Consider the following 113520-nt stretch of genomic DNA (forward strand, 5'->3'; position numbering starts at 1 on the left):
TCTACGCCGCCGGTCTGGACCTGAACGGCCCCGCCGCCCGGATCGGCGTCAGCTGCCGCATCTGCGAGCGCACCGACTGCACCCAGCGCGCCTTCCCGCCCCTGGACCGCCCCCTTCACGTCCCCGAGAACGAGCGCGGCGTGGTGCCCTATGTGCTGGATGGCCCGCGCCCGGACCGCTATTGATCGGGGCATGACCTCAAACGCACCCATCGGCGTCGCCGTCGTCGGCTACGGCCTGGCGGGCCAGACCTTCCACGCCCCCCTGATCACCGCCACCCCCGGCCTGACCTTGACCGCCGTCGTCTCGTCGCGCCCTGAAGCGGTCCACGCCGACATGCCCGAGGTCGCAGTCCTGCCCGACCTGGACGCTGCGCTCGCCCGCGACGACATCGGCCTGATCGTCGTCGCCACCCCCGACGCCCTGCACGCCGAACAGTCGATCGCCGCGCTTCAGGCCGGCAAATCGGTGGTGGTGGACAAGCCCTTCGCCGCCACCCTGGCCGACGCGCAAGCCGTCGCCGCCGTGGCGGCCGCGTCGCCTGGCGTCTTCAGCGTCTTCCAGAATCGCCGCTGGGACGCCGACTTCCTGACCCTGCGCCGCCTGATCGCCGAAGGTGAACTGGGCGACATCGCCGTATTCGAAAGCCACTACGACCGCTTCCGCCCGACCGTGACCGACCGCTGGAAGGACCAGCGCGACGGCGGCGTCTGGGCTGACCTGGGCCCGCACCTGATCGACCAGGCGGTGCAGCTGTTCGGCCCGCCCCTGGGCGTCTACGCCGACCTCCAGGCCCAGCGTCACGGCGCGACCGCCATCGACTACGCCCACGTCCTGCTGCGCTACGACCGGCTGCGCGTCATCCTGAACATGAGCCACCTCGCCGCCGAGGCTTCGCTCCGCTACGTCGTCCACGGCACGGGCGGCAGCTTCATCAAACACGGCCTCGACGCCCAGGAGAGCCAGTCCAAAGCCGGCCTGCGCCCCGGCGACGCCGACTGGGGCCTGGACCCCTCGCCCGGCGTCCTGACCCAACAGATCGACGGCCAAACCCTCCGCACCACACCGCCCCCCGAACGCGGCGACTACCCCGCCTTCTACGCCGCCGTCCGCGACGCCATCCAGGGCAAGGGCCCGCCGCCCGTCCCCGCCGCCCAGGCCCTGACCGTCATGCGCATCCTCGACGCGGGACTACGCAGCGCCGCCGAGGGCCGCGAGGTGTCGCTCTAGCCTTCACCTCCCCGCGCGCGAAGGCGCGCGGGGAGGACAGGTCGCGCTTGCGACCAGGAGGGGGCGACTCCGACGGTGATGATTACCACGCCGGCTTCACACACCGTCTCGCCCCCACCTGGCGTTCGCTGACGCTCCCGCCTGTCCTCCCCGCCGGCCATCGCCGACGGGGAGGTGAGAGCGCCCCCACCCTACCGCGAGTTCATCCGCCCGCCTCATTCCCGCCCCAATCCGCTACACATGTAGCGCTACAAACGTAGCGTCAACAGCCACGGGAACAGCCTCATGATCGAATCCCTGCCCCGCCGCGAACGCGAGATCTTCGAGACCCTGTGTCGGCTCGAGACCGCCGCCGCCGCCGCCGTCCGCAACGCCCTGGCTGACCCGATCAGCGACTCCGCCGTCCGCACCCTGCTGTCGCGGCTCGAGGCCAAGGGTCTGATCGAACGCGCCCCTGGCCCCGACGGCTATGTCTACAGCCCGGTCCAGCGCACCGAGGCCGTCGCCGCCGGCGCCCTGCAACGGATGATCGACACCTTCTTCGCCGGCTCGGCCGCCAGCGCCGCCACCGCCCTGCTGGGCCTGGGCCAGAAGCTGACGCCGCAAGAGGCCGCCGCCCTCGAACGCATCATCGACGAATCCGTGGAGCGCAAGTCGTGACCTGGGCCCTTCTCCTTTCGCTGCTGGTCAAGTCCAGCCTGATCGCCGGCGCCGGCCTGGCCTGTTCGCGCCTGCTGGCCCAACGGCCGGTCGACCGGGTCGATATCCTGCGCGGCGTGACCTGTCTGCTGTTGGCTTTGCCGGTGATCATGGCGGTCCTGCCGTCGCTGGAACTGGCCCTGCTGCCCGCCGCCGACCCCCTCCTGACGCCACAACCCATGCCCATGTGGCAGGGCGAGGTCGGCCCCGTCGCCGGGGTCGAGATCTCCGGCGCCCTGCCCTGGCCCACGCCCGCGCTGATCGTCGGCCTGATCTGGCTGATCGGCGTCGCTGCGGTGGCCGGCCGGCTGCTCTTGGGCCTCCACACCCTGGAGCGCTGGACCCACGAAGGCCGCGCCGTCAAATGCCCCGCCTGGCGCACCGCGCTGGACACCCAGACCACCGGCCAACCGCCGCGCCTGATCGCCAATGACCGGCTGTCGGGTCCGCTCAGCTGGGGCGCCGCGCCCGGCGTCATCCTGGTCGATCCGGCCAGTCTCGCCGAACGCCAGGCCGCCCCCGCCATCCTCGCCCACGAACTGGCCCATCTGCGGCGCAAGGACTGGGTCTTCCTGGTTCTGTCGCGGCTCAGCCTGGCCCTGTTCTGGTTCAACCCCCTGGTCTGGGCCCTGCACCTCGACCTGGTCGCCCGCACCGAAGAGGCCGCCGACGCCGACGCCCTGACCACCGTGGACCGTCAGGTCTACGCCCGCGCCCTGGTCCGCCTGGCCGCGCATCCCGTCCCCCGCTCCATTCCCTGCGCCGCCAGCCCCATGGCCGCCGACGCCCGCACCCTGAAGACAAGGATCGCCTGCATCATGTCGAACACGCCGTCCCGCCGTCGCCCGCTGACCGTCGCCCTGACCGTCGCCGCCCTCGCCGCCGTCGCCACGCCGCTGGCCGCCCTGGAGCTGAGCCGTCAGGACTGCGCCAGCCCGCCCGAAGCGCCCGTGCCCCCGGCCCCGCCTGCGCCGCCCGCCCCGCCGTCGATGGTCGTCCCGCCGGCGCCGCCCGCGCCTCCGGCTCCGCCTGCGCCGCCGGTCTCTCGCTCAAGCTATACCTACACCTACAGCGGCGACCCCTCGCCGGAAGCGGAACGCGCCGAAGCAGAGCAGGCCCGTACCGAAGCCGATCAGGCCCGCGCCGAAGCCGACCTGGCCCGTCGTATCGCCGACCAAGGCCGCGCTCACGCTGACCAAGCCCGCCGCATCGCCGACCAAGGCCGCGCCCGGGCCGAGGTCGCCCGCGCTCACGCCGCCCAGGCCCGCGTCGAAGCTGAAAAAGCGCGGCGGCTGGGTGAACAGGCTCGGCTCCAGGCCGCCAGCGACCGCGTGGACGCCCGCCGCCAGATGGCCCTCGGCGCCGAACAGATGCGCAAGAGTGCGCAGGAACTGCGGACCGAAGCCGTCCGCCTCCGCGACCCCGCCTACCGCGCCCGCCAGATCGCCGAGAACCGCGCACGCGGCAACCGCGTCACCGACGCCGAACTCCGGGCCGTCGCCGCCAGCCTGCCCGCCAAGGCCAACGAAATGGACCGTGACGCGGACCGCCTGGCGCAAGACGCGCGGCGCGCAGACTGAACTAGGCCGCTGGTCCTCCGGCGGCGATCAGGGCCAGGCCGAACGGCGACAGGTTTCGCTCTAAGCCCGGTCCGCTTCCCTTTCGTCATTCCGGGCGAAGGGCCGCTTGGCCCGTAGACCCGGAACCCAGCGGCGCCGAAGGCGAAATCTATCCGCCGCACACTGCCTGAAGATCAAGGCCGCGACAGGTTCGCGCTCTCGCGCGCCGCTGGGTTCCGGGTCTCCGCTGCGCTCCGCCCGGAATGACGAAAGCTCATATCCGGCGTGTCAGCCGGCTTACGCCCCTTGCGTCCACCGCTCCACGTCGGGCTGAAGACCGATCAGAGCCAGGCCGGCGGCGATGGATTCGAACTCGCCGCCGGTCTCGATCCGCTCCGTTCCGAACCGGCGATGGAACATCGTCCGCACGGCGGGGGTCAACGAGGTGCCGCCCGTCAGGAAGACCCGGTCGATCCCCTCCGGCGCCAGGCCCGAGACGCGCATCGCCTCTTCCAGCGCCTCGTCCAGCGCCGTCTCAATGGCGGTCAGCTCGGGCGCGATCCAGGCCTCGAACTCGGCGCGCGTGACCGGCTTTTCGATCCGAACATCGCCGGCCACGAACGAGAAGTCCGCCGCCTCGGCCGCCGACAGATCCTGTTTCAGCGTCGAGACCGCGCGGTACAGGGCGTGGCCGTGATTGTCGTCCAGCACCTCGATCAGCCGGTCGATCTTCTCGGGCTCCAGCGAGGTCGTGGCCAGGCCCCGGATGTCGCGCATGTCGCGCGACGCCCGCAGCAGGGCCAGCTGATCCCAGCGGGCGAAGGCGGAATAATAGCGCTGCGGCACCGGCAGGGTCTTGCCCACACTGGCGTAGAAACTGCCCTTGCCCAGTTCCGGCGACACCAGATTGTCGATGATCCGATAGTCGAAGGCGTCGCCCGCCACCCCGACCCCCGACCGCGCCAGGGGCGTGGACTTCAGCCCGTCGGGCGTCCGTTCGAAGCGGATGATCGAAAAGTCGCTGGTGCCCCCGCCGAAGTCGGCGACCAGCACCGTCGCATCCTGTTTCAGGGTCCGCGCGAAATAGAAGGCGGCGCCCACCGGCTCATAGGCGTAGCGCACATCCTCGAAGCCCAGCCGCTTGAAGGCGGTCTCATACCGCTCCAGCGCCAAGGCCTCGTCCGGCCGGCCGCCGGCGAATGTCACAGGCCGGCCCACGATGACGCGCGGCGGAAGATCGGCCATGGCCGCCCCCGCATGGTGGCGCAGCTTCAGCAGGAAGGCCGCCAGCAGGTCCTCGAACGTATAGCGCCGGTCGTGGATACGGGTCTCGGTGAAGGCGGCGCTGGCGGCGAAGGTCTTGAACGACTGGATGAAACGGGTGTCGTGCGGATCGTCGACATAGGCCTCGATGGCCCAGGGCCCGGCCTCGACCACCCGCTCGGGCCGCCCCGCGCCCTCAGCGGCGTGGAACTGGAAGCTCAGGGCCGAGCGGAAGGTCGAGCTTTCGCCCCCCTCCACTGCAAACTGCACCAGGACGGCGCCCGTCGTCGGGTCCGCCACCGCGACCACCGAATTGGTCGTGCCGAAGTCGATGCCGATCGTCAGCGGCTGTGGCGTGGTCATGACCCGGCTCCTTGAAGGGCGGGCTTCCTACAGTGTCCGGCGGCAATAGGAAACTGAGCTTCGTCGCCCTACGGACATTGGACCGAGCGCGAGAGCGTCGCCGCGCTGTCGGAGCGGCACGCGCTCTGCCGCTCCAGTCCGTCGCCGATCAGCCGGAACACCGCCGCCCAGACCAGCAACGAGAAGATCGCCGCCCCGCCCCAGCCGATGAATCGCCGGTAGGTTCGGCCGGCGGGATCCAGGTCCGGGATGATGTCAAGGTCGTCCATATCGACGTCCGATCAGAAACAGACCCCTTCATTCGCCTCCAGCGCGAGTCCCGCAACCCGGCAAGATACTTAATCGGATCAGCATCTGTGGACGGTCGTCGCCGTCATCGGCTCGCGGCTTTGTGGCGCGCCAGCAAGGCCTCGGCCTGCACCAGATGCAGCCGCTCCACCATGGCGCCCCCCACCCGGATCGCGCCCCGCCCCTCGGCTTCAGGCGCGGCGAAGGCTTCGACCACGGCGCGGGCCGCTTCGACCTCCGCCTCCGACGGAGAGAAGGCGGCGTTGGCGGCGGCGATCTGCGACGGATGGATCAGGCTCTTGCCGTCGAACCCGTACAGCCGCCCCTGCGCCGCCTCGGCCGTCAGTCCGTCCCCGTCCTCGATCCGGTTGAACACCCCGTCGATCGCCACCAGCCCGTGCGCCCGCGCCGCGACGACCACGGCCGCCAGCCACGGCTTGAACGGCTCGCGATCCGGTGATGCACCGGTCCCCAGGGCCTTGGCCAGATCGTTGACCCCCAGCATCAGCCCGTCCAGCCGCCCGCCCGCGCCCGCAATATCGTTCAGCGCGATCAGCCCACGCGGCGTCTCGATCATGGCCCACAAGGCCGCCCCCGGCGCACGAGCCGAGATCGCATGGACCGTCTCCACCGTCTCCACCTTGGGCGCGACGATCAGGCCGGCGCCCGCGTCCGCCAAGGCGTCCAGATCATCCGCGCCCCATTCGGTGTCCAGGGCGTTGATCCGCACGCCCAGCCTCGGCCCGAAGCCCCCCGCCTTCACCGCCGCCACCGCCGCCGCCCGCGCCTCAACCTTGGCCTCAGGCGCCACCGCGTCCTCCAGGTCCAGGATCGCCACGTCGCAGTCCAGGGTCCGCGCCTTCTCCACCGCCCGCGCGTTCGACGCCGGCAGATACAGCACGCTGCGGACCAGTTCGCCCCGCATCAGACCCGCCCGGTCACAGGGACCAGCGCCCCGGTCATGGCCCGGCTCTCGGGCGAGGCCAGGAACAGGATCACCGCCGCCAGATCGGCCGGCGCGACCCAGGTCGCCGGATCGGCGTCCGGCATGTCCTTGCGGTTGGCCGGGGTGTCGATGATCGAGGGCAGGACGGCGTTGACCGTCACCGCCGTCGTCTTCAGCTCCTCCGCCAGGGCCTGGGTCAGGGCGTGCACGCCCAGCTTGGCCGCCCCATAGGCCCCCATGCCCGCCCCGGGCTTCAGCGCCGCGGCCGAGCCGACATTGACGATCCGCCCGTCGGCCGCCGCCTTCAGATAAGGCAGGGCCGCGCGGCTGGCGTTCAGGGCGGTGGTCAGGTTCAGCGCCTGCATCCGGTCCCAGGCCGGCGCCGCATCCTCCGTCGTCTGCCACACGAAGCCGCCGGCGATATTGGCCAGTACGTCCAGCCGCCCGAACCGGCTGATGACAGAGGCCACGGCCCCCTCGGCCTGAGCCGCGTCGGTCAGGTCGACCCCGCCGATCTCCAGCACCCCGGCCGGGACCGGATGACCCTCGGCATGGTCGATGACCGCGACCGCCAGCCCCGCCGCCCGCGCAGCCTCCAGAACGGCCCGGCCCAGCACCCCGTGCCCGCCGGTAATCACCATCACCCGTTGCGTCATCTCGTCCTCCATCCCTTCCCCCGTCCTTCAGCTCAACCGGCGGCGAAGACCTTGGCCATCAGCCGCTCCAGCCCGACCTGGTCCACGGCGTCAAAGGCGGCCGGCGTCGTCGCATCCACGTCGAACACGGCGATCAGGTCGCCCGCCGCGTCCAGCACCGGCACGACGATCTCGCTGGCCGAGCGGCTGTCGCAGGCGATATGGCCGGAGAAGGCGTGGACGTCCTCGACCAGCTGGGTCTGGCGCGTCGCCGCCGCCGTCCCGCACACCCCGCGCCCGAAGGCGATCCGCAGGCATCCCAGCGTCCCCTGATACGGCCCGACCACCAGTTCATCGGTCTTGTCCGGCGCCACGACGTAAAACCCCGTCCAGAAGAAGTCGTCGAAGGCGTCGGCCAGCATCGAGGCCACCGTCGCCATCCGCGCCGTCAGATTCGGCTCCCCGTCCAGAACGGCCAGAATCTCGGCCTCGAGCTCGACATAGAGATCCGCCTTGTCGGCGGGGCGGTCGTCGCGGGCGACATAGGACATGGGCGGCTCCTTCGATTCGCAGCCGATATAGGCGGCGGCGCCCCCGGAAGCGAGCCTCCGCGCAGAAAGCTCAATTTCTTAAATATCGGAAATCGCACAACAAGGTTCGAACACCCGAAAAATGTCGCTTGCTGTGGCGCCGCTTTGTCGCAAAACATCGTTAACCATGTTTGACGGTCTGACCTGTCGGCGCCTGCGCGCCGCCCTGCGTCACGTCGATAAGTGGGTTTGCGGGAGCGACAGGACAGTATGGGGGAGTACGACAACGCGGATCGCGGTCCGTCCCGGCTCCAGCGGCATCGCATGCCCCTGGCCGGCGGAGCCGTGGCGGTTCTGGTCCTGCTGATCGCCGTCCTGCTGCTGGCCAGCTGCGGCGACGGCGCCCCCGCCTTCTGGCGGCGCGGCGGCCAGAACGAGGCCGCCCTGTCCTGCCCTCGCCCGGCCTCGGTCACGGGGTCCGAGTTCAACGCCCAGGAGGCCGGTCTGCGCCACCTGCGCCGCGCCGCCTTCCGCGGCGACGTCTTCGCCCAGCTCGAGCTGGGGTCGCGCTACGCCGCCGTCCGCGCCACCGACAAGAATATCGAGGACCCGATCGAAAGCTCGGTCTGGTACGCCATGGCCCTGGCTAACGACGAGGGCTACGCCCCGATCAACGGCGTCGATCGCAAGGGCGGCGTGTTCGGCGGCGGCCTGCGCCCCCTGTCGAAATACGACGACTGCCGCGCCTTCGAACGCCACCGCGCCTATCAGGTGCTGGACCGCCAGCTGTCGCGCATGAGCCGCGAGGAGCAGGAGGCGGTGCGCGACCGGGTCATCTACATCCTCTCCACCCAGGACGCCGAGGGCTACCGCACCCTGGCCCGGCTGCACGACGGCCTCTACGGCCCGTTCGGAGAGCCTGCGGACAATCGCGAGGCGCGCGAGGCGCTCGGCCGCAAGCCCGACGGCAAGGGCCTCAGCCAGCCCCGCTCGCGCGGCGGCTACTGGGCGGCGGTAAACCTGTTCCAGCGCAACGACGTCGATGCTTACCTCTACAACTATCTCGCGGTTCAGACCGGCGACGTCGGCGCCTATGTGCTGATGAAGGACTTCGAACGCTCCTCGCCCGGCCGCGCCCAATACGCCGGCTTCGTCGAGGCCAAGGCCCGCCAGTGGACGCCCCCGTTCGAATTCTACCCGCTGGAGGCCCCGGCCTCGGGCGTGCCCTTCTCGGACGAAAGCCGCCCGCGCGGCGACGCCTATGAATACGCCCTGTCGCGCCTTCAGGGCGAACTGCCCTTCGTCCATGTCGGCCGCGCCCTGCGCTATCTCGGCGTGACCCAGGAGACGGCCACCGCCCCCGAACAACTGTCCCGGCAACAGATCGAGGCCTTCGAGGCCATGATCGGCCATGCGACCGAAAGCCGGCTGTCCCCGGTCGAACGGGTCCGCGCCATTCAGCTCGCGGCCGTCAATGGCTCGTCCGAGGCCCAGCTGGTCCTGGCGGTCATGTACGCCGAGGGGATCGGCCTGCCCGCCGACTACGCCCGCTCTTTCAAATGGTTCAGCGAGGCCGCCCGCCAGGGCAGCCCCGAGGCCAAGTTCGCCATGTCCACCTATTTCGCCCTCGGCGTCGCCGGGGTGGCGGATCAGGACAAGGCCGACGCCGTCGCCTTCCGCATCGAATCCGCGCTGTCGGGCTTCGGCCCCTCGGCCTCGCGTCTGCAGGCCCTGCTGTCCCAGGTGTCCCGCGCCCAACAACAGCGCCGTTAACAGGGAGGGTCTGGTCGCATGAACATCCGCTCGCTCGCGAAAGTCTCGCTCCTCGCGGCCTTCGCTTTTTCAGCCCTTTCGGCCCTGCCCGACCCGGTTCAGGCCCAGGTCGCCGCAAAGGTCGAGGCCCAGACCCGGCCGAACTTCGGCGTCCTGCTGGACCCGCCGACCCGCAGCCGCCCGCGCGCCCATCGCCGCTATGACTATGGCCGTTATCGCGGTCCCGACTGGCGTCCCCTCCCCCGTCCCCCGCACCAGGAAGAAGTCGTCCTGGTCGATTGCGGCGGCAATCCCGGCTCGGGCGCGATCGAAAGCGCGGTCCAGCGCGTGCGCCCCGGCGGCACCCTGATCATCCGCGCCAAGGCCGGCGCCTGCGTCGGCTGGCTGAACATCGACAAGCCGATGACCATCATCGGCGACAGCGGCTTCGATCCGCGCCGCTGGGACGCGGCGACCCCGACGCTCGTGGCCCCGGACGGCCTGCCCTGCCTGACCGTTGCGCCCGGCGTCCGGGTCGAGGTCCGCGACCTGGTCTTCGCCTCGCCCCGCGCCGGCGACGCCGCCTGCGTGGTCGGCTATAACGCCGAGATCGTCATGAGCCGCGTCGGCTTCCGCCACGCCGGCGACGAGGCCGCCATCTACGCCGACGGCGGCCTGCTGGACCTGCGCGACGTTCTGATCGACGCCCGCACCGTCTCGGCCGCCATCGTCGCCGACGGCGCCGCCGCCACCCTGTACGAACTGGCCATCACCGGGGCCCAGTCGGGCGTCGATCTGACGCCGGGCTCCGGCGCCCCGTCCACCCTGACCTCGGTCACCCTGATCGGCTCGGAACAGCCGAACAATTTCGGCCCCCGCGCCATCGGCGTCATCGTCCGATCCGCCCGCGACTACGGCCAGGTGGCCATCAGCAACGCCAAGATCTGCGGCTATGTCGAGGGCGTGGCGGTCGAGGGCGCCTCGGTCTCGGTCTCCAACAGCCGGATCTGCAAGGGCGACAAGGGCGCCGTCCTCTACAACGGCGAGCTCGTCTTCGATCAGAACCGCGTCCGCGTCAGCCAGATCGGCGTCGCCGCCGTCTCGGGCCGGGCCGTCGTCACCGGCAACAGTTTCGCCGGCGTCCGCGACGCCATCTACGCCGAGGACCGCGCCAATATCGAGGCCCACGACAACCGCGTCTGGTCGCGCGACCTATGCCGCCCACGCTTCGAAAACCGCTACCGCGACCGCTACGCCCCGTCCTGGGGCAGCCGCGGCCGCGATTACGAATGTCAGTACACCCCCTATCCCCGCGACTGGTGGGAAGCTGAAGACGGCCAGTACTACGACCACGGCTACGCCCTGGACGGCTACGACCGCTACCAGCAGGGCTACGGCTGGTACGACCGCGACGGCCGCTACATCCCCGACGACCGCTACCGCGGCGACGACCGCTGGCGCCGCAGCGGCTGGTTCTAGGCCGCTCTTCAGACCCTCTCCCGCTTGCGGGAGAGGTGGCCCGGCGTCCGCGCAGCGGACCAGGGTCGGAGAGGGAAGTGTCGCCGGAAGTAAGACTTCCCCCATCGTCAGCCGTCTCGCTTCGCTCGACGAGCTGACACTTCCCCCGCAAGCGGGGGAAGGTCTGTGACCGCCGCGCTCACCTCCCCGTTCGCGTAGGCGAACGGGGAGGACCGGCGGGAGCGTCAGCGAGCGCCAGGTGGGGGCGACTCGGTGTCTGAAGCGGGCAAGGGTCATCCCCACCGCCGGAGTCGCCCCCGCCTGGTCGCAAGCGCGACCTGTCCTCCCCCCGCGCCTTCGCGCGCGGAGAGGTGAGCTAGCGCGCACAATGACGCTGCCTCCCCCTCAACGATTTCAACGCCCTAACAGAATCTCACCCCCCTCTTCTAATCACCCCTCAAACCTCCCGCATAATCCTCTCATCCCCGCCGATGGGGAGGGCGTCGGATCCAACGCCCTGACGGCGGCGGGGCTGTGGTCGAGCGATGAAGCCGGCGGGATGGAGACCGCCGGGGTCCTTAGGGGCGGCGATGGATGCCGTCTCCTGCTCGCCGCACGCTTAGGAAAGCGGACCGCTGTCGATTGTCATCGGCATGTCCGCCCCGGCGAAGCCGTCGCAAGGCGGCCCGCCGATCCGGCAAGGCTCGAAGAATAGGGCCGCCAGCCGGAGCGCGTGTGGAAAACGACCGCGTGGGACGACGACTGCGCCGAAACGGTACTTAAAACTCCAAACCCCGGGTGCAGACCCGGCGTCCCACGCCCTCCCCAACTTCGCCGTGAACGCGGCGAAGGCGAAGACGCATGCCCGACGCGACACTGCGTCATCTTGTCAGACCCGCCGACGCCCCCCACCTGAACCCTACCCCCAAACCAGACCCTCGCCCGCGACAGGAGCCTCGATGCCGCATGCCGACAGCCTGATTCTCACCCTGGTCGGAGGCTTCGTCCTCGCCTTCGTGTTCGGCATGTTGGCCAATCGCCTGAAGCTCTCGCCCCTGGTCGGCTATCTGGTCGCCGGGGTCGCCGTCGGGCCCTATACGGGCGGCTTCGTCGCCGACACCGAACTGGCGCCCCAGCTGGCCGAGATCGGCGTCATCCTGCTGATGTTCGGGGTCGGGCTGCACTTCTCGCCCAAGGATCTGATGCAGGTCCGCAAGGTGGCCATCCCCGGCGCCCTGGTCCAGATCGGCGTCGCAACGGTCCTCGGCTGGGCCCTCGGCCGTTTCGTGCTTCAGCTCGGCGACGTCGAGGCCCTGCTGATGGGCTTCGCCCTCTCCGTCGCCTCCACCGTGGTCCTGCTGCGCGCCCTGGAAGAGCGCAAACAGGTCAAGGGCGAGATCGGCCGTATCGCCGTGGGCTGGCTGATCGTCGAGGATCTGGTCATCGTCATCGCCCTGGTCATGCTGCCGATGATCATCCTGCCCGCCGGCGCCCAGACCGATCTGGCGGCCCTGGGCCTGAACATCGGCTGGACCCTGCTGAAGGTCGTCCTGTTCGTCGTCGCCATGCTGGTCGTCGGCGGAAAACTGGTGCCCTGGCTGCTGGTCCGCATCGCCCACACCCGGTCGCGCGAACTCTTCACCCTGGGCGTCCTGGCCATCGCCCTCGGCATCGCCTGGCTGGCCTATTATCTGTTCCACTCGTTCGCCCTCGGCGCCTTCCTGGCCGGCCTGGTGATGAACGCCTCGCCCCTGGGCCACAACGCCGCCGAACGGTCCCTGCCCCTGCGCGACGCCTTCGCCGTCCTCTTCTTCGTCTCGGTCGGCATGTTGTTCGACCCGATGATCCTGGTGCGCCAGCCCTGGGCCGTGCTCGGCGTCCTGGGCATCATCATCATCGGCAAGTCGGCCGCCGCCCTGGTCATCACCAAGACCTTCAAACTGGACCGGCCGACCGCCCTGACCGTCGCCGCGGCCCTGGCCCAGATCGGCGAATTCTCCTTCATCCTGGCCGCGCTCGGCGTCAGCCTGGGGGCCATGAGCCGCGAGACCCACGACCTGATCCTGGCCGCCGCCCTGCTGTCGATCTCGCTGAATCCCTTCGTCTTCCTGTTCACCGACCGATTGGGCGGCCGCCCCCGTCCGCCGGCCGCCGGCTCGCCCGAGGCCAAGCAGGCGGCGATCGATCAGAAGGCCGACCGGGCCGGTCCCAATCCGGCGACGGCGTGAAACTCTCCTTGGCCTCAGCGGCCGATCATCGTTAACTGGCCCCCATGGACAAAACCCTTTCCGCACAGGCGACCCTTCATTACGGCGACGGCGAATTCGCCGTTCTGAAACCCGGACGCTTCGTCCGCTGCGCCGTCACCGAACAGCCGATCCCGCTTGAGACGCTGCGCTATTGGAGCCCGACCCGGCAGGAAGCCTATTACGGCCCGGCCGAGTTCATCGCCGGGATGAAGGCCGGGTGATCGGCCGCCGCGCCATTCTGCTGGGCGTCGGCGCGGCCCTCGCCGTCCCGCACAGACTGGGCGCCTATGTGCCGGTTCCAGGCCAACTCGACCTGATCCTGAACGGCGCCTGGCGTCAGGGCGGCTACGCCCTGGGCCGCACCGAGCCTCGCGCCCTGATCTTCGTGGACGGCGAGGCCCTATGCACCGCCTCGGCCGACGGCCTCTTCGTCGTCGGCTTCGACCGCGACGCCCCCGCTGTGGTCGAGATCGCGGCCCGCTCCGGCGACCGCACGACCCGCCGGCTCCTCGACATCGCACCCCATGACTTCCCCTCGACCCGCATCGACGGCCTGCCGCCCGCCACCGTCGAGCCCAGCGACCCCGCCCTCTTGGCCCGCATCCAGCGGGAAGTCGCCCTCAAGACCGAAGCCTTCGCCAGCCGCGCGGACGCCGACGATTTCCGCGACGGCTTCATCTGGCCGCTCGAGGCCTTCCGCATCTCCAGCCAATGGGGGGCGCAGCGGGTCCTGAACGGCACGCCCGCCCGGCCCCACTACGGCATAGACCTCGCCGCCCCCGCCGGAACCCTGATCCGCGCCCCCGCCGACGGCCGCGTCATCTTCGTCCGCCCCGACATGCATTTCGAGGGCGGCCTGACCCTGATCGACCATGGACAGGGGCTGATCAGCGCCTATCTGCACCAGTCGCAACAGGGCGTGGCTTCAGGCCAGACCGTCCGACGCGGCGATCCCCTGGGTCGTGTCGGCATGACCGGCCGCGCCACCGGCCCCCACCTGTGCTGGCGCCTGAAGTGGCGCGACCGCAACCTGGACCCCTCGCTTCTGGTGGGCGTCCACACACCCTGACGCAGATCAGCGCGACAACTGCAACGCTTGCGCGAGTAAGGATAACCCCGTAATATCAGCGCTTGTTTCGGTGGGGGCTCCGGATGTCATTGCTGCGGTCGCTGAATGTCCTCGTGGTCGATGACCACGACCATATGCTGACCATAGCCTCGACCATCCTGCGCGCCGCCGGCGTCCGCAGCGTCCACGAGGCCAGCGACGGCGCCGCCGCCCTGACCATTCTTGGCAGCAAGCCGATCGACCTCGCCTTGGTCGACTACAATATGTCCCCGCTGGACGGCGTCGAACTGACCCGCCGCGTCCGAACCGCAGCGGATGGCGCCAACATCTACATGCCCATCATCATGATGAGCGGCCACGCCGAGAAGAGTCGCATCCACGCCGCCCGCGACGCCGGCGTGACCGAATTCCTGGCCAAGCCGCTGACCGCCAATTCGATCATCGAGCGGATCAAGGCTGTGATCCTGAATCCCCGCCCCTTCATCAAGATCGACACCTATTGCGGCCCCTGCCGTCGCCGCAAGGAAGCCGCCAACTACGACGGGCCGCTGCGCCGCGCCGTTGACGCCGACCCGTCGTTCAACGCCGCATAGACCTTGTCGGGCCACCGCTTGTGGACCCAGAACCAGTCTTCTGGAACCTCACGAACCCGGTCCTCGACGAAGCGGTTCACCGCCTGGACGCCCGCCAGGATGTCGGCGTCACGGCACCCCGTCTCGGACACCCGGATCGGCTCATGGGCCGTCACCCGGAACCGCACGCCTGGCAGCCGCACCACCGACAGGGGCTGGATCACTGTGTCGAACTTCAGCGCCAGCCGCGCCGCCCCCGGCGAGGCGTTGACCGGCTGATCGAAGAACGCGACCTCCGGCCCCTGATTGTACTTTTGATCCACCAGCAGGGCGATCGAATCGCCCCGCTTCATCCCCGCCATCAGTTCGCGCGTCCCGTCTCCCTTCGGCGCGAACAGGCGGATGCCATACCGCTCCCGGCTCTGACGGATCAGGGCGTCCACATAGGGATTGTTCGCCGCCCGATAGGTCACCTGGCACGGCAGGCCCGAAGCCATGATCACCGCCGCCATCACTTCGAAGTTCGCCAAATGGCCCGAGATCAGCACCGCCGCCTTGCCGCTGTCACGCAGGGCGTGCAGCCGCTCCATCCCGACCACCTCGACCCGCCCGCCCTCGGGCGTCAACCGATCCATGACCGCCAGTTCGGCGAAGGTCCGCCCCGTCCGGTCCCACTGTTCCAGCGCAAGCACCTCGCGCTCGGCCTCCGGCATGCCCGGAAACGCGATCCGCAGATTGCGCATCACCGTCTTCTGGGTGCCCGTCTTCGGCCCCAGGGTCCGCAGCAGCCAGCCTCCCAGGCCCGAAGCCCGCTCGACGCCCAGGAAGCGCAGGAAACCGAACAGCGCCTGGAAGCCGAAAGCCTCCAGGCGCCACATCAGATCCTGCCGCCAATCATTCCGCTTACCAGGCAATCGTCAATCCACCGTCCACCACAAGGGTCTGCCCCGTCACATAGGCCGAAGCGGGGCTGCACAGATAGACCGCCGTGCCGGCGATTTCATCCGGCTGACCGATCCTTTTCAGCGGCGCGGGCTCGGTCACCGTCTTCAGCAGCTCCGGGTTCTCCCACAGGTATTTGGCGAAATCGGTCTGGACCAGGCCCGGGGCGATACAGTTGACCCGCACGTTCGACGGCCCCCACTCCACCGCCAGGTTCCGCACCAGCTGCATATCCGCCGCCTTGGAGATATTGTAGGCGCCGATCAGGGCGTTGCCGCGCAGCCCCCCGATGGACGAGATCACCAGGATCGCCCCGTCCCGGCGCTCCACCATCTGCGGCGCGACCATCTGGATAAGCCAATGGTTCGAGATGACGTTATTCTGCAGGATCTTCTCGAACTGATCATCGGCGATCCCGCCCATCGGGCCGGCGTAGGGATTGGTGGCGGCGTTGCACACCAGGATGTCGATCTGGCCGAAGGCGGCGTTCGTCTCGTCCACCAGCCGCTGCAGATCTTCCTTGGAGGCGATATTGGCGGGCACCGCGATGGCCCGGCCTTCGCCATACTTGCCGTTGATCTCGGCCGCGACCTCGTCGCACGGCCCGGCCTTGCGGGACGAGATGACCACCTTGGCCCCGTGTTCAGCCAGCCGCTCGGCGATCGCCTTGCCGATGCCGCGCGACGAGCCGGTGATGACGGCGACCTTGCCGGTCAGATCGAACAGTTCCATTGCGTTTCCCTTGGGTTCCGCCGGGTTATTTGCACCCCGGCTCTAGCCGAATGACATTGATAGCCTGATACTCAGGCGATTCCATCCGGGAGTGGCCACCGCCAGTCGATGCGTAACCTGACCACGGGCTTTCTGTATTTCGCCTATCTGTTCCTCGGCATGACCGTGGGCGCCTTCCTGTGGCGCGCCGGCCTGGGCGCCGGCGCCGGCGTGGCGGGGGCGCTCGGCGCCCTGGGCCTGCTGGGCGCCTTCCACGGCATCGTCACTGGAATGGTTGCCCGTCGCGCCCTGAAGAAGGAGATCGACCAGGTGCGCGAGGCGCACCGGTTGCTGGCCGATGCGATGGAATCGACCCAGGGCGCCCTGACCGAACTGGCCCACGCCATCGAGAGCGGCGCCTTGACCGACACCGACGCCCTGACCGGCGAGGTGCGGATGCTCGAGACCCTGGTCCAGCAGATGAGCGACAGCATCGACCATCGGCTGTCCACGGCGCCAAACATTGGCGTGGAGACCTTCGAAGGCCGCCGTCTGGCCCAGTCGAACGTCCTGCTGCGCACCATCCATGAGGCGCTGAGCGAGGGCCGGGTCGATCTGTACCTCCAGCCGGTCGTCTCCCTCCCCCAGCGCCGGACCATCTTCTACGAGAGCTTCACCCGCCTGCGGGACGCGACGGACCGGGTGATGATGCCGGCCGAGTACCTGTCGCTGGCCGAGGGAGAGGGCCTGGTGCCGGCGATCGACAATCTGCTGCTGTTCCGCTGCGCCCAGATCGTGCGCCGGCTGGCGCGGCAGGATCGCAAGGTCGGGGTCTTCTGCAATGTGGCCCTGACCTCGCTGGGCGACGACACCTTCTTCCCGCGCTTCCTCGAGTTCCTCAGCGAGAACCGTGACCTGAACCAGGCCCTGATCTTCGAACTGGGTCAGGCCAACTTCGACGCGCGTGGCGCCATTGAGGCGCGCAACATGGCCAAGCTGGCCGATCTGGGCTTCCGCTTCTCGCTGGACAAGGTTCAGACGCTGGACCTCGATTTCGCCGATCTGCAGCGGGCGGACGTCAAGTTCATCAAGGTCTCGGCCGACCTGCTGATCGAACAGCTTCTGGACCTGGACGGCGGCGCGCCCCTGCGCTCCATGCCCGACATCCAGGCCGCCGACTTCGCCGCCCTGACCCGCCGCTACGGGGTCGAGGTGATCGCCGAGAAGGTCGAGTCGGAACGCCAGATCGTCGATATTCTGGAACTGGACGTCGCCATGGGCCAGGGCCACCTGTTCGGCGAACCCCGCGCCATCAAGGAGAAGGTGCTGGCCGAAACCGACCCGCCGGCGGACTTCCTGCGCTCGACCCTGCGCAGCGCCGAACAGCGGCGCCGGTTCAGCTGACCAAGCTTCTCCCGCAGGGGGAGACGGGCTAAGAGGAGCCCATGACCCTCCCCCACGCTCTGCCCCACCTCGGCGCTGTCGCCGGCGACTACGACATTCTGCTCTGCGACGTCTGGGGGGTGATCCATAATGGGCGAGAGAGCTGGTCGGCGCCGTGCGAGGCGCTGATGCGGTTCAATCGGGAGGGCGGCCATGTGGTGCTGATCTCCAACTCGCCGCGCCCGGCCTCGGACGTGATCGCCCAGCTGGACGGACTGGGCGTGCCGCGCGAGGCGTGGAAGGCCTTCGTCACCTCCGGGGACGCCACCCGCGCCGAACTGGCCAAGCGGGCGCCGGGGCCCGCGCTGCTGCTGGGCCCTGAGCGCGACGCGCCGCTGTACGCCGGGCTGGGCCTGGATGTGGCGAGCGACGCCGCAGACGCCGCCTTCGTCTCCGTGACCGGCCTGGTGGACGATGAGACCGAGACGCCCGAGGATTATCGCGAACGCCTGACGGTGGCCGCCGCGCGGGATCTAGAGCTGATCTGCGCCAATCCCGACCGGGTGGTTCAGCGGGGCGACAAGCTGATCTACTGCGGCGGGTCGCTGGCCGACCTGTACGAGTCGCTGGGCGGCCGCGTGGTCATGGCGGGCAAGCCCTACACCCCGATCTATGATCTGGCGATCCGGGAGGCGCAGGCCCTGCTGGGGCGGCCGGTCGATCGGTCGCGCGTCCTGTGCATCGGCGACGGCGTCGTTACCGACGTCATGGGGGCCAATGCCCAAGCCCTGGACTGCCTGTTCATCGCCCAGGGCATCCATGGCGACCAGGCCAAGGGCGAGGATGGCGCGCTGGACCCGGCCCGCGCCGCCGACCTGCTGAAGGCTGAAACAACATATGCGCGATACGCCGCGCTCGAACTGTCTTGGTAAGGCTCGCCATTTTGTCGCACCGCAGCTAAAGCCTGATCCATGGTCGAATTGGTACAGCAGCATCCGTCTGGCGGTTACATCCTGGACGAACTTCACGTCGGCATGGCCGCGGAGAAAATCGTCGTCGCCACGGAGGATCGCATCCGCCTGTTCGCCGAGGCGTCCGACGACTTCAATCCCGTCCATCTGGACGAGGCCTTTGCGTCCAAGACCGCCTATCGCGGCCGGATCGCCCATGGCCTGCTGAGCGCCTCGTTCGGCTCTGCCGTGGTGGGGACCATGCTTCCGGGCGCCGGGTCGATCTATATCTCCCAGACCCTGGCTTTCCATCAGCCGGTGCGGATCGACGACGTCGTCCGTATCCTGATCACCGTGATCGAGGTCGAGGCCGAGAGCGCGCGGGTCAAGCTGAGCTGCGAAGGCTTCGTCGGCGAGACCATGATCATGGACGGCGTCGCCGTCGTTCGCGTGCCCCGCCGGCGCAAACCGTCCCAGCGCTGATGCAGATCGTCCGCGACTGGCGCGACGTGCCGGACGCCCTGAAGGGCGCGGCGGTCGCGGTCGGCGCCTTCGACGGCGTGCATCGGGGGCACCAGGCGGTCATCGCCGGAGCAAAAGCCGCCGCCGAACGACTGGGCGCGCCCCTGGGCGTCGTCAGCTTCGATCCCCATCCCCGCCGCTGGTTCCAGCCCGAGGCGGCGCCGTTTCGCCTGATGACGGCGGACCAGATGGCCCAGGCCCTGGCGCCGCTGGGCGTGGACATCCTTTACCTACTGCCGTTCGACGGCGAGATGGCCGGCATGAGCGACGCCGACTTCGCCGAACAGGTGCTGGCTGGCGGGCTGGGCGTCCGTCACGCCGCCGTCGGTTTCGACTTCACCTTCGGCAAGGGCCGGTCCGGATCGCCCGAAGCGCTGCGAGCCTATGGCGAACGGCTGGGCTTCACCGTGTCGGTGGCCGAGCGGCTGGATGACGCCGACGGCCTGAAACTGTCGTCCAGCGCCGTGCGCGAGGCGCTGAAGGCCGGGGACATGGACCGGGCCGCCGCCATACTGGGTCGCCCCTTCGCCCTTCAGGGCGAGGTGATCCACGGCGACAAGCGCGGTCGCACCATAGGCGTGCCGACCGCCAATATACCGCTGGGCGACTACATGCGGCCCGCCTATGGGGTCTATGCGACCCGCAGCCGGCTGGCCGACGGCCGGGTTGTGGATGGGGTGGCCAGCCTGGGCGTGCGGCCCATGTATGCGCTGGAGACCCCGCTGCTGGAGGTCTGGCTGTTCGACTTCGACGGGGACCTTTACGGCCAGATCGTCGAGACGGACCTGGTCGCCTGGCTGCGTGGCGAGGAAAGCTTTGACGGGCTGGAGGCCTTGAAGACCCAGATCGACGCGGATGCGGCGGCGGCGCGGGCGGTTCTGGCTACCTAATCCCGCGCATCCTGACGAAAGCCGGATGAGCGGGATTAGAGGGGGCGCAGATCAGCCGCGAACCTTTTCCAGTTCTGGACATAGTGTTCGGCCGACATCTGCAGCACGGCGATCTGGTCGGGATCGCGTTCGCGCACCACCTTGCCCGGCTGGCCCACCACCAGACTGTTGTCGGGAATGATCTTGCCCTCGGTCAGCAGGGCGTTCGCGCCGATGATGCAGTTGCGGCCGATCTTGACCCCGTTCAGCACCACCGCCCCGATGCCGATCAGACTGTAGTCGCCGACCTCGCAGCCGTGCAGCATGGCCTGGTGGCCGACGGTGACGCCCCGGCCCAGGGTCAGGGGCGAGCCCATGTCGGTGTGCAGGACGCTGCCGTCCTGGATGTTGCTGTCAGGACCCACAATGATCGGCTCATTGTCGCCGCGCAGTACGGCGCCGAACCAGACGCTGGCGTTGGGGTGCAGAATCACGTTCCCAATCACCGATGCGTTCGGCGCCACCCAGTATTCGCCTTGAGGCGGGAACTGAGGTTTGCTGTCGCCTAAGGCGTAGATTGTCATCAGAATGCCGCCTAATCTTCGAAAATTGAGGGCTTTAACAGATTTCTAACCACGATAGCATCTAACTGTTGATGCGATTCGCGGGTCGCCATTTCGGCCCCGGATCCGAAGCCGGATCAAGCCCGATCCGGCCAGTTGTCGGGGCTTTCGCTTGGCGCGTTGGGATCCTGGTTCGGTTGTTCGGCGGCGGGTCCATCCCGTTGCAGACGGCCCAGCTGTCGATCCGGGCGGTCGCCGTGACGCAGGCCGCGACCTTTTCCTCCCCAAGACCAGCCAAGGCGGAACCCGTGTGGGTCCGCCTTTTTTCATGCCCTGGAGGCGTCCATGACCAAGCGTGCGGCAATGAAGCGTCAGTCCCGTGAGAGCGGTATTCTCGACTCGCGGGAGTTCATCGAAGAGTCGAAGGTTCGCCGACTCCACGGCCCTCACAATGAACGGTCGGGGTGGTCGCCCCACCCGTCCAACGATGATCGCGAGCAGGGCTATCTGAAGACGCTGAAGCCGAAGTCAGAAGGCCAGATCGAACTGATGGCGGCCATCGACGCGCACAATCTGGTCATGGCCCTGGGTCCCGCAGGCACCGGCAAGACCTATCTGGCCGTCGCCAAGGCGGTCGAGGCGCTGGAAGCCGGCAAGGTCGGGCGGATCGTGCTGAGCCGACCCGCCGTCGAAGCCGGCGAGTCGATCGGCTTCCTGCCCGGCGACATGGAGGACAAGCTGGCCCCCTATCTGCGCCCCCTCTATGACGCCCTGTCGGATCGGCTGTCGATGAAGCGGGTCAAGGCCTTGATGGCCGAGGGCCTGATCGAGATCGCCCCCATCGGCTACATGCGCGGCCGCACCCTGAACAACGCCTTTATCGTCGTCGACGAGGCCCAGAACTGCACCTATGTGCAGCTGAAGATGCTGCTGACGCGGCTAGGTTGGCATTCGACCATGGTGGTGACCGGGGACCCGCAACAGTCCGACCTGCTGCCGGGCATATCCGGCCTGTCCGACATCTCGGCCAGGCTTGAGGCCATCGAGAATATCGCCGTGGTGCGGCTGGCGGAACGCGACATCGTGCGTCACCCGCTGGTGGCCTCGATGATCGGGGTGCTCTGAGCCAGAGTTCGCGCGTCGGTTTCACCGGCGATGAACGCGACGCTTATGGATGAAGCGCAGCGAGGGGCCGGCGATGGAGATCATCGCCGGCTTCTCAGCCGTTAGCGAACTCCGTTGCCCCGACAATTCGCGCCGCCGGGGATTTGTGTCGGAATCGGCAACAGATCGTCTGCGGCTGGGCATCGGAATGGGCTGAGACGAGGACGAAACCGCCCCGTGAGAACAGGTCACACGGCCCATCCAATTGATAAAAATGGAGAAATCCTGGCCTCAGGCCAGCGACCGCTTCCACGCGCTTGAAACGACTTGTGAACAACCAAGTCTGATACCGACGTTCGATCGTGTCCATTTCGTGTTGTGAACGCTCTCAATCCATGCTTACCTGCGTCTGCGAGGGGCCGGAGAGCCCCCGTACAGGGAGCGGAAGATCATCGGCCATAGCGGTCGGTGGAACCTGACGTCACAGACGTCATCCGCAAACATGATCGAAAAGCCTGCTGCAGCGGGCGATGCTGACGGCTGTCCGCCGCCATCATGGATTGTGTGTGCGTCTCCCAAACTCTTGTTCTGACGGCGGCGGCCGTCGCGGAGTTCGGTCTTGGGGGATGTTTTGAAGTTTCGTACGCCGTCGTTGATCAGCCGTCTCGCCCTGGCCCTGGCCATAGGCGCGGCGCCGCTTTCCGTGCTCGCCCATTCGCCGGAAGGCGCAGCCGTCGCCGCGCAGGCGCCCGAAGGCACCGTCGCCGCGCCGACGAATGTGTCTGCGCGTGCGGACGCCCTGCTGGCGCAGATGACGCGCGACGAAAAGCTCCAGCTGATCCACGGCTATTTCCCGCCGATGGCCGAGCGTACGCCCGGCGCGCCCGTCGCCGACATGATCCCCTCGGCCGGCCATATCCCCGGCATTCCGCGCCTGGGCATACCGAACCTGCGCGAGAGCGACGCCAGCCTGGGCGTCGCCAACCAGGTCGAGCAGCGCAAGGGCGACGTCGCCACAGCCCTGCCCTCCAGCCTGGCGACGGCCGCCACCTTCGATCCCGAGATCGCCTATGCGGGCGGGGCCATGATCGGGTCCGAGGCGCGGGCCAAGACCTTCAACATCCTGCTGGCCGGCGGGGTGAACCTGACGCGCGATCCCTGGGCCGGACGGAATTTCGAATATCTGGGCGAAGACCCGCTGTTGGCCGGGGTCATGGCCGGGGAACATATCCGCGGCGTCCAGTCGAACAAGATCGTCTCGACCATCAAGCATTTCGCCTTCAACTCGCAAGAGACCGGGCGGATGATCATGGACGCGCGCCTGGACGAGGCGTCCCTGCGCGAAAGCGATCTGCTGGCCTTCCAGATCGCCATCGAGCGGGGAAATCCCGGCTCGGTCATGTGCGCCTACAACAAGATCAACGGCGACTGGGCCTGCGAAAACGACTTCCTGCTGAACCAGGTGCTGAAGCGCGACTGGGGCTATGACGGCTGGGTCATGTCGGACTGGGGCGCCGTCCATTCGACCGAGAAGGCGGCCCTGGCGGGGCTGGATCAGGCCTCGGGCCAGGAGCTGGACCGGGCCCTCTATTTCGATGCACCATTCCGTGAGGCGCTGGACGCCGGGCGGATCCCCGAGGCGCGGCTGGACGACATGGTGCGCCGCCTGCTGGTCGGCCTGATCGAGACTGGAGTGCTGGATGCGCCGGTGGTCACGACCGAACAGCCCATCGACTACGCCCGGAATGCAGAGGTCGCCCAGCGCGCGGCCGAGGCGGGGATCGTGCTGCTGAAGAACCAGGGCGGGGTGCTGCCTCTGGCCAAGACGGCCAAGCGGATCGTGCTGATCGGCGGTCATGCCGATGTCGGGGTGCTGTCGGGCGGGGGTTCGTCCCAGGTGCGGTCGGTCGGGGGCGCGCCGGTGGAGATCCCGCTGACCTCGGGCGCGGCGGCCTCGTTCGCGCGGATCACCTGGCATGCGTCGTCGCCGCTGAACGCCATTCGCGCCGTCGCGCCGGACGCGACCGTCACCTACGTCGACGGCAGCGATGCGGCGGCGGCGGCCGCTGCGGCGCGGACCGCCGACATCGCCGTGGTCTTCGCCACCCAGTGGACGACCGAGGCCCAGGATGTCGAAAGCCTTTCGCTGCCTGACAATCAGGACGGACTGATCGAGGCCGTGACCGCCGCCAACGCCAAGACGGTGGTGGTGCTGGAGACCGGCGGGCCGGTGCTGATGCCCTGGCTGGAGAAGACCCCGGCCGTGATCCAGGCCTGGTATCCCGGCCAGCGCGGCGGCGAGGCCATCGCCCGCATCCTGTTCGGCGAGGTCAATCCGTCCGGCCGCCTGCCGATCACCTTCCCCGCCTCGGCCGACCAGGCCCCGCGCCCGACCGTGCCAGGCCTGGAGGCGCTGAAGGCCGTGGACGCCGCCGCGGCCTCGAACCCCGGCGCCCCGCAAGGGGCCGAGCTGCAGCCCTTCACCGTCGATTATCCGGAAGGGTCGGACGTCGGTTATCGCTGGTACGCCCGCGAGGACCGCAAGCCCCTGTTCCCGTTCGGGCACGGCCTCAGCTACACAAGCTTCGCCTATTCCAACCTTGCGGTGTCCAGCGCCGACGGCGTCAGCGTCAGCGTGGATGTGACCAACACCGGCGACCGCCTCGGCGCCGAGGTTCCGCAGCTGTATGTCACCGCTGGCGATCAGCCCCGCCGACTGGCCGCCTTTGCGCGCGTGACCCTGGCGCCGGGCGAGACGCGCCGCGTCGTGCTGACGGCCGAGCCACGCATCCTGGCCGAATACGACACGGCCCTGCCCGGCTGGCGCATCGCACCGGGCGATTACCGCATCACCGTCGCCCGCGACGCCGCCGAGGCGGGGTTGAGCGCGAAGGCCACGCTTTCAGGGTCCACCATCAAGCCTTGAACCAATGCCGCACAACAAAACGCGGCGCCAATGAGGAGGGAGAAAGAGATGAGAATCCACAAGAGGCCCATGCTGGCGGCCTTGATGGCGAGTTCGGCGCTTGTCGCGCCGGCCTATGCCCAGACCGTAGAACAGGCGCCGATTCCGGCGCCCCAAGACCCGACCGAAATCGGCGAAATCGTCGTCACCGGCATCCGGGCGTCGCAAGCGCAGGCCATCAACATCAAGCGTAACGAATCGGCTCTCGTCGATGCGATCTCGGCGGAAGACATCGGCAAACTGCCCGACGTCACCGTGGCCGACGCCCTGCAACGCATTCCGGGCATCCAGGTGCAGCGGTCCGCCGGCGAAGGCTCGACCGTCAACATTCGCGGCCTGCCTCAGGTCATCACCTTGCTGAACGGCGAGCAGTATCTGGCGCCCGGCAACCTGGGCACGGCGCAACCGAACCTGAACGACGTGCCGTCGCAGCTGATGAACTCTATCGTCGTGTTCAAGTCGCAGGACGTGTCCAACGCCCTGTCCGGCATCTCGGGCACCATCGACCTGCGCACCCGTCGCCCGATGGACTTCAGCTACGGCCCGACCGTCGCCGGCGCAGCCGAATACCAGACCGGCGAGCGCACGGCGGAGGACGACTATCTGGTCAACGGCCTGCTGAACTGGCGTGGCGATCGGATGGGCGTGATGATCTCGGGAGTCATGAGCTCATCGAACCTGGGCAACAACTATTCGGGGATCAGCCAGAGCGTCTTGGGAAACAACGACTGGAGCGGTCCCGACTCGACCGACCCCAACTGGATTTCGCCCCACGGTTACGACAGTTTCAGCCGAGTGGTTGAGCGTGAACGTTACAGCCTGAACGGAGCCTTCCAGTTCGACATTGAGGACGGTATCCGCCTGACGGCAGAGGTCTTCTACACCCACCAGCAGGAATACAACCGCGCCGCTGGCCTGAACATCTCGAACCGTTGGAGCGGGCTGGGTTGGACGACGCCGACAGACTTCGTCGAGACCGGCGTGAACGGCGGACCCAATGGTCTGCCCTGGTTGAATGTCAGCGAATACGACCTCGACGTCTGGTGGATGAACTCATTCACCGTGAACCGGGCGACCGAGAACGAGTCCAAGAATTTCAATCTGGAACTGGACTACGACAAGGGCGGCCCCTTCACCTTCAGCGCGAGGGCGATCAAGGCCGACGCCAACCTGGAAAGCATGAACGGCCAGGTCCAGGGCGATCTCTCCAACTGGGAATACGGTCCGGATCGGGCCTTCACCCTGTTCCGCCAAGGGGCGGACCGGACTCGGGGCACCTTCTATCCCGCTTCCATCGCGGCGCTTTATCCCGCCTCGCGATACACCAACGGCGTCGTCGGCAGCCAAGGCGGGCGCTATATCTCGCCCAACCCGTTCGGCTATGGCGCAGACCCGCAGCTGCACATCAACCAGACGGGCTCCAGTCTGGCGTGGAGCGGTTTCGACACGCCCCTGCCGGGCGGTCTGGGGACCGTGCCGCTGACCGACTATATGTCCAATCTCGATTCCTACACCGTCGGCGCCTATTCGTCGGAAGGCAACCAGCGCAACAATTCCGACCTGACCGTGGTCCGCTTCGACGGTGGCTATGAGTTCCAGGACACGCCGCTGTTCGGCTTCGTCAACAAGATCGACGTCGGGGTCCGGCACAGCGCCCGCGAAGTCGAAATCCGCAACTTCCACCTGTTCTCCGACTTCTACGCCGGACAAGGCGCGGGCAACCAAGCGGGCTGTGCGGCTCAGTGGAAGGCCATCGACGTCGTGATGGACAACACTCAGTGCCAGTCGGGTGAGTTCGTCACCAACCCCAGCTTCAACGCATCGCTTCCGGTCGCTGCGACGCCCAACAGTTGCACCGCTGGGACCGTCGCCAACACCCCGACCTGTTTCCAAGGCTATACAGTCAACCGTCCGACCCTGCTGCGCGAGAACAACAACACCTACTTCATGTCCGACTACGGCTCGATCACCTCGGGTCTGCCGGGCGTGTGGGTTGCCGATCCGCGCGACTTCGACGACGTGCGCGCCTTCCAGGAGCGCGTGTTCGGCAACGCCTACGAAGTCATTATCCCAGGCAATACCTATGACGTGGATCTGTACGAGGACAGCGCCTACACGAACTTCGCGCTGGGCTTCGGCAATCTGACCGGGGATCTGGGCGTGCGGATGGTGCGCACGGAACTGCGCGCTCGCCAAAACCTGACGGGCGACACACGCGCCTATGGCGACACCAACAATGACGTCGGCGACACCATCTCTAGCCGCAGCTATACGGACTGGCTGCCGACGGCGAACTTCCAGTACGATTTCAGTGACAAGCTGAAACTTCGCGCCTCCTACGCCAAGACCATGATCCCTCTGGATCTCGGCAATTACGGCGGCGGCGTGACGATCTCGACGGTGGACTCCCTGGGTCCGACCCCAGACGATCCCAGCGCCCCGCCCCTCGGCATCCGGCGCGTCACCGGCGCGACCATCGGCGGCACGGTCGAGCTCGATCCCTGGCGCTCGACGAACTATGATCTGGCGCTGGAGTACTATTTCGGCCCGGCGACCATGTTCAATGCGGGTATTTTCCGCCTGAACATCGAGAGCTTCGTCAAGCGCGAAACCGTGCCCCTGAGCGGCTCCTATCCTGACGGCGACGGCATCATTCGCCGCATGGTCGACGTCAATCGCCCAGTCCAGGGCGAGGGCGGCGAACTGCAGGGCGTCGAACTGGGCGCCAAGATCGGCCTGTCTGACTTCATCGACACGCCGATCTGGAGCGATTTCGGCTTCGACGGCAGTTATACCTATTCAGACAGTTCACAGAACGCGCAGAATCTGTCGGGCGAGGATCTGCCCTTCCCCGACAACTCCGAGCATTCGATGAACGCCGCCGTCTGGTACCAGGGCGACCGTCTGCAAGTTCGTGTGGCGTGGAACTATCGCACGCCGCGCCTGGCCAACACCTTCGGCGCAATCCCCATCTATCAGGATACGTCGCAGTACGTGGACGCCAACATCACCTATGACGTCAATGACATGGTGACCGTCTACGCCAACGGCTCGAACATCTTCGGTGAAATCGAGGAATACTATTTCGAGTTCGAACCCGGCCAGAAGCAGTTCCACAGCCGCAATCAGTTTGAGCCACGCTACATGCTCGGCGTGCGCGCTCGCTTCTGATTTCTTCCTGAGCAGACTGGCCGGCGACATTCGTGTCGCCGGCCTCTTTTTTCGCGTACTGGGATCAGGCCATGGATGAGATCGACGATCCTCGCATCCGTTCCATCGTCATCGTCGGCGGCGGCACCGCCGGCTGGATGACGGCTGCGGCCCTGGTTCAGCATTTCCGCACCACCCCGCTGAAGATCACCGTGGTCGAGTCCTCGGACATCGGCACGATCGGCGTGGGCGAGGCGACTATTCCCACCATCCGTCGGTTCTATGGGCAGCTGGGGCTGCGCGATGACGACGTGATGCGCGCCACCCAGGCGACGTGCAAACTGGGTATTCGTTTCATCGACTGGTCCGGCCCCGGCTCGGACTTCATCCATCCCTTCGGCCTGTACGGTCAGGACGTCAAAGGGATCGGGTTTCATCATTACTGGCTGAAACAGCGCCGCGCGGGCGATGCCGCGCCGCTGGCGGCCTATTCGCTGGGCGCGTCGCTGGCTGCGGGCGGCAAGTTCACCCTGCCCTCGCCCAATCCGCCGTCGCAGTTGTCGGTGTTCGACTGGGCGCTTCATCTGGACGCCGGCCTGTTCGCCCAGCATCTGCGCGCCTATGCCGAGGCCGGGGGCTGCGCCCGGATCGACGCCCGCATCCGTTCGGTCGAGTTGCGGCCCGAGGACGGTTTCGTCCGCGCCCTGACGCTGGACGACGGGCGCGAGGTCGAGGGCGATCTGTTCGTCGACTGTTCGGGCTTCAAGGGACTGGTGATCGGCGAGGCGTTGGGCGTCGGGTTCGAGGACTGGGGCCGCTGGCTGCCCTGCGACGCCGCCTATGCGGTACAGAGCGAGAACCGGCCCGGCGACGCGCCGGCGCCCTTCACCCGTGTCACCGCTCGTTCGGCCGGATGGCAGTGGGGGATTCCGCTGCGCCACCGGGCCGGCAACGGCCTGGTCTTTTCCAGCGCCCATCTGAGCGACGATCAGGCGCTGGCCGAGCTTATGCCCCATCTGCTGGGCGATCCGCTGACGGAGCCGCGGCGCATTCCGTTCCGTCCCGGTCGGCGGTCGCAGGCCTGGGCCAAGAACTGCGTCGCCATCGGCCTGTCGTCCGGCTTCCTGGAGCCGCTGGAGAGCACCAGCATCGCCCTGATCGAGACGGGCATCGAGCGACTGAAGGCCCTGTTCCCCGACCGCCGCTTCGCCCAGCCGATCCTGGACGAGTTCAATGATCAGACCGCGCGGGAAATGGAGCGGGTGCGGGACTTCATCATCCTGCACTACAAGCTGAACCGGCGCACCGACACCGACTTCTGGCGCGACTGTCGCGCGATGGCGATCCCCGAGACGCTGGAGCGCAAGATCGCCCTGTGGACCGCGCGGGGCCAGTTCGTCCGCTATCGGTGGGAGATGTTCCACCCGGCCAGCTGGCTGGCCATCTATGACGGCTTCGGCCTGTATCCCGACCATCATGATCCCGCCGTGGACGCCATGGACCCGGCTTATCTGGCGCGCAGCCTGGCCGAGATGCGCGCCAATATCGCCGATCTGGTCGCCCGCACCCCCGACCATGCTCAATTCCTGGCGGGGCTCGATCCCGCCGCCTCCGCCGCCCCCGCCTCAGCCGCATGAGACCCGACATGGACCAGCCCCGCCGCCCCCTGAAGAAGATCTGCATCGTCGGCGGGGGCACCGCCGGCTGGGTCGCCGCCGCCCTGATGGCCGAACATTTCAAAGGGCGGATGGCCGAGATCGAACTGGTCGAATCCGACGACATCGGCACGATCGGCGTCGGCGAATCCACCGTCCCGCCCTTCCTGGAGATGCTGAAGCGGCTGGGCATCGACGAGCGCGACTTCATCCAGAAGACCCAGGCCAGTTTCAAACTGGGCATCCAGTTCGAGGACTGGACGCAGAAGGGCGAGAGCTATTTCCACCCGTTCGGCGCCGTTGGGGTTCCGGTGGATATCAGCGACTTCTATCCGGTCTGGCTGAAGGCGCGGATGAACGGTTATGACCGGCCGCTGATGGATTTCGCCGCTGCGGCCCGGATGGCGTCCCAAGGGCGTTTCATGCTGCCGTTCAAGGCCCAGCGCACCCCGATCGGTGGCGCGTCCTACGCTGTCCATGTCGATGCGAAACGGGTGGCCCGTTATCTGCGCGACTTCGCCGAGGCGCGGGGCGTCAAACGCACCGAAGGGATCGTCGAGGATGTGATGACGCGGCCCGACGGCTTCGTCAGCGGCCTGAAGCTGAAGTCGGGCCAGACGGTCGAGGCAGACTTCTTCATCGACTGCACCGGCTTCCGGTCCCTGCTGATCGGCAAGACCCTGGGGGTCGGCTATACGGACTGGTCCGAATGGCTGATGTGCGATCGGGCCATCGCCGTCCAGACCGAGAATGTCGGACCGCCCACACCCTATACCCTGGCTCAGGCCCAAGACTGCGGCTGGCGCTGGCGCATCCCGTTGCAGCACCGCACCGGCAACGGCCATGTCTTCTGCAGCCGCTACATGTCGGACGACGAGGCGACGGCGCGCCTGTTGGCGCAGGTCGAGGGGCAGCCGGTGGTCAATCCGATGGTGGTGCCGTTCAAGACCGGAGTGCGCGAGAAGATCTGGGACAAGAACGTCCTGTCGCTGGGCCTGGCCAGCGGTTTCATCGAACCGCTGGAATCCACGGCCATCCACCTGATCTATCGCGGCATGGACTTCCTGTTCCGGCTGATGCCGGACCTGGACTGCGATCCAAACCTGGCGGCCGAGTACAATCGGCGGATGACGGTGGACTACGAGGAGATCCGCGACTTCATCATTCTGCACTACGCCCTGACGCGACGGGACGACACGGCATTCTGGCGGCAATGCCGGGACATGGTCCTGCCCGAGGGCCTGCAGCACAAGCTGGAGGTCTTCCGCGCCAACGGCAGCCTGGTCGAGGCGTTGGATCCGCTGTTCCGCAATGTCAGCTGGTATTCGGTGATGGACGGGATGGGGGTGCGGCCCCGGTCCTATCCGCCGCTGGTGGACCGGATCGATTTCGCCGGCCTGACCGACGAGATGGACCGCGCCGCCAATATTCTGAACGCCTTCGTCGCCGACCTGCCGACGCACCAGGCCTTCATCGACACCCATTGTCCGGCCCCATCGGTCAATCTGCCCACGCCGTTGGCCGTGCCGGCCTGACATCGGCGCGCTTGCCTTGGCGCGGCCAAGCCTGACACAATGACGGCGGGGATAAGGGATCAGAGTTTGCGCCGCGCCGTCACCATCAAACACGTCGCCGCCGAGGCGGGCGTTTCGCTGCAGACCGTGTCGCGGGTCATCAACAACGAGCCGAACGTTCGCCCGGTTGTGCAGGAGCGTGTACGCGCCGCCGTGGCCAAGCTGGGCTATGTTCCCAGTCTGGCGGCGCGGCGAATGGGGGGATCGCGCTCCTATCTGCTGATGGCGCTGAACGACCGGGACCGGACCATAGAAGGCTGGAAGTCCGGCGAAGGCACCGACTGGGTCGACCAGATGCTGATGGGCGGCATGCTGAAATGCGAGGCCCACGGCTATCGGATGATCTTCGAACTGGTCGACACCCATTCCGATCATGTCGACGCCGCCGTGCGCGGGGCGATTGCGGCCTTGCACCCAGACGGCGTCATCCTGACCCCGCCGCACAGCGAAAACCCCGCCATCACCGGCCTGTTGAGCCGGCTGGGCCTGCCCTTCGCCCGCATCGCCTCCATCGCCGAGGGAGACGGGTTCGCCGTGTCGATGGACGACGCCAAGGCGTCCGCCTTCGCCGTCGATCACCTGCTGGGTCTGGGCCATATCCGCATCGGCTTCATTACTGGCAGCGAGGAATATGCGGTTAGCGGCGCGCGGCTCGAAGGGTATCGCCGCGCCATGTCCGCCTCGGCGCACGGCCTGGACGAGACGCTGATCGCGCGGGGCGATTTCTCATACGACTCTGGCGTCGCCGCCATGGAGACCCTGTTGGCCCTGCCGTCGCCGCCGACAGCCGTCCTCGCCAGCAACGATCGCATGGCCCACGCCGCCTTGCGCACGGCCAAACGGCACGGCCTATCGGCGCCCGCCGACCTGTCGGTCATCAGCTTCGACAACACGCCCCTGGCCCGGTTCGCCGACATGACGGCCGTCATTCAGCCGATCGCCGAAATGAGCGCCGTCGCCGCCGAACTGCTGATCCGTTCCACGGCAGGCGACGCCGACCTGCCCAGGCAAAGCATGGTCGATTTCGGCTTTGCCCCGAGAGGCTCGACGGCCGCACCGAAAGCCTGACCCCCGTCCGCTTTCGTTCCGGCGGTTAATGAAACGTACACGGCTGGAATGTCTTTCATCCGCCGCCTCAACGTCATCCATCAGCATTCCCAGCGTCGCCTCAGCGACATGGCCGCCGGTTACTGATCGCCGTTCAGGCCAAGCTTGGGGAAAAACGATGGCGAATGAATTCAAGACGCGGCTTATGGCTGCGGCGGCGATGACCGGCGCGATGGCGGCGGCGCACGGGGCGCAGGCCCAGACGACGGAGCCGGCGAGCCTCGACGAGATCATCGTCACGGCCCAGCTGCGCGAACAGAAGACCATCGAGGTGCCGTTCGCCCTGACCGCCTATTCCGGCCAGTTCCTAGGAGACCTGGGCATTCAGGAGTTCGAGCAGCTTTCGGCCTTCGTGCCCGGCTTCCTGGTTCAAAATCAGTCGCCCAACAACCCCGGTTTCGTGATGCGCGGCATCACCTCCGACTCCGGCGCCGCCACCGCCGAGCCCCGCGTGTCGGTGTTCCAGGACGGCGTGTCGATTTCCAAGTCGCGCGGCTCCTATGTCGAACTGTTCGACCTGGAGCGGGTCGAGATCGCCAAGGGTCCTCAGTCGACCCTGTACGGGCGCGGCGCCCTGATCGGCGCCGTCAATCTGGTCCAGAACCGCGCCCAGCCCGGCGAGACCGAGGCCTATGCCAATATCGAGGCCGGCAACGAAGACTATCGTATGGTCGAGGGCGCGCTGAACCTGCCCGTCGGCGAGACGGCCGGCCTGCGCGTCGCCACCCGCCTGAAGACGCGCGGCGGCTCGGTCGAGAACCTGCTGGGCGGCGAAGACTATAACGCCATCGAGACCAAGGCCGTGCGACTGTCGGGCGCCTGGGAGCCGTCGGACGCCATGCGGTTCGACGTGATCGGCAACTATCAGAACGACAACGCCTCGGGCACCTCGTTCAAGTCGAACGCCTATGAGCCGGCCAATCCCACCACCGGCGCGGTGCTGGGCGGCACGGAGCCCTGGGAAGGCGCGGCCCTGACGTCGGGCGCCGATTTCGACGGCGGCAAGACCCTGGGCCTGAGCCGTGAAGTCTGGGGCGTCACGGGTCTGGCCCGGATCGATCTGAATTCGGCCTGGACCCTGAACTCGACCACCGCCTATCGCGAGTTCGACAACTACGAGACCTTCGACGCCGACGGCGTGTCCCTGCCGATCCTGACGGCGGCGGAAGAGACCCATGGCGAACAGTGGAGCCAGGAGCTGCGTCTGGGCTTCGACAACGGCGGCCAACTGACGGGCTTCGTCGGCGCCGGCTGGTTCCATGAAGAAGGCTATCAGCGCACGCCGACCCAGTGGAACGAGAGCATGGCCCTGGCGCAGTTGTCCGGCCTGCTGGACGGGTCGCCGACGGCGGTCGGCGACAACACCCTGCCCGCTTCGCTGTATCCGACCGTTGCGCGTGGGATCCTGGCCTCTCTGCTGACGCCGCTGGGCGCCGGCGCCCTGGCCACGCCGATCGCCGCCAACCTGGACTCGAACCATATCGAGACCCCGATCAACAGCTCGGAACTGACGTCCTACGACGTCTTCGCCGACGCCACCTACGCCTTCACCGACCGGTTCGAAATGTCGGCCGGCGTCCGCTACACCCGCGACGACAAAACCACCGGCTACGCCAGCTCGGTCGAGAGCCGTTCGGCCCTGGGCGCCCTGCTGGCGATCCAAGCCGGCGCGATCCCGGCGGCCCAGCTGCCGGCCTTCCTGTCGGCCATGGCCAGCCCGGCCTTCGCCAGCCTGCCGGCCAGCGCCTTCCCGCTGTTCGGCCTGACGTCGCAGCCGACCGCAAACAACGGCGACTTCTCCTACTATGACTCCGAGGACGACGGCGTGACCTGGCGGGTCACGGCCCGTTACGAGCTGACCGATGCTGCCAATGTCTACGCCAACTATGCGCGCGGCCGTCGCCCGGAAGTGATCAGCGCCTCGGGCCCCTCCGGCCCCGGCGGCGCGCCGCGCTTCAGCCCGGTCGACGCGGAAACCGTCGACAGCTACGAGATCGGCGCCAAGTCGGCCATGCTGGACGGCCGTCTGCGCGTCGACGGCGCGGTCTTCATGTACAACTATGAAAACTTCCAGACGACGATCCAGGAAGGCACGCAGACGATCACGACCAATGCGGGCGAGGCCAAGTCCTACGGCTTCGAGGGTCAGGCCAACTTCGCCGTGGCGTCGATGCTCGATCTGTTCGCCACCTATGCCTACAACCACTCGCGCTTCGAGAACGGCATCTACGAAGGCAACCAGTTCCGTCTGTCGCCGGACAACGCCGCCTCGATCGGCGCGACCTGGCGCCTGCCGGTCGCGGGCGGCGAGATCGAGGTCCAGCCGACCTATACCTGGCAGTCCAAGGTCTTCTTCGACGACGACAACGACATCCCGGCCCTGCAGACCAGCAACATCGTCGCCGACCTGGTCCAGGACGAATACCAGGACGCCTATGGCCTGCTGAACCTGCGCGTCCGCTATACGCCGGAAGGTGGGAACTGGGGCGTCGAAGCCTTCGGCGAGAACGTCCTGGACGAGGAATATATCAAGGACGCCGGCAACACCGGCGACGCCCTGGGCATGCCGACCTTCATCGCCGGTCGTCCGGCGGCGTACGGCCTGGTGTTCAAGCTGAAACTCTGAGGATCGAACGATGAATCTGGATCGCCGCAGCCTTCTGGGACTGCTTGGCGCGGGGGCGGCGACGCCCGCCGTCGCCCAGTCCGCCTATACCGGTCAGGTCGCCTTCCTTCACGGGGTGGCCAGCGGCGATCCGGGTCAGCATTCGGCGGTCTTCTGGACGCGCGTCACCCCGACCGATCCGTCGGCCGGGGATGTTGCCGTAACGCTGGAGGTGGCGAACGACGCCGCCTTCGCCGACGTAGTTCGCCGCTCTTCCGGCCTGCGCGCCCAGGCCACACGCGACTTCACCGTCAAACACGATCTGGACGGCCAGGGCCTGGAGCCGGGCCGCGAGTATTTCTATCGCTTCATCGCCAATGGCGTGACCTCGCCGGTCGGGCGGGTCCGCACCCTGCCGCATGGCGCGACGCCCGACCTGGCCCTGGCCGTGGTGTCCTGCCAGCTCTATCCCGGTGGTCTGTTCAACGCCTATGAGGCGATCGCGCAGCTGGACCGGTTGGACGCGGTCGTCCACCTGGGCGACTATATCTACGAATACGGCGCCGCAGCCGACGACTATGGCATGGCCACCGGCGCAGCCCTGAACCGGGCGCCCCAGCCCCCGCACGAGATCGTCAGCCTGGCCGACTATCGGATGCGCCACGCCCAGTACAAGACCGATCCCGACCTGCAGGCCGCCCACGCCCGCGCCGCCTTCATCTGCGTCTGGGACGACCACGAGGTGGCCAACGACACCTGGATGCTGGGCGCCGAAAACCATCAGCCGGCGACGGAAGGCGATTTCGCGACGCGCAAGGCGGCGGCTCTGCGCGCCTATTACGAGTGGATGCCGATCCGTGAAGCCAAGGCGGGCGGCATGAAGGAGGCGATCAACCGAAGCTTCCACTTCGGCGACCTGGCCAGCCTGCATATGGTCGAAACCCGGCTGCTGGCCCGCAACGAGCAGATGGACTTCGCCAACATCCCCAAGACCGCCGACGGGCGGCCGGACATCGCGGCCTTCGAGGCCCAGCGCCAGGAGCCGTCGCGCGACCTGCTGGGCGACAGCCAGCGTCGCTGGCTGGGCGAGGCCATGAGCCAGTCCAAGGCCGCCGGTCGCCCCTGGCAGATCCTGGGCAACCAGGTCGTCATGGCCCGGGTCAAGGGACCGAACATCGAAGAAATGGTGCCGCCGGCCCAGCTGGCGCAGATGATCGCCGGCCTGCCCGCCGAGTATCAGCCCCAGGTTCAGGCCGCGATCCAGTTGTTCAAGCTGGGCCTGCCGTTCAACCTGGATAGCTGGGACGGATATCCGGCCGGGCGCGAGCGCCTTTACGAGACGATGAAACAGGCCGGGGTCGAGCCCATTGTTTTGGCCGGCGACAGCCACGCCTTCTGGGTCAACGAATTGCACGATAACGGCGGGGAGCGCCGGGCGGTAGAGTTCGGGACCTCGTCCATCTCCAGCCCCTCGCCGGGGGATCTGGTGGCCGGCTTGCCGTTGGGCCTAGCGCTTCAGGCCGCCAATCCCGAGATCAAGTTCTGCGACCAGTCGGCCAAGGGCTATGTGCTGCTGACGCTGGAGCGGGATCAGGCGGTGGGTGAACTGCGCGCCGTCTCGACCATCCTGGCCAAGCCGTATGAGACCAGGACGCTGAAACGCTACCGACTGGCGCGGACCGAGACGGGTCTGGGCCCGCTGGAAGACATCACCGCACCCGCCTGATCGAGGCCACCGCCAGGGTCGCCCCGCCGAAACAGGCGGTGGCGGCCAGGAACAGGCTGCGGAAGTCCAGGCCCAGGGTCTCGAGCAGGACCAGGGCGATCAGGGGTGCGATCGCCTGCGGCAGGGTCACGGCCAGATTGATCAGGCCCAGGTCCTTGCCCCGGTCCTCGACCGACGGCAGGACATCGGTCATCAGGGCGATGTCGATGGCGCCGTAGCAGCCCTGGCCCACGCCATAGAGGGCGAAAGCCACGACCACGGTGGTCCAGTCCTGGGTGGTCGCCAGAACCGCTGCCGCGATGGCCAGCAGCACCCCGCCTGCAATAGCCAGCGGCTTGCGCCGCGTGATCCGCGAGCCGCCCATGGCGACGATGGTGCTGACCCCGACCACCCCGACCACGGCGATGGCGGTCAGCAGCGAGTGGCCGGCCTCGGCCGAGCGTCCGGGGAAGAGGCGCGGAAACCCGATGGCGTCGGCGATGTAGAAGAGCAGATAGAAGGCCACCAGCGAATAGCCGGTCACCACCAGGAACCGATAGGTCCAGGCCAGGGTGAAGTCGCGAACGGCGAAGGGGCGCAGCAGGCTGGGCAAGGAAAAGCCCGACAGGGGCGCTCGCACCCGGTCGGCGGGCACGGGATCCTCTCGCGACAGCAGGGCGAAGGGCACAGTGGCGACCAGGACCACGGCGGCCAGGGTGGCGAAGCGCGCCACCTCGCCCTGCGGCCCCCAGGCCATGACGACCGAACCGATCATGGCGGCCAGCGGATAGCCCATGCCCATCACGGCCGACATGGCGCTGCGCCGATTTTCAGGCACCCGGTCGGCGAACAGGGCGATCAGCGGGGCCAGCAGGATGTTGAAGGTCAGCTGAAAACAGACCAGGCCCAAAATCAGTCCCAGAGGGGTCGAGGACTGCTGGATGGCGGCGTAACTGCCGACCGTCAGCACCGCGCCGACCACGATCCACGGCCGCCGCCGCCCGTGCCGCGATCGGGTGCGGTCGCTCAAGGCGCCGCCGATAATATTTCCGACCCCGGCCGCCATACAGCCCCAGAACAGGGCCTGGCTGAGCAGAGGCCCCTTGTCCTGGCCGTCGATCAGCTCGGCGTGGAGCGGCGCGAGCACCTGAAGCAGGGGCGCGACGCCGATGAAGGCGCCGATATAGGCGACGGCGTAGCCGATCAGGAAGGCCGACCCGACCGGCCGGGGAGACGCGCCGGCGGTCATGCTTCTGGTCTCAGGCCCGTACGGCTCGGGTCGCTTCGACCCCCAGCGCGGTCAGGGACGCCGCCGCGATATGTTCGGCGTTCAGGCCCGCCTGGGCATACATGGCGGCGGGGGCGTCCTGGTCCTGGAAGACGTCGGGCAGGTTCAGGGTGCGGACCTTGAGTCCACGATCCAGCGCGCCCTTTTCCGCCAGCAGCTGCAGGACGAAGGCGCCGAAGCCGCCCATGGCCCCCTCCTCCACCGTGATCAGGGCCTCGTGCTCGCGCGCCAGACGCAGGATCATGTCCGCGTCCAGGGGCTTGGCGAAGCGGGCGTCGGCGACAGTGGCGGACACGCCCCGCGCGGCTAGAAGATCGGCGGCCTTCAGCGATTCTTGTAGCCGGGTGCCCAGGGACAAGATAGCGACGGACGTGCCCTCGCGCACGATCCGGCCCCGCCCGATCTCGAACGGGGCGGCCAGTTCCGGAATCTCGACCCCGACGCCGTCGCCGCGCGGATAGCGGAAGGCGCTGGGGCGGTCGTCGATAGCCAGGCTGGTCGAGATCATGCCCGCCAGTTCCGCCTCGTCGGCGGCGGCCATCAGCACCATGCCGGGCAAGGCGCCCATGAAGCCGATGTCGAACGACCCGGCGTGGGTCGCCCCGTCGGCGCCGACCAGACCGGCCCGGTCCATGGCGAACCGCACCGGCAGCGACTGGATGGCCACGTCGTGGACCACCTGGTCGTAGCCGCGCTGAAGGAAGGTGGAATAGATGGCGCAGATCGGCTTCATCCCGTCGGCGGCCAGGCCGGCGGCGAAGGTGACGGCGTGCTGTTCGGCGATGCCGACGTCATAGGTCCGCTCGGGGAAAGCCTGGCCGAACAGGTCCAGACCGGTGCCCGAGGGCATGGCGGCGGTGATGGCCACGATCGAGGGATCGACCTTGGCGTGTTTGATCAGTTCGGTCCCGAACACCTTGGTGTAGCTGGGCGCGTTCGACACGGACTTGGCCTGTTTGCCCGAGATCACGTCGAACTTGACCACCGCATGCAGTTTGTCGGCGCTGCTCTCGGCCGGGGCGTAGCCCTTGCCCTTTTGCGTCACGACATGGACCAACACCGGCCGGTCCTCGATGGCCGCCGCCTTCTTCAGGATCGGGACCAGGTTCTCCATGTCATGCCCATCGATGGGGCCGACGTAGTAGAAGCCCAGTTCCTCGAACAGGGTGCCGCCGGTGACCATGCCGCGGGCGTATTCCTCGGCCTTCTTGGCGGCGTTGCGGAAGGGGCGCGGCAGGTGCTGTGCGACCGAACGACCCAGGCGGCGGACGTTTTGATAGGCGCCGCCGGACACCAGACCGGCTAAATAGGCGCTCATACCCCCGACCGGCGGGGCGATGGACATGTCGTTGTCGTTCAGGATGACCATCAGCTGGCCATTGGTCGCCTCGGCCGCGTTGTTCATCGCCTCATAGGCCATGCCGGCGGACATGGAGCCGTCGCCGATGACGGCCACGACCTTGTTCTTTTCGCCCTTCTGATCGCGCGCGGCGGCGAAGCCGAGGGCGGCGCTGATCGAGGTCGAGGCGTGGGCGGCGCCGAAGGGGTCGTATTCGCTCTCGCTGCGCTTGGTGAAGCCCGACAGGCCGCCGGGCTGGCGCAGGGTGCGGATGCGGTCGCGACGGCCGGTCAGGATCTTGTGCGGATAGCACTGGTGGCCGACGTCCCAGATCAGAATGTCCTTGGGCGTCTCGAACACATGGTGAAGCGCCGTGGTCAGTTCGACCACGCCCAGGCCTGCGCCCAGGTGGCCGCCCGTGACCGAGACGGCGTCGATGGTCTCGGCCCGCACTTCTTCCGCCAGCTGCTTCAGCTGGGCGATGTCGAAGCCCCGCATGTCGGCGGGAAACTTGACGGTGTCGAGAAGCGGGGTGTCGGGCATTGAAGTTATTTAGTCCGAGAGAAGACCTTAGGCGAGCGTCCATGTCGCCCGAGGGGTTATCTTTCAACCCCTCACCGGCTGTGATGGTCCGCCAACTGCTCGGCGAGGCGTTTGGAATCGCCTCTAGTCGACAGCCAGATGAGACCTTCGGTCGCTCCCGAGATCAGGCTTTCGAGCCACCCGAAGCCGGCAGAGCGACGGCTCTGGGTGGCGTACTCGAGGTGCGCCATCTCCTCGACCTGAATGACCTTGATCGTATCGTGCAGTTCCGGATCGTGCATCTCCGTCCAAGCGATCTGATCGTTGAGGTGTCGATGAACCGTTCTTTCGACTGCCGCTGTGCAAGCCAGAATCGCTTCGCGGCCAAGCAGGGACGAAACCAGGCCGAGCCCAGTCCCGCCTAGAATCCATATCCACATGGCGCGACATGGCTTGCTGTCGCGGGCGGGCATTAGATTGCGGAACTTTGCCTGATGTTCTCGTTCATGCGCCAATGCTTCGAGTAGGAAGGGCCGGAGATCCGGCGCTCGCCATCGCGCCACGGCGATTTGCGCGCGATAGATGAGTATGGCGCCCGTCTCTCCGCCATGGTTCACGCGCAGAATGCGAGCCGGAATGGTCGCGTTCCAGGCCACCCGTCAGGACCGGCGCTGTAGCACAAAGTCCACGCTGGCCTTGAGGATTTCCGCCTCGAGTCCGAAGGGCTCAAGATGGGCGCGGGCCTGGTCGGATAGGTGGGCGACACGTTGGCGCGCCTCCTCCAGGCCCAGCAGGGTGACGAAATTGGTCTTGCCCAAAGCCGCATCCTTGCCGCCGGCGGCCTTGCCCATTTCCTCGGGCGAACCTTCCGCATCCAGAAGATCGTCGACGATCTGATAGGCCAGGCCGACATCGTGGGCGAAGCTGATCAGGGCGTGCTGATGCTGGGCCGAGGCCTCGGCGATGATCAGCGGAATCTCGAAGGCGTAGGCGAACAGGGCGCCGGTCTTCAGCCGCTGCATCCGGGCGACGCCCCCCAGGTCGTCGCGCACGCCCAGCAAATCGATCATCTGGCCGCCGGCCATGCCCCGCGCGCCCGAGGCCAGCGACAGTCGCGCCGCCAACTCGCAACGGACCGCCGCGTCGTCGTGGGTATCCTCGTGCAGGATGATGTCGAAGGCCGCCGTCTGAAGCGCATCGCCGGCCAGGACCGCCGTGGCCTCGTCATAGGCGCGGTGGACGGTCGGGCGACCGCGCCGCATGTCGTCATCGTCCATACAGGGCAGGTCGTCGTGGACCAGGCTGTAGGCGTGGACGCATTCAAGGGCGCAGGCGGCGCGCAGCACCGACCGCTCGTCGATGTCGAACAGCCGCGCCGCCTCCAGGGCGAAGAAGGGCCGCAGCCGCTTGCCGGGACCCAGCGCCGCATAGCGCATGGCCTCGGTCAGGCGGGCTTCCGGGCCCTCGGCGCGGGGCAGCAGTTCGTCGAGCGCCACGGTCACCAGATCGGCGACCTCGGCGACCCGGTCGATCACAGCCTGCTCAGGCGAATTGGCCGCGAGGATATGGGTCAAAACAGCCGCCCGCCCAGCGGCAGGTCGCGATCCACACCGACCAGCACCACCTCGCCGTCCGCGTCGGGGAAGCCCAGGGTCAGGACCTCGGACTTCACCGGCCCAATCTGGCGCGGCGGGAAGTTGACCACGGCCGCGACCTTGCGGCCCTCCAGCTCTTCCAGCGTGTAGTGGCGGGTGATCTGGGCCGAAGATTTCTTGACGCCGATCTCGGGGCCGAAGTCGATCTGCAGCTTGAAGGCCGGGTTGCGCGCCTCGGGGAAGGCTTCCGCCTTGACGATCCGGCCGACGCGGATGTCGACCTTCATGAAGTCGTCGAAGGTGATCGCCTGCGTCATTCGAACGACGCCGCCTCGACGCCCTTGGCCTGACCGTCCGGTCCGACCACGATCTTCTCGACGCGCAGCTGGGCCGCCTTCAGACGGGCCTCGCAATGGGCCTTCAGCTTCGCGCCCTCCTCGTACAGGGCGATGGATTCCTCCAGCGGCGCCTGGCCCGATTCCAGGCGCGAGACGATGGTCTCCAGGCGCTGCAGGGCGTCTTCAAAGCTGAGGTCGGCGGGGATAGCGGCGGCGGTATCGGTCATGGCGCGGACCCTAGAGGGGGTCGAAGCCTGCATCAACGGTGGATGCGGCTATCGCTTCTCGTAGCGGCGCTGGGACCAGTATTTGAAGCCCTGATTATGCACCAGTTTCCAGCCGTCGGCCTTCAGCCGGGCGCCGACCATGTGATTGAAATAGCCGTGGGCGAAGACCAGCACGTCCTGGCCGGTTTCGGCACGGGCGATCAGTTTGCGCGCCGCCTGTTCGGCGCGGACCTCGGCCTCAGCGCGGGTTTCCTGGCCGCCGTGGTGGTCGAACGCGTGCCACCAGAAGCGCGACACCACGCCCCACCATTTCGGCGACAGCTTGATCCAGTCGGGGATCGGCGGCGGCGGCAGGGGCGCCTCGATGAACAGGACGTCGGACATCACCTCACGCCCCGCAGCGACCGCGGCGGCGGTTTCCTGGGCGCGCTGACGGGTCGAGGCGTAGATGGCGCCGGCGCCCTGGGCTGTGGCCACCAGTTCCGGCGGCGGGGTCTGGCCGGCCAGCAGGCCGCCGATCTCGTATTTCGCCCACCAGTCGCCGTACTGACGCGCGGTGATCAGGCATTTGCGCGATAGAGCAGGCTCGCCGTGGCGCGTCAGGGTGATGGCGCCTGGGCGGACGCCGACCAAGGCGCGGGACGCAGACCCGCCGGCCGGCTGGGCGGCAGAGTCTTCGGTCGAATCGAGGGACAGGGCGGGGGATGACATGGCGATCGGACGGGCCTTAAGTTTCAAGGCGTTGTACGTCCTATTCCTCCCCGAGCGCGGCGACGTGTGCGACCGCGGAGCGGCCTAGTCCTTCAAGGTCGTAACCGCCCTCGAGCGCGGACACAACCTTGCCTGCGCAGGTCCGGCGCGCGACCTCCAGAACCGCGCGGGTCGCCCAGGCGAAATCCTCGGCCTCCAGCGACTGGTGGGCCAGAGGATCGCGGCGGTGGGCGTCGAAGCCCGCAGAGATCAGGATCAGGTCCGGCCGGAAGGCGTCCAGCGCCGGCATCAGTCCGCCGGCGAAGGTCGCGCGCCAGGCCTCGCGCGCCGCATGGGGCGCCACCGGGGCGTTGACGATATTGCCCACGCCGGTCTCGGACGCCGCGCCCGTGCCTGGGTAAAGCGGCATCTGGTGGATCGAGGCCAGGAAAAGGCTGTCGTCGTGTTCGAACGCCGCCTGGGTGCCGTTGCCGTGGTGGACGTCGAAGTCGACAACCGCCACCCGCGCCATCCCCTCGGCCTGAGCCACCCGCGCCGCCACAGCGACGGACGAAAACAAGCAGAAGCCCATGGCGCGATCCGGTTCGGCATGGTGACCGGGCGGACGGACGGCGGCGAAGGCGCGGTTCATCTCGCCCCGCGCTACGGCCCGGACCGCGTCGATAGCCGCCCCCGCCGCCAGCCGCGCCGCCGGCACGCTGCCGGGCGACAGCACGGTGTCGGCGTCGAGCGCGTTCAGCCCCTCCGTCGGCGAAGCCTCAAGCAGGCGGGCGACATAGGCCGCCGGGTGAACCCGCTCCAGATCGGCGACTTCGGCGAGGGTCGCGAGGCGCCGGTCTGCGGTCAGACCCGCATCGTCCAAAGCGTCGAGCACCGCCTTAAGACGAGCGGGGCTTTCGGGATGACCGACGCCCGGCGTATGGGCCAGCATCGACGGATGGGTGAAGAGGGGGATGGACATCCAGATCACGATACGCCGCCGGTTCGGCCTTGTCGCCGGTGACGCGCGGCTCGCCCCATTGTAGAGCCGGGTCATGACCGAGCCCCTGATCCGCCCTGCCCGCCTCGAAGACGCCGAACCCCTGGGCGCCCTGGGTCGGCAGACCTTCATCGACACCTTCGTGACCGGTTTCGGTATTCCCTATCCCGAGGGGGATCTGAAGGCCTTCCTGGACGCCAGTTTCGATCCCGAGCCGACGCTGAAAAAGCTGGCTGAGCCCGGCTGCGCCTGGTGGGTGGCCGAGCGGGACGGCGAACTGCTGGCCTTTGCCAACGCCGGTCCCAACGGCCTGCCTCACCCCGAGGCACGTCCGGACCATATGGAGCTGCGCCGCCTGTATGTGTCCAAGGCCGCGCAAGGTCTGGGCCTGGGCACTCAACTGCTGACCCTGTCGCTGGACTGGATGGAGGCCCAAACTCGGGGCCCGCTTTGGATCGGCGTCTGGAGCGGCAACGAAAAGGCCCAGCGCCTTTACGCAGCCTATGGGTTCGAGAAGGCGGGCGAGTATGAGTACCCGGTCGGCGCCTGGCGCGACCACGAGTTCATCTTGCGGCGCGGATAGACTATGGTGCGGGCATGACCCGCGCCGAACTGCTGGAAAAGCTGCGTGAGCTGAAGCCCTGGCTGGAAGAGCAGGGCATCATCAACCTGCGCCTGTTCGGCAGCTACGCCCGCGACGAAGCGGGACCGGACAGCGACGTGGATTTGCTGGTGGATACTTCCAGGCCCATGGGCATCGAGTTTCTGACAACGGAACGCCTGCTGGCGGAAAGACTGGAAACGCCGGTCGAGTTCTGTTCCTGGGAAGTCATGCGGCCCTATGTCAGGACGAAGGTCGAGGAAGACCTGATCCTTGTCTGACGAAGCCGACGCGAACCTGATCGCGGAAATCCTGGACGCCGCCAGCCGTGTAAAATCCTACATCGCGCCTGAAGGCCGGGAAGGCTTCATGTGTCAAACCTTGGTGTATGACGCCGTCTGTATGAACCTGTTGCGGACAGGCGAATGCGCCCGCTTCCTGAGCGACGCCGTAAAGACGCGCCTGCCGGACATTCCATGGCCCGACATCGTCAGTCTGCGAAATCGAGTGGCGCACAGCTACGAAACGTTGAAGCCGGAAGTCCTCTGGCTGATCGCCAGCGTCAGCCTGCCACAACTGGACGCGGCGCTTCGCAGCCTGGGTGAAGCCTGATGCTCCTCCCCTTCTTCACCGCCCTGCGCGACGCCAAGGTTCCGGTGTCGATGAAGGAATGGCTCCATCTGATGGAGGCCATGGATCGCGATCTGGCGGGGCGCGAGATCGAGGCCTTTTATCACCTGTCGCGCGCGGTGCTGGTCAAGGACGAGAAACACTATGACCGGTTCGACCAGGTGTTCGGGACCGTCTTCAAGGGCGTCGAATCTGTCGGGACGGGCGAGGATCTGACTACGGACATCCCCGAGGACTGGCTGCGCCTGCTGAACGAGAAATATCTGTCCGACGAGGAAAAGGCTCAGATCGAGGCGCTGGGCGGGTTCGACAAGCTGATGGAGACGCTGAAGCAGCGGCTGGAGGAGCAGAAGGAGCGCCACTCCGGCGGATCCAAGTGGATCGGCACGGGCGGGACCAGCCCCTTTGGCCACGGCGGCTATAATCCCGAGGGCGTGCGGATCGGCGGACCCGGTAAGCACGGGCGGGCGGTCAAGGTCTGGGAGAAGCGCGAGTTCAGGAACCTAGACGACACGATCGAGCTGGGCACGCGCAACATCAAGGTGGCGCTGCGTCGCCTGCGCCGGTTCGCGCGGGAGGGGGCGGCGGAAGAGCTGGACATCGACGGCACCATCGACGGCACGGCGCGCCAGGGCTGGCTGGACATCCAGATGCGGCCCGAGCGGCGCAACACGATCAAGGTGCTGCTGTTCCTGGACATCGGTGGGTCCATGGACGGGCACATCAAGCTGGTGGAGGAGCTGTTCTCGGCCGCCCGGACCGAGTTCAAGAACCTGGAGTTCTTCTATTTCCACAACTGCCTGTACGAAGGCGTCTGGAAGGACAACCGGCGGCGTCACACCGAGCGGATCGCCACCTGGGATCTGCTGAACAAATATCCCAGCGACTGGCGGGCCATCTTCGTCGGCGATGCGACCATGTCGCCCTATGAGATCACCATGCCGGGCGGTTCGGTCGAGCACTGGAACGAGGAGGCCGGCGCCGTTTGGATGCAACGCGCCCGGCGGCAGTGGGAAAAGTCCGTGTGGCTGAACCCGGTGCAGGAGCGGTACTGGAGCTATACGGCTTCCGTCGGCCTGCTGCGCGAGGTGATGGACGACCGAATGTTCCCCCTGACGCTGGAAGGGCTCGACAAGGCGATGCGAGCGCTGACAAGGTAGTTTTCGCGTCCCGGGCGAACCGCCCCGAAAATAGTAAGAGGCCTGAGACATGCTCGCCGCCGTCGCCCTGCTTCTTCTGGCCCAACAGGCCGCCCCCGCTGTGGTCTGGGAAGCGCCTGCGCCAGTAGCCGAGACGCCCGCGCCAGCCGTGGCGCACACGGTGCCGCAGTGGGGTCTTGCCGATCCGTTCGGCTATGAGCGGGCGCGGTGCAGCCCGCAGCTACGCGGCGCCCGGTCGCTGGAGGCGTGTCAGACCGAGGTGCGGGCCCAGCTCGCCCTGGCCCTGGGACCCGACCTTCCCGACGCCCTACGCCCAGCGGGCATGGCGGGGGACTGTCAGATGACCCAGGCGGCGGAGGGCGGCGGCTCGCCCTATGGGCTGCAATGCGGCCCCCAATCACGCGCCCCGACGGATTCCCCCCTGCCCAAGGAGGTGGACTGCCGCCCCCGTCCCGTCGAGGGGGGCTTCAGCTCCGAATGCCGGCCGGTCGGCGCGACGGAGGACAAGGGTCTGAAGCTGAAGCTGTGGGGCAACGACTGACCCAAAGGAAACGCCGCCCGCTTTCGCGGACGGCGTGTCTGACAATCTCAGTATCTGGTCGCGTCAGTTGCGATTGTCGCGGACGCTATCCTTAACGCCGCCGACGGCGTTCTGGACCTTGCCCTCAACCTGATCGGCCTTGCCTTCGGCCTCCAGCTTGGAGTCGCCGGTCATCTTGCCCGCGCCTTCCTTGATCTTGCCGCCCATGTTCTTGGCGGAGCCTTCGATGCGGTCTTGATCAGCCATAGAAATTCTCCTTTTCAGGCGGCACTGTCATAACGCCGCGACGTGAAAGAAGAACGGGATGGCGGGCAGCCTTGTTCCGTAAGGCTCAGCTTGCCCGACGCAACCAGACAGCAACGGCCCAGGCGTGGGCGTCATGGCGCAGGCGCGACAGGGCCACGGTCGGGTCCAACCAGACCAGGGTATGATCATCCTCGCATTTGGCGTCCGGGTTCTCGGCCGCGACCGATGCTGTCCAGAAGCCGCCGACGTTGTAGAGCGGCTGGCCATTGCTCTTCAGATGGTACTGGCCTGCCTCGGCGATGCGGTTCAGGGGCGTCACGGTAAGCCCCGTCTCTTCGACGAACTCGCGCACCAGGGCCTGAACCTCCGTCTCCTCCCCGTCCACGGCCCCGCCAGGAAGATCGAAATAGGCGCCGGCCGGACGCTCCACCCGGACGCAAGCGATCAGGCCGTCGCGTTCGACGACGCCGAAGGCCGTCGCGCGATGGCGATAGTCTAAACCGGGATTGCGAAGGCCGAACTGGAGCATGGCGAATGTCCGACCTCAGAGGTCGAAGGCCAGTCTGGCGCGAACGCCTTTGTGGGCCCCGTCGAACTCGACGGCCGAACGCAGGCCCGAGGCCATGGCCGAGATGATCTTGCCGCCCAGGCCGGTGCCCTTGGGCGTGCCGTCGCCCAGACCGGGACCGTCATCCTCGACGGTCAAGATCGCGCGATGTTCGCCGTCCGGTTTCAGGCTGATGCGGATCTCGCCGCCCTGCCCCGGCTGGTAGGCGTATTTGACCGCATTGGTGACCAGCTCGGCGACCACGACGCCCAGAGATACGGCCTGGTCGGTGGTGACCCACATGGGAGCGGCGTCCACCACCAGACGGGGCGAGCCTTCGCCGGGGCCGACCGATTTGGACAATTCGTCCATCAGGCCTTCCAGATATTCGTCCATGGCCACGCGGCTCATGTCGCCCGAGGTGTAGAGGCGGCGATGGACATGGGCCACGGCCTCGATCCGCGCCTGGCATTCGCGCAGGGCTTCACGGGCGCGTTCGTCATCGATGTGCCGCATCTGCAAGGAGATGAAGCTGGACACCAGCTGCAACGAGTTGCCGACGCGGTGATTGACCTCGCGCAACATGGCCTCGGCGCGGTCTCGGGCCAGGCGGATTTCTTCCTGGGCGATCTCGTTCTCTCGCTCCAGCCGGCGGCGGAGCAGCGCGTCCTCCAGCGCGGAGCGAAGCAGGGAGGTGAAGTCCTCGGAGACGTCCTTGATCACATAGTCGGCGGCGCCGGCCCGCAGAGCCGCGACCGCGATCCGGCCGTCCTGGGCCCCGGTCACATAGACGATGGGCGGCGGTGCGGTTAGAGCCAGAATATCCGGCAGGACGTCCAGCCCGTCGCGGGTCGGCATGTAGTGATCCAGGGCGCAGACGTCGTATTCGTTGGCGGCAAGCAGGGACAGGCCCGCGTCCCCGTCGGGCGCGCAGGTCACGGCGTAGCCGTGGCGGCTCATCTCCTTCTCGACCAATCGCGACAGACCGCGATCATCGTCGATATAGAGCAGCCGAATGGCGCCCGAGGTTTCTATCACTCGATCTCCGGAGCCTGCATCACCGACAGGAACAGACCCAGTTGGCGGATCGCGCCGGCGAAGGACTCATAGTCCACGGGCTTGGTGATATAGACGTTACAGCCCAGGTCGTAGCAGCGCTGGATCTCGACCTTGTCGTCCGTCGTGGTCAGAACGACGACTGGGGCCCGCTTCAGGCGGTCGTCGGATTTGACCCGTTCCAGAATGTCCGTTCCCGACATGTCCGGCAGGTTCAGGTCCAGCAGGATCAGCAGCGGCCCATTGGCCAGGATCTCAGGGCTGAACAGATAGTCGAGGGCCGCGCCGCCTTCATCGAAATGCTTGATCTCGTTGTTGATGTTGGCGCGACGGATGTTTTTTTCGATCAGCTTGGCGTGACCGTGGTCGTCCTCGACCATGATGATTTTGACGGCTTGCGTCACAGTACGCCTCCGGGTTCCGACAGGATCAGTCGTTTGGGGAATTTCAGCAGGAAAGTCGAGCCCTTGCCAAGCTCGGACTCCACATCGATCGTGCCGCCGATACGGCGCACGCTGTTGCGCACGAAGGCCAGGCCCAGGCCCTCGCCGGCGCGGTCCTGTTTGCCGGAGCGGCGGAACAGTTCGAAAATCCGCTCATGGTCCCGCGGAGCGATACCGCGGCCGTTGTCGGCGACGCGATAGACAACCCAGCCGCCGGCGATCTCTTCGCCCGAGACGATGATCTCGCCGGGGCGGCTCGCATCCAGGTATTTGACGGCGTTGTCGATCAGATTGCCCAGGATCTGCTCCATCGACAGGCGGTCGCTATCAACCGACGGCAGGTCTTCGACGATGATGCGAGCGCCGGACGCCTCGGTCTGGTGGTGGACGCTGTCGGCAATGTTCTGGGCCATGGCAGCCATGTCCAGGGTCTCGGGCAGCAGGTTGCGACGCCCCTCGCGCGACAGCTTCAGGATGGCGTTGATCAGCCGGTCCATCTTCTCGGTCGAGGCGCGGATGAAGCCGATGGCCTCCGGCATATCTTCGCGAACGGCCATGATGACGTCCGTTGGGACGGCCTCACGGCTCTCGACCTCGGTGATCACCTTGTCGATGACCTTTCCGGCCTGCTCCAACTCGGAGGTGTAGCCCATCACATTAACCAGGGGCGCGCGCAGGTCGTGGCTGACGATATAGGCGAAGCGCTGAATCTCGTCGTTGGCGCGGGTCAGGGCGGCCGTGCGGTCCCGCACCGTGTCTTCCAGGCCCGCGTTCACGGCGTCCAGTTCTTCGCGGGCCCTCTGAATTTCGCCGACGTAGCGACGGACTACCCAGGCCGACAGGATCGCCAGCACCAGCACCAGCAGACCGGCGATGGCGTTCATCACGACGGTCAGGACGCCGAGCCGTTCCGACATCCGTGTGCGCTCGACGATGCGCGTCGATTTGAGGGTATCAAAAGCTTCGATCGTCCCCCGCAGTTCGTCCATGTAGCGCTTGCCCTGCCCCGACCGCACCAATTGGATCGACTGGCCGATCCTGCCGGCCCGCGTCAGGTTCAAAGTCTTGTCCATCTCGCCGAACTTGGCGTCGGCGAGGGTGTGGATGCGGGTCACATAGGGGCGGAGCGACGGATCCAGGGCCGCGCCCTCGTCCAGCAGGGTCAGAGCGGGAGCCAGTTCGCCGCGCGCCGCCTCGAAAGGCTCCAGGAAATCGCTTCGTCCCGTCAGCAGAAAACCGCGCTGGGCCGTCTCGGCGTCGATCATGGCGATCAGAACGGTCCGCGACGCCCGGCGCATCCGCTGCGCATTCTCTATCGCGTCGTTGATCGTCGCCGTGCGCTGGATCATCACGAAACTGGCGACATTGACCGTCAGCAACAGGACGAAGGCCAGGGTGAGGAGCGCGGTGATCGACCGCACCAGCGACGGCGTCCGCACGAAGTCGCTGAAACGCGACCAGTTCTGACTTGAGCGAGGTATCATGACGCGGAGCATTAGCGGCGCAGCCGCGCGCGTCAAACGCCCGTTGCACGAAACCTGAAGGCGTTTGGCGACTTAGGGTTAATATGGCCCGGCTTGGACTTGCGGGGGCAGGTCAAACATGGGGAGCGGGACGATGATCTGGTGGTGGTGGGTTTTGCCGGCGGCCGTGGCGCTGATCGGCTTTGTCATATTGATCCGAGGCCTGCGGGCGCTGTTCGGGGGCAAGCCGGTGCGGGGCGTGGCGGGTTCGCTGTTCGGGGGCGGAGCCCTGTGGGCGGCGTCGTTGGCGGCGCTGTTCGGCATGAATCTCCAGACCTACGAGCGGCTGACCTATGAGCGTCCGGTGGCGACCCTGGCCCTGCGCCAACTGGGGCCGCAATATTACGAGATCAACCTGACGCAGCCGACGCCGCAGGGACAGACGGCCGACGCCGGAACCCTGTATCCCGTTCACGGCGACGACTGGCGGATCGAAGCCCAGGTTCTGAAGTGGCGGCCGTGGGCCAATGTCATGGGTCTGGATTCGCAATACCGGCTGGATCGACTGTCCGGTCGGTACCGCACCATCGAACAGGAACTGCACGGCGAACGCAGCGCCTATGACTTGGCGGCGGCGGCGTCCAACGCCCGCAACGGCAGAGTTCCCTTCAAGGTCGAAGCCTGGGACGCGATCCGCAAGTACCGCCCCTATGTCGATGCGGCCGACACCCTGTACGGGTCCGCCGCCTATATGCCGATGGCCGACGGCGCCCGGTACGAGGTGTGGATCACCCAGTCGGGCCTGGTCGCCCGCCCCGTCAATGACGTAGCGCGCAACGCCTCGGCCGGTGGTTGGACCGTCGCGAACTGAGCCTCATATTGGGGCCTCAGACTTGGCCCAGGGTCCGCAGCTTGGCGCGGGGGTGAATTTCGTTCTGGCTCATTACCACGGTCTGCCCCCGGAACCGCTCGATGATCGAGCGGACATAGGGGCGGGTCTGCGGGCCCGTCAGCAGGACCGGGTTCTCACCGGACATGGCGATCCGTTCGAAGGTGTCGCGCACCGAGCGGATGAAGTCCTGAAGCCGTGACGGCGCCATGGCCAGTTGCTTGTCCTCGCCGCCGCCGATCAGGCTCTCGGCGAAGGCGGCCTCCCATTCGGGCGACAGGGTGACGATCGGCAGGGCGCCGTCGCCGCCCTGATGCTGCCAGCACAGCTGCCGGGCCAGGCGCGCACGGACGTGTTCGACCAGGGTGGTGACGCTGGAGCTATGCGGAGCCGCCTCGGCCAGACCTTCCAGGATGGCGGGCAGATCACGGATCGAAACCTTCTCGCGCAGCAGGGACTGAAGCACACGCTGGAGCGTGGTGACGGTGACGACCGTGGGGATCAGTTCCTCGACCAGCTTCTTCTCTTCGACGCCCAGTTCCTTCAGCAGCTTCTGGGTCTCGCTGTAGGACAGAAGATCCGCCATATTTTCCTTGAGGATCTCGGTCAGGTGGGTCGTCAGCACCGTCGAGGGATCGACCAGCGTATAGCCCTGGAAGGTGGCTTCCTCGCGCAGGTTCTCGTTGATCCAGGTGGCGGGCAGGCCGAAGGCCGGTTCTCGCATATGCTCGCCAGGCAGTTCGACCTGACGGCCGGAGGGGTCCATCGCCATCAGGTGGCCCAGACGCACCTCGCCCTGCCCCGCCTCCATCTCCTTGATGCGGATGGCGTAGCCCTGGGTCGGCAGGCGCATATTGTCGAGGATGCGCACCTGAGGGATGACGAACCCATATTCCTGCGCCAGCGAACGTCGCAGGGCCTTGATCTGATCGGTCAGCCGTCGCCCCTCGAGATCATTGATCAGGCTGAGAAGAGAATAGCCCAGTTCGATCTTCACCTCGTCGATGGTCAGGACATTGCTGATCGGCTCCTCGACCTCTTCCCTTGGCTTGGCGGCGGCGATCTCCGCCTCGGTCGGCTGGGGCTTCAGTCGCCCACGGCCCAGCCTCCAGGCCATGAAGCCGGATCCGATGGCCAGGGCCGCGAATGGCAGCAGCGGCATGCCGGGGATCAGGCCGATCAGGCCGGCGGCGCCGGAGACGACGCCCAGCGAGACCGGGTTGGTGGCCAACTGGGTGACCAGGGCCTTGTCCGCCGTGCCCTCGACGCCCGCCTTGGACACCAGGAAGCCAGCGGCGATCGAGATGATGATGGCCGGCACCTGGGTGACCAGACCGTCACCGATGGTCAGCTGAACATAGGTGTTGGCGGCCTCCATGGCCGGCATGCCGTGCGTCAGGGTTCCGATCAGGACGCCGCCGATGGCATTGATGAAGGTGATGATCAGACCGGCCACGGCGTCGCCGCGCACGAACTTCGAGGCGCCGTCCATGGCGCCGAAGAAGGTCGATTCCTGCTCCAGCTCCTTGCGGCGCAGCTTGGCCTGATCCTCGGTGATCAGGCCCGACGACAGGTCGGCGTCGATGGCCATCTGCTTGCCGGGCATGGAGTCCAGGGTGAAGCGAGCCGACACTTCGGCGATCCGGGTCGAACCCTTGGTGATGACGACGAAGTTCACCACCAGGATGATGGCGAAGATGATCACCCCGATGATGAAATTACCGCCCATCATCAGTTGGCCGAAGGCGTTGATCACCTGCCCCGCCGCGTCATGGCCTTCCTGGCCGTGGGTCAGAATCAGGCGTGTGGAGGCCAGGTTCAGGCCCAGCCGGAACAGGGTCGAGACCAGCAGGACCGTCGGGAAGATGGCGAAGTCCAGCGGCCGCTTCATCATCACGGCAGTCATCAGGATCAGCACGGACGAGACCAGCGAGATCGCCAGCAGCAGGTCCAGAAGCATCTTCGGGACCGGCAGGATCAGCAGCATGATCACGCCGATCACGCCGACGGCCATCAGCACTTCGCCGCGATTAACCCAGCTCAGCACATCGCGGCCGGTGGGACGCGCCATGCCGTCCTTCATCATCGTGGGCGTGTCAGGCGCGACAGGCGTGTCAGTCACGGCCCAGCGCCTTCAGTGCGCGGCGGGTCGCTTCGGCGATCACGGCGTCGCGCTGATCGTCGGTCGCCTGGGCCGCGCCGGTGAAATAGGCGGCGACGATGACCGGCGACCCGCTCAGCGGCGTCAGCATGGCGATGTCGTTGGCCGTGCCGTTGGCGCCGCTTCCGGTCTTGTGGGCGACGGTCCAGCCTTCGGGAACCCCGGCCTTGATGCGGTTCGGGCCAGTCGGCGAGGCGATGAGCCACCCCTGCAACAGGGCGTCATATTCAGGCGCCAGCCGGTCACTGAAGGTCATCTCCCGGATGTTGGCCAGCGTCTGCTCGGGCAGGCAGGTATCGCGCGGGTCGTCAGGCAGGGCGGTGTTCAGGTCCGGCTCCAGGCGCGAAATGACGGTCGTCGTGTCGCCGAACGTCGGCCACCACGCACGCCATACGGCGATTCCGCCCATTTCGCGGATCAGGATATTGGCGGCGGGATTGTCGCTGACCTCCACCGCCGCCTGCATCAATTCGCGGATGGTCAAGACGCCGCCGACCGCTTTCTCGGTCACAGGCGCATGGGGAACCATGTCGGCCTGAGTGATGCGGACGGCGCGATCCAGGCCTTCCTCGTCGCGCTCGACCCGTTGCAGGGTCGCCGCCGCCAGGAAGGGTTTGAAGGTCGAGCAGAAGGGGAACCGTTCCTGGCCGCGCCAAAGCACGCGCCGGCTGCTGCCAACGTCCAGGGCGGCGAAGCCCAGCCTACCGCCGTGGCGGGTCTCCAGATCGGACAGGAAGAAATCCGGTTCCTTATCGGCGGGAGTCTCGGCCTGGCGACGGGGCGAGCAAGCCATCAGGCCCAGGCCTAGGCCGCCTGTGATCAAGCCCCTACGATCCACGCCGCCACTCATGTTCAGGCCGCGTAGCCCGAGGCCGACACGCCCGACTGCGGGGCGGGAATAGTCGTGCCTTCGTCGGCGTATTCGTTCAGCTTGTTGCGCAGGGTGCGGATCGAGATGCCCAGAATGTTGGCCGCATGAGTCCGGTTGCCCAGGCAGTGGGTCAGGGTGTCCAGGATCAGGGTCTTTTCCATCGCCGCCACCGTCTGGCCGACGAAGCTGCGCGTCACGGCGTCAGCGGCCTGAGCCGCACGCGCCGCCACGCCGCCGCCGCCGTAGGGGTTCTCATGGCCCGTAGAGGCCGCGCCCATCATGCCAGATGTCGGGGTCAGGGGCTGACCGTCCGGCAGACGGATCGCGTCGACGTCGATCTCGGGACCGGTCGCCAGCAGCACCGCGCGGTGCATGGCGTTTTCCAATTCGCGGACGTTGCCGGGCCAGCGGTGTGCGATGATGGCTTGGTGCGCCCGCGCCGACATCGGCCGCACAGGCACGCCGTTTGCGGCCGCATACTTCTTGATAAAGTGATCCGCCAGAACGCTGATGTCGCCCGGGCGTTCGCGCAGGGACGGCAGGCGCAGGTTGACCACGTTCAGCCGGTACAACAGGTCCTCGCGGAACGTGCCTTCCGACACGGCGCGGGCCAGGTCACGGTTGGAGGTGGCGATGATGCGGATATTGACGGGCACCGGCTTGGAGCCGCCGACACGATCGATGATCCGTTCCTGAATCGCGCGGAGCAGCTTGGCCTGAAGCCGGGCGTCCATCTCAGAGATTTCGTCCAGCAGCAGGGTGCCGCCGTCGGCCTCTTCGAACTTGCCGATGCGGCGCGCGACGGCGCCGGTGAAGGCGCCCTTCTCGTGCCCGAACAGTTCGGATTCCAGCAGGTTGTCGGGAATGGCGGCGCAGTTGACGCTGATGAAGGGGCGTTCCGACCGGCGCGAGTTGTCGTGCATGTAGCGCGCCATCACCTCCTTGCCGACGCCGCTCTCGCCGGTGATCAGGATGGAGGCTTCAGAGCGCGCCACCTGGTCGGCCAGTTGCAGCACCGCCTTCATCGACGGGTCGGCCGAGATCATCGGCTTCTCGTCGTCGGCGACGGCGGCCAGGACGGCGGCGATCAGTTCCGCGTCGGGCGGCAGGGGGATGAACTCCTTGGCCCCTGCCTTGATCGCCGCCGCAGCCTCGCGCGCATCGGCGTCGACGCCGAAGGCGACGACCGGAACCGTGATCCGTTCGGCCTCGTTCGCAGCGATCAGGGCCGCGATGTCGAGCTGGTAATCGACCATCAGAAGGTCGGCGCCCTGCCCCCGTCGCAACTGCTCGGTCGCCTGGTCCGCACGCTCGACGTGGCTGACCTTGGCGCCGTGCGCCATGGCCATCTTCACCGCCGAAGCGAGCTGTCCGCTCAGTCTGCCTACCACTAGAAGACGCATTGTTCTTCTCCTCTAAACTTTCATCCGGGTCGCCGTCGTTCAGCCGCGCAGAGCCTGCGCGGCGTCGCCTCAGCCTCCCGAGTCCTCGGTCTTGATGATTTCCGTCATGGTCACGCCCAGCCGGTCGTCGACGACGACGACCTCGCCGCGCGCGATCAGGCGGTTGTTGACGAAGATGTCGATGGCCTCGCCGACCTTGCGGTCCAGCTCCAGCACCGACCCCTTGTTGAGTTTCAGCAGTTGAGCGACCGACATGTGCGACTTGCCCAGGACCGCTGAGATATTCACCGGCACTTCAAACACTGTCGCCAGGTCGGCGGCGGTCTTGTCGCCATGATCATCGACCACGGCCAAAGCGGTGGAGTCCGGGAACTCCTCGAGCGAAAGATCGTCGGAGGCCATCAGAAATCACTCCGGTCAGTATTGATAGGGGGTTCAGCGTGCCCAGCCTCGGCGGCCAGGGCGGCGGTCAGGGCTTCGGCCACGCGTTGGGCCGAGCCTTCCGGATCATGGTCGGCGCGGCCGTCGGCCCATTCCAGCTGGAAGGCCGCAACTCCCATGCCCGGCTCGTCGCGGAAGGCGACGACGCCGGTGAAACCGCTGTCGGCGCAGGCGCTCTCGATCTGGGCGCGGCCTTCGTCGTCCAGACCGGCCGCGCGCACGACCAGACGCGGCGAGGCGTCGATCTCCTGAGCCAGCGCCTCGAGCGCGGCGCGTAACGGCGCTTGAGGGAAGCGCTCCAGCGCTGCGCCGCCGATAGCGCGTGCGGCCGCCAGGGCCAGATCGGCCGACTGTTCGCGGTGCGCCTGGGCGACGCCGCGCAGCGACGGCATGGCCGCCGCCACGCCCTGGGCGATATTGGTCAGGGCCATGGCGCGAATATTCTCGACCTCGGCCAGCGCCTGTTGGCGGGCCTCCAGCTTGGCGTGCGCCACCAGGGCGTCCACCTCGGCCGGCAGATAGCTGCGTTTGGCCGGCTTCCAGGTGCTTTCGCGCACCACCGAGCCATCGGCGCTGAACTCTGTATCGAAGGCGAAGGGGGTGCTCATGTCAGTAGATCAACTCGTCGTCGGAGCCTTGGCCGGCCAGCATGATTTCGCCCCGCGCCGCCAGATCCTTGGCGACCTGGACCATGGCCATCTGTGCGGCGTCGACGTCCTTGAGGCGGACCGGGCCCATGGACTCCATGTCCTCGCGCATGATCTTCGAGGCGCGTTCGGACATGTTGGAGAAGAACATCTCGCGCAGCGGCTCGGATGCGCCCTTCAGGGCCAGACCCAGCGAGTCCTTGTCCACAGCGCGAAGCAGGGTCTGGACGCCGCCGGGGTCGAGCTTGGCCAAGTCCTCGAACACGAACATCAGGGCCCGGATCCGCTCGGCCGACTCTCGGCTGCGCTCTTCCAGGGCGCCGATGAAGCGGGCTTCGGTCTGGCGGTCGAAGCTGTTGAATATGTCGGCCATCATCTCGTGGCTGTCGCGCTTGGAGGTGCGCGCGAGGTTCGACATGAATTCGGTGCGCAGCGTCGCCTCGATCTTGTCCAGGATCTCGCGCTGGACCGGCTCCATCCGCAGCATCCGTTGCACGCATTCCAGGGCGAAGTCTTCCGGCAGGGCCGTCAGCACGCGGGCGGCGTGATCGGACTTCACCTTCGACAGGATGACGGCGACTGTCTGGGGGTATTCGTTCTTCAGATAGTTGGCGAGGACCGCCTCGTTCACATTGCCCAGCTTGTCCCACATGGTCCGGCCGGCCGGACCGCGGATTTCCTCCATCAGCCCGTCGACGCGATCCTTGGGCAGGAAGGCGGCCAGTAGCTTCTGGGTCTGTTCGAAGCTGCCCACGACCGCGCCGGAACCCGCCAGGCCGGAGACGAATTCGATCATCAGGGCCTCGACCGCCTCTGCGGCCACGGAGCCCAGGGTCGCCATGGCCTGGGAGATCTCCTTGACCTCCTCGTCGTCCAGCCGCTCCCACAGGGCCGTATGGTCCTCGCCGAGCGCCAGCAGGATGACGGCCGCCTTCTCCGGTCCCGTCAGCTTGTTGGGATCGTCGATAGTGTTCTTCTTGTTGACGAGCTTGGCCATCAGCCTTCCGCCACCCAAGTGCGCAGGATGTTGGCCGCCTCGTCAGGATGGGCTGCGACGAAATCAGCCACCTTCTTGACGGAGGACGCCTTAACCTGACCTTCGATCCGCGCGATGTCGATCTTCTGGTCCATCTCGTTTGGGGCAGGAAGCTGAACCAGTTGCGGCTGTCCGTCCGGTCCGATGACGGTCGTCGTCACCATCTCGACAGGCACGCCGTCAGGACCGGCGACCATCTTTGACGCGGGACCGCTCCCCGCCGTCTTCAGCAACGGGCGCAGGACGAAGAAGATCAGCAGCAGGGCGACCACGGCCAGGATAGCCAGCTCGATCAGCCGCATGATGTCGGCGCGCGAGAAGTCGAACAGCGACGCCTTGCCTTCCAGTCCTCCGGCGATGCCCGTGTCGTGGTTGAAGCGAACGTTGATCACTTCGATCTTGTCGCCACGGGCTTCGTCGATGCCCGCAGCGGCGGCCACCAGCGACTTGATCTGGGCGATCTCCTCGGCGGTGCGCGGCGCATAGGTCGGTTCGCCCTTGCCGTCTGCAGCGGGGGTCCATTTGCCGTCGACCGCGACCGCGACCGCCAGCTTCTTGACCTCGCCCGGCTCCTTGGTCGTCGTCGTGGTGGTGTTGGAGATTTCGTAGTTGGTCGTCTCGGCGTTCTCGGCGCTGGTCGCGCCGGCCGGCGTATTGGCGGGCGGCGCGCCGCCGGGAATGTTGTTGGCGGCCGTCACGCCGCCGTCGTTCTGGCCGGTCGTGTCCGACGATTGCGATCCGTTGGCTGTGGTCGAACGCACGACCTGACCGTCGGGGTCGAACTTCTGCTCCTGGGTGGTGGAGCGGCTCTGGTCGATGTCGGCGGTCACCTGGACCCGCGCAGCGCCGATGCCGACGACGCCTTCGACGATATCCTTGATCCGCGCCTGCAACTGAGCCTCGGTGTTGCCCTTGGTCTCGGCGGCCGAGGCGGAGGAGAAGGTCCCATCGTCAGAGCCGGCCGCCAGGGTGCGGTTATTCTGATCGGCGACGGTGACACGGTCCGGCTTCAGGTTCGGCACGGAGGAGGCCACCAGATTGCGGATCGCCCGCACCTGATCCGGCGTCAGATCACGACCGCCCAGACCGACCAGGACAGCCGCAGTCGGCTCTCCGGCGGCCGAAGTGAACATTTCGCGGCGCGGCATGGTGATGTGGACACGCGCGGCGGTGATGCCACGCATTGACATGATCGTACGCGACAGCTCGCCCTGCAGCGCGCGTTGCTCGTTCAGTTGCTGCTGGAATTCGGTCTGCCCCAGCACCGACTGATTATCGAAGATTTCGTAGCCGACGGAACCTGAGGTCACGAGACCCTTCTCGGCGATCAGCATCCGGGCCGTGCCGACATCGTCGCGGTTGACCATCACGGTCGAACCGTCGCCCTTGGAGGCGTATTTGATACCGGCCTGTTGCAGGGCGGCGGTGATCTCTCCGGCTTCGCGCAGATCCAGATTGGAATAGAGCAAGGCGTCAGGCGCCTGGCCCATGCGCAGCATGACGGCGACCAGCACGGCGGTCACGCCTGCGGCGACGCCGAGGACCGCAGCCAGACGGCCGATCCCGAACTTCTGCAACGCCGCCGTAAAGCCGCCCACTCGTTCCCGCCCCAAACTCGCGGAAGACACAGACGCTCCGCTAGGCAGAAAATGCCGCCTGGATGGTAAACGTCGCGTTAAGAGACGTTTACGCGCTGTCCTCGAGGAACATCCTTAACGCGCCGCCTCGTCTCATTCTTGTGATCCCAGGCCGAGAACCCAAGCCCCGACTCGAGCGTATGATCCATATACGCCCCCGTCAGAGGGGCATGGAGGATGCTATGACGATCTGGAATCCCGACCACCGTCGCCAATTCGGCGGCGGTCTGCGCGCCACGATGGCCTATGCCGTTGCGGCGGTTCTCTCGATCGCGGCCTGGGTCTTTCTGGCCAGCCTTATGGCCTGACGGCGGTCGCCTGTTGCAACTGAGGCAGGACTTCGGGCGCGCCTGACGGCAGCGGGTCCGACGGGTCTCTTAACCAGGACACGACGTCGCGATAGACGATCTCGGCGTCGAGATCGCGGTTCAACAGATGCCAGCCGTTCGGATACCAGGCTGTGCGCAGCCTCCCGCCTTCAGCGCGTGCACGTTCCAGGGCGATCCGCATCGGACCCTTTTTGACGATGTCGTCATGCGCGCCATACATCAGGATCGCGTCGCCCCGAATACGACCCAGGCTGCGCGCCGAGGTCTCCATCAGATCGACCAGCCCATAGACCGTATCGAACCGGGTCGAGAGGATGCTCATCGGATCCCGCCCGTTACGGATCAGCTCCAGCGTGTTCGATGAGGCATGGATGTCGCGGGTGACGAACTCCGGCGGCGCCAGGGCCACATCCCCAAGGGCGCGCGCGGCGATGTTCAGGGCCGTGCTGTTCAGCGGCCCCTGCGTCGACCAGCCCCACACCCCCGGCGCCAGCAGCACCACCCGATCGGCGTCCGGCGGGTTGTCTGAGCCGAAGGCCGCCGCCGTCACCGAGCCGCCCATGCTCTCGCCCACCACGGCGATGACGGCGCTCGGATAACGGGCGCGAGCTAGGGCCGTGATCTCGCGCAGATCGTCCGTCATCCGTTGCTGTCCGGCCCAGACGCCCCGGCCGGGCGCTGCGCCGAAGCCGCGTTGGTCATAGGACCAGGTCTCAATCCCCTGCTCGGCCCACCAGGGTCCCGCCAGACGGAAGCTGGCGTTGTGGTCATTCATGCCGTGCAGGGCCACGATAACGGCCCAAGGCGCCTGATCGGCCGGTCCCCAGCGTAGATAGGGCAGCCGCGCACCGTCCGACATAACTAGAGCCCGATCCTCAATGTGAGCGCCGGCGAACCCTGGCGGCGGCGTCATCGGCGGCTGGATATGGGGCGCCGCGCAGGCCGACAGGCCTATCGTCAGAGCCAGAACGGTAATGGAAACGACGGCTTTCATGCGCACATCCTTGCGGAGCCCATCAAGATCGACCGCACCCGTTCCCGCAGATAAGGAACCACCTCGTCGTCGAACCACGGGTTCTTCCTCAGCCAGGCTGTATTGCGCCAGGACGGATGCGGCAGGGGCAGAAGGTCCGGCGCATAATCCCGCCAGGCCCGCACCGTCTCGGTCATGCTTGGCTTCGCGCGCCGGCCCAGAGCCCAGGCTTGGGCGTAGCCGCCGACCAGCAAGGTCAGCTCCATTTGCGGCAGGGCGTCCAGCAACTGGGGCCGCCACAGGTCGGCGCACCGTTTAGGCGGCGGATAGTCGCCGCCTTTCGGCGCCGTTCCCGGATAACAGAAGGCCTGGGCCGCCACCCCGATGCGACGGTCGGCGTAGAAGGTCTCGTAGTCCACGCCCATCCAATCGCGCAGCCGGTCGCCCGACGGGTCGGTGAACGGCAGGCCGCTTTCATGAACCCGCCGTCCCGGCGCCTGGCCGCAGATCAGCAGCCGCGTCTCGGGAAAGACCCGCACCACCGGGCGCGGCGTATGCGGCAGCACGCCCGCGCAGGCGCGACAGGCGCGGATGTCGCTCAGGACTGAGTCGAGATCAGTCGTCATCATCCTCGACGACCGGCGGACGGCGGCTCAGAGCCAGGGCCGTCTCCTCCTCGGTCGCTTGACGCAGACGCGTCACGCCGCGGAAGTCGTCCGGATCGACCGGCTTGCCCTTCTTGGTGATGGTCAACTTGCCCTGGCGCATCAGGACCAGTGCCGTCGCCCGCACCTTGGGCAGCATGCGCTGCCATTGCTCAGGCTGTAGCGCCTTGGCCACTTCAGCAGGCTCGATGCTCTTGCCGGGCTCAAGCGCGGCGATTTTGTTCAGGATTGCGGTTTCGATCGGATCGCTCATTGCGCCTATATGCTGCACAGCGAGACCAGAAGTAAGGCCGAGTCGTCATGCCGAAGAAAATCACCGTCACCGAAGGCGAATTCGCCGGCTGGCAGACCTATGACCTCCACGACACCTTCGACGTCGTGGTCGGCCCCTTCTACGGCCGGCTGGACCCCGACGGTCATATGCGCTGCGCCTTCCGCGCCGAGCAGAAACACATGAACGCCGGCGGACGGATGCATGGCGGCTGCCTGATGACCTTCGCCGACATCGCCATGTTCCAGATCGCCTATCAGGAGATGGAGGGCGCCTCGGGCGTCACGGTCCAGCTGGATTCCACCTTCATCGACGGCGCCTATGTCGGCGAACTGATCGAGGCGACCGGCCAGGTCACCAAGGCCGGCAAGAGCCTGATCTTCGTGCGCGGCCAGATCAATACGGGGGAACGGCTGCTGATGACCTTCTCGGGCGTCATCCGCAAGTTCACGCCGCGCGGTTGAGCCGCACGATCAAGGCCATAAGCAGGGCGAAGCCGGCGGCGGGCCAGAGGGCCGCCAGTCCCAGATGGCCGAAGGTCAGGGCGCCCAGCACCGCCCCGAAGCTAAGCCCTGCCCACAGGGTCAGATAGGCTTTGTAGGCGTATCGGTCTCCGCCCTTTACAGCGCCGGCCAGGGCCTGGCCCAGCTTGACCAGGGTTCCGGTCATATAGGTCAGACTGACCCCGACCTCTCCGTTTCTCAGAAAGACCGAGTTCTCGGCGCCCATGGCCATGACCATCAGGCCGACGGCCGCAGGCGTCAGCCCCATGCCAGCCGCAGCAGCGGCGATGGCCAGCAGCAGGGCCTCGAACATCAAGACCCGGCTGCGCGAACGGGCGTCCTCGCCGCCCGCGACCAGGGTGCCGAGAAACGAGCCCAGAACGAACAGGGCCAAAATCGCCGCCAGATTTGCGGCCGCCGGCCAATGCCCTTCAGCGAGGTTGGCGGCCAAGCGTGTAGAGTTGCCGCTCATGAAGGAGACGAAGACGCCGCCGAGCTGCAGAAAGCCGAGGCTGTCGACGTAGCCGGCCAGCCCCGCCAACAGCAGGGCCAGCCAGCGATCCGACGGCGTCAGCGACCGCAAGGCCGCTCAGACCCCGGCCTTGGCCGCCGGGCGCTCGCGACAGGCGTCGAACCAGCGGTGCAGGTTCTCGAACTCGGCGGGAGGCCGATAGCGGACCATCCGCGCAAAGTCCAAACCCACCACGGCGACGATGTCGGCGATGGTGAACCGGTCCAGGGCGATGAACTCACGCTCGGCCAGATGCCGGTCCAGGGTCTTCATGAACCGCTCGGCCGACAGCTTGTTGTAGTCCGCCACCTGCGGGATCTGAACCGCCTCCAACGCGGCAAGAGCCGGGTGGGAGTGGCGCACGTTCAGCATGATCGGATTGGACAGATAGAATTCGCACCGCCGGGTCCACATCTCGACCACCGCCTGTTCGCGCGCGTCACGGCCGAATAGGTTCGGCTCCGGATACAGGGCCTCCAGATAGCGGCCGATGGCGACGGATTCCGAAATGGTCGTCCCGTCGTCCAGCTCCAGCGCCGGCAGGTGGGGCACGCCGACCTTGTTCCGATATTCCGGCTTCTTGTGATCGCCGGTCAGGATGTCGATCTCGATCAGTTCGACATCCTCGACGCCCTTCTCGGCCATGACCCAGCGGACACGGCGCGGATTGGGGGCGCGGTGCGAGGTGTAGAGCTTCATGGCGGCGTCTCCGTTGTTTTGGGAAACGCTACTGCCCGAACACCGCCGCTGGCAAGGCGCCGACGATGGCGGCGCTCATCAGGGTGGCCATGAAGCCGGCGAACAGGGCCTTCCAGATCAGGCCCAGCACCTCGTGACGGCGCTCGGGCATCAGCACCGACAAGCCGGTCACGGTGATGCCCACCGAGCCGATATTGGCGAAGCCGCAGAGGGCATAGGTCATCAGCATCCGCGTCCGCTCGCTCATCGCCTCGGGGGGCAGCTTGCCAAGTTCGATGAAGGCCACAAACTCGGTCAGGGTCAGTTTGACCCCCAGCAGCCAGCCGCCCAGCCCCGCCTCACGCGTCTCGACGCCGACCAGCCAGGCAAGGGGGGTGAACAGGACGCCCAGGATCCGCTCGACCGTCAGCGGCTCGCCGAAGACGATGAAGCCGCCCAGCATGATGTTGACCAGGGCCACCAGGGCCACAAAGACGATCAGCACCGCCGAGATGTTCAGCACCACCATCAGGCCGTCCGACGTGCCCTTGGAGATGGCGTCGATGCTGCTGTCGTACTTCAGCGCCGAGTCATAGCTGATCGACTGGATGGCTTCCTTGTCCGGCTCGGGCACGATGATCCTGGCCAGCAGCACCCCGGCCGGGGCCGAGACGATGGAGGCGACCAGGACGTGGCCCGCGGCGTTGGGCAGGGTCTGGGACAGGATGCTGGCGTAGGCGACCATGGTCGAACCCGCTACGGTCGCCAGTCCCACGGTCATCATCAGGAAGATTTCGGACCGGCTCAGCTTGTCCAGATAGGCCTTGATGACGATGGGGCTCTCGATCGTGCCCAGGAAGATGTTGGCCGCTACCGCCAGGGCCGAGGCGCCGCCCAGGCCCATGGTGCGCTGGAACAGCACGCCGAAGCCGCGGATCAGCCATTTCAGGATCTTCCAGTGCCACAACAGGGCCGACAGGGCCGAGATGACCATGATCAGCGGCAGGACGTTGAAGGCGAAGGTGAACAGCGCCCCCTCGTTCTGAACCGCATAGGGCTGATCCCCCCCGGCCAGATAGCCGAAGACGAAGCGCGTGCCCTCAGCCGTCGCGACCGCCAGGCCGTCGATGGCGCCCGTCACCGCCGCCAGAACGGTCCGCGACCCCGGAATGGCGAACAGGGCCAGCACCAAGGCGGCCTGAACCGCCACGGCGCCGATGGCCAGTTTCCACGGAAAATCGCGCCGGTTCTCGGAGATGGCCCAGCACAGAGCGATGATGACGACCAGGCCGAACAGGCTCTGGAGGTTCAGAAGACTGAACATGAAAAGGCGATCCCTGCCCGGCCCGCGCCGGCTTCATCCGCTTCAAGGACAAAGTGACGCGGCTGACAAGGGGCGCGCGCGTATCAGTCGATCTTCAGCATACGGTCCAGACTGATCGCACCCGGTCCGCGGGCGATCAGATAGGCCAGCGGCCCGGCCCAAAGCAGGTGGACGGGCCAGCCGCCGGGCTCCACGAAGAGCTGGATCACCAGGGTCATGAACAGCAGGCCCGCCGCCGCCGGCCGGGTCGCCAGACCCAGCACCAGCAGGAGGGGCAACAGATGCTCGGCATAGGTCGCCAGATGGGCCGCCAGGTCGGGCGGCAGCAGGGGTACGCGGTATTCCTCGGCGAACAGGTAGCGCGTCGAAGTCGTGATCGTCAGCAGCCCCTCGACCTTGGTCCGCCCCGACAGGAAGAAGGGCGTGGCGATCCCGACGCGCAGCAGCAGGGCCAAGGCGGCCTCGGGCACGGCGGCGGTGATGCGGCTGTGAATATCCGCGATGCGGTTCATGGTCGGTCCTTTAAGATCGAGGGTGAGGTGAAGACGCCCAGCGCGATGAGGCCGGCGAAGAGGGCGGACAGGTCCAGACCGGGCGCCGCCGCCTGGGCCGCAGCCGCAGCGACGCCGAACGGTCGGTTGCTGCGGCAGGCGTCCAGGAAGACCCATTCCGCACGGCTCAATCGCCGCGCCTGGACCTCGGCGCCTGGCCGGTGCACGAGCAGGCCTTCCGCCTCGGCTCGCCATTCAAGAGACGCGTCCGGGGACGGATAGCGATGGGCCAGCCAGAGCGAGGGCGCGGTCCACTCGAACCAAAACAACTGAACCGACGGGTGCAGGTTGGCCGTCACGCCCGCCAGGGCGGGGCCGAGCACTGCGGCCTCGCGCGCCTCGAACGGCGGCGCGTCTTCGGCCAGATGGGCTTGGGTCCAGGCCCGGTCCAACCGGGCGCAGGGCGCGAGATAGGTCATGTCCCGCGCCGGCTCGAAGCGGGCCAGCCAATCGGGGAAACCAGCGCCGTAATCGACCAGCACCGGCGTATCGCCCGGCTGTTTTGCGACAAAGGCGGTGGCGGCGGCGCGGAACCAGTCTTCGCCGACCATCTGCAACACGGTGGGATAATTGGCTTCGAGGGCGTCGATCCGCGCCTTGATCGTCGTGTTGCAATAGACGGCCAGCGCCCCCAGCGTCCGGTCGCCCGGCTGCAGGTGCGGCCATAGAGACTCCCGGTCGCCGGTCAGCGCCCTGTCGAAAGCGGCGTGAAACCCGGTCACGCCACGGCCTCCACGGCGGTCATCGCTGCGGCGGCGCGCGCCTGTTCGGCCAGAAGGACCGGGAATTCGGGAACATCGCCGTCACGCTCGACCAGGGTCGGCCGAGGGCCGATGCGCGCGATCAGACGCTCATAAAGCGCCCAGACGATCTCGGACACGGGGGCGTCGTGGCTGTCGATCAGCAGGGCCTCGCCCCAGACGGGATCGGGGCGATGGCCCGCCAGATGGATTTCGCCCACCAGCTCGCCGGGCACGGCGTCCAGCCAGGCCTCGGCGGAAAAGCCCATGTTCGAGGCGCTGACATGGACATTGTTGACGTCGATCAGCAGGCCGCACCCGGTCCGCCGGGCGATCTCGACCAGAAACTCGACCTCGTCCCACTCATGACCCGCCAGGGCCAGATAGGCGGACGGGTTTTCGATCAGCAGCCGTCGCCCCAGGGCCTGTTGCGCCTCGTCGACGTGGTCGCACACCAGGTTCAGCATCTCGCGGCTGCGCGGGACGGGCAGAAGGTCGGGATGATAGACGCCGCCGCGTCGCGACCAGGCCAGATGTTCGGACACCACAAAGGGCTCGAACCGGTCGATCAGGGCGCGGAACCGGGCCAGATGCTCGCGGTCCGGGCGCTCGTCACCGGCCAGGGACAGGCCCACCCCGTGCAGCGACAGCGGGCGCGCGGCGCGCACTGTCTCCAGCCATGACAGGCGGGGCCCGCCCGCGACCATGTAGTTCTCGGGATGAACCTCGAACCACAGGCCGCTCTGGGCTCCGGCCGCCGGACAGGCCGCGGCCTCCGAATAATGCTGGGGCTTCAGGCCCAGTCCGGCGGTCGGAAGCGACGACATCAGCGGTTCGCGATCGGGGTCAGCGAACCATTGCCCTTGGGCGTCTGGATCGAGGTGCAGGTGCCCTTGGCGACCAGTTTCCAGGCATTGCCCTGATAGTCGCGCACCGAGGTGCCGGCGCAGGTGGTGCCGGGGCCGGCGGCGCAGTCGTTCTTGCCGGCCTTGGCCACGCCATAGCATTTCTCCATGGCGTTTTCCTGCTGGGCGGTGGGGTGGTTTTGCGCGGCGGCGGCATTGGCGCCGAGAGCCAGCAGAGCGCCGGCGCCGACCAGGATCTTGGTGGAGATGTTCATGGGATCGCTTCCTGTGTGACAGCCGTCCAGGGCGGACCAGCTTGACAGGAAGGGGTTCGGTCGGGGCGCGACCAAGGTTACGCCGACGAGCCGAAAAAGAATTCGTCGCCGATCTGCACCAGCCATGTAACCTTCGCCGCGTCCGGCGCGAATGGGATGCTGCGTGGTCGACAGAGAAGCCGAGCTCAAACGTCTGATGTTACGGGGTCTCGACGGCGACCCCGTGGCCTGGCGCGCCCTGTTGACCGAAATGCGCGGCGCCCTGACCCCGTTTTTCAAACGTCGCCTGATCGGCTGCGAAGCCGATGCGGAGGATCTCGTGCAGGACTGCCTGATCGCCATTCACGCCAAGCGCGCGACCTATGACCGGTCGCTGCCCTTCACGGCCTGGGCCTATGCGATCGCGCGCTACAAGCTGATCGATCATTTCCGCCGCCTGGGCCGCCGTCCCGACGTGCCGCTGGAGGAGGCGTCCGTTATTCTGGCTGAACATACGGTCGAGGACGGCGTCGTTCGCGGCGACCTGAAGAAGGTCCTGTCCATCCTGCCGCTGCGCCAGCGCCGCCTCATCGAGGATGTGCGGGTCGGCGGATTCAGCCTGGCCGAAGCCGCCCAGCGCAACGGCTTTACCGAGGGCGCGGCCAAGGTCAGCGTCCACCGCTCCATGAAGACGCTGGTCGCCAGCGTGAACCCAAATGAAGACTGACGACCTGATCAACGCCCTGGCCGCCGGTATAGAGCCCGTGCGCCCCGCCCGACTGGACCCGGCGCTGCTGGCCTGGGCCGGCGGCGCCGCTGCGGTGGCTGTCATCTTGTTGCTGGGAGCGCGGTCCGACCTGCCCCAGGCGCTTCAGGCGCCCACGCCTTGGTTGAAGGCGATCTATACGGCCGCCCTGGCCCAGACGGCGATCTGGCTGGCGACGCGGCTGGGACGGCCCGGCCTGGACCCGCGGCCGGCTCTGTTCGCCCTGCTGGCTGTGGTCGGGATCGCCATGGCGTGGGGCGGGATCGAGACGGTTCTAACGCCGCCGGACCAACGGATGGCCGGCTGGCTGGGCCAGACCTGGGACATCTGCGGCCGCAACATCGTGCTGGTCTCGGCCTTCGCCGCGCCGCTGGTCTTCTTGTCGGCGCGACGGCTGGCGCCGACACGGCCGACGTCGGCTGGTCTGGCGCTGGGCCTGGCGACCGGCGGCCTCGCCGCCACCGCCTACGGCCTGCTGCACTGTGGCGAGGCGACCGCCGCCTTCGTCGCCACCTGGTATACGCTAGGCGTCGCGGCCGCCGGCTTGATCGGCGCCGCCGTCGGCCGCTTCGCCCTGCGTTGGTGACGCCGCCTTAGGCTTGGCGACGCACCAGCCGGCCGTAGGTCTCCATCAGGTCCAGCGACAGGGCGCCCGGCGTGAAGCGATAGTCGCCCACCTCGGCCACCGGCGTCACCTCGACGGCGGTGCCGGTCAGGAAGCACTCCGAGAAGTCCGACAGTTCTTCCGGCAGGATGTCGCGAACCACGACCTCGATCCCCTTGGCCTTGGCGATCTCGATCACCGTCTGACGGGTGATGCCGTCCAGGATGTGCTCGACCTTGGGCGTGTGCAGCACGCCGTCCTTGACGAAGAAGACGTTGGCGCCCGTGGCCTCGGCCACATAGCCGCGCCAGTCCAGCATCAGGGCGTCGGCGTAACCGTTCCGCTCGGCCGTATTCTTGGACATGGTGCAGATCATGTACAGGCCCGCCGCCTTGGCGGTGGTCGGCGCGGTGGCCGGATCGGGCCGGCGCCACTTGGACCATTCAAGCTTTAGGCCGCGGGCCTTGACCTCGGGGTCGAAATAGCTGGGCCAGTCCCAGACGGCGACCGCCAGGTGAACCTTGTTGTTCAGGGCCGAAACGCTGGTCTGTTCCGGGCCCAGATAGGCGACCGGGCGCACATAACAGTCGGTCAGACCGTTCTTGGCGCAGGTTTCGTTACAGATGGCGTCGATTTCGGCGACGCTGTAGGGTATCTCGAAATCGAGCAGGTTCGCGGACCGCTTCAGGCGCTCCGAATGCGGCGTCAGCTTGAAGATTTCGCCGCCGTACATACGCTCACCCTCGAAGACCGACGAGCCGTAGTGAAGGGCATGGGTCAGAATGTGCGTCTTCGTTTCCCGCCAGGGCACGAAATCGCCGTCCATCCAGATCCAACCATCACGATCGTCGAAAGGAACTAAGGCCATTGAAACACGTCTCCCGCAGAATTGCCGGTGTTAGAGCCGCCCGAATCGTTCAGGTCAACGCCCTGATCGCGGGGAACGTCGCATGAGCATCACCGAATACCGTTCGCAAGGCCGTTCGGGTCCCATCGCCGGGCCGGGCGTGGGTCGCCATCTGCTGATCGTCGACGACGACGACCGCATCCGCGAGTTGCTGAAGGAATATCTGTCGCGCGAAGGCTATCGCGTCACCGGCGCCGCCCACGCGGCGGCGGCCAAGCGGATGATGGAGCTGATCGAGTTCGACCTGGTCGTGCTGGACGTCATGATGCCGGGCGAGAGCGGCCTGGACCTGACCTCCTGGGTTCGCGCCAAGGCCGAAACCTCGAAGACGCCGGTACTGCTGCTGACGGCGCGGGGCGACCCCGAGGACCGGATCGAGGGGCTGTCGCGCGGCGCCGACGACTATATGTCCAAGCCGTTCGAACCGCGCGAACTAGTGCTGCGGATCGAGGCCATTCTGCGCCGCACCGGCGGCAAGCCGATCGGCCCGCGCGAGATCAAGCTGGGAACGGCCGTGTTCGACATGGAGCGGCTGGAGCTGATCCGCGACGGCGCCCCCCAGCGCCTGACCGAGGCCGAGGCGCAACTCCTCAAGACCCTGGCCCTGCACGCCCATGCCCCCGTCGAGCGCATGAGCCTGTCGCCCGACACGGCCGACATCACCGGCCGCGCCGTGGACGTTCAGGTCACCCGCCTGCGCCGCAAGCTGGAAGCCGACCCCAAGAACCCGCGCTATCTCCAGACCGTGCGCGGCGTCGGCTATATGCTCGCGCCCGACTGATATGCGGCTGCTGCCCGCCCCCCTGTGGCCGCGCTTCCTGAAGCGGCGCCTGCCGACCTCGCTCTGGGGCCGTTCGCTGCTGATCATCGTCCTGCCGGTGCTGGTCATGCAGGTGGTGGTGACCTGGATTTTCTTCGACGCCCACTGGCAGACGGTGACCGCGCGCCTGTCCGAAGGACTGGCCGGCGACATCGCCTGGGCCGTCGAGAGCTATGAAGACGATCCGAGCGCGCGAAATCTGGACAGGCTGGCCGACCGCGCCGAACGCTCCATGTCCCTGTCGATCGTGCTGCAGGAAGGCCGCAGCCTGCCCACCGAGCAGAGACGCGGGGCCATCGGCGTTGTCGATCGCGTACTAGACAAGGCGCTAGCGGCGCGGCTGGACCGGCCCTACTGGTTCGACACCACCCGTTACCCCGCCTATGTCGATATTCAGGTGCAGGAGCCGCAGGGCGTGCTGCGCATCATCGCTCCCCGCGAACGCGCGGTGGCGACCCAGGCCCATATCTTCGTGCTGTGGCTGACCATCGCCACCGTCCTGCTGATGTCGGTGGCCATCCTGTTCATCCGCAACCAGGTCCGCGCCATCGAACGCCTGGCCGATGCGGCCGAGGCCTTCGGCCGGGGCGAGACCGTGCCCCGGTTCAAGCCGCACGGCGCGCGCGAGGTTCGCGCCGCCGCAGTGGCCTTCCTGGCGATGCGCGACCGCATCCAGCGCCATATCGACCAGCGCACCGCCCTGCTCGCCTCGGTCAGCCACGACCTGCGCACACCCCTGACCCGGCTACGGCTGGAGCTGGCCCTGGCGCCGCCGTTCAAGCGTCAGGCCGCCATGCGCGGCGACCTGGACGAGATGGAGCATATGATCGACGAGTACCTGGACTTCGCCCGTGGCGAGGCTGGAGAACCGCCCCAGCCCGTGTCCATCGCAGACCTGCTGAAGGCGGCCGGCGAGGATGCGAAGCGCGCCGGCGCCCAGGTGGATGTTGCGGTGACGGAAGGGCTGACCGCATCGCTTCGCCCGCTCGCCTTCAAACGCGCCCTCGTGAACCTAGCGGGCAACGCCGCCGCCCATGGCGAAAAGGTGCGTCTGTCGGGCCGATCCCTAGCCTCGGGCGGGCTGGAGATCACGGTCGAGGATGACGGCCCCGGCATTCCCGAAGAGATGTACGACGAGGCCTTCCGACCCTTTTCGCGGCTGGACGAGTCTCGCAACCAGAATCGCAAGGGCGTGGGCCTCGGACTGGCCATCGCTCGCGACGTGGCGCGCGGTCACGGCGGCGACGTCACCCTGGATCGCAGCGACATGGGCGGGCTGAAGGCAATTATTCGCGTGCCCGGCCAGGTCACAATCATCGCCCCCCCTAGCGCAACAACCCCATAAGGCGCATCTTCGAATCCGACAGGGCATGGAGACAAACACGATGCGTAAACTCGCCTGCTTCGCCCCCCTCGCCGCGACGCTCGCCGTCGCCGCCATGGCCCAGGCGCAGACCCCCACCGTCAACGTCACGGTCGGCCCCGAACTTCAGCGACAGATGGAAAAACTCGGCGACCAGGAGGTCAACGAACAGATCGCCGCGCTCCAGACCGAGGTCGCCCAGGCTTTGGCGCAACGCTATCCGGGCGCCACGGCAAATCTGGTCCTGGTCGATCTGAAGCCCAACCGGCCGACCATGGAACAGATTCGTCAGACCCCCGGCCTCGACCCGATCCGCAGCATCTCGATCGGCGGCGCCGCGATCAAGGGCGAGATCGTGACCGCTGACGGTCAATCCCGACCGGTCGAGTTCTCGTACTTCTCCCCGACCCTCCGCGATGTCTGGGGCTTCAGTGTCTGGCGCGACGCCGACCGGGCCTTCGAACGCTTCGGAGATCGGATCGAACAGGGTCGCTACTGATCGCTCGCCCCTCTCCGCCCAGGAGAGGGGCGACAATCAGCCCATCTCGCGATTTCGCCGCACGGCCGCCGCGACCGTTTCATCCAGCATGACGCCTAGACGGCCGTCTTTCGCGAGGGCGTCCAGGCCGGCGCGTGTCGAGCCGCCGGGCGAGGCGATCCGCCCGATCAGAGCCTCAAGTGCATCCTCCCCCATGGAATCCGCCGCCGACCGCAGGGTGGCTCGCGCCAGGATATCGGCCGTCGTCGCGTCCAGTCCGGCCGCCTCGCCGGCGCGGGCCAAGGCCTCGGTGAAGGCGTAGAAATAGGCGGCGCCCGATCCGGCGACAGCCGTCGCCGCATCCATCAGGGTCTCGTCCGCCAGCACGACCGTCTCGGCCATCGGCTCGAACAAGGCACGCCCCAGCGCCCGCGCCCGATCGTCCGCCGCCCAGACCGAAGCCACGCCGCGTCCGCGCGACACGCCGGTCGTCGGCATGACCCGCACGATGGGCAAGCCACCGATCCCTTCGACCAGGGTCGGAGCGGTGACGCCGGCCATGACCGACAGGATCACGGTCTGGTCGCCGAGGAAGGGCAGCAGGGGTGTAATGACCTCGCGCCACATCGCCGGCTTGACCGCCAGAACGATCACGCTTGCCTCAGCCAGGGTTTCCAGCGGCGGATTGATCCGCGCGCCCTGCGCCCGCGCCGCCTCGGCGGCCGGCTTTTCAGATGGGCTGAGAATGATCAAGTCGGGGGCCACGACGGTCTGGGTCAGCAGCCAGCCTTCCAGAATGGCGGAGCCCAGCCGGCCGCAGCCGACCAGGACGACGGGGCCGGCCACAGGCATCAGGCGTTGCCGGCCGTCTCGAACAGGCAGGCGTCGATCGCCTCCTGCGGCTTCTTGTTGCCGCGCACCATGAAGTCGAAGGCGGGATAATAGCGATCCGCCGCCTCAATGGCCGCATCGATCATCGAAGCCGCCTGGGCCAGGGTCGGCCGTTCGCCCATGGGCAGGGCCAGGGAGTGACGGAAGACGATTTCCCCGTCCTCGGCCCAGACCTCGAAATGGCCCATCCAGGTACGCTGATTGATCAGGCCGACCAGTTCATAGGCGGCCGTCTTGCGGCTCTTGGCCACCTTCAGGTCCAGGGCGCAGCACAGTTGCAGACAATCCCCCTCCGGACGCCAGGCGAACCAGAGCTCGTAATCCTTCCAGTCCCCCGCCAGGGCGAAGGCCAGGTCGCCGTCGTCGGTGCGGTCGAAAGGCAGGTTCTCGGCCGTGAGAACATGCTCCACGACCTCCAGCGGGTCGAAGGGCACGTCCGTTTCCTCGGGCCGGGCGATGTCCATCAAGTCTCTCGATTCACGCTGCCGCGAGAATCGCGGCTGTTAACAGAGTGGTAAGCCTGTTCGCGGATTCGGCTCAACCGGCTGCGTCCCCGGGTTGAGTTCCATCTGTGGACGTTCCCGCCGCTGGCTTGCTCGACGCCTTGGCAGCCGGCTTCTTTGCCGCCTTCAGGTCGGCGATCTCGGCCCGCAGGGCGGCGATCTCGTCCTTCAGCACGTCAAACTCGTCGCGACGGACCAGGTCCATCTCGGCGGCGATCCGGTCGGCCTGGGCGCGCCAGGCGGTCTTGGCCTCTTCGCCGGCGGCCTGGGCAAGGCCCATGGCGCCCGTCGTCAGCTTGGCGAACTCGTCCAGGATGGGGTTGCGGGTCTGCATCGAAGGCTCCGAGTCAAACGTCGTTAAGGGAGGATCACCAATCATGGTGAACGAAACCTTTCTTTCTGCTGCTTCGGGGACGCCATCAAGGCGTCGTGATGCGTCTTCACAGGCGACGGCGGCGGCGGCGCTTGCTAAACCGCCCTCAGAGACAGGCCAGCACAGGAACGCCCCTTGCCCTTTCCCGAATTCGATCCGGTCCTGATCCATCTCGGACCGCTTCCGATCCGCTGGTACGCCCTGGCCTATGTCGCCGGCATCGTTCTGGGCTGGTGGTACGCCGCACGCCTGGTGAAGACCGAACGCCTGTGGACGCCGGGCAAGCCGCCGATCAACACGACGCAGCTGGACGATCTGGTGCTGTGGATTGTGCTGGGCATCATCCTGGGCGGCCGGCTGGGCTACGCCCTCTTCTACAAGCCGATTATGTACGCCCAGCTGTTCACGGGTCAGACCCTGGGCGAACGGTTCGAGCTGTTCCAACTCTGGACCGGCGGCATGAGCTTCCACGGCGGTTTCCTGGGCGTCTGCCTGGCCATCGTCCTCTACTCGCGCGGCCAGAAGATCAACATGCTGCGCCTCGGCGACGTCGTCGCGCCGGTCGTGCCCATCGGCCTGATGTTCGGTCGACTGGCCAACTTCATCAACGGCGAGCTGTGGGGTCGCGAGACGACCGTCCCCTGGGCCGTGCGCTTCTGCAACGCGCGTATCCAGCAGATGTACGGCTTCTGCCCCGCCGGCGACGCGCCCCGCCACCCCAGCCAGCTCTATGAGGCCGGCCTGGAGGGGATCGTGCTGTTGTCCATCCTGTCGCTGGGCATCTGGAAGTTCGATCTGCTGAAGAAGCCGGGCTACATCACCGGCCTGTTCCTGGTCGGCTACGGCGTCTGCCGCGCCGCGCTGGAGAATGTGCGCGAGCCTGACTACGGCATGCCCGACTTCCCCCTGGGCCTGACCATGGGGATGATGCTGTCCATCCCAATGATCCTGATCGGCGGCTGGTTGATCTGGCGCGCCTGGAAACGGCCCCCCGTCGAAGCATGAGCGATACCGAAACCCTGAAGACCCGTCTGGCGCGCGAGATCGCCCTGACGGGGCCGATGACGGTCGCCGACTATGTCACCCGCTGCCTGCACGATCCCAGGGGCGGCTACTACGCCTCGCGCCCCGCATTAGGGGAAGGCGGCGACTTCATCACCGCTCCCTTGGTCAGCCAGATGTTCGGCGAACTGATCGGCCTGTGGGCGGTCGAGACCTGGAACCGCCTCGGCGCGCCCGAGCGGTTCCGCCTGGTCGAGGTCGGGCCCGGCGACGGAACCCTGATGAGCGACGCCCTGCGGGCCGCGCGCCTGGTTCCAGGCTTCCTCGAGGCCTGCGACCTGATCCTGATCGAGCCCAGCGCCCCATTGCGCGATCTCCAGGCCAAGGCCCTGGCCGGCGCCGACCTGTCGCCCCGCTGGGTGCGCGACCTGACGCGGATCGAAACCGACGCCCCCGTCATCCTGCTCGCCAACGAGGTGCTGGACTGCCTGCCCGCGCGGCAGTTTGTTCGCACCGAGGGCGGCTGGGCCGAACGCCGCATCGGCGTCACCGACTACAACGACCTGATCTTCGGCCTGACCGCGATTTCCGGTGGCTTCGAGAAGCCCGTCTTCGACGTCGAGCCCGGCGGGATTTTCGAGATTTCCGAACAGCAGGCCATCTTCGGCCGCGACCTGGCCCTGCTGATGAAGGCCGCCTCGGGCGGCGCCCTGCTGATCGACTACGGCCGCGCCCGCCCCGAGGCCGGTGACACCCTCCAGGCCCTGCGCCGTCACCAGAAGGTCGATCCGCTGGAAGGCCCCGGCGAGGCCGACCTGACCCAGTGGGCCGACTTCCCGCGCGTGCTCGAGGCCGCCGTTCGCGCCGGCGCCGACGTCACCGGCTGCCTGGGCCAAAGCGAGTTCCTGCGACGCCTGGGGATCGAAGCCCGCGCCGAACGATTGAAGTCGGCGCGACCCGACGCCGCGCCCGTCATCGACCGCCAACTGAACCGCCTGACCGCAGAGGACCAGATGGGAAGCCTGTTCAAGGCCGCCGCGATCTTCTCGCCCCGCGCGCTGATCGTTCCGGGGTGGGAGGTGTGAGCGCCCTCGCCCCCATCACCCATCCGCTGCTCAGCGCCGCCGGGATCGACCACGGCTTCTTCACCCGCGCGGGCGGCGTCTCGACCGGCATCTACGAAGGTTTGAACGCCGGGGTAGGCTCCAAGGACGATCCCGCCGCCGTGGCCGAGAACCGCCGGCGCGTCGCCGCCCATTTCGGCGCCGACGCCGATCATCTGAACGGCTGCTACCAGATCCATTCCGCCGTGGCCCGCGTCGCCGAAGCCCCCTGGCATGGCGACCGGCCCGAAGGCGACGCCGTCGTCTCGGCGGAACCCGGCCTGCTGTGTTCGGTCCTGACCGCCGACTGCGCGCCGGTGCTGATGGCCGATCCCGAGACCCGCATCGTCGCCGCCGTCCATGCCGGCTGGAAGGGCGCCCTGGGCGGCGTGGTCCATTCAGCCGTCGCAGCCATGGAGGCCCTGGGCGCCGATCCGCGCCGCATTCTGGCGGTCGTCGGCCCCTGTATCGCCCAGGCCAGCTATGAGGTCGGCGTCGATTTCCAGGACCGGTTCGCCCACCACGACCCCGGCAGCGAACGCTTCTTCCGCCCCGGCTCAACCGACGACAAACGCCAGTTCGATCTGCCGGGCTTCGTCCTGTGGCGGCTGCAGCAGGCCGGGGTCGGCCAGGCCGTCTGGACCGGCCACGACACCTGCGCCGATGCGGATCGCTTCTATTCGAACCGCCGCGCTTATCAGCAGAGCGAGCCGGACTTTGGCCGGTTGATCAGCGTGATCGGAGCTTAGACGGCCTCAGCCCGCCTGCGCCAGCTCAGGCACGCGGGTCACTTCCCGCCAAGCATGCGGCGCAGCCAGCAGGGCCCGGACCAGCTTGTTGTTGACCGCGTGACCGGCCTTGTAGCCTTCGTATCGACCCAGCAGGGGCGCGCCAAGGACATACAGATCGCCGATGGCGTCCAGCGCCTTGTGCCGCACGAACTCGCGTTCCATGCGCAGGCCGCCGGGGTTCAGTATCTCGTCGCCGTCGATGACCACGGCGTTCTCCAGCGAGCCGCCGCGCGCCAGGCCGGCCTGACGCAGCGCCTCGACCTCATGGGCGAAGCCGAAGGTGCGGCAGGCCATGATTTCCTTGCGGAAGGTCGGCTCGTCCACGACGAAATCGATGATCTGGTTGCCGATCACCGCCGAAGGGAAGTCGATCTCGAACCGCATTTCATAGCGGTCGCACGGCAACAGGGCCGCGTGCTTGTCGCCTTCGGTGACGTGAACCGTCTCCAGGATCTCGATATAGCGCTGCGGCTGCGCCTGGGGACGGAAGCCCGCCCGGTCCAGCAGTTGCACGAACTCCAGCGCCGACCCGTCCAGGATCGGCAGTTCCGGCCCGTCCACCTCGACCACGGCGTTTGAAACGCCCAGAGCGCAGAAGGCCGCCATCAGATGTTCGATCGTCGACAGGCGCACGCCGGCGCTGTTCTCGATCATGGTGTTCAGGCGCGCGTCCACGACGGCCTCGCCCGACACGGGGATACGATTGTCGCGATCCGTGATGTCCGTCCGCACGAAGACAATGCCCGCCCCCGCAGGCGCAGGACGAACCGCCAGCCGCACGCGGCGGCCAGTATGCACCCCGACACCGGCGATGATCGCCGGCGCGACGATGGTGCGCTCGTGATGGTCGTTCCTGACCGACAAACTCAAACTCGCTTCAACCTGTGCGGACCGCCTTGATGTGCGGATTACGCCCCACGACCGATCTAGCGCGGGGGGCTCAAGCTCGAAATGAAAGTCGAGTTTCGGATTGTTTCGTTCCGGGACTCCCGCCCTGGAGCTCCCGCCAAAGAAAACGCCCCGGAGCCTGGACTCCGGGGCGCGATCTTCAAAATTTCAATCAGTCAGTTTGCGAGCCGGCGGAGAAAAGAAGGAATCTCCAGGTCATCGTCCGCCTCGCCGGCGGTCGGTTGCGGCTGGGCCTGCGGCTGTTCAGCCGTCCGCATCTGCGACGTCGGCCGGGCGCTGTAGGTCGGCTCGGGCTGCGGCTGTGCGCGCTTTCCCCGGCCGAACAGGCTCCAGCCGCTGCGGCGGTGATCGCGGTCGTCATAGTCTTCGACGGCCGGTTCCGGCGAGCGGGCGGCGTACAGATCGGGTTGCGGCTCAGGCGCCCGCGTCGACTGCGCCGACGGGGTGCGGGTCGTCTCATACTCCTCGACCCAGGGATCGACGATCGGATCCAGGGCGCGCGGGGTCGGTTCCGCGACGCGGATCACCGGCTCGGGCCGAGGTTCCGGCGCGGGAGGGGCCTGAAAGGTGGGGACGACAGGCGCAGGCTCGATGCGAGGCTCAGGGCGGGCCTCGAAACGCGGCTCAGGCGCGCGTTCGGCGCGGACCGGCTCGCGATAAGTTTCGCGGGCGGGCTCGGGCGCAGCGCGCGAGGTCTGGGTTCCGTACAGGCCGCCGGCCGAGCGACGGGCGCCGTGATCGGCCAGCGGGGCGGCGGGAGCCGACGGCTCGGCGCGCTGCACCATGCCCTCGTCCATGCCGGTGGCGACCACCGAGACGCGGATCTTGCCGTCCAGGGCCGGATCGAAGGCGGCGCCAAAGATGATGTTGGCGTCGCCGTCCACTTCCGCGCTGATAGCGTTGGCGGCTTCGTCGACTTCCAGCAGGGTCATGTCCAGACCGCCGGTGATGTTCACCAGCACAGCCTTGGCGCCCTTCAGCGAGGTCTCGTCCAGCAGCGGGTTAGCGATGGCGTTCTGGGCGGCCAGCAGGGCGCGATCATCACCGGACGCCTCGCCCGTGCCCATCATCGCCTTGCCCATTTCGGACATGACGGCGCGCACGTCGGCGAAGTCCAGGTTGATCAGGCCCGGCAGGATCATCAGGTCGGTGATCGAGCGCACGCCCGAGTGCAGCACCTGGTCAGCCATGCCGAAGGCGTCGGCGAAGGTGGTGCGTTCGTTGGCGACGCGGAACAGGTTCTGGTTCGGAATGACGATCAGAGTGTCGACATAGCGCTGCAACTCGGCGACGCCGGCATCCGCCAGGCGCATCCGGTGGCGGCCTTCGAAGGTGAAGGGCTTGGTCACGACGCCGACGGTCAGGATGCCGCGATCCCGCGCGCATTTGGCGATGACGGGGGCCGCACCGGTGCCGGTGCCGCCGCCCATGCCACAGGTGATGAACACCATGTGCGCGCCTTCGAGGTGCTGATGGATCTCGTCGGCGGATTCCTCGGCGGCGTTCATGCCGACTTCGGGGTGAGCGCCGGCGCCCAGGCCCTGGGTGATGGTCTCGCCCAGTTGGATGCGACGATCCGTCTTGGCGAACGACAGGTGCTGCGCGTCGGTGTTGGCGACAACGAACTCGACCCCTTCGAGGCCGGCGTCGATCATATTGTTCACGGCGTTGCCGCCTGCGCCGCCGACGCCGAACACGACGATCCGGGGCTTCAGTTCAGTGTGTTGCGGCTTGACCAACGAGAGCGACATATTTTTCCGACCTTCCGAGCCCTGGACCCTTCGCACCAAAGCGAGCACCCCGCCGAATCGCTTTGGTTATGAGCGCGTTAATGATTGCGCCCACGAGGGTTAAGAGAAGGTTACGGCGATAATGTGAGTCGGCTTTAAGTGAAGTCCCCTAATCGAAGCCTTGCCGCACAAAACCGGGGAAAAATCGCTTCAATCGGCCAATTTTCCGTCTCGCCTTGTGGCTGTTGCGCTGACGCTTGCCGTGGGCAGAGCAATTTGGTTCATTGCGGCCACAATTGGGCCGGCGTTCGACCGGTGTGGGGGTTTTTGTAATGTTGAGATTAACGGCCGCAGCGTTCAGCGCTGTTCTCCTACTTGGCTCGACCAGCGGCGTGGCTATGGCGCAGGCGACGACAGGTTCTGCTCCTGCGCCGACAGTCGAGCAGTTCGCCGCCTTCCCGCTCATGTCGAGCTTCACGGTGTCGCCCGACGGAAAACACATCGCAGCCCTACAGGCGCGGGGCGAAGAACGGGTCATTCTGGTCTGGGACGCCGAACACCTGGACCGCGCCCCAACGGTGATCGGCTCATCTCAGATGAAGCTCCAGGGCGTCACATTCGTAAAGAATGACGTGCTCGGCGTCTCGATGTGGCAGCCTTACGACGCCGCACAGGGCACAATCATCAAGACCTTCCTCAGCAAATTTCTGCTCACCGACCTCCAAGGTCGGAACTGGCGCGACCCTATATCGTCGTTCCGCCCTCGCTCGGACGACGAGGCGGAGTTCCTTAAGACACAGAGTCCGTCGGTTCTCGATTCTCTGCCCAACGATCCGGACAATATCCTGATCGAGATCAACGGCGACGTCCTTCGGCTGAACGTCCGCAACAACCGCTCGGAGCGCATCCAGCGCTCCAGCGAACGCGTGATTGGCTACGACACCGATCTGAATGGAGATCTGCGGGTCCGCAATATCGCCGACCGCGATGCCGAAGGTTTATACATCGCCACCCAATTCAAGAATGCGGGCGGCGGCTGGGACGAGCACTTCCGTAGCCATGTCAAGAACCGCGAAGTCTTCGCGGTCGCCGGCTTCAGTCCCGATCCGAATATCGCCTATGTCGTCTCCAACCGCAGTCGCGACAAGGCGGCAGTCTTTGAGTACAATATTGCTACACGCCAGCTCGGCGAAGTGGTCTTCGAACACCCGTTGTTCGAGGCGGCCGGCATGAGCATCAACCGCGTCCAGGGCCCGAACTTCGGTGAAGTGCGGTCCTTCAGCTATAGTGGACCGCGCGGCACCGAATTTCCGATCGCACCTGGTTATGAGAGCCTGATCACTGGCCTCGAGCAGGCTCTAAACATCGAATCCCATCCACTACGCGTCACCGATCCGGCGACAGGGTCGACCCGCACCATCGCCTATCAGACCGACCGCTATATGGAGGTCGCCGCCGCGTCCCAGGACTGGGGCACCGTGGTCGTGTGGTCAGGTGCGTCGAACGATCCCGGCGCCTATTTCATCTTCCGCAACGGTCAACTCACGCCCCTGGGCCAGCCCTTCCCTCAGATCAATCCGGCGACGATCGGCAAGACCGAACTGGTCTACTACAAAGCCCGCGACGGGCTCGACATCCCAGCCTTCCTCAGCAAGCCGCCGGCTGACGTCTTCGGCCCTGGCCCCTATCCGACCGTGATCATGCCCCACGGCGGCCCCTGGGCGCGTGACGAGATGACCTGGGACTATTCGTCGTGGCGCGCCATGATGACGTCGCGCGGTTACGCCGTCCTGCAACCCCAGTACCGAGGTTCCGACGGCTGGGGCAAACGCCTCTGGATGGCCGGCGACAACGAGTGGGGCCAGAAGATGCAGGACGACAAGGACGACGGCGCCAAATGGCTGATCGACCAGGGCGTTGCGCAGCGGGGCCGCATCGCCATGTTCGGCTTCTCCTACGGCGGCTATGCCGCCATGGTGGCCGGAATCCGTCCCGAGGGCCTGTATAAATGCGCGATCGCCGGCGCCGGCGTATCGGATCTGACCAAGATCCGGTCCAGCATGTTCCAGAACCCCTATACGCGGGAAGCCCAACGCGACACAGTCAACGGACTTAACCCCATCAGCCGGGCCAACCAGGTCCAGATCCCTATGATGGTTTTCACCGGCGATCGCGATCGCACGGTGACTCAGGATCACTCCGACCTGTTCGTCGGCCGCGCACGCGGCAGCGGCCAGGACATCCAGTACCACCTGATCAAGGACTATGCGCACGGCCCAGCCTGGACCCGCGAGATCATGGCTGAACAACTCGGCTATATCGACGACTATCTGCGCACCGGCTGCGGAGGCTCGGGTCTCTAACCCGGACTTTCGCCCGAACGCAAAAGGCCCGCCGTTTGGCGGGCCTTTTTTTCTTGTGCGTTGGGCGGCCCTAGAGGTTGTCCCTCAGCCACCCAGCCACACGGCCCACCACATTGCCGCGATGAATGCGCGGCGCATCAGCCGCTGTTATCTGACGCGCCATCAGCTTCCGGGCGGACACGGCCTCGCGCGGCCCATAGGCGGCGCGCAGCAACACTCCCGCAGTGGCGCAGAAGGCCGGACCGGATGCGGCGTCGGCCAAATGTGGCGCCCGTTGGGGCTTTCCGAGGCGAACGGGACGGTCGAAGACGCGGACGGCCAGTTCACGTACCCCGTTCAGTTGGCTGGCGCCCCCGGTCAGGACGAGTCCGGCGCCGGGCTCCAGACCCACGCCGGCGTTCTTCAGCCGGTCGCGCAGAAGCTCCAGCGTCTCCTCGACGCGCGGGGCGATGACGGTCTTCAGCATGGCCCGCGGGACAATGACCGGGCCGGCGGAGGCGTCCTCGCCGCGCGGCGGGGCCTCCAGCATTTCGCGGTCTTCGTTGGCGCTGGCCATGGCCGAGCCGTGCAGGGTCTTCAGCCGTTCGGCGCCGGCCTTGGACGTCGATAGGCCGCGCGCGATGTCGGAGGTGACATGGTCGCCGCCGACGTTCAGGCTTTCGATGTGCAACAGGGAGCGCCCGCCCCAGACGGCGGCGCTGGTCGAGCCGCCGCCCATGTCGATGCAGACGGCGCCCAGGTCCATCTCGTCCTCTTCCAGCGCAGCCAGAGACGAGACGACGGGCGCGGCGGCCACGCCCTGCAGGTCCAGGTGCGCCAGCTCGAGACAGTGGCTCAGGGTGGTGAAGACGTTCTCAGCCATGGAGACGACCAGCAGGTCGAGCCCCAGCGAACCGCCGCGCATCGAACGCGGATCATGCACGCCCCGCGCGCCGTCGACCGACCAGGCGATGGGCAGGACGTGGATCGGGCGGCGGTTGGGCAGACGGATCTGGGCCAGGGCCATGCCGATGGCGCGCGCCAGATCGGCGTCCCCGACCGGATTGGCGCCCAGGGAGACCCGGGCCTGGACGCGGTGGCTGGCCATCTGGCCGATGGCGGTGGTGACGACGACGCCGGAGACCGGGCTCTGGGCCGCGCGCTCGGCCCGTTCGACCGCGTGGCCGATGGCCTGGGCCGCCTCATCCATATTGATGATGGCCCCGCCCTTCACGCCCCTGGACTGGACGTGACTGGCCCCGGCGACGCGGATGGTGCGGTCGGCGTGGCGCACGCCGTCAGGCTTCATGATGAAGCACGACACCTTGGACTGGCCGATGTCCAGGGCGGCGATCACGGGGGCGCGGCCGGCGCGGGGGTCCATGCCCCGGCCCTGGTCGCTCGCCGATCCGCGCTGCTTTCCCGCCATGTCGTACTGGTCCTTTAAGCGTCGGCGGCGGGTCGCACCGCGACCTCGTCCGGCGTTCTGAGATCGACCCGGGCGAAGCCCAGGTCGAGCAGGCGTTCGCGCTGATCCAGCGCGTCGAGACGTATCAGGGCCGCCTCCTGTTCCACGGCGGGCAGCTGGATCAGGCTGCCGTCCTTCAGGCGCAGGTCCCAGCGGCGCTCGTCCACCCGCACGAGGGCGTCGATCCGGCTCATCAGACGCGGACGTTGGGCCAGCAGGGGCAGAACCTCGCCGGCGGCCAGATCCGCGCCCTTGCCCACGACCAGAGGCAGGGTGGGATAACGGCGGGCGTCTGCGCCCTTGATGACCTGGCCCCGCGCGTCGATGACCTTGATCTGACCGCCCTCCTGCCAGACGGCGAGGCGGTCATGTTCCTTGATTTCAACGATCAGGGTGTCGGGCAACAGGCGCACCACGCGCGCCTCCTTGACCCAGCCGACGGCCTGCACCCGGTCGCGGATGGCGTCCAGGTCCAGACTGGTGATCGGTTGGCCGGAATACAGACCCAGCGCCTGCTGGATGGCCGGCTCGGCCTCGGCCGAGGCGCCGGTGATATGAACCCGCTTCAGCGACAGGCCCATGCCCGCCGTCATCCCGTCGATCCCGTGCGAGACCGACTGGCCGATCCGCTCGGCCCGCGCGCCGGTCGCCAGAACCCCGACGACCAGCAGGGCGCTGGCGCCCAGAGCGATCATGACGGTGCGGGGCGAAACATCGATACGGCCGATGGCGGCCATCTTGCCGGGGATGGCGGACACGGGCTTGGGCGCGCCGCCGCGCGGCCGCCCGCCCTTCTTGGAGGCGCCGCCACGCGAGGAACCCGAACTCTGTCGCCGACCGCCGCGAACTACCGCGGGCATGAGGCGTCCTCCACCATCCACCGTACCAGTTCTTCGTAGCTCATTCCGGTATGGGCGGCCTGCTCGGGAGCGAGCGAGGTCGGCGTCATGCCCGGCTGAGTGTTGACCTCCAACAGAACCAGATCGTCCTTAACATCATCATAACGGAAGTCGCTTCTGGACACGCCTTGACAACCCATAGCCACGTGGGCCGCCTCCGCCTGACGCAGGGCCGCCTCGAAAACGGCAGGCGGGAGGACGGCGGGCAAGACGTGGACGGAACCGCCCGGCGCGTACTTGGCCTCGTAATCATAGAAGCCCTTGGTCGGGGTGATGTCGGTCACGGTCAGGGCGCGCGGGCCCGACTTTTCGCCGATCACGGCGACGGCCAGTTCCTTGCCGGCGATATAGGGCTCCACCATCACCTGCTCGCCATAGGTCCAGGCGGGATCGCCCACCTCGACGACGGGCGCATCGCCCTCGCGCACCAGATAGACGCCGACGGACGAGCCTTCGGCGTTCGGCTTGACCACATAGGGGGGCTCGACCACGTGGCGCGCCGCCACCTCATGACGGTCGTACAGACCCCCGCCGGGCACCTTGACGCCCGCCGCCTTCAGCACGGCCTTGGACTTGTGCTTGTCCATGGCCAGGGCGGAGGCCAGGACGCCCGAATGGGTGTAGGGGATCCGCAGGGTTTCCAGCACGCCCTGGACGCAACCGTCCTCGCCCCAGGCGCCGTGCAGACAGTTCAGCACCACATCCGGCTTGATCAGGCCGGACAGCACATTGGCCAGGTCGCGCCCGGCGTCCACCCTGCTGACGCGCACGCCCTGCCGTTCCAGCGCCTGGGCGCACTGCTCGCCGGAGGTCAGGGACACCTCCCGCTCGGCGGAAAGACCGCCCATCAGGACGGCGACATGAAGGTCTTTGAAAGCGCGGGTCATGGGCTCTCCGATTGCGGCCGACTTGTTTAACAGGCCGTCAACCTTATCGCCCGCGCGGCGTGAAAAATGTGTGTCAAACTCTGGCGGTCAGAGCCGCCGGCCGATCCGCTTAATTTCCCAATCCAGCTGAACGCCGGTCTTCAACAGGACGTCCGCCCGCACCGCCTCGCCCAGGCCTTCGATGTCGGCGGCGGTGGCCTCGCCGGGGTTGATCATGAAGTTGGAGTGGAGGTCGCTGAACATGGCCCCTCCCCCGGTTTCGGCGTGCAGTTTCCCGCGCCAGCCGGCCTCGTCGACCAGCTTCCACGACGAATGGCCGGGCGGGTTCTTGAAGGTCGACCCGCCGGTCTTTTCGCGGATGGGCTGGGTGGTCTCGCGGCGGCTGGTGATTTCGGTGATGCGGGCGGCCACGGCCTCGGGCGCGTCCGGCGTCCCGCGATAGACGGCCTCGACCCAGATGATGTCGGCCGGCGCCTGCGAATGGCGATAGGTGTAGCCGAAGTCGGCTAAGGCGTAGTCGACCCGCTCGCCCGCCCGCGTCAGCCCCCAGGCCGAGACCAGCACATCCTTGGTCTCCGCGCCGTAGCAACCCGCGTTCATGGTCAGGGCGCCGCCCACGGTGCCCGGGATGCCGGCGTAAAACTCCAGCCCCGCCAGCCCCGCCTTCGCACTCGCCTTGGCCACCATGGAGTCCAGCGCGCCGGCGCCGGCCGTGATCGTGTCGCCGTCGGTCGTCACCTGCGCCCAGGGCCGGCCCGCCAGACGGATCACCACGCCCTCGACCCCGCCGTCGCGGACGATGACGTTGGACCCGACGCCCAGCACGGTCACGGGGACAGACGTATCCAACGCCTTCAGGAAGTCAGCCAGGTCCTCGGCGTCCGCCGGAATGAACAGGGCCTCAGCCGTCCCGCCCACCCGGAACCAGGTGAAGGGCGCCAGGGGCTCGTCCCGCAGCAGCTTGCCGCGCACGGTGGGGAGGTTGTCACGCCAAGTCATCAGGTCCTCATCTCTTGCTTCCTTCTCCCCTTGCGGGAGAAGGTGGCCCGCAGGGCCGGATGAGGGGACCGCCGGTGGGCCAGCCCGCACCACCTTACCCCTCACCCTTTCGCGCCAGAACGACGGCTTCGCCGCCGTGCGCTCAAGCCCTCTCCCGGCGGGAGAGGGTGACTATCACCCCAGCGCCTCCAACTGCGCCGGCAGGCCATAGGCCCAGCTGGTGATGTCGCCGGCGCCCAGCAGCACGACCACATCGCCCGGCTTGGCCTCTTCCTTGATCAGGCGCGGCAAGACGGCGGCGTTCTCCAGCGCCTGGACATGGCGGTGGCCATAGCGGCGGATGCCGTCGGTCAGGGCGTGCTTGTCCACCCCCTCGATCGGCTGCTCCCCGGCCGGATAGACGTCGGCGACGATCACGCTGTCGGCGTCGGAAAACGCCGTCGAGAAGTCGTCCATCAGATCGCGCAGCCGGGTGTATCGGTGCGGCTGAACCACGGCGATGACCCGGCCTTCGGTCACTTGCCGCGCGGCCTTCAGCACGGCGACGATCTCGACCGGGTGATGGCCATAGTCGTCGACGATGCGCACGCCCCCGACCACGCCCGTGGTGGTGAAGCGCCGCTTGACCCCGCCGAACCCGGCCAGGCCCTCGCGGATCGCCTCGTCCGACACGTCCAACTCGCGCGCCACGGCGATCGCGGCCAGGGCGTTGGAGACATTGTGCCAACCGGCCATCGGCAGATGCAGGTTCTCGATCCGGTGGATCTCGCCGTTCTGGATCACGACGTCGAACCGGCAACCGTCTGGCCCCATCTCGACATTGTCGGCCCGCACCATGGCCTGGGGATTGGTCCCATAGGTGACCAGCCGCCGGTTATCGATCGAGGCGACCAGCTTCTGCACCTCGGGATGGTCCAGACAGACGGCGGCGAAACCATAGAAGGGGATGTTCTCGACGAAATCGACAAACGCCTTCCGCACCGCGTCGAAGTCGCCGTAGTGGTCCAGGTGTTCCGGGTCGATATTGGTCACGATGGCGACGGTGGATTTCAGCCGCAGGAAGCTGCCGTCGCTCTCGTCCGCCTCGACCACGATCCAGTCGCCGTCGCCGACCTTGGCGTTGGTGCCATAGGCGTTGATGATGCCGCCGTTTACCACCGTAGGATCCAGACCGGCCGCGTCCAGCAGGGCCGCGACCATCGAGGTCGTCGTCGTCTTGCCGTGGGTGCCGCCGACCGCGATGGAGAATTGCAGACGCATCAGCTCGGCCAGCATCTCGGCCCGGCGCACCAGGGGGATGCGACGCTCGCGCGCGGCCTTCATCTCGGGATTGTCGGCCTTGACCGCCGTCGAATAGACCACGGCCGACACGCCTTCGCTGACGTGAGCGGAATCGTGACCGATGAAAATCCGGGCGCCCAGTTTCTCCAGCCGTTCGGTATTGGCGCTGGCCTTGGCGTCCGAGCCCTGAACCGAATAGCCGATCTTCAGCATGATCTCGGCGATGCCGCTCATGCCTATGCCGCCGATGCCGACGAAATGGACGGGACCGAGGTCAAACGGGACGGGGCGAAGGCGAGCGATCATCCGATGCGCTTAGCAAGGGATTAAGCGGAATGCACGGGGGCGCGTGTATCCAAGTTTCGAAGCCTGCACCGGGCGGCTCGCGTCCGGAACGACGGATACGTCTTACGACTTTAGTCGATTGGCCTTCGGCAGGCCTATCGTGCAAACAGACCGTGAAACCGTCAGCCGTTCGGTCGAGTAGGAGTTAGTCGTGGGCAAGCTCAGCACCCCCTTAATCTTTGGCGCTATCGCCATCTTGGGGGCGGTGTCCCTCGGCGTTATCGCCCTGCACCAGGGCGAGAGCATCAGCGCGGTCTGGATGGTGGTCGCCGCCGTCTGCACCTACGCCATCGCCTATCGCTTCTACAGCCGCTTCCTGGCCAACAAGGTCATGCAGCTGCAGCCCTCGCGCCCGACCCCGGCCGTGCGGCGCGACGACGGCCTCGACTATGTGCCGACGCCCCGGAACGTCCTGTTCGGCCACCACTTCGCCGCCATCGCCGGCGCGGGACCGCTGGTCGGGCCGGTGCTGGCCGCCCAGATGGGCTATCTGCCCGGCGTGCTGTGGATCTTGGTCGGCGCCGTGCTGGCCGGCGCGGTTCAGGACATGATGGTCCTGTTCATGTCCACCCGTCGCGACGGCAAGTCGCTGGGCGACATGATCCGCACCGAGATGGGCAATATCCCCGGCATCATCGCCCAGGTCGGCGTGCTGATGATCATGGTCATCATCCTGGCCGTTCTGGCCCTGGTCGTGGTCAAGGCCCTGGCCGAGAGCCCCTGGGGCACCTTCACCGTCGCCGCCACCATCCCCATCGCCATCTTCATGGGCCTGTACACCCGCTTCCTGCGGCCAGGCCGCGTGGGCGAGGTCTCGGTCATCGGCGTGGTCCTGCTGATCCTGGCCATCATCGGCGGCGGCCATGTCGCGGCCGACCCGTTCTGGGGCCCGGCCTTCACCCTGACCGCCCCGACCCTGGCCATCCTGATGATGGTCTATGGCTTCATCGCCTCAGTAATTCCGGTCTGGCTGCTGCTGGCGCCGCGCGACTATCTGTCGACCTTCCTGAAGATCGGGGCCATCGTCGCCCTGGCCATCGGCATACTGATCGTGCGTCCGCACCTGCAGATGCCCGCCGTCACCCCCTTCATCGACGGCACTGGCCCGGTCTTCGCCGGCGCCCTGTTCCCCTTCCTGTTCATCACCATCGCCTGTGGCGCCGTGTCGGGCTTCCACGCCCTGATCTCGTCGGGCACCACGCCCAAGCTGCTCGAGAACGAGAGCCAGATCCCGCTGATCGGCTATGGCGCCATGCTGTGCGAAAGCTTCGTCGCCGTCATGGCCCTTATCGCGGCCACGGTCCTGGACCCGGCCGTCTATTTCGCCATGAACAGCCCGGTCGCCATCATCGGCAATGACGCGGTCTCGGCCGCCGCCGCCGTGGCCCAGTGGGGCTTCCACATCACCCCCGGCGAGCTGGAGCAACTGGCCCGCGACGTGGGCGAGCACTCGATCCTGTCGCGCGCGGGCGGCGCCCCGACCCTGGCCGTGGGCATGGCCCACATCCTGTCGGGCGTGATCGGCGGCAAGGCCATGATGGCCTTCTGGTATCATTTCGCCATCCTGTTCGAGGCCCTGTTCATCCTGACCACGGTGGACGCCGGCACCCGCGTCTGCCGCTTCATGATTCAGGACCTGCTGGGCGTGGCCGTGCCCAAGATGCGCGAGACCAAGTCCTGGGGCGCCAATGTCGTGGCCACCGCTTTGACCGTCAGCCTGTGGGGCTATTTCCTCTACACCGGCGTGGTCGATCCCCTGGGCGGCATCAACAGCCTGTGGCCCCTGTTCGGCATCGCCAACCAGATGCTGGCCGCCATAGCCCTGATCCTGGGCACGGTCGTCCTGTTCAAGATGAAGCGCGAGAAGTTTGCCTGGGTCATGGCCGTCCCGGCGACCTGGCTGCTGATCTGCACCCTGACGGCCGGCCTGCAGAAGCTGTTCCACCCCGAGGTCCGCATCGGCTTCCTGGCCCACGCCCGGAAGTATCAGGAGGCCCTGGGCGCCGGGGAACTGATCGCCCCGGCCAAGAGCGTCGGCGACATGCACCGCATCATCGTCAACGACTACGTCAACTCGGTCCTGACGGCGGGCTTCCTGTTCGTAGTTGTGACCATGGTGGTCTATGGCGTCCTGGCCTGCCTCAAGGCCTATCGCAACAACCGGCCGACCGTGCGGGAATATCCCGAGAGCCACGAGCTGACGGCGGCCGACGACGCGGCGGATGTGGCCCGTGCCTAGTCCCTCGAACGAGGACCTGCTCTGCCTGTGCCGCGACACCGCCCTGCGGTGGGGTCGCGGCGTCAAGCGGACGGCCGGCGCCATGATCGGCCAGCCCGATTATGACGCCTATGTCCGCCACGCGGCGACGACCCATCCCGACCAGCCGCCGCTGGACAAGGTCGCCTTCTTCCGCCTGCACGAACAGCGCCGCTTCGGCGGCTCCGGGGCTTTCAAATGCTGCTGATCTAAAGGCCTGAGGTCGTGCCGGCGACCTGGGCTTGGCTGGTTCTCTCGGCCTGCAGCGCGGCGATCGCCGCCTCCAGGGTCGGATCCTCCCCCGCGCGGCGCTGGGCCACGGTGCGGGGGGCCTCAATGTCCGGCGTGACCCCGTGCTTCTCCAGCCGCACCCCGCCCGCCGTAACGAAATTGGCCCGGCTCAAGGTCAGCCGCCCGCCGTCCGGCAGTTCCGTTTCCTGGGCGATCAGAACCGACCCTATGGTCTTCTCCCCCACGACGATCCCCCGCCGCGCCTCCTGCAAGGCGGCCGGGGTCAGTTCGGCAGCGCTGCGGCTGCCACGGTCCACCAGCACCGCCACCTCGTTGGGCACGGGCTCTCGCCGGTCGCCGCAGTCGCCCGATGCGGTCAGGGTCACCGACCGTCCCGTCCGTCCGGTCTGGGTCGCCCAGACCCGGTCGCGCGGCAGGAAACAGGTCAGCACAGACTCCGCCTCCGACAGACGCCCGCCCGGATTGGCCCTCAGGTCCAGGATCACATCCACGTCCGGCGACAACCCGTCCAGTTCCCCGCCCAGCCAGCGTCCCAGACCGGCGTCGAACTGCTCCACCGTCAGCACCAGCACCCCCGGCCGGGTCTTGTCCGCCGTAAACGGCTGCGGCCCGTCCATCAGGCGCGGGACCAGGGTCGTGTCGCGCCGCGCGCCCGTCTCGTCGGTCAGGACCAGACGCACAGCCCGCCCGTCCTGTACCTCGACATCCGGCCCCCAGGGACGCCCATCGACGCTGTTCAGGGTCCAGCCCAGCTGCACCCCAGCCTCCTCCGCCGGCGAGCCCTCACGCACCCGCTCCACCGTCCAGATGTCCGGATCCTCGCCCCGCATCAGGGTCATGCCCATGACCGCGCGCCGCTCATACTGCGTGTCCTGACGGCGCACGGCGGCCGGGGGGCTGGCCCCGGCGTGACCGTCGTCCAGCAGGTCCAGCATCTCGTTCAGCACCCGGTACAGGGCGCGATCATCGCCGGCCGACGCCGCCAGGGGCCGGAACCGATCCCGCGCCGCCCCCCAGTCCACCCCGTGCAGGCCGGGGTCGTAATAGCCGCGCCGCACCTCACTCCAGACCCTGTCGAACACCCGCTGGTTCATGCGGGCGCGGTCTCGCGACGGCGCCATCTGCACGATGTCGGAGAAGCGGGTCCCGGTCGTCGCTTGGGGCGCGCTCGACGCCGATCCGGCCGCAAGCAGCAAGCTTAACGACAAGGCGCTGGAAACACTCAGGAAGCGACGACCGGACATGGGACGATCCTTGGCCGAACCCCGCTCGCCGCGCAAATCACGAAGAGTCGCGCGTCTTGTCTTCGCCACAGGCTCGGGCCAAGAGCCCCGCACCTGATTTGCGGACCGCGCCCCGGACGACCCCCATGCCCATCACCACGGTCGGCCTCGATGCCGACGACACCCTCTGGCACAATGAGACGATCTTTCGTCTGACCCACGCCCGGTTTGTCGATCTGCTGGACGATCACGGCGACGCCGCCACCATCGAGGCGCGCCTGGCCGAGACCGAGCAGCGCAACCTGCGCCTCTACGGCTACGGCGTGAAGGGCTTCACCCTGTCGATGATCGAGACGGCCATGGAGCTGTGCGACGGCGGCGCCCCGCCCGAGGTGGTGCGCGAGATCCTGGCCGCCGGTCGCGAAATGCTGGCCCACCCGGTCGAGACCCTGCCCGGCGTGGACGAGGTGGTCGCCGAACTGGCCGAAAACTACCGTCTGGTCCTGATCACCAAGGGCGACCTTCTGGACCAGGAGCGCAAGCTGGCCGCCTCGGGCCTCGGCGACCGGTTCTCGGCGGTCGAGATCGTCTCGGAAAAGGACCGCGCCACCTACGACCGCGTTTTCACCCGCCACGGCACGGGGCCGACCGAAGCCGTCATGGCCGGCAATTCCATGAAGTCCGACGTCCTGCCCGCCATCGCCGCCGGCGCCTTCGGCGTCCACATCCCCTACCACGTCACCTGGGCCCACGAACTGGCCGATGCCCCGGTGAACGAGCCGCGTTATGTCTCGCTGTCTCGCATCGGCGAATTGCCGGATTGGATTGCTGCGGTCGCTAACTGACCAATACATTTTCGCAACACATCGCGAGATGAAGCGACCAAACTGCGAAATTTCGCCGCAATTTGGCGGAATGCCGACAGAATTATGACGACTATGTGTTGACCTTATCTCGCAAGTGCAAAATCCTCCTTGGTTCACAGTTTGGGGGATACAAACTTGCGCAGTTCCATTTTCACACGCGGCGCCCTGCTCGCCTCGTCCGCCCTTATGGCCGTCTTCGCCGTGCCAGCCGCAGCTCAGGAGGCGGATCCAGCGCAGCAGCTCGACGAGATTGTCGTCACCGGCTCGCGCATCGCAGTCGCCACGGAGAACGCCCAGCAACCGTTGCAACTGATCACGGCCGAAGCCTTTGACGCCGTCGGCGCCACGAATGTCGCCGATGTTCTGGACCGTGCGCCCGCCCTGCTCGCGTCAGAGAGCCGCGCTCAGGCGGACGGCACCTCTGTCACCCTCAACATGCGCGGCCTCGGCAGCAATCGCACCCTCGTCCTTGTGGACGGCAAGCGTCACGTCGCGGGCGTGCCCGGTTCGGCCGCCGTCGATGTCTCGACCATCCCGTCCGCCCTCGTCGAACGGGTTGAGGTCCTCACCGGCGGCGCCTCGGCCGTCTATGGCTCAGACGCCGTGACCGGCGTGGTCAACTTCATCATCAACGACGATTTCGTCGGCACCGAGGTCGAGGCTCAATACGGCATGTCCCGCTTCGGCGACGGCCAGGAAACCTCTCTGGCCATCACCCACGGCCGACGCTTCGGGGAAAGCGACAAGGGGCATTTCGCCTTCTCGGTCCAGGGCACGATCAACGAACCGGTCTATGCCGGTGATCGCAGCTATCTGCGCAACAATGGCCAGCAGACCGATCAGGCCAACCCCGCGCGCTATTTCCAGGCCGGCGACCCCCTGCCCCCCGGCGTGTCCGAATACGCCGCGATCGGTCGCTCGATCCTTCTGACCAGCGGCGCCCCCCGATATCCCGGCACGCCTCAGGCGCTGATCGACCGCGCCACCAATGCGACATCCAACGCCTTCATGCCCAACGGCAATTTCCATATCTCCTCGACCGATGGCGTCATAGGCTGGGATCCCTACGGCATCGGCTACGCCGGCGGCGCAACGGCGGGCGGCTATGACGACTTCCTCAACACCCCCGACCTGGACAGCAATGGCGTCCACGACTGTCTGCAGAGTTTCGGCGGGCGCGGCGGCCCCGGCTGGTTTGTCGGCTGCTGGGTTCAGGATCGCGTCACCGGCGAGATTCGTCCCTTCCAGGACGGCCTCATCGCCGGCTCGCAGAACTCCTTCGGAGGCGACGGCGCCGAGATCACCTTCAACGGCGACTCGATCTTGCCGGAGAACAACCAGCTCAACGCCAACCTCTTCCTCAGTTACGAGGTTTCACCGCTCTTCAAACCCTATCTGCAAGTGAAGGCGGTCAAGAGCACCAACTACGTCTACGCGCCCTACAGCACCTACGACGACTCCATCCGCATCCAGCTCGACAACCCCTTCATCCCGGCCGCGATCCAGGAGATCATCGACGCCGAAATCGCCTCGGATCCGGCCGCAGCCGCCGGCCTCGTCACCCTGTCTCGCGATCACGCCGACCTGGCCAACCCCAAGGTCGTCTATGAGCGCGAGACCTTCCGGATCGTCGGCGGGTTCGAAGGCGAGTTCTCGAACGGCTGGAGCTATGACGTCTCGCTGAACTATGGCCGCACGGAGCAGGACGTCACCTCGTCCGCGCGCCAGGAAGACCGATTCTTCGCGGCGCTCGACGCGGTCATCGACCCCGCCACCAACCAGCCGACCTGCCGCGTAAATCTCGACCCGACATCGCTGGCCCTGCCCAGTTCGCTGGGCACCTATTATCCCGGCTATGTCACCTTCGACCCGACCGCCGGCGACTGTCTGCCGTTGAACCTGTTCGGTCAGGGCAACGACAACGCCGCTGCGGCCGCCTGGGCTTTCCCGCGCGTCACGGACACGGCCCTTATCGAACAGAAGGTCTTCAGCGCCGTGCTGGTCGGCGACAGCGCGCCTCTGTTCAGCCTGCCCGCCGGTCCGATCGGCTTCGCCGTCGGTGCAGAGTATCGTGAGGAAGACAGCGACTATACGCCCGACCCGTTGAACACTCTGTGGGACGCCGACACCAACCCGAACGGCGGCCTGCCCTTCCGCGGCATCGCCGACGACGCCACCCGTGGCGGCTTCGACGTCGCCGAGGCCTTCGCTGAACTCAGCATCCCGCTGCTGGTCGATCTGCCGTTCGCCAAGCTGTTGAGCCTCAGCGTCGCCGGCCGTTACGCCGACTATTCTACGATTGGCGAAGCCACGACCTGGAAGGTGGACGGAATCTGGGCGCCGGTCGACGATATCCGCTTCCGCGGCGGCTACTCCGAAGCCATTCGCGCGCCGAACATCGCCGAACTCTACGCGCCCCTGACCTCGCAGGGTTTCCAGCCCAACGATCCCTGCGACATCAACTTCATCAACCTGGACCCCGACCGCTTCGCCAACTGCCTGGCGTTTGGCGTGCCGGTGAATCAGGCTGGCGGCTGGGCCAACCCGGCGACAGCTCAGTTCTACGGACAGACCGGCGGCAACCCGAACCTGCAGGAAGAAACCGCCGAGACCTGGACCCTGGGCGTCGTGCTGAAGCCCCGCTTCCTGCCGAACCTGACCGCGACCGTCGATTACTGGAACATCGCTATCGACAACGCCGTGGCCAGCGTCAGCGCGCAGGACATCGTCGACTTCTGCTACGACAGCGACACCGGCATCGACAATCAGTACTGCGCCCTGGTCGGTCGCGATCTGGACCCGGGTTCGATCTATTATGGCGCGCTGGACTATCTGCTCCAGACCCAGCTCAACTTCGCGCGCACCGAGGCTGCCGGCTATGATTTCTCGATCAACTACGGGTTCGAGATGGCCTCGCTGGGTCAGCCGACCTGGGGCGCGCTCGATCTGACGGTGAACGGCACCTATCTGGAAACCAACCAGGACTATCCGTCGATCAGCGACCCGGACTTCATCAACCCGGCCCTCGGCCAGACCAGCTTCCCCGAATGGGCGGTCAACGCCAGCGCGCGTTGGTCGCTGGACCCGTTCACCGTCTACTGGAACACAACCTATCAGTCGAACCAGTCGATCGTGGAGATCGAGGACGTCGCCCTCTACACCCCCGCCTACAGCGGCGAGGTCTGGATCAGCGACGCTTCGGTCCGCTGGGACATGGATGAGACGACCACCATCAGCGCCGGCGTCAACAATATCTTCGAGGAACGCCCGTTCATCAGCAGCGTGGCCACTCCGGTATCGGCCATCGGCCGCTACTTCTTCGTCCGGATCACCGGGCGCTTCTAAGCCGCCGACCTTCCAAGGAACAGCCCCGCGATCTCGTATCGCGGGGCATTTTTCTGCCCGCAAACCGTCCGCCGACCGCGCGATGGAAAGCGTTCACCACTTCGGGCGTCAAAACGGCTTGCCCCCCCGCCCCTCCCTCTCTAAACGGGCCGCTTAACCGACAACCCGACGCGAGCTCCGCATGGCGACGCCCTGCGGCGGCTACGCGCGCGCAAACTACGAAGGATCAGGTCGCCCCTTGGACGCCTCGGACATCAGTCATGACGAACGCGACGCCATGGTGCGCGCGGCGCTGGCCGAACAGGGCGACAGCGGCGTGACCCCACGGCACACGCTGTTCTTCTTCCTCGGCGACGAAGACGCCCACGGCGACCTGTGCGAGGTGGCGCGGCGCGCCGGCTTCATCGCGCGCGGCGACGGCGACATGACGATTCTCGAGACCACCATGGCCGTCGATGCGGAGAGTTTCGCTCCCGTCTCGTCCATGATGCAGACCTGGGCCGCGGCCTTCCAGCTGGAGTACGACGGCTGGGAATGCGCGGTCGTGACCCATTAGCGTTCAATAAGAAGAAGAGCTGGCGATGCCCAAGCGCACAGACATAAAGTCCATCCTCATCATCGGCGCCGGCCCGATCGTCATCGGCCAGGCGTGCGAGTTCGACTATTCCGGCGTCCAGGCGTGCAAGGCGCTGAAGGCCGAGGGGTACCGGGTCATCCTGGTCAACTCGAACCCCGCCACCATCATGACCGACCCCGAGGTGGCCGACGCCACCTATATCGAGCCGATCACGCCCGAGATGGTCGAGAAGATCATCGCCAAGGAACGCCCCGATGCGCTTCTGCCCACCATGGGCGGCCAGACCGCGCTGAACACCGCCCTGGCCCTGGACGCCTCGGGCGCGCTGAAGAAGTACGGCGTCGAAATGATCGGCGCGAAAGCCGACGTGATCGACAAGGCCGAGGATCGCCAGAAATTCCGCGACGCCATGGACAAGCTGGGCCTTGAAAGCCCCCGCTCCAAGGCCGCCCACTCGATGGAAGAGGCGCTGGAGGGGCTGGAGTTCGTCGGCCTGCCCGCCGTCGTCCGCCCGTCCTTCACCCTGGCCGGCACCGGCGGCGGTATCGCCTTCAACCGCGAAGAGTTCGAGGAGATCGTGCTGCGCGGCCTCGACCTGTCGCCGACCACCGAGGTGCTGATCGAAGAATCGGTGCTGGGCTGGAAGGAATACGAGATGGAGGTCGTCCGCGACACGGCGGACAACTGCATCATCATCTGCTCGATCGAGAATATCGACCCGATGGGCGTCCACACCGGCGACTCCATCACCGTCGCCCCTGCGCTTACGCTGACCGACAAGGAATATCAGCGGATGCGGACCGGCTCGATCAACGTCCTGCGCGAGATCGGGGTCGAGACCGGCGGATCGAACGTCCAGTGGGCCATCAATCCGGCCGACGGCCGGATGGTGGTGATCGAGATGAACCCGCGCGTGTCGCGCTCGTCCGCCCTGGCGTCCAAGGCCACCGGCTTCCCCATCGCCAAGGTCGCCGCGCGTCTGGCCGTCGGCTACACCCTGGACGAACTGACCAACGACATCACCCAGGTCACGCCGGCCTCGTTCGAGCCGAGCATCGACTATGTCGTCACCAAGATCCCCCGCTTCGCCTTCGAGAAATACCCCGGTTCGGAGCCCCTGCTGGGCACCTCGATGAAGTCGGTGGGCGAGGTCATGGCCATCGGCCGCACCTTCCAGGAATCGATGCAGAAGGCCCTTCGCGGGCTTGAGACCGGCCTGTCCGGCTTCGACGAGATCGAGATCGAAGGCGTCGCCGACGTCGAGGACGCCGGCGCCGCCCGCGCCGCCGTGGTCCGCGCCCTGGGCATCCCCACGCCCGACCGCATCCGCGTCATCGCCCAGGCCTTCCGCCACGGCCTGACGGTGGAAGAGGTCAACGCCGCCTGTTCCTACGAGCCCTGGTTCCTGCGCCAGATCGCCGACATCGTGCGCGAGGAAGGCCACGTCCGGGTCAAGGGCCTGCCGACCGACCCGACCGAGTTCCGCCGCCTGAAGGCCAAGGGCTTCGCCGACGCCCGCCTGGCCCAACTGACCGGCGCGACCGAAAAGGCGGTCCGCGCCGCCCGTCGCGGCCTGAACGTCCGCCCGGTGTTCAAGCGGATCGACACCTGCGCGGCCGAGTTCGCCAGCGCCACGGCCTATATGTATTCGACCTATGAGACCGGCGCCCTGGGCCAGATCCCCGAGTGCGAGTCCCAGCCGTCGGACAAGAAGAAGGCCATCATCCTGGGCGGCGGTCCGAACCGGATCGGCCAGGGGATCGAGTTCGACTACTGCTGCTGCCACGCGGCCTTCGCCTTCGACGACATCGGCGTCGAGTCGATCATGGTCAACTGCAACCCCGAGACCGTCTCGACCGACTACGACACCTCCGACCGCCTGTATTTCGAGCCCCTGACGGCCGAGGACGTGCTGGAGCTGATCGAGGTCGAGCGTTCGAACGGCGACCTCATCGGCTGCGTCGTCCAGTTCGGCGGCCAGACCCCGCTGAAGCTGGCCCACGCCCTGCAAGAGGACAATATCCCCGTCCTGGGCACCAGCGTCGACTCCATCGACCTGGCCGAGGACCGCGAGCGCTTCCAGCAGATGCTGGAGGCCATCGGCCTGAAACAGCCGCCCAACGGCCTGGCCCGCAGCGCCGAAGAGGCCGCCCAGAAGGCGGAAGAGGTCGGCTATCCCGTCGTGCTGCGCCCCTCCTACGTCCTGGGCGGCCGCGGCATGATGATCGTCCACGACCGCGAACAACTGGACCGCTATGTCCACGAGGCCATGCGCGTCTCGGGCTCGGACCCCGTCCTGATCGACCACTATCTGAACCGCGCGACCGAGGTGGACGTGGACGCCCTGTGCGACGACGAGACGGTCTTCGTCGCCGGCGTGCTGGAACATATCGAGGAAGCCGGCGTCCACTCGGGCGACAGCGCCTGCTCCATGCCGCCCTGGTCTCTGTCGGCCGAGACGGTGGCCGAGCTGAAGCGCCAGACCACCGAAATGGCCAAGGCCCTGAAGGTGCGCGGCCTGATGAACGTGCAGTTCGCGATTGAAGAGCCGCACAGCGAAAACCCGCGCATCTTCGTGCTGGAGGTCAACCCGCGCGCGTCCCGCACGGCGCCCTTCGTGGCCAAGACCATCGGCCAGCCGATCGCCTCGATCGCCGCCAAGGTCATGGCCGGCGTGCCGCTGAAATCCTTCGGCCTGATCGACAAGCCCTACGACCATATCGCGGTCAAGGAAGCCGTCTTCCCCTTCGCCCGCTTCGCCGGGGTCGACACCATCCTGGGCCCGGAAATGCGCTCGACCGGCGAGGTCATGGGCCTGGACTGGAAGCGTGAGGGCGAGGCCGACATGGCCCCCGCCTTCGCCCGCGCCTTCGCCAAGTCCCAGATCGGCGGCGGCACCACCCTGCCGACCTCGGGCTGCGCCTTCGTCTCGGTCAAGGAGGACGACAAGCCCTTCATCGTCGAGGCGGTTCAGACCCTGCTGTCCGAAGGCTTCTCCATCATCGCCACCAGCGGCACCCGGGACTATCTGGCCACCCAGGGGATCGAGGTCGGCCTGGTCAAGAAGGTGCTGGAAGGCCGCCCGCACATCGTCGACGCCATGAAGAACGGCGAGGTCCACCTGGTCTTCAACACCACCTCGGGCAAACAGTCGCTGCAGGACAGCTTCAGCCTGCGCCGCACCGCCCTGATGATGAAGATCCCCTACTACACCACCACCGCCGGCGCCCTCGCCGCCGCCCAGGCCATCGGCGCCATCAAGGCCGGCGATCTGGATGTCCGGCCGATCCAGGACTACGCCTGATGGAGGCCGCCGGTCGCATCGTTCTGGCGACCGGCGGCTCCCTCGGGGATCTGCACCCCTTCATCGCCCTGGGCCGCGCCCTGCAGTCGCTCGGCCATGACGTCGGGATCGCCACGGCTGTCGATTATCGCGACAAGATCGAGGCGGCTGGTCTGACCTTTCATCAGGTCGGCCCCAGCATCGCCGACCTAACGCGCGAGACCGGCATGGATCTGCCGGCCCTGACCGCCGCCATCGCCAAATCTGATCGCTTCCTGTTCGGGGACATCCTTTTACCTCGGGCCGAACAGGCCGCCCGACAGCTGATCGCGGTCACCGAGGGCGCGGCCGCCGTCGTGGGCTCCACCCTCGCCATCGGGGCGCATTTTGCGGCCGAGCACTGGCGCATTCCCTCCGTGGCCGTGTCGCTCCAGCCGACAATGGTCTTCTCGCGTTACGACCCGCCCTTCCTTCCCGCCGCGCCCTGGCTGAAACCGGCGACTAGCGGGCCTCAACTCTGGCTGAATGATCTCACCAGGACGCTCGGTCGGATGAGCACGGCCCGCTGGACCGCGCCGATGAACGCCATCCGCGCCTCGCTGGGTCTGCCCCAGACTAAGGACAACATCGTCTTTGATGCTGGCCGTTCGGCGGACCTGTATCTGGGGCTTTACTCGCCCCTGCTGAGCCCCCGCCAAGCCGACGCCGCTCCCAACTTCGACGTCGTCGGCTACGCCGCCTATGACAGCGAGACCGGCGCGCCCTCCGCCCTCGCTCCCGAACTCGAGGCCTTCCTGAAGGCCGGGCCGCCGCCGCTGGTCTTCACCCTCGGCAGCGCGGCGGTGAACATCCCCGGCGACTTCTATGTCGAGAGCCTGAAGGCCGCCCGCCGACTAGGCCTTCGCGCCGTCCTGCTGGTTGGTCCCGACGGCGACCGAACCTTGGCCGAAGACGACCCCTGCACCCATGTTGCGGCCTACGCCCCCTTCTCCCTTCTGTTCCCCCGCGCGGCGGCGATCGTGCATCAGGGCGGGATCGGCACCGTCCATCAGGCCCTGAGCAGCGGTCGCCCGCAACTGGTCGTGCCTCACCTCGGCGACCAGTATGACAACGCCGCCCGCGTGGTTCGGCTGGGCTGCGGTCGGTCGCTGGCGCGACCTCGCTACAGATCTGAGACGGTCGCTGCGGCCCTTCGCGCGCTGGCGGAGGATCCGCTGGTTTCGGCCCGCGCCGAGGCGGTCGCCCCTCAGGTCCGCGCCCAGGACGGCGCCGCCAATGCGGCGGCGCGCATCGGCCGCCTTCTCGGCGGATCATGAGCAAAGCTTAACTGGACGCCCCCCGGCGCCCCATGATCCCCTTCCTGTCGATATCGACGAGGGGGGCTTTCGATATGGCTGAACCGCGCAGGGTCGGACCGGGCTTTTACGTCCTCCTGCTGTTGATCGCCGTGGCGACCTTCGTCCTTCACGAAGGGGCGCACTGGCTGGCCGGCGTCGCCCTGGGGCACGAGATGACGGTCACCCTGAACAGCAGCGCCCCGGTCGGCGCCGTACCCCACGACCATGACCTGTTGATCGCGGCCGCCGGGCCCTTGGTCACCCTGGCCGGAGGCCTGATCGCCTTCGCCCTGGTCCTGACCCGCGACAGCCTGGCCGCCTATGGCGTCCTGTTCTTCGCCCTGTTCATGCGGCTGATGGCGGCGGTGATCAGCCTGATCAACCCGAACGACGAGGCCCGGATCAGTCTGGCCATGGGACTGGGCCCCTATGTCCTGCCCCTGATCATGGTCGGCGCGCTGTTGGTGCTGACGATCGTCGCCAGTCGGCGTCTGCGTCTGGGTTGGAAGACCAACCTGATGACCTATCTGGTCTCCACCCTCGCCGTCACCGCCATCGTCGCGGCTGACCAGTTCATCATCGCGCCCGGCTGACGCCCTCTTGTCTCGCCGCGATCCCGGTCTAAGGTCGCGAACGGGGTCGGGGGATCGGACATGAAACGCGCGATATTGACGACGGCCGCTCTGGCCCTGGCCCTGGCGGCCGGGACGCCCGTTCTGGCGCAGGACGCCGGTCTGAAGGCGGCGGTGAAGGCGGATTATGACGCCAATCTCGCGACCCTGTTCGACTGGTTCCACCGCAATCCCGAACTGTCGGGGCAGGAGGTCCAGACCTCGGCGCGGCTGGCGCGCGAGCTGACGGCGCTCGGCTATCAGGTCACGACCGGCGTCGGCGGCACGGGCGTTGTCGCCGTGCTGAAGAACGGCGACGGGCCCACCGTCATGATCCGCGCCGACATGGACGGCCTGCCGCTGCAGGAACGCTCGGGCCTGGCCAACGCCTCGACGGCGCGCCAGCTGGACGCCGACGGGGTCGAAAAGCCGGTCATGCACGCCTGCGGCCATGATGTGCACATCACCGCCCTGGTCGGCACCGCCCGCCAGATGGCGGCGCGCAAGGCCAACTGGTCCGGCACCCTGGTCCTGATCGGCCAGCCGGCGGAAGAACGGATCTTCGGCGCCCGCGCCATGATGCAGGACGGCCTCTATTCCCGCTTCCCCAAGCCGGACTACGCCCTGGCCTTCCACGTCTCGGCCGACACCCCGACCGGCAAGATCGAGGCCCCGCTGGACATCACCTCGTCCAGTTCGGACAGCGTCGACATCGCGGTGCGCGGGGTGGGCACGCACGGCGCCTATCCGCACCTGGGGGTCGATCCGGTGCTGGTCGCGTCCCAGATCGTGGTCTCGCTCCAGACCCTGCGCAGCCGCGAGGTCAGTCCGCTGGAGGGGGCGGTGGTCACCGTCGGATCGATCCACGGAGGGATCAAGCACAACATCATTCCCGAACAGGTCGATCTGCAACTGACCGTCCGCGCCGACAGTCCCGAGGTTCGCACGACCCTGCTGGACGGGATCGACCGGGTGGCCCGCAACACGGCCCTGGCCCTGAACGTGCCCGAGGACCGGCTGCCCGTCGTCACCCGCTCGGCGACCGAGACCACGCCGGCGACCATCAATGACCGCGAGACCGCCCAGCGGGTGCGCGACATCTTCGCCTCGACCTTCGGCCCCGACGTGCTGCGCGACACCCCGCGCGGCGGCATGGGGGCCGAGGACTTCGCCTATTTCGTTCAGCCCGAGACCGGGGTGAAGGGCGTCTATTTCAGCGTCGGCGGCACGCCCGAGGCCGAGCTGGAACAGGCCGCCGGCCACCACTCCCCCCTGTTCAAGATCACCCCGGAACCGGCCGTCACCCTGAGCGTCGAGGCCTCAGTCGCGGCGGCGGAAGGCCTGATGCCCCGGACCAACTAGGGACCAACTAGGCGGCTTCGGCCGCCTCGTCTTCCCCGTCCTCCCCCGCCACGATCCGCGTCGCCGCCAGGTCGGCGGTGACATTGCCGACGGTGCGGAAGATGTCGGGGATGACCTCGACCGCCAGCAACAGCGGCAGCACCCCCAGCGGCAGGCCCATGGCCAGGCAGATGGGGCCGACGCTGGCGAAGAAGCTGACCTGACCCGGCAGGCCGACCGAGGCGATGGAGACGGCGACAGCCGTCAGCCCGCCGGCGATCAGGGCGGCCAGACTCAGCTCCACCCCGTTCAGCTGGGCGACGTACAGACAGACCGCCAGATTGGCGACCGGGCTGGTGATCCGGAACACCGCCACCGCCAGCGGCAGGACCAGACCTGCCGAGGTCTGGGGCACGCCCAGCCAGTCGCGCGCCCGTTCGATCATGACCGGCAGGCTGGCCAGGGACGACTGGGTCGAGACCGCCACCACCTGGGCCGGCGCCACGGCGCGCGCGAACCGGCCCAGCGAGATCCGCCCCCAGACCGTCGCCACCACATAGATGATCAGGATCAGGCCGATCTGGCTCAGGCAGACGATGGCGACATAATGGGCCAGGGTGCCGGCCACGCCCAGGCCGGCCCGCAAGCCCACGCCCAGCGCCAGGGCGAACACGCCGAACGGCGCGGCCAGCAGCACCCAGTGCACGATCACCACCAGGGTCTCGGCCACAGCCTCGAAAAAGCCCGCCAGGGGCCGGCGCAGCTCGGCCTTGATCCGGGTCGCGGCGAAACCGAAGGCTAGGGCGAAGACCACCACGGCCAGCACCCCGTCGTCCGCCGCCGCCTTGATCAGATTGGCCGGCGCCAGGCTGGCCAGGAAGGCGCGCAGCCCGTCCGTCCGCGCCGCCTCGCCCACCGTCGCCAGCGAATCCGCCGGAACCCCGGCCAACAGGGCCCGCCCCGCCTCCGGATCAATGGGCCACAGCGCCAGCAGCCCCAGGCCCGCCAGGATCGCATAGACGGTCGCCCCGACCAGCAGGACGCCGAACACCGTCAACGACCGCACCGCGATCCGCCCCGTCGCCGCCGCGTCGGCGATCGAGACGATGCCCGTCACCAGCAGGCTGAACACCAGGGGGATGACGGTCATCCGCAGCGCGTTCAACCACACCTGCCCCAGGCTCTCGACCACGCCCAGCGTGCCGGTCAACCACTGGGCGTCGGCTTCCTGAGCCAGGGCGCCGACGACGACGCCGGCGGCCAGGGCCGCAATGACTAAAAAGCTCAGGGAGGTGAAGAAGGCGGCGACGCGAGATCTTTTCATGACGCACGGCTAGCACCGCTTTCACCGTCGCGCCCGTCGAAATTCGCGGTTGCGCCTCCAGTTCATGTCGTCGCAGGCCGAAACGCGACGTCCGCCGGCGCGTTGAGCCGGGGAAGGAGCCCTCCATGTCCCGTCTGCACAAACTCGTCCCGCTGCTCGGCGGCCTGCTGTTGTCACGGGGCGGCCGCCGCGTCGCTGGCCGACACGCCGGCAAGCTGGCGCTCGCCACCCTGGCCTATGAGGTCTGGCGCAATCGCCGCGAAGGCGCCGCCCCCAAGCCGCGTCCCGAACCCCGCACCCGCTGGAGCGGCCGCACCCCGCGATAGGTCTGGACTTCCCCGACGGCGGCGCGGAATAGTCTGGCCCGTTCGAACGGAGCCGACCCATGATCAAAGTCCACCATCTGAACGACAGCCGCTCCCAGCGGGTGCTCTGGCTACTGGAGGAACTGGGCCTGGACTATGAGGTGATCCGCTACGAGCGGGATCCCGGCAGCCGTCTGGCCCCGCCGGCGCTTCTGGCGATCCATCCGCTGGGCAAGTCGCCCGTGATCGAGGACCGCGACATCAAGGTCGCCGAGACCGGGGCCGTCGTCGACTATCTGCTGGAAACCTATGGCGCCGGCCGGCTTCGCCCCGCCCCAGGAACCGAGGATGGGCGGCGCTTCACCTATTGGCTCCACTATGCCGAGGGCTCAGCCATGCCGCCCCTGCTGCTGAAGCTGGTCTTCTCCGTGCTGCCGCAGCGCGCGCCGGGCCTGCTGAAGCCCCTTGTGAAGGGCGTCGCCGCCAAGGCCCTAACCGGTTTCGTCGATCCGCAGCTGCGCACCCACGTCGGCTTCTGGGAGGACGAACTGGGGCGTTCCGAATGGTTCGCCGGCGACCAGTTCACGGCGGCGGACATCATGATGAGCTTCCCGGTCGAGGCCGGCGCCGACCGCGCCTTCGACCCGGCGACCAAGCCGAGGCTGAAGGCTTTCCTCGAGAAAATCCACGCCCGCCCGGCCTATCGCCGCGCGCTGGAACGGGGCGGCGCCTACAGCTACGCCTGACGCGACAAGACTCTGACGCGACAGGACAAGGGGGACGCAACCCGCCGGGTCCTGCGGCGTTAATCCCCCATGAAATTCCGAACCATCCAGATTGTAGCAGGCCTGACGGCGGCGGTGGCCTTCGTCCTGGCCTTCATGGCCGCCGGCGCCGCCCTCGTGTCCGGCCTTTTCATGCTATTGGGTCTCGCGGCCATCGGCTGGCTGGCCTACAGCCTGATCAAGGGCATGACACGTCGCAATTCCAAGGCCGAACCGCCCGCCCGAGCCTGATTTCCGCCATCGACGCGGGGCAGGCCTTGAATTTACAAGTGCGAAACCCTAGTATTGATGCCCGGCCGCGCCCGCCCCGCGGCCTTTTGTGTGCCTATTTCGCGTCTTTCCAGTCTCCGGGCGAACCAGAAAAATCACGACACCAATGGAAAAAGTGCCGATGACGGGCGAGGGCTATCGCGTCCTCGACGATCAACTGAAGCAATTGAAGTCGGTCGAAAGGCCGAGCGTCATCGCGGCCATCTCTGAGGCCCGCGAACACGGCGACCTGTCTGAAAACGCCGAATACCATGCCGCCAAGGAGCGTCAGGGCTGGATCGAAGGCCAGATCGCCGAGATCGAGGACAAGATCAGCCGCGCCCAGGTCATCGACGTGTCGAAACTGTCGGGCAGCCAGGTCAAGTTCGGCGCCACGGTCACCGTGGTCGACGAGGACACCGAGGACGAGGCCCGCTACCAGATCGTCGGCGAACACGAGGCCGACGTGAAGAAGGGCAAGGTCTCCATCGCCTCGCCCATCGCCCGCGCCCTGATCTCCAAGGAGGTCGGCGACGTGGTCGAGGTCAACACCCCCGGCGGCGTGAAGGCCTACGAGATCCTCAAGGTCGAGTGGAAGTAAGATCGTGACCGGAGCCGCAGAAACACGCCAGCCTCTGGTGTCGCATGTTTCTGTGGGCGTCTCCGATCTTGAGAAGGCGGGTGCCTTCTATGACGCCGCGCTTGGCGCGTTGGGGATCGGCAGGGTCATGGACCATGTCATGGGCATGGCCTACGGCCGCGCTTTTCCCGAATTCTGGGCCTCCATCCCCCATGACCGCCAGCCATGCTCCGCAGGCAATGGCGTGCATGTCTGTTTCGCCGCATCCGATCGGGACGCTGTTGATCGTTTCCACGCCCAGGGCCTGGCGGCGGGCGGCCGCGATGACGGCGCCCCCGGGTTCCGGCCGGACTACGCGCCGGGCTATTATGCCGCCTTCCTGCGCGACCCTGACGGAAACAAGCTCGAGGCCATGACATGGGTCAGGCCGGCGTCGATCGACGCGTGACTGCCCCCTCGTCTTCCCGCGTCCTGACCATCTGGGTCGTCTCGGACGGCCGCGCCGGGATCGAGAACCAGGCCTTGGGCCTCGCCGAGGCGGTGGAACGCCTGACCCCGGCCGAGATCGCCGTCAAACACATCCGCTGGTGCCCCCTGTTCGACCGCTTGCCGTCGGCCTTCAAGACCCCGGCCATGCTGGCGCCGACGTCCGACCCGCTGACGACGCCATGGCCCGATCTGTGGATCGCCACCGGCCGCGCCACCCTGCCGCTCTCGACCCGCGTCAAGGCCTGGAGCCAGGGCCGCACCTTCGTGGTCCAGACCCAGGACCCGCGCTGGTCGAACGCCAGCTACGACATGATCGTCGCCCCGGCCCATGACGGCCTGTCGGGCGACAATGTCTTCGAGATCACCGGCTCGCCTCACCGCATCACGCCCGACCGGATCGCCCAGGCCGCGCCGGCCTTCGCCGACCGGATCGCCCCCCTGCCTCACCCGCGCGTCGCCGTTCTGGTGGGCGGTAGATCCAAGGCCTTCGAGCTGACCGAGGCCCATGCGGCGGACCTGGCCGACCAGATCGCCGACGCCGTTCGCGCAGCAGGCGGTTCGCTGATGCTGACCTTCTCGCGCCGCACGCCGCAGGCGGCCAAGGCCGTGATGACCGCCCGCCTGTCCGATCTGCCCGGCTGGATCTGGGACGGAACCGGCGACAACCCCCTGTTCGGCTTCCTGCATTTCGCCGACCACATCCTGGTCACCGAGGACAGCGCCAACATGGCCGGTGAGGCCGCATCCACAGGCAATCCCGTCCACATCCTGCCCATGATCGCGCTCAAGTCCGGCGACAAATTCGCCCGCCTGCACGATGACCTGGCCGAACGCGGCGCCACCCGCCCCTTCGACGGAACACTGGACGGCTGGACCTACGCCCCCCTCTCCGAAACCGACCGCGCCGCGCGAGCGGTGCTTGAGGCGATGGGGACGCGGTAAATCGCACCCTTCACCTTCGTCATCCTCCGGCAAGCCGCGTCTTCGCGGCGCAGACCGGGAGCCCCCTCGACATCCTCCGGCCCGCGAAGCGGGACCGGGGGAGGCGCCGAAGGCGAAATCTTTCCGCGGCAAGATGCGGAAAGAGCTGGTCCGCGACAGGTTCGCGCTCACGCGCGCCGTTGGGTCCCCCGGTCTCGCTACGCTCGCCGGAGGATGACGAAAGGAGGGATTCAGTCGCCCCCGCCTCCGCCATCCCCACCACCGTCGGAGCCGCCGTCGGAGCTACTGTCCTTGGCTCCGTGACGATGCGTGTCGCCGGCCGGGATTACCGTCCCGCCGCCGTCCGACCCGTCGCCCTTCTTGGATTTGGCTTTCGCGCTGGAGGCTGCGCCCAGCCCAGCGCCGATGGCGACGCCCAGCGCGATGCCGAGGGCCAGATTGTCCATGGCCACGCCCAAAGCCACGCCGATCGCAATCCCCGTGCCAATGCCGATAGACAAATTGGCCGCCTTGTTATCGCTCATCCCCATCTCCCTTTAACTCCCGAGGCGAGACTAACATCGCGCAAACGGGAATCAGCCCCTAAATAGGGGCCATGACCCAAGCTCGTACCGTACGCGTCGCCATCATCGGTTCCGGCCCCGCCGGCTGGACCGCAGCTATCTACGCCGCCCGCGCCTCGCTGAACCCCGTCGTCATCGCCGGCATCCAGCCCGGCGGCCAGCTGACCATCACCACCGATGTCGAGAACTATCCCGGCTTCGCCGAGACCATCCAGGGTCCGTGGCTGATGGAGCAGATGCAGGCCCAGGCCCTGCACGTCGGCACGGAAGTTATTCACGACATCGTCGTCTCCGCCGACCTGTCGCAACGCCCGTTCCGGCTGAAGCTGGACGGCGGCGAAGAGATCCTGGCCGAGACCGTCATCATCTCCACCGGCGCCCAGGCCAAATGGCTGGGGCTGGAGTCAGAGGCCGCCTATCAGGGCTTCGGCGTCTCCGCCTGCGCCACCTGCGACGGCTTCTTCTATCGTGGCAAGAACGTCGTGGTCGTCGGCGGCGGCAACACCGCCGTCGAAGAGGCGCTGTTCCTGACCAATTTCGCTTCCAAGGTCACGGTGGTCCACCGCCGCGACGAGTTCCGCGCGGAGAAGATCCTCCAGGACCGCCTGTTCGCCCATCCCAAGGTCGAGGTCATCTGGAACTCGGCGATCGAGGAAATCGTCGGCGTGGTCGACGGCATGGCCAAGAACGTCACCGGCGTCCGACTAAAGAACGTCGAGGACGGCTCGTCCCAGCACATCCCGGCCGACGGCATCTTCATCGCCATCGGCCACGCCCCGTCGTCGGAACTGTTCAAGGGGCAGCTCGAGACCAACTCGGGCGGCTATCTGCGGGTCAAGCCGGGTACGGCCCAGACCGCGATCGAGGGCGTCTGGGCCGCCGGCGACGTCACCGACGACGTCTATCGCCAGGCCGTCACCGCGGCGGGAATGGGCTGTATGGCTGCGTTGGAGGCCAGCCGATTCCTCGCCGAGGAAGACCACGCCAAGGCCAACCATCCGATCAGCCATAAGGAAGCCGAGAAGATCGGAGCCTGGTGACAGACCCCCAGTCGTCTGTCAGCCGAACAGCTGCAGGCCCGGCGGCGCGTATTGCACCGGCTCGCCCTGACGGCGTCGCAGGGCGTAGTCGATGGCCGTCTGAACGGCGCGTTCGTCGGTCGGCTTCGACAGGACGCCGATCGTGCCGGCCACGCCTTCGCGCACCATGCCGGGGTTGGCGGTCATAAACAGGACGGTCACGCCCATGTCCTGCCCCAGTTCCCGCCCCAGGCCGATGCCGGTGGGGCCGTCCGAAAGATGGATATCGACAAGCGCCAGATCGACGTCGGTCTCGCGCGCCATGTCCCGCGCCGACTTAGACGTCGCCGCAACCCCTACGACTTCGTGGCCCAGATCTTCCAGGACGAAGCGCAGCTCCATCGCCACAAGGGCTTCGTCTTCGATGATGAGGATACGCGCGGTCATAAGGGTCTGAACTTGTGTTCGGGAACGGACAGAACGCAGACGGGTCCGAAGGGTTTCAAGCGAGGCTTGATCAAATCGCCTTTTCCGCTGCTCGACGTCGAGAAAGCGCGGTGGATGGCAAATCCACCACAATCTTCAGGCCTTCGGGTCGCCATTCGCTCACCAGCCTGCCACCCAACTGGCCTTCGACCGACAGCAGCGCCAGCGACGACCCAAACCCCGTCTTGGTGGGCGCACCGTCCAGGACCGGCCCCCCAGTCTCGGTCCAGGTCAGCACGAACCGGTCTTCTTCTCCCCGCGTCGTCAACTCGACCCGGCCTCGATCATTGGACAGCGCGCCATACTTGGCCGCGTTGGTCGCCAGCTCATGGAACAGCAGGGCGACCGATGTGGCGGCCTGGTCGTCGAACACCGCATCATCCCCGGATATGACGACCCGAGCCGCCCCCGCATCGTCCGCATAAGCCCCAAACAAGTCCGACAGGAAGGCATGCAGGGTCGTCGGCCCCACCGTCGGCTTCGAGGTCTCGGTGTGCGGCCGCACGAACTCATGGGCGCGCGCCAGGGCCGCGATCCGCGTTCGCAGCGAGGCCGCGAAGGCCTTCGCCTCCGGATACTGTCGCGCCGACAGGGCGACCAGGGCCGTGATCACCGCGAAGATGTTCTTGATCCGGTGGCTCAGTTCCTGGCTGATCAGCTCCCGGCCCTGCTCCAGCCGCTTCAGTTCGTCAATGTCGGTGCAGGTGCCAAACCACCGCGTAATCTCGCCCTCGTCGTTCAACACCGCCACCGCCCGGCCCAGCGTCCACCGATAGACGCCCGAATGATGTTTCAGCCGGTATTCGATCTCATAAGGCTCCCCCGTCTCCAGGGACCGGCTCCAGCGCTCCCACGCCCGGGCCTGATCATCGGGATGGAACATGTCGTTCCAGCCCTCTCCGTCGGTCGAACCCGCCGGCACGCCCGTGAACTCGTACCAGCGCGCGTTATAGTAGTCGTGAAACCCGTCCGGCCGCGTCGACCACACCATCTGCGGCATGGCGTCCGCCAGGACGCGGAACTGCGCCTCCATTTCTTTTCGCAGACGAAGGACGCGGCGCAGCTCCATGTGGGACATGACCTGACGGGCCATGGTCTCCAGCGCCATGACCTGGAGGTCGGTCAGACCCTCCGGCCGAGGCTTGGTGTCCAGTACGCACAGCGTGCCCAGCGGGAGGCCTTCCGGGGTCTTGAGAAGCCGTCCGGCATAGAAGCGCAGACCCGGCTCGCCGGTCACCAGCGGATTGTCGATGAAACGCGGATCCTCCGCCGCATCCGGCACCACCATGCCGTCTTCCTGCAGCAGGGCGTGGGCGCAAAAGGAGGTGGCCAGGGGCGTCTCGCGCACGCCCAGTCCGGTCTCGGCCTTGAACCACTGCCGGTCGGCGTCGATCAGATTGACGACCGCAATGGGCGTTTCGCAGATGCGGGCGACCAGGGCGACCACGTCATCGAACGCCGCCTCCCTTTCGGTATCCAGAACACCATAGTCCCGAAGGATCGCCAGACGTTCGGACTCGTCCCACCCAGGACTGTCTCTATCGGGCACGGTCACTCAGGCGTCCTCGTTCGGCGTCGGTCAAGCCGGTCCTCAATGCTTCAATCCGGCGAAGCGTTGCATTGCGTCCCGGCGCCCAAGTCAATTCGCGGGTCGCCCCACTTCCTCCACCGGCATCCTCGTCACGCCTTCGGGCGCCACGACGACATTGGGCGCAGAGGGCGCTGCGCGTTCGAGCGCCTGAAGCCGGGCGTTGATCGCGGCGACCTCGTCATGGGTCGGCAGGCGACGGCCGCCCAGGCTGACCACGCCGACGACCCGCTGTTGTCCATCGATCTCGACGGTCTTCATCGGCGTCGCGGCGGCTTCGGGCGGCGGCGCATCCGGATCCGCCCCGCCGGTCGCCTGACCGGGTTGAACGCCGGGGCGCGGGCGCGAGAACCGCGCCTCGTCGATTACCGGCTCATGCCCCCTATAGGCGGTGCGGAAGGCGGCGGTTTCGCCATAGACGCCCTTCCAGCGATAGAAGATGTGCACCCCGATCTGGTTCACCTTGGCCACCGACGGCGCCCACCAGGGATCGACATAGTCGGCGTGATAGTGCGTGGCGGTTCCCACCTGCTGGGCCACTTCGCCGTTCAGCGCCTTCTCCGCCGCCTTGCGCGCCCGCTCCCAGGCCCAGGCGACCGGCGCCTGGGACAGCGACCCGTCGCAGGTGAAGCTGAACTGACAGCCGGTGACCCGCTCGGCGCCCTCGAACACTACGCCGCACACCGTCTTGGCGTAGTTGGGATCGCGCACCCGGTTCAGCACCACCTGGGCCACCGCCGCCTGACCGGCGTCCGGCTCAAGCGCCGCCTCGAAATAGACCGCCTGGGTCAGGCAACGCAGCGCGCGCCGGCGATCTTCAGCGCTGCCCTTGAACACAAAGGGTCGGGCCGGGCGCAGAGCGCCGGTCGCCAACAGAGTATCGTCAGGCTTGTAGACCACCGGCTGCAAGCCCGGGTCGTGGCGTTGCGCCAGCGCCAATTGAGACGGCGTCAACCGCCCCTTGACCGCATCCAGACCCGCCGCGCTCAGATCCCCGCCCGTCACCCGCGCCACCGCCTCGGCCGTGCGATCCACGTCGGGCCGGACGGTCGATCCCGCCGCCATAGCGACGCCCAGCACGGCGCCGGCGGCCGGCAAGGCCGCCGCCGAGCGCTTCAGCGCCGTCCAGACCGTCTTCCAATGCGTCAGTGTCATTCATGTCCACAAAAGACGAGGCTCCAAAAACGGAGCCTCGCTTCAAGACGATCATGGCCCGACTTCGGGGCCGTTTTCAGGCGCCAGAACGACCGACGTTATCGCCCGCCCAGCGTCGAGCGTAGCATCCAGGCGAACTTCTCATGCGCGCCCAACCTCTGGGTCAGCAGATCGACGGTCACGTCATCGCCGTCGCCGTCCGCCACATCCAGGGCGGCGCGCATGGTGGCGATCAGGGTCTCGTGGTCCCGCATCAGCTCGCGCAGCATCTCGGGCGCCTCCTTTTCCGGATCACCGTCGCGAATGCTCGTCAGATTGGCGAAGACGCCATAGCCCTGCGGGGCGAACTCGCCCAGCGCCCGGATGCGTTCGGCGATGGTGTCCAGCGCCTCCCACTGGTCCCGGTACTGCTGCTCCAGCAGATTGTGCAGGGCGAAGAACTCCGGCCCCCGCACGTTCCAATGATAGCCGTGGGTCTTCAGATAGACCGCATAGGCGTCGGCCAGCACCCGCGTCAGCTGCTCGGCGACATCGCCACGCTCGGTCTGGGACAGTCCGGTGTCGATCGTTGCGGTCATATTCGCTCCATCCGTTGATTAGTCTTTACGTCGGACAGGCGCTGTCCGAGCATGACGCTAAGGAACGCGAATCACGAGCAAGCGTTGCATCAACAAGCGCCGCACAAGATCGGCGCGATAAGGGCGGAGCGGCATGAACGCAAATGCGTTCTTCACGCGATTTCTGGACGCTGATCGCAGCCTTCTGGCGCTCGCACGCTTAAAGCGCGGCTCTGTCGGAACACGTATCCTGATCGGCGTGATCGGCGCCGGGGCCGCACTGGCGATGCGCGCGGCGGGGGCGGCCTTCTACGGCGAGATCACCGGCTTCATGATCCTCTTGCCGGGCGTGATCCTGGCGGCCTTGGCCGGCGGACGCCTGTCGGGCGCGACAGCAGTCTTCACCGCCCTGATCGGCGGGTGGGTCGTGGTGAGGCTCAGCGCCGGATCCGGCTCCGGCATGCCCCCGGGTCTCAGCCTGATCGCAACGGTGAACTTCACTATCGTCGGCCTGTTCAGCGCCTGGCTCGGGGCGTCCCTGCGCCGCGCCCTGGCGCGTCTCGATGCGGTGGTCTCGGCCTTGTCCCTGTCCAACGCCCGCGTGGACGAGACCGAGGACCGGCTTCACATCATCAGCGAACTGGCCCCGGTCATGCTCTGGATGACCGACGCGAACGGCGACGTCATCCACCTGAACGGCGACCAGCGCCTGTTCTGGGGCGATTTGGCGGACCTGCGCGCGTTCGACGCCGAGGCCATCCTTCACCCTGACGACCGCGATAGGGTCCTGGCCGTTTCCCAACAGGCCAACGACGCCCGCACCGGCTATGTCGTGGAGGCTCGCCATCGTCGCCAGGACGGCGAATGGCGCGTGCTGCGCACCGAGGCCCGCCCCCGTCTGAACGCCGCCGGCGACTTCATGGGCATGATCGGCGTCAACATCGACGTCACCGACGCCCGCGCCGCAGAAGCCGCTCTGCGCGACAGCGAGACCCGGTTCCGTCTTCTGGCCGACACGGCGCCGGTCCTGATCTGGGTCACGGATCAGAACCGACAGAGGTCGTTCGTCAATCAGGCCTATGTCGCCTATTT

General features: G+C 67.2%; 112 protein-coding genes (2 of these 112 running past the window's edge). 56 read left to right on the top strand and 56 right to left on the bottom strand.

Annotated features, from left to right (window positions below; translation table 11 throughout):
• The 4 genes from ACW17X_RS07390 to ACW17X_RS07405 form a co-directional block, all read left to right on the top strand.
• On the top strand, positions 1-185 hold the final stretch of the coding sequence (locus tag ACW17X_RS07390; protein ID WP_492100305.1) for a helix-turn-helix domain-containing protein. 1252 nt of this gene lie to the left of the window's left edge; only the last 185 of its 1437 coding nucleotides appear in the window; its start codon lies off the left edge, out of view; its stop codon occupies positions 183-185.
• Positions 186-192: 7 nt separating this feature from the next.
• On the top strand, positions 193-1230 hold the full coding sequence (locus ACW17X_RS07395; protein ID WP_492100306.1) for an oxidoreductase: 1038 nt from the start codon (positions 193-195) through the stop codon (positions 1228-1230).
• 285 nt (positions 1231-1515) lie between these two features.
• Entirely contained in the window at positions 1516-1890 is a 375-nt protein-coding gene (locus ACW17X_RS07400; RefSeq protein ID WP_492100307.1) for a BlaI/MecI/CopY family transcriptional regulator, read from the top strand.
• Positions 1887-3509, top strand: a complete 1623-nt coding sequence (locus tag ACW17X_RS07405; RefSeq protein ID WP_492100308.1) for a M56 family metallopeptidase — start codon at positions 1887-1889, stop codon at positions 3507-3509. The genes ACW17X_RS07400 and ACW17X_RS07405 overlap by 4 nt, the downstream gene beginning before the upstream one ends.
• Before the next feature lie 276 nt (positions 3510-3785).
• On the opposite strand, the gene ACW17X_RS07410 is transcribed toward ACW17X_RS07405, so the two are convergent.
• From ACW17X_RS07410 to ACW17X_RS07430, 5 genes are all read right to left on the bottom strand, one after another.
• Complete coding sequence (locus ACW17X_RS07410) at positions 3786-5114, bottom strand: Hsp70 family protein (protein WP_492100309.1); 1329 nt, start codon at positions 5112-5114, stop codon at positions 3786-3788.
• 68 nt (positions 5115-5182) lie between these two features.
• Positions 5183-5383 carry a hypothetical protein gene (locus ACW17X_RS07415; protein ID WP_492100310.1) on the bottom strand — a complete coding sequence of 67 codons (201 nt, stop codon included), beginning with the start codon at positions 5381-5383 and terminating at the stop codon, positions 5183-5185.
• A 104-nt stretch (positions 5384-5487) separates the two neighbouring features.
• Positions 5488-6327: an HpcH/HpaI aldolase/citrate lyase family protein gene (locus tag ACW17X_RS07420; RefSeq protein WP_492100311.1), complete on the bottom strand. Its 840-nt coding sequence runs from the start codon at positions 6325-6327 to the stop codon at positions 5488-5490.
• Entirely contained in the window at positions 6327-7004 is a 678-nt protein-coding gene (locus ACW17X_RS07425) for an SDR family NAD(P)-dependent oxidoreductase (RefSeq protein WP_492100312.1), read from the bottom strand. Before ACW17X_RS07425 ends, ACW17X_RS07420 begins: the two co-directional genes overlap by 1 nt.
• 32 nt (positions 7005-7036) lie before the next feature.
• Positions 7037-7534, bottom strand: coding sequence for a GAF domain-containing protein (locus ACW17X_RS07430; RefSeq protein ID WP_492100313.1), 498 nt, complete (start codon positions 7532-7534; stop codon positions 7037-7039).
• A 249-nt stretch (positions 7535-7783) separates the two neighbouring features.
• Here ACW17X_RS07430 and ACW17X_RS07435 point away from each other — a divergent pair, with 249 nt between their 5' ends.
• The 6 genes from ACW17X_RS07435 to ACW17X_RS07460 all read left to right on the top strand — a co-directional run bounded on the left by ACW17X_RS07435 (position 7784) and on the right by ACW17X_RS07460 (position 14634).
• The gene (locus ACW17X_RS07435; RefSeq protein ID WP_492100314.1) at positions 7784-9286 is read left to right on the top strand and encodes a tetratricopeptide repeat protein; all 1503 of its coding nucleotides are present in this window, start codon (positions 7784-7786) and stop codon (positions 9284-9286) included.
• Positions 9287-9304: 18 nt separating this feature from the next.
• On the top strand, positions 9305-10744 hold the full coding sequence (locus tag ACW17X_RS07440; protein ID WP_492100315.1) for a right-handed parallel beta-helix repeat-containing protein: 1440 nt from the start codon (positions 9305-9307) through the stop codon (positions 10742-10744).
• A 938-nt stretch (positions 10745-11682) separates the two neighbouring features.
• Entirely contained in the window at positions 11683-12951 is a 1269-nt protein-coding gene (locus ACW17X_RS07445; RefSeq protein WP_492100316.1) for a cation:proton antiporter domain-containing protein, read from the top strand.
• A 44-nt stretch (positions 12952-12995) separates the two neighbouring features.
• Positions 12996-13193: a DUF2093 domain-containing protein gene (locus ACW17X_RS07450; RefSeq protein ID WP_492100317.1), complete on the top strand. Its 198-nt coding sequence runs from the start codon at positions 12996-12998 to the stop codon at positions 13191-13193.
• Positions 13190-14041 carry a M23 family metallopeptidase gene (locus tag ACW17X_RS07455; RefSeq protein WP_492100318.1) on the top strand — a complete coding sequence of 284 codons (852 nt, stop codon included), beginning with the start codon at positions 13190-13192 and terminating at the stop codon, positions 14039-14041. Before ACW17X_RS07450 ends, ACW17X_RS07455 begins: the two co-directional genes overlap by 4 nt.
• Before the next feature lie 83 nt (positions 14042-14124).
• Positions 14125-14634 carry a response regulator gene (locus tag ACW17X_RS07460; protein ID WP_492100319.1) on the top strand — a complete coding sequence of 170 codons (510 nt, stop codon included), beginning with the start codon at positions 14125-14127 and terminating at the stop codon, positions 14632-14634.
• Here the strand turns inward: ACW17X_RS07460 and ACW17X_RS07465 are convergent.
• Positions 14577-15491 (bottom strand): lysophospholipid acyltransferase family protein, encoded by a 915-nt coding sequence (locus tag ACW17X_RS07465; RefSeq protein ID WP_492100320.1) that lies wholly within the window; start codon positions 15489-15491, stop codon positions 14577-14579. The genes ACW17X_RS07460 and ACW17X_RS07465 overlap by 58 nt on opposite strands.
• Positions 15492-15516: 25 nt before the next feature.
• Positions 15517-16287 carry an SDR family NAD(P)-dependent oxidoreductase gene (locus tag ACW17X_RS07470; RefSeq protein ID WP_304936515.1) on the bottom strand — a complete coding sequence of 257 codons (771 nt, stop codon included), beginning with the start codon at positions 16285-16287 and terminating at the stop codon, positions 15517-15519.
• Between the two features lie 108 nt (positions 16288-16395).
• On the opposite strand from ACW17X_RS07470, the gene tipF reads away from it, so the two are divergent.
• The 4 genes from tipF to ACW17X_RS07490 are packed head-to-tail and all read left to right on the top strand — an operon-like array spanning position 16396 to position 20011.
• Positions 16396-17670, top strand: coding sequence for a flagella assembly cyclic-di-GMP phosphodiesterase TipF (tipF, locus tag ACW17X_RS07475; protein WP_492100321.1), 1275 nt, complete (start codon positions 16396-16398; stop codon positions 17668-17670).
• Between the two features lie 41 nt (positions 17671-17711).
• Positions 17712-18581 (top strand): TIGR01459 family HAD-type hydrolase, encoded by an 870-nt coding sequence (locus ACW17X_RS07480; protein WP_492100322.1) that lies wholly within the window; start codon positions 17712-17714, stop codon positions 18579-18581.
• 39 nt (positions 18582-18620) lie between these two features.
• Positions 18621-19082, top strand: coding sequence for a MaoC family dehydratase (locus tag ACW17X_RS07485; protein ID WP_492041188.1), 462 nt, complete (start codon positions 18621-18623; stop codon positions 19080-19082).
• Positions 19082-20011, top strand: a complete 930-nt coding sequence (locus ACW17X_RS07490) for a bifunctional riboflavin kinase/FAD synthetase (RefSeq protein ID WP_492100323.1) — start codon at positions 19082-19084, stop codon at positions 20009-20011. The genes ACW17X_RS07485 and ACW17X_RS07490 overlap by 1 nt, the downstream gene beginning before the upstream one ends.
• Positions 20012-20046: 35 nt before the next feature.
• Here the strand turns inward: ACW17X_RS07490 and ACW17X_RS07495 are convergent, their stop codons facing one another.
• Positions 20047-20574 carry a gamma carbonic anhydrase family protein gene (locus ACW17X_RS07495; RefSeq protein WP_492100324.1) on the bottom strand — a complete coding sequence of 176 codons (528 nt, stop codon included), beginning with the start codon at positions 20572-20574 and terminating at the stop codon, positions 20047-20049.
• 312 nt (positions 20575-20886) lie between these two features.
• Here ACW17X_RS07495 and ACW17X_RS07500 point away from each other — a divergent pair, with 312 nt between their 5' ends.
• From ACW17X_RS07500 to ACW17X_RS07535, 8 genes are all read left to right on the top strand, one after another.
• Positions 20887-21678, top strand: a complete 792-nt coding sequence (locus ACW17X_RS07500) for a PhoH family protein (protein WP_492089203.1) — start codon at positions 20887-20889, stop codon at positions 21676-21678.
• 790 nt (positions 21679-22468) lie between these two features.
• Complete coding sequence (locus ACW17X_RS07505) at positions 22469-24583, top strand: beta-glucosidase family protein (protein ID WP_492100447.1); 2115 nt, start codon at positions 22469-22471, stop codon at positions 24581-24583.
• Positions 24584-24631: 48 nt separating this feature from the next.
• A complete protein-coding gene (locus ACW17X_RS07510; protein ID WP_492100325.1) occupies positions 24632-27793 on the top strand; it encodes a TonB-dependent receptor in 3162 nt (1053 codons plus the stop codon).
• Between the two features lie 71 nt (positions 27794-27864).
• On the top strand, positions 27865-29409 hold the full coding sequence (locus ACW17X_RS07515; RefSeq protein ID WP_492100326.1) for a tryptophan halogenase family protein: 1545 nt from the start codon (positions 27865-27867) through the stop codon (positions 29407-29409).
• Positions 29410-29417: 8 nt separating this feature from the next.
• Positions 29418-30962, top strand: coding sequence for a tryptophan halogenase family protein (locus ACW17X_RS07520; protein WP_492100327.1), 1545 nt, complete (start codon positions 29418-29420; stop codon positions 30960-30962).
• A 66-nt stretch (positions 30963-31028) separates the two neighbouring features.
• The gene (locus tag ACW17X_RS07525; RefSeq protein WP_492100328.1) at positions 31029-32069 is read left to right on the top strand and encodes a LacI family DNA-binding transcriptional regulator; all 1041 of its coding nucleotides are present in this window, start codon (positions 31029-31031) and stop codon (positions 32067-32069) included.
• A 157-nt stretch (positions 32070-32226) separates the two neighbouring features.
• Positions 32227-34734, top strand: a complete 2508-nt coding sequence (locus ACW17X_RS07530) for a TonB-dependent receptor (RefSeq protein ID WP_492100329.1) — start codon at positions 32227-32229, stop codon at positions 34732-34734.
• A 10-nt stretch (positions 34735-34744) separates the two neighbouring features.
• Positions 34745-36439 (top strand): alkaline phosphatase D family protein, encoded by a 1695-nt coding sequence (locus ACW17X_RS07535; RefSeq protein WP_492100330.1) that lies wholly within the window; start codon positions 34745-34747, stop codon positions 36437-36439.
• On the opposite strand, the gene ACW17X_RS07540 is transcribed toward ACW17X_RS07535, so the two are convergent.
• The 8 genes from ACW17X_RS07540 to ACW17X_RS07575 form a co-directional block, all read right to left on the bottom strand.
• Positions 36423-37667: an MFS transporter gene (locus ACW17X_RS07540; RefSeq protein ID WP_492100331.1), complete on the bottom strand. Its 1245-nt coding sequence runs from the start codon at positions 37665-37667 to the stop codon at positions 36423-36425. The two genes, ACW17X_RS07535 and ACW17X_RS07540, sit on opposite strands and share 17 nt — an antisense overlap.
• A 10-nt stretch (positions 37668-37677) precedes the next feature.
• Positions 37678-39588 carry a 1-deoxy-D-xylulose-5-phosphate synthase gene (dxs, locus tag ACW17X_RS07545; RefSeq protein ID WP_492100332.1) on the bottom strand — a complete coding sequence of 637 codons (1911 nt, stop codon included), beginning with the start codon at positions 39586-39588 and terminating at the stop codon, positions 37678-37680.
• Positions 39589-39659: 71 nt separating this feature from the next.
• Positions 39660-40223 (bottom strand): demethoxyubiquinone hydroxylase family protein, encoded by a 564-nt coding sequence (locus tag ACW17X_RS07550; RefSeq protein ID WP_492100333.1) that lies wholly within the window; start codon positions 40221-40223, stop codon positions 39660-39662.
• Positions 40224-40226: 3 nt separating this feature from the next.
• Complete coding sequence (locus tag ACW17X_RS07555; RefSeq protein ID WP_492100448.1) at positions 40227-41102, bottom strand: polyprenyl synthetase family protein; 876 nt, start codon at positions 41100-41102, stop codon at positions 40227-40229.
• Between the two features lie 35 nt (positions 41103-41137).
• Complete coding sequence (locus ACW17X_RS07560; protein WP_492100334.1) at positions 41138-41479, bottom strand: tRNA-binding protein; 342 nt, start codon at positions 41477-41479, stop codon at positions 41138-41140.
• Positions 41476-41727, bottom strand: coding sequence for an exodeoxyribonuclease VII small subunit (locus ACW17X_RS07565; RefSeq protein WP_008260204.1), 252 nt, complete (start codon positions 41725-41727; stop codon positions 41476-41478). Before ACW17X_RS07565 ends, ACW17X_RS07560 begins: the two co-directional genes overlap by 4 nt.
• Positions 41728-41775: 48 nt before the next feature.
• Positions 41776-42438 (bottom strand): histidine phosphatase family protein, encoded by a 663-nt coding sequence (locus tag ACW17X_RS07570; protein WP_492100449.1) that lies wholly within the window; start codon positions 42436-42438, stop codon positions 41776-41778.
• Positions 42439-42478: 40 nt separating this feature from the next.
• Complete coding sequence (locus tag ACW17X_RS07575; protein ID WP_492100335.1) at positions 42479-43399, bottom strand: histone deacetylase family protein; 921 nt, start codon at positions 43397-43399, stop codon at positions 42479-42481.
• 73 nt (positions 43400-43472) lie between these two features.
• Between ACW17X_RS07575 and ACW17X_RS07580 the strand changes: the two genes are divergently transcribed.
• The 5 genes from ACW17X_RS07580 to ACW17X_RS07600 are packed head-to-tail and all read left to right on the top strand — an operon-like array spanning position 43473 to position 46349.
• Positions 43473-44000 (top strand): GNAT family N-acetyltransferase, encoded by a 528-nt coding sequence (locus tag ACW17X_RS07580; protein ID WP_492100336.1) that lies wholly within the window; start codon positions 43473-43475, stop codon positions 43998-44000.
• Positions 44001-44014: 14 nt separating this feature from the next.
• On the top strand, positions 44015-44299 hold the full coding sequence (locus tag ACW17X_RS07585) for a nucleotidyltransferase family protein (protein WP_492100337.1): 285 nt from the start codon (positions 44015-44017) through the stop codon (positions 44297-44299).
• Positions 44292-44630 (top strand): HepT-like ribonuclease domain-containing protein, encoded by a 339-nt coding sequence (locus ACW17X_RS07590; protein WP_492100338.1) that lies wholly within the window; start codon positions 44292-44294, stop codon positions 44628-44630. Before ACW17X_RS07585 ends, ACW17X_RS07590 begins: the two co-directional genes overlap by 8 nt.
• On the top strand, positions 44630-45808 hold the full coding sequence (locus tag ACW17X_RS07595; RefSeq protein ID WP_492100339.1) for a vWA domain-containing protein: 1179 nt from the start codon (positions 44630-44632) through the stop codon (positions 45806-45808). The genes ACW17X_RS07590 and ACW17X_RS07595 overlap by 1 nt, the downstream gene beginning before the upstream one ends.
• Positions 45809-45857: 49 nt before the next feature.
• The gene (locus ACW17X_RS07600) at positions 45858-46349 is read left to right on the top strand and encodes a hypothetical protein (RefSeq protein ID WP_492100340.1); all 492 of its coding nucleotides are present in this window, start codon (positions 45858-45860) and stop codon (positions 46347-46349) included.
• A 63-nt stretch (positions 46350-46412) separates the two neighbouring features.
• Here the strand turns inward: ACW17X_RS07600 and ACW17X_RS07605 are convergent, their stop codons facing one another.
• The 5 genes from ACW17X_RS07605 to ACW17X_RS07625 all read right to left on the bottom strand — a co-directional run bounded on the left by ACW17X_RS07605 (position 46413) and on the right by ACW17X_RS07625 (position 50125).
• A complete protein-coding gene (locus ACW17X_RS07605) occupies positions 46413-46595 on the bottom strand; it encodes a CsbD family protein (protein ID WP_492100341.1) in 183 nt (60 codons plus the stop codon).
• Positions 46596-46680: 85 nt separating this feature from the next.
• Positions 46681-47124, bottom strand: a complete 444-nt coding sequence (locus ACW17X_RS07610; RefSeq protein WP_492100342.1) for an NUDIX domain-containing protein — start codon at positions 47122-47124, stop codon at positions 46681-46683.
• A 15-nt stretch (positions 47125-47139) separates the two neighbouring features.
• A complete protein-coding gene (locus ACW17X_RS07615) occupies positions 47140-48180 on the bottom strand; it encodes a sensor histidine kinase (protein ID WP_492100343.1) in 1041 nt (346 codons plus the stop codon).
• Positions 48177-48578, bottom strand: a complete 402-nt coding sequence (locus ACW17X_RS07620) for a response regulator (protein WP_492028085.1) — start codon at positions 48576-48578, stop codon at positions 48177-48179. The genes ACW17X_RS07615 and ACW17X_RS07620 overlap by 4 nt, the downstream gene beginning before the upstream one ends.
• 20 nt (positions 48579-48598) lie before the next feature.
• The gene (locus tag ACW17X_RS07625; protein WP_492100344.1) at positions 48599-50125 is read right to left on the bottom strand and encodes a sensor histidine kinase; all 1527 of its coding nucleotides are present in this window, start codon (positions 50123-50125) and stop codon (positions 48599-48601) included.
• Between the two features lie 133 nt (positions 50126-50258).
• Here ACW17X_RS07625 and ACW17X_RS07630 point away from each other — a divergent pair, with 133 nt between their 5' ends.
• A complete protein-coding gene (locus ACW17X_RS07630; protein ID WP_492100345.1) occupies positions 50259-50975 on the top strand; it encodes a hypothetical protein in 717 nt (238 codons plus the stop codon).
• Between the two features lie 16 nt (positions 50976-50991).
• Here ACW17X_RS07630 and flhA read toward each other — a convergent pair whose 3' ends face one another.
• From flhA to fliF, 7 genes are all read right to left on the bottom strand, one after another.
• Positions 50992-53079, bottom strand: a complete 2088-nt coding sequence (flhA, locus tag ACW17X_RS07635; protein WP_492100450.1) for a flagellar biosynthesis protein FlhA — start codon at positions 53077-53079, stop codon at positions 50992-50994.
• Between the two features lie 28 nt (positions 53080-53107).
• The gene (bla, locus tag ACW17X_RS07640; protein ID WP_492100346.1) at positions 53108-53992 is read right to left on the bottom strand and encodes a class A beta-lactamase; all 885 of its coding nucleotides are present in this window, start codon (positions 53990-53992) and stop codon (positions 53108-53110) included.
• A 14-nt stretch (positions 53993-54006) separates the two neighbouring features.
• Positions 54007-55428 carry a sigma-54-dependent transcriptional regulator FlbD gene (gene flbD / locus ACW17X_RS07645; protein WP_492100347.1) on the bottom strand — a complete coding sequence of 474 codons (1422 nt, stop codon included), beginning with the start codon at positions 55426-55428 and terminating at the stop codon, positions 54007-54009.
• A 69-nt stretch (positions 55429-55497) separates the two neighbouring features.
• The gene (gene fliN, locus ACW17X_RS07650; protein WP_008258919.1) at positions 55498-55830 is read right to left on the bottom strand and encodes a flagellar motor switch protein FliN; all 333 of its coding nucleotides are present in this window, start codon (positions 55828-55830) and stop codon (positions 55498-55500) included.
• Entirely contained in the window at positions 55830-56477 is a 648-nt protein-coding gene (locus tag ACW17X_RS07655; RefSeq protein ID WP_492100348.1) for a FliH/SctL family protein, read from the bottom strand. Before ACW17X_RS07655 ends, fliN begins: the two co-directional genes overlap by 1 nt.
• A gap of 1 nt (position 56478) precedes the next feature.
• A complete protein-coding gene (gene fliG / locus ACW17X_RS07660) occupies positions 56479-57513 on the bottom strand; it encodes a flagellar motor switch protein FliG (protein WP_492087749.1) in 1035 nt (344 codons plus the stop codon).
• Positions 57513-59150 carry a flagellar basal-body MS-ring/collar protein FliF gene (gene fliF, locus ACW17X_RS07665; protein ID WP_492100451.1) on the bottom strand — a complete coding sequence of 546 codons (1638 nt, stop codon included), beginning with the start codon at positions 59148-59150 and terminating at the stop codon, positions 57513-57515. Before fliF ends, fliG begins: the two co-directional genes overlap by 1 nt.
• A gap of 221 nt (positions 59151-59371) precedes the next feature.
• Here fliF and ACW17X_RS07670 point away from each other — a divergent pair, with 221 nt between their 5' ends.
• Positions 59372-59497: a hypothetical protein gene (locus ACW17X_RS07670; RefSeq protein ID WP_492100349.1), complete on the top strand. Its 126-nt coding sequence runs from the start codon at positions 59372-59374 to the stop codon at positions 59495-59497.
• Here ACW17X_RS07670 and ACW17X_RS07675 read toward each other — a convergent pair.
• Genes ACW17X_RS07675 through ACW17X_RS07685 form a run of 3 tightly spaced genes read right to left on the bottom strand, consistent with a single transcriptional unit; the run spans position 59487 to position 61409 of the window.
• Positions 59487-60512 (bottom strand): alpha/beta fold hydrolase, encoded by a 1026-nt coding sequence (locus ACW17X_RS07675; RefSeq protein WP_492100350.1) that lies wholly within the window; start codon positions 60510-60512, stop codon positions 59487-59489. The genes ACW17X_RS07670 and ACW17X_RS07675 overlap by 11 nt on opposite strands.
• Complete coding sequence (locus ACW17X_RS07680; RefSeq protein ID WP_492100351.1) at positions 60509-61117, bottom strand: uracil-DNA glycosylase family protein; 609 nt, start codon at positions 61115-61117, stop codon at positions 60509-60511. Before ACW17X_RS07680 ends, ACW17X_RS07675 begins: the two co-directional genes overlap by 4 nt.
• Positions 61107-61409, bottom strand: a complete 303-nt coding sequence (locus ACW17X_RS07685; protein ID WP_492100352.1) for a DUF3253 domain-containing protein — start codon at positions 61407-61409, stop codon at positions 61107-61109. Before ACW17X_RS07685 ends, ACW17X_RS07680 begins: the two co-directional genes overlap by 11 nt.
• Before the next feature lie 47 nt (positions 61410-61456).
• Between ACW17X_RS07685 and ACW17X_RS07690 the strand changes: the two genes are divergently transcribed.
• Positions 61457-61891 (top strand): PaaI family thioesterase, encoded by a 435-nt coding sequence (locus tag ACW17X_RS07690; RefSeq protein ID WP_183198120.1) that lies wholly within the window; start codon positions 61457-61459, stop codon positions 61889-61891.
• On the opposite strand, the gene ACW17X_RS07695 is transcribed toward ACW17X_RS07690, so the two are convergent.
• The 7 genes from ACW17X_RS07695 to ACW17X_RS07725 form a co-directional block, all read right to left on the bottom strand.
• On the bottom strand, positions 61875-62513 hold the full coding sequence (locus ACW17X_RS07695) for a YoaK family protein (RefSeq protein WP_492100353.1): 639 nt from the start codon (positions 62511-62513) through the stop codon (positions 61875-61877). The genes ACW17X_RS07690 and ACW17X_RS07695 overlap by 17 nt on opposite strands.
• 6 nt (positions 62514-62519) lie before the next feature.
• Positions 62520-63140, bottom strand: a complete 621-nt coding sequence (locus tag ACW17X_RS07700; protein WP_492100354.1) for a glutathione S-transferase family protein — start codon at positions 63138-63140, stop codon at positions 62520-62522.
• 28 nt (positions 63141-63168) lie between these two features.
• Positions 63169-64443, bottom strand: coding sequence for a NupC/NupG family nucleoside CNT transporter (locus ACW17X_RS07705; RefSeq protein ID WP_492100355.1), 1275 nt, complete (start codon positions 64441-64443; stop codon positions 63169-63171).
• A gap of 83 nt (positions 64444-64526) precedes the next feature.
• A complete protein-coding gene (locus ACW17X_RS07710) occupies positions 64527-64955 on the bottom strand; it encodes a DoxX family protein (RefSeq protein ID WP_492100356.1) in 429 nt (142 codons plus the stop codon).
• Positions 64952-65716, bottom strand: coding sequence for an HvfC/BufC family peptide modification chaperone (locus tag ACW17X_RS07715; RefSeq protein WP_492100357.1), 765 nt, complete (start codon positions 65714-65716; stop codon positions 64952-64954). Before ACW17X_RS07715 ends, ACW17X_RS07710 begins: the two co-directional genes overlap by 4 nt.
• Positions 65713-66561: an MNIO family bufferin maturase gene (gene bufB / locus ACW17X_RS07720; RefSeq protein WP_492100358.1), complete on the bottom strand. Its 849-nt coding sequence runs from the start codon at positions 66559-66561 to the stop codon at positions 65713-65715. Before bufB ends, ACW17X_RS07715 begins: the two co-directional genes overlap by 4 nt.
• Positions 66561-66854 (bottom strand): BufA1 family periplasmic bufferin-type metallophore, encoded by a 294-nt coding sequence (locus tag ACW17X_RS07725; RefSeq protein WP_492100359.1) that lies wholly within the window; start codon positions 66852-66854, stop codon positions 66561-66563. The genes bufB and ACW17X_RS07725 overlap by 1 nt, the downstream gene beginning before the upstream one ends.
• Before the next feature lie 163 nt (positions 66855-67017).
• Here ACW17X_RS07725 and ACW17X_RS07730 point away from each other — a divergent pair, with 163 nt between their 5' ends.
• On the top strand, positions 67018-67560 hold the full coding sequence (locus ACW17X_RS07730; protein ID WP_492100360.1) for a sigma-70 family RNA polymerase sigma factor: 543 nt from the start codon (positions 67018-67020) through the stop codon (positions 67558-67560).
• Positions 67550-68185, top strand: a complete 636-nt coding sequence (locus ACW17X_RS07735) for an NrsF family protein (protein ID WP_492100361.1) — start codon at positions 67550-67552, stop codon at positions 68183-68185. Before ACW17X_RS07730 ends, ACW17X_RS07735 begins: the two co-directional genes overlap by 11 nt.
• A gap of 7 nt (positions 68186-68192) precedes the next feature.
• Here ACW17X_RS07735 and ACW17X_RS07740 read toward each other — a convergent pair whose 3' ends face one another.
• Positions 68193-69071, bottom strand: coding sequence for a branched-chain amino acid aminotransferase (locus tag ACW17X_RS07740; RefSeq protein WP_492100362.1), 879 nt, complete (start codon positions 69069-69071; stop codon positions 68193-68195).
• Between the two features lie 82 nt (positions 69072-69153).
• Here ACW17X_RS07740 and ACW17X_RS07745 point away from each other — a divergent pair, with 82 nt between their 5' ends.
• The 3 genes from ACW17X_RS07745 to ACW17X_RS07755 are packed head-to-tail and all read left to right on the top strand — an operon-like array spanning position 69154 to position 71792.
• Entirely contained in the window at positions 69154-69891 is a 738-nt protein-coding gene (locus ACW17X_RS07745) for a response regulator (protein WP_267514271.1), read from the top strand.
• 1 nt (position 69892) lies between these two features.
• A complete protein-coding gene (locus tag ACW17X_RS07750; RefSeq protein ID WP_492100363.1) occupies positions 69893-71275 on the top strand; it encodes a sensor histidine kinase in 1383 nt (460 codons plus the stop codon).
• A gap of 40 nt (positions 71276-71315) precedes the next feature.
• Entirely contained in the window at positions 71316-71792 is a 477-nt protein-coding gene (locus tag ACW17X_RS07755) for a hypothetical protein (protein ID WP_492100364.1), read from the top strand.
• A 36-nt stretch (positions 71793-71828) separates the two neighbouring features.
• Here ACW17X_RS07755 and ACW17X_RS07760 read toward each other — a convergent pair whose 3' ends face one another.
• The 3 genes from ACW17X_RS07760 to ACW17X_RS07770 all read right to left on the bottom strand — a co-directional run bounded on the left by ACW17X_RS07760 (position 71829) and on the right by ACW17X_RS07770 (position 73499).
• The gene (locus tag ACW17X_RS07760; protein ID WP_492100365.1) at positions 71829-72623 is read right to left on the bottom strand and encodes a pyrroline-5-carboxylate reductase family protein; all 795 of its coding nucleotides are present in this window, start codon (positions 72621-72623) and stop codon (positions 71829-71831) included.
• A complete protein-coding gene (locus ACW17X_RS07765) occupies positions 72623-73126 on the bottom strand; it encodes a type III secretion system chaperone family protein (RefSeq protein ID WP_492100366.1) in 504 nt (167 codons plus the stop codon). The genes ACW17X_RS07760 and ACW17X_RS07765 overlap by 1 nt, the downstream gene beginning before the upstream one ends.
• A gap of 73 nt (positions 73127-73199) precedes the next feature.
• Positions 73200-73499, bottom strand: coding sequence for an accessory factor UbiK family protein (locus ACW17X_RS07770; protein WP_492100367.1), 300 nt, complete (start codon positions 73497-73499; stop codon positions 73200-73202).
• A gap of 174 nt (positions 73500-73673) precedes the next feature.
• Here ACW17X_RS07770 and lgt point away from each other — a divergent pair, with 174 nt between their 5' ends.
• The 3 genes from lgt to pgeF are packed head-to-tail and all read left to right on the top strand — an operon-like array spanning position 73674 to position 76392.
• Positions 73674-74543, top strand: a complete 870-nt coding sequence (gene lgt / locus ACW17X_RS07775) for a prolipoprotein diacylglyceryl transferase (RefSeq protein WP_492100368.1) — start codon at positions 73674-73676, stop codon at positions 74541-74543.
• Positions 74540-75625, top strand: coding sequence for a class I SAM-dependent methyltransferase (locus ACW17X_RS07780; RefSeq protein WP_492100369.1), 1086 nt, complete (start codon positions 74540-74542; stop codon positions 75623-75625). The genes lgt and ACW17X_RS07780 overlap by 4 nt, the downstream gene beginning before the upstream one ends.
• Entirely contained in the window at positions 75622-76392 is a 771-nt protein-coding gene (pgeF, locus tag ACW17X_RS07785) for a peptidoglycan editing factor PgeF (protein ID WP_492100370.1), read from the top strand. The genes ACW17X_RS07780 and pgeF overlap by 4 nt, the downstream gene beginning before the upstream one ends.
• A 6-nt stretch (positions 76393-76398) precedes the next feature.
• On the opposite strand, the gene lpxC is transcribed toward pgeF, so the two are convergent.
• Together lpxC and ftsZ are read right to left on the bottom strand one after the other, a co-directional pair.
• Entirely contained in the window at positions 76399-77298 is a 900-nt protein-coding gene (lpxC, locus tag ACW17X_RS07790; RefSeq protein WP_492100452.1) for a UDP-3-O-acyl-N-acetylglucosamine deacetylase, read from the bottom strand.
• Positions 77299-77498: 200 nt separating this feature from the next.
• Positions 77499-79094, bottom strand: coding sequence for a cell division protein FtsZ (gene ftsZ / locus ACW17X_RS07795; protein ID WP_492100371.1), 1596 nt, complete (start codon positions 79092-79094; stop codon positions 77499-77501).
• A gap of 377 nt (positions 79095-79471) precedes the next feature.
• Between ftsZ and ACW17X_RS07800 the strand changes: the two genes are divergently transcribed.
• Entirely contained in the window at positions 79472-81436 is a 1965-nt protein-coding gene (locus ACW17X_RS07800; RefSeq protein ID WP_492100372.1) for an alpha/beta hydrolase family protein, read from the top strand.
• 70 nt (positions 81437-81506) lie between these two features.
• Here the strand turns inward: ACW17X_RS07800 and ftsA are convergent, their stop codons facing one another.
• From ftsA to murC, 5 genes are all read right to left on the bottom strand, one after another.
• Positions 81507-82799 (bottom strand): cell division protein FtsA, encoded by a 1293-nt coding sequence (ftsA, locus tag ACW17X_RS07805; RefSeq protein ID WP_492100453.1) that lies wholly within the window; start codon positions 82797-82799, stop codon positions 81507-81509.
• Between the two features lie 59 nt (positions 82800-82858).
• Positions 82859-83743, bottom strand: a complete 885-nt coding sequence (locus ACW17X_RS07810) for a cell division protein FtsQ/DivIB (RefSeq protein ID WP_492100373.1) — start codon at positions 83741-83743, stop codon at positions 82859-82861.
• A complete protein-coding gene (locus ACW17X_RS07815) occupies positions 83731-84669 on the bottom strand; it encodes a D-alanine--D-alanine ligase (RefSeq protein ID WP_492100374.1) in 939 nt (312 codons plus the stop codon). The genes ACW17X_RS07810 and ACW17X_RS07815 overlap by 13 nt, the downstream gene beginning before the upstream one ends.
• A gap of 87 nt (positions 84670-84756) precedes the next feature.
• Positions 84757-85668, bottom strand: coding sequence for a UDP-N-acetylmuramate dehydrogenase (gene murB, locus ACW17X_RS07820; protein WP_492100375.1), 912 nt, complete (start codon positions 85666-85668; stop codon positions 84757-84759).
• A gap of 174 nt (positions 85669-85842) precedes the next feature.
• Positions 85843-87255, bottom strand: coding sequence for a UDP-N-acetylmuramate--L-alanine ligase (murC, locus tag ACW17X_RS07825; RefSeq protein WP_492100376.1), 1413 nt, complete (start codon positions 87253-87255; stop codon positions 85843-85845).
• A gap of 190 nt (positions 87256-87445) precedes the next feature.
• On the opposite strand from murC, the gene ACW17X_RS07830 reads away from it, so the two are divergent.
• Both ACW17X_RS07830 and ACW17X_RS07835 read left to right on the top strand, forming a co-directional pair.
• Positions 87446-89533, top strand: a complete 2088-nt coding sequence (locus tag ACW17X_RS07830) for a carbon starvation CstA family protein (RefSeq protein WP_492100377.1) — start codon at positions 87446-87448, stop codon at positions 89531-89533.
• Positions 89526-89759, top strand: a complete 234-nt coding sequence (locus ACW17X_RS07835; protein ID WP_373878068.1) for a YbdD/YjiX family protein — start codon at positions 89526-89528, stop codon at positions 89757-89759. Before ACW17X_RS07830 ends, ACW17X_RS07835 begins: the two co-directional genes overlap by 8 nt.
• A 1-nt stretch (position 89760) precedes the next feature.
• Here ACW17X_RS07835 and ACW17X_RS07840 read toward each other — a convergent pair whose 3' ends face one another.
• Positions 89761-91047, bottom strand: coding sequence for a S41 family peptidase (locus ACW17X_RS07840; protein ID WP_492100378.1), 1287 nt, complete (start codon positions 91045-91047; stop codon positions 89761-89763).
• Between the two features lie 125 nt (positions 91048-91172).
• Between ACW17X_RS07840 and ACW17X_RS07845 the strand changes: the two genes are divergently transcribed.
• From ACW17X_RS07845 to ACW17X_RS07875, 7 genes are all read left to right on the top strand, one after another.
• A complete protein-coding gene (locus tag ACW17X_RS07845) occupies positions 91173-91871 on the top strand; it encodes an HAD family hydrolase (protein ID WP_492100379.1) in 699 nt (232 codons plus the stop codon).
• A gap of 156 nt (positions 91872-92027) precedes the next feature.
• On the top strand, positions 92028-95237 hold the full coding sequence (locus ACW17X_RS07850; RefSeq protein ID WP_492100380.1) for a TonB-dependent receptor domain-containing protein: 3210 nt from the start codon (positions 92028-92030) through the stop codon (positions 95235-95237).
• 181 nt (positions 95238-95418) lie between these two features.
• A complete protein-coding gene (locus tag ACW17X_RS07855; RefSeq protein ID WP_271164329.1) occupies positions 95419-95793 on the top strand; it encodes a ribonuclease E inhibitor RraB in 375 nt (124 codons plus the stop codon).
• 25 nt (positions 95794-95818) lie between these two features.
• Positions 95819-99118 carry a carbamoyl-phosphate synthase large subunit gene (gene carB / locus ACW17X_RS07860; protein WP_492100381.1) on the top strand — a complete coding sequence of 1100 codons (3300 nt, stop codon included), beginning with the start codon at positions 95819-95821 and terminating at the stop codon, positions 99116-99118.
• Positions 99118-100413 (top strand): glycosyltransferase, encoded by a 1296-nt coding sequence (locus ACW17X_RS07865; RefSeq protein ID WP_492100382.1) that lies wholly within the window; start codon positions 99118-99120, stop codon positions 100411-100413. Before carB ends, ACW17X_RS07865 begins: the two co-directional genes overlap by 1 nt.
• A gap of 74 nt (positions 100414-100487) precedes the next feature.
• The gene (locus ACW17X_RS07870; RefSeq protein WP_492100383.1) at positions 100488-101027 is read left to right on the top strand and encodes a hypothetical protein; all 540 of its coding nucleotides are present in this window, start codon (positions 100488-100490) and stop codon (positions 101025-101027) included.
• Positions 101028-101087: 60 nt separating this feature from the next.
• The gene (locus ACW17X_RS07875) at positions 101088-102407 is read left to right on the top strand and encodes an amidohydrolase (protein ID WP_492100384.1); all 1320 of its coding nucleotides are present in this window, start codon (positions 101088-101090) and stop codon (positions 102405-102407) included.
• A 7-nt stretch (positions 102408-102414) separates the two neighbouring features.
• On the opposite strand, the gene ACW17X_RS07880 is transcribed toward ACW17X_RS07875, so the two are convergent.
• Positions 102415-103710, bottom strand: a complete 1296-nt coding sequence (locus ACW17X_RS07880; RefSeq protein ID WP_492100385.1) for a dicarboxylate/amino acid:cation symporter — start codon at positions 103708-103710, stop codon at positions 102415-102417.
• A 125-nt stretch (positions 103711-103835) separates the two neighbouring features.
• Here ACW17X_RS07880 and ACW17X_RS07885 point away from each other — a divergent pair, with 125 nt between their 5' ends.
• The 6 genes from ACW17X_RS07885 (at position 103836) to ACW17X_RS07910 (ending at position 107060) form a co-directional block, all read left to right on the top strand.
• Positions 103836-104036 carry a cysteine protease gene (locus ACW17X_RS07885; RefSeq protein ID WP_492087786.1) on the top strand — a complete coding sequence of 67 codons (201 nt, stop codon included), beginning with the start codon at positions 103836-103838 and terminating at the stop codon, positions 104034-104036.
• Positions 104037-104095: 59 nt separating this feature from the next.
• Positions 104096-104761 (top strand): glutathione S-transferase family protein, encoded by a 666-nt coding sequence (locus ACW17X_RS07890; RefSeq protein WP_492100386.1) that lies wholly within the window; start codon positions 104096-104098, stop codon positions 104759-104761.
• A 69-nt stretch (positions 104762-104830) separates the two neighbouring features.
• Complete coding sequence (locus ACW17X_RS07895) at positions 104831-105031, top strand: hypothetical protein (protein WP_492087788.1); 201 nt, start codon at positions 104831-104833, stop codon at positions 105029-105031.
• 145 nt (positions 105032-105176) lie between these two features.
• On the top strand, positions 105177-105650 hold the full coding sequence (gene greA / locus ACW17X_RS07900; protein WP_271164338.1) for a transcription elongation factor GreA: 474 nt from the start codon (positions 105177-105179) through the stop codon (positions 105648-105650).
• Positions 105651-105654: 4 nt separating this feature from the next.
• Positions 105655-106077: a VOC family protein gene (locus ACW17X_RS07905; protein WP_492100387.1), complete on the top strand. Its 423-nt coding sequence runs from the start codon at positions 105655-105657 to the stop codon at positions 106075-106077.
• On the top strand, positions 106074-107060 hold the full coding sequence (locus ACW17X_RS07910; RefSeq protein WP_492100388.1) for a mitochondrial fission ELM1 family protein: 987 nt from the start codon (positions 106074-106076) through the stop codon (positions 107058-107060). Before ACW17X_RS07905 ends, ACW17X_RS07910 begins: the two co-directional genes overlap by 4 nt.
• A 230-nt stretch (positions 107061-107290) precedes the next feature.
• On the opposite strand, the gene ACW17X_RS07915 is transcribed toward ACW17X_RS07910, so the two are convergent.
• The gene (locus ACW17X_RS07915; protein ID WP_492100389.1) at positions 107291-107584 is read right to left on the bottom strand and encodes a glycine zipper domain-containing protein; all 294 of its coding nucleotides are present in this window, start codon (positions 107582-107584) and stop codon (positions 107291-107293) included.
• A 71-nt stretch (positions 107585-107655) separates the two neighbouring features.
• Between ACW17X_RS07915 and trxB the strand changes: the two genes are divergently transcribed.
• On the top strand, positions 107656-108663 hold the full coding sequence (gene trxB / locus ACW17X_RS07920; protein WP_492100390.1) for a thioredoxin-disulfide reductase: 1008 nt from the start codon (positions 107656-107658) through the stop codon (positions 108661-108663).
• Positions 108664-108681: 18 nt separating this feature from the next.
• Here trxB and ACW17X_RS07925 read toward each other — a convergent pair whose 3' ends face one another.
• The 4 genes from ACW17X_RS07925 to ACW17X_RS07940 form a co-directional block, all read right to left on the bottom strand.
• On the bottom strand, positions 108682-109221 hold the full coding sequence (locus ACW17X_RS07925) for a response regulator (protein ID WP_492100391.1): 540 nt from the start codon (positions 109219-109221) through the stop codon (positions 108682-108684).
• On the bottom strand, positions 109160-110683 hold the full coding sequence (locus ACW17X_RS07930; RefSeq protein WP_492100392.1) for a sensor histidine kinase: 1524 nt from the start codon (positions 110681-110683) through the stop codon (positions 109160-109162). Before ACW17X_RS07930 ends, ACW17X_RS07925 begins: the two co-directional genes overlap by 62 nt.
• An 84-nt stretch (positions 110684-110767) precedes the next feature.
• The gene (locus ACW17X_RS07935; protein ID WP_492100393.1) at positions 110768-111871 is read right to left on the bottom strand and encodes a cell wall hydrolase; all 1104 of its coding nucleotides are present in this window, start codon (positions 111869-111871) and stop codon (positions 110768-110770) included.
• A 98-nt stretch (positions 111872-111969) separates the two neighbouring features.
• Positions 111970-112449: a Dps family protein gene (locus ACW17X_RS07940; RefSeq protein ID WP_492100394.1), complete on the bottom strand. Its 480-nt coding sequence runs from the start codon at positions 112447-112449 to the stop codon at positions 111970-111972.
• Positions 112450-112582: 133 nt separating this feature from the next.
• On the opposite strand from ACW17X_RS07940, the gene ACW17X_RS07945 reads away from it, so the two are divergent.
• Positions 112583-113520 carry the beginning of a PAS domain S-box protein gene (locus tag ACW17X_RS07945; RefSeq protein ID WP_492100395.1) on the top strand. Its footprint extends 1861 nt past the window's final position, so only the first 938 of its 2799 coding nucleotides appear in the window; its start codon is at positions 112583-112585; its stop codon lies beyond the right edge, outside the window.

The sequence above is a fragment of the Brevundimonas sp. FV1ye4L genome (genome assembly GCF_058681255.1).

Excerpts from the sequence above, each read along its gene's own strand:
- carB (WP_492100381.1), top strand. The coding sequence starts at position 95,819 with ATGCCCAAGCGCACAGACATAAAGTCCATCCTCATCATCGGCGCCGGC.
- ACW17X_RS07610 (WP_492100342.1), bottom strand. The coding sequence starts at position 47,124 with ATGCTCCAGTTCGGCCTTCGCAATCCCGGTTTAGACTATCGCCATCGC.
- ACW17X_RS07725 (WP_492100359.1), bottom strand. The coding sequence starts at position 66,854 with ATGAACATCTCCACCAAGATCCTGGTCGGCGCCGGCGCTCTGCTGGCT.
- ACW17X_RS07760 (WP_492100365.1), bottom strand. The coding sequence starts at position 72,623 with ATGCCTGTGGCCGGCCCCGTCGTCCTGGTCGGCTGCGGCCGGCTGGGC.
- ACW17X_RS07625 (WP_492100344.1), bottom strand. The coding sequence starts at position 50,125 with ATGATACCTCGCTCAAGTCAGAACTGGTCGCGTTTCAGCGACTTCGTG.
- ACW17X_RS07895 (WP_492087788.1), top strand. The coding sequence starts at position 104,831 with ATGAAATTCCGAACCATCCAGATTGTAGCAGGCCTGACGGCGGCGGTG.
- ACW17X_RS07580 (WP_492100336.1), top strand. The coding sequence starts at position 43,473 with ATGACCGAGCCCCTGATCCGCCCTGCCCGCCTCGAAGACGCCGAACCC.
- ACW17X_RS07845 (WP_492100379.1), top strand. The coding sequence starts at position 91,173 with ATGCCCATCACCACGGTCGGCCTCGATGCCGACGACACCCTCTGGCAC.
- ACW17X_RS07810 (WP_492100373.1), bottom strand. The coding sequence starts at position 83,743 with ATGCCCGCGGTAGTTCGCGGCGGTCGGCGACAGAGTTCGGGTTCCTCG.
- ACW17X_RS07575 (WP_492100335.1), bottom strand. The coding sequence starts at position 43,399 with ATGTCCATCCCCCTCTTCACCCATCCGTCGATGCTGGCCCATACGCCG.
- ACW17X_RS07750 (WP_492100363.1), top strand. The coding sequence starts at position 69,893 with ATGCGGCTGCTGCCCGCCCCCCTGTGGCCGCGCTTCCTGAAGCGGCGC.
- ACW17X_RS07740 (WP_492100362.1), bottom strand. The coding sequence starts at position 69,071 with ATGGCCTTAGTTCCTTTCGACGATCGTGATGGTTGGATCTGGATGGAC.
- ACW17X_RS07855 (WP_271164329.1), top strand. The coding sequence starts at position 95,419 with ATGGCGACGCCCTGCGGCGGCTACGCGCGCGCAAACTACGAAGGATCA.
- ACW17X_RS07560 (WP_492100334.1), bottom strand. The coding sequence starts at position 41,479 with ATGACGCAGGCGATCACCTTCGACGACTTCATGAAGGTCGACATCCGC.
- ACW17X_RS07595 (WP_492100339.1), top strand. The coding sequence starts at position 44,630 with ATGCTCCTCCCCTTCTTCACCGCCCTGCGCGACGCCAAGGTTCCGGTG.
- ACW17X_RS07710 (WP_492100356.1), bottom strand. The coding sequence starts at position 64,955 with ATGAACCGCATCGCGGATATTCACAGCCGCATCACCGCCGCCGTGCCC.
- ACW17X_RS07435 (WP_492100314.1), top strand. The coding sequence starts at position 7,784 with ATGGGGGAGTACGACAACGCGGATCGCGGTCCGTCCCGGCTCCAGCGG.
- murB (WP_492100375.1), bottom strand. The coding sequence starts at position 85,668 with ATGACTTGGCGTGACAACCTCCCCACCGTGCGCGGCAAGCTGCTGCGG.
- greA (WP_271164338.1), top strand. The coding sequence starts at position 105,177 with ATGGAAAAAGTGCCGATGACGGGCGAGGGCTATCGCGTCCTCGACGAT.
- ACW17X_RS07670 (WP_492100349.1), top strand. The coding sequence starts at position 59,372 with ATGACGATCTGGAATCCCGACCACCGTCGCCAATTCGGCGGCGGTCTG.
- ftsZ (WP_492100371.1), bottom strand. The coding sequence starts at position 79,094 with ATGTCGCTCTCGTTGGTCAAGCCGCAACACACTGAACTGAAGCCCCGG.
- ACW17X_RS07840 (WP_492100378.1), bottom strand. The coding sequence starts at position 91,047 with ATGTCCGGTCGTCGCTTCCTGAGTGTTTCCAGCGCCTTGTCGTTAAGC.
- ACW17X_RS07530 (WP_492100329.1), top strand. The coding sequence starts at position 32,227 with ATGGCGAATGAATTCAAGACGCGGCTTATGGCTGCGGCGGCGATGACC.
- ACW17X_RS07415 (WP_492100310.1), bottom strand. The coding sequence starts at position 5,383 with ATGGACGACCTTGACATCATCCCGGACCTGGATCCCGCCGGCCGAACC.
- tipF (WP_492100321.1), top strand. The coding sequence starts at position 16,396 with ATGCGTAACCTGACCACGGGCTTTCTGTATTTCGCCTATCTGTTCCTC.
- ACW17X_RS07495 (WP_492100324.1), bottom strand. The coding sequence starts at position 20,574 with ATGACAATCTACGCCTTAGGCGACAGCAAACCTCAGTTCCCGCCTCAA.
- ACW17X_RS07425 (WP_492100312.1), bottom strand. The coding sequence starts at position 7,004 with ATGACGCAACGGGTGATGGTGATTACCGGCGGGCACGGGGTGCTGGGC.
- ACW17X_RS07465 (WP_492100320.1), bottom strand. The coding sequence starts at position 15,491 with ATGTGGCGCCTGGAGGCTTTCGGCTTCCAGGCGCTGTTCGGTTTCCTG.
- ACW17X_RS07770 (WP_492100367.1), bottom strand. The coding sequence starts at position 73,499 with ATGCAGACCCGCAACCCCATCCTGGACGAGTTCGCCAAGCTGACGACG.
- ACW17X_RS07395 (WP_492100306.1), top strand. The coding sequence starts at position 193 with ATGACCTCAAACGCACCCATCGGCGTCGCCGTCGTCGGCTACGGCCTG.
- ACW17X_RS07755 (WP_492100364.1), top strand. The coding sequence starts at position 71,316 with ATGCGTAAACTCGCCTGCTTCGCCCCCCTCGCCGCGACGCTCGCCGTC.
- ACW17X_RS07935 (WP_492100393.1), bottom strand. The coding sequence starts at position 111,871 with ATGACACTGACGCATTGGAAGACGGTCTGGACGGCGCTGAAGCGCTCG.
- ACW17X_RS07400 (WP_492100307.1), top strand. The coding sequence starts at position 1,516 with ATGATCGAATCCCTGCCCCGCCGCGAACGCGAGATCTTCGAGACCCTG.
- ACW17X_RS07410 (WP_492100309.1), bottom strand. The coding sequence starts at position 5,114 with ATGACCACGCCACAGCCGCTGACGATCGGCATCGACTTCGGCACGACC.
- ACW17X_RS07940 (WP_492100394.1), bottom strand. The coding sequence starts at position 112,449 with ATGACCGCAACGATCGACACCGGACTGTCCCAGACCGAGCGTGGCGAT.
- ACW17X_RS07915 (WP_492100389.1), bottom strand. The coding sequence starts at position 107,584 with ATGAGCGATAACAAGGCGGCCAATTTGTCTATCGGCATTGGCACGGGG.
- ACW17X_RS07450 (WP_492100317.1), top strand. The coding sequence starts at position 12,996 with ATGGACAAAACCCTTTCCGCACAGGCGACCCTTCATTACGGCGACGGC.
- trxB (WP_492100390.1), top strand. The coding sequence starts at position 107,656 with ATGACCCAAGCTCGTACCGTACGCGTCGCCATCATCGGTTCCGGCCCC.
- ACW17X_RS07485 (WP_492041188.1), top strand. The coding sequence starts at position 18,621 with ATGGTCGAATTGGTACAGCAGCATCCGTCTGGCGGTTACATCCTGGAC.
- ACW17X_RS07420 (WP_492100311.1), bottom strand. The coding sequence starts at position 6,327 with ATGCGGGGCGAACTGGTCCGCAGCGTGCTGTATCTGCCGGCGTCGAAC.
- ACW17X_RS07470 (WP_304936515.1), bottom strand. The coding sequence starts at position 16,287 with ATGGAACTGTTCGATCTGACCGGCAAGGTCGCCGTCATCACCGGCTCG.
- ACW17X_RS07685 (WP_492100352.1), bottom strand. The coding sequence starts at position 61,409 with ATGAGCGATCCGATCGAAACCGCAATCCTGAACAAAATCGCCGCGCTT.
- ACW17X_RS07540 (WP_492100331.1), bottom strand. The coding sequence starts at position 37,667 with ATGACCGCCGGCGCGTCTCCCCGGCCGGTCGGGTCGGCCTTCCTGATC.
- ACW17X_RS07865 (WP_492100382.1), top strand. The coding sequence starts at position 99,118 with ATGGAGGCCGCCGGTCGCATCGTTCTGGCGACCGGCGGCTCCCTCGGG.
- ACW17X_RS07680 (WP_492100351.1), bottom strand. The coding sequence starts at position 61,117 with ATGACGACTGATCTCGACTCAGTCCTGAGCGACATCCGCGCCTGTCGC.
- ACW17X_RS07620 (WP_492028085.1), bottom strand. The coding sequence starts at position 48,578 with ATGGTCGAGGACGACCACGGTCACGCCAAGCTGATCGAAAAAAACATC.
- murC (WP_492100376.1), bottom strand. The coding sequence starts at position 87,255 with ATGATCGCTCGCCTTCGCCCCGTCCCGTTTGACCTCGGTCCCGTCCAT.
- ACW17X_RS07890 (WP_492100386.1), top strand. The coding sequence starts at position 104,096 with ATGATCAAAGTCCACCATCTGAACGACAGCCGCTCCCAGCGGGTGCTC.
- ACW17X_RS07700 (WP_492100354.1), bottom strand. The coding sequence starts at position 63,140 with ATGAAGCTCTACACCTCGCACCGCGCCCCCAATCCGCGCCGTGTCCGC.
- ACW17X_RS07515 (WP_492100326.1), top strand. The coding sequence starts at position 27,865 with ATGGATGAGATCGACGATCCTCGCATCCGTTCCATCGTCATCGTCGGC.
- ACW17X_RS07735 (WP_492100361.1), top strand. The coding sequence starts at position 67,550 with ATGAAGACTGACGACCTGATCAACGCCCTGGCCGCCGGTATAGAGCCC.
- ACW17X_RS07480 (WP_492100322.1), top strand. The coding sequence starts at position 17,712 with ATGACCCTCCCCCACGCTCTGCCCCACCTCGGCGCTGTCGCCGGCGAC.
- ACW17X_RS07520 (WP_492100327.1), top strand. The coding sequence starts at position 29,418 with ATGGACCAGCCCCGCCGCCCCCTGAAGAAGATCTGCATCGTCGGCGGG.
- flbD (WP_492100347.1), bottom strand. The coding sequence starts at position 55,428 with ATGCGTCTTCTAGTGGTAGGCAGACTGAGCGGACAGCTCGCTTCGGCG.
- ACW17X_RS07880 (WP_492100385.1), bottom strand. The coding sequence starts at position 103,710 with ATGAAAAGATCTCGCGTCGCCGCCTTCTTCACCTCCCTGAGCTTTTTA.
- ACW17X_RS07460 (WP_492100319.1), top strand. The coding sequence starts at position 14,125 with ATGTCATTGCTGCGGTCGCTGAATGTCCTCGTGGTCGATGACCACGAC.
- ACW17X_RS07445 (WP_492100316.1), top strand. The coding sequence starts at position 11,683 with ATGCCGCATGCCGACAGCCTGATTCTCACCCTGGTCGGAGGCTTCGTC.
- ACW17X_RS07815 (WP_492100374.1), bottom strand. The coding sequence starts at position 84,669 with ATGACCCGCGCTTTCAAAGACCTTCATGTCGCCGTCCTGATGGGCGGT.
- ACW17X_RS07705 (WP_492100355.1), bottom strand. The coding sequence starts at position 64,443 with ATGTTCAGTCTTCTGAACCTCCAGAGCCTGTTCGGCCTGGTCGTCATC.
- fliG (WP_492087749.1), bottom strand. The coding sequence starts at position 57,513 with ATGGCCAAGCTCGTCAACAAGAAGAACACTATCGACGATCCCAACAAG.
- ACW17X_RS07510 (WP_492100325.1), top strand. The coding sequence starts at position 24,632 with ATGAGAATCCACAAGAGGCCCATGCTGGCGGCCTTGATGGCGAGTTCG.
- ACW17X_RS07745 (WP_267514271.1), top strand. The coding sequence starts at position 69,154 with ATGAGCATCACCGAATACCGTTCGCAAGGCCGTTCGGGTCCCATCGCC.
- ACW17X_RS07690 (WP_183198120.1), top strand. The coding sequence starts at position 61,457 with ATGCCGAAGAAAATCACCGTCACCGAAGGCGAATTCGCCGGCTGGCAG.
- ACW17X_RS07630 (WP_492100345.1), top strand. The coding sequence starts at position 50,259 with ATGATCTGGTGGTGGTGGGTTTTGCCGGCGGCCGTGGCGCTGATCGGC.
- ACW17X_RS07505 (WP_492100447.1), top strand. The coding sequence starts at position 22,469 with ATGACGCGCGACGAAAAGCTCCAGCTGATCCACGGCTATTTCCCGCCG.
- ACW17X_RS07780 (WP_492100369.1), top strand. The coding sequence starts at position 74,540 with ATGAGCGATACCGAAACCCTGAAGACCCGTCTGGCGCGCGAGATCGCC.
- bufB (WP_492100358.1), bottom strand. The coding sequence starts at position 66,561 with ATGTCGTCGCTTCCGACCGCCGGACTGGGCCTGAAGCCCCAGCATTAT.
- ftsA (WP_492100453.1), bottom strand. The coding sequence starts at position 82,799 with ATGGACCCCCGCGCCGGCCGCGCCCCCGTGATCGCCGCCCTGGACATC.
- fliN (WP_008258919.1), bottom strand. The coding sequence starts at position 55,830 with ATGGCCTCCGACGATCTTTCGCTCGAGGAGTTCCCGGACTCCACCGCT.
- ACW17X_RS07655 (WP_492100348.1), bottom strand. The coding sequence starts at position 56,477 with ATGAGCACCCCCTTCGCCTTCGATACAGAGTTCAGCGCCGATGGCTCG.
- ACW17X_RS07570 (WP_492100449.1), bottom strand. The coding sequence starts at position 42,438 with ATGTCATCCCCCGCCCTGTCCCTCGATTCGACCGAAGACTCTGCCGCC.
- ACW17X_RS07875 (WP_492100384.1), top strand. The coding sequence starts at position 101,088 with ATGAAACGCGCGATATTGACGACGGCCGCTCTGGCCCTGGCCCTGGCG.
- ACW17X_RS07675 (WP_492100350.1), bottom strand. The coding sequence starts at position 60,512 with ATGAAAGCCGTCGTTTCCATTACCGTTCTGGCTCTGACGATAGGCCTG.
- ACW17X_RS07870 (WP_492100383.1), top strand. The coding sequence starts at position 100,488 with ATGGCTGAACCGCGCAGGGTCGGACCGGGCTTTTACGTCCTCCTGCTG.
- ACW17X_RS07565 (WP_008260204.1), bottom strand. The coding sequence starts at position 41,727 with ATGACCGATACCGCCGCCGCTATCCCCGCCGACCTCAGCTTTGAAGAC.
- ACW17X_RS07800 (WP_492100372.1), top strand. The coding sequence starts at position 79,472 with ATGGCGCAGGCGACGACAGGTTCTGCTCCTGCGCCGACAGTCGAGCAG.
- ACW17X_RS07535 (WP_492100330.1), top strand. The coding sequence starts at position 34,745 with ATGAATCTGGATCGCCGCAGCCTTCTGGGACTGCTTGGCGCGGGGGCG.
- ACW17X_RS07430 (WP_492100313.1), bottom strand. The coding sequence starts at position 7,534 with ATGTCCTATGTCGCCCGCGACGACCGCCCCGCCGACAAGGCGGATCTC.
- ACW17X_RS07585 (WP_492100337.1), top strand. The coding sequence starts at position 44,015 with ATGACCCGCGCCGAACTGCTGGAAAAGCTGCGTGAGCTGAAGCCCTGG.
- flhA (WP_492100450.1), bottom strand. The coding sequence starts at position 53,079 with ATGATGAAGGACGGCATGGCGCGTCCCACCGGCCGCGATGTGCTGAGC.
- dxs (WP_492100332.1), bottom strand. The coding sequence starts at position 39,588 with ATGCCCGACACCCCGCTTCTCGACACCGTCAAGTTTCCCGCCGACATG.
- ACW17X_RS07885 (WP_492087786.1), top strand. The coding sequence starts at position 103,836 with ATGTCCCGTCTGCACAAACTCGTCCCGCTGCTCGGCGGCCTGCTGTTG.
- ACW17X_RS07490 (WP_492100323.1), top strand. The coding sequence starts at position 19,082 with ATGCAGATCGTCCGCGACTGGCGCGACGTGCCGGACGCCCTGAAGGGC.
- ACW17X_RS07605 (WP_492100341.1), bottom strand. The coding sequence starts at position 46,595 with ATGGCTGATCAAGACCGCATCGAAGGCTCCGCCAAGAACATGGGCGGC.
- ACW17X_RS07440 (WP_492100315.1), top strand. The coding sequence starts at position 9,305 with ATGAACATCCGCTCGCTCGCGAAAGTCTCGCTCCTCGCGGCCTTCGCT.
- ACW17X_RS07765 (WP_492100366.1), bottom strand. The coding sequence starts at position 73,126 with ATGGACATCGCCCGGCCCGAGGAAACGGACGTGCCCTTCGACCCGCTG.
- ACW17X_RS07600 (WP_492100340.1), top strand. The coding sequence starts at position 45,858 with ATGCTCGCCGCCGTCGCCCTGCTTCTTCTGGCCCAACAGGCCGCCCCC.